Source organism: Oceanobacillus aidingensis (assembly GCF_042654105.1).
Taxonomy (GTDB): Bacteria; Bacillota; Bacilli; order Bacillales; family Amphibacillaceae; genus Oceanobacillus; species Oceanobacillus oncorhynchi.
In genome coordinates this window covers 1-115343 of record NZ_JBHSFT010000014.1, presented here as the reverse complement: position 1 = coordinate 115343, position 115343 = coordinate 1, and the positions used below count along the sequence as shown (strand labels likewise).

Annotated in this window: 105 protein-coding genes and 8 pseudogenes (1 of these 113 running past the window's edge); 39 read left to right on the top strand and 74 right to left on the bottom strand. The window is 38.9% G+C overall.

Annotation, left to right across the window (positions count from 1 at the left end):
* The 7 genes from ACFO3P_RS10055 to ACFO3P_RS10025 form a co-directional block, all read right to left on the bottom strand.
* Nucleotides 1-1193 carry the 5' portion of a protein adenylyltransferase SelO gene (locus ACFO3P_RS10055; RefSeq protein WP_379542396.1) on the bottom strand. Its footprint begins 265 nt before the window's first position, so only the first 1193 of its 1458 coding nucleotides appear in the window; it begins with the start codon at nucleotides 1191-1193; its stop codon lies beyond the left edge, outside the window.
* 228 nt (nucleotides 1194-1421) lie between these two features.
* A complete protein-coding gene (locus ACFO3P_RS10050) occupies nucleotides 1422-2603 on the bottom strand; it encodes a GTP-binding protein (protein WP_379542395.1) in 1182 nt (393 codons plus the stop codon).
* Between the two features lie 137 nt (nucleotides 2604-2740).
* Entirely contained in the window at nucleotides 2741-3283 is a 543-nt protein-coding gene (gene dcd, locus ACFO3P_RS10045) for a dCTP deaminase (protein ID WP_379542394.1), read from the bottom strand.
* Nucleotides 3280-4485 (bottom strand): GTP-binding protein, encoded by a 1206-nt coding sequence (locus ACFO3P_RS10040; RefSeq protein WP_379542393.1) that lies wholly within the window; start codon nucleotides 4483-4485, stop codon nucleotides 3280-3282. The genes dcd and ACFO3P_RS10040 overlap by 4 nt, the downstream gene beginning before the upstream one ends.
* 46 nt (nucleotides 4486-4531) lie before the next feature.
* Nucleotides 4532-5497, bottom strand: coding sequence for a CobW family GTP-binding protein (locus ACFO3P_RS10035; RefSeq protein ID WP_379542392.1), 966 nt, complete (start codon nucleotides 5495-5497; stop codon nucleotides 4532-4534).
* Between the two features lie 149 nt (nucleotides 5498-5646).
* Nucleotides 5647-5916, bottom strand: a complete 270-nt coding sequence (rpsN, locus tag ACFO3P_RS10030) for a 30S ribosomal protein S14 (RefSeq protein ID WP_040984215.1) — start codon at nucleotides 5914-5916, stop codon at nucleotides 5647-5649.
* A gap of 1524 nt (nucleotides 5917-7440) precedes the next feature.
* A complete protein-coding gene (locus tag ACFO3P_RS10025; RefSeq protein WP_379542391.1) occupies nucleotides 7441-9558 on the bottom strand; it encodes a peptidoglycan D,D-transpeptidase FtsI family protein in 2118 nt (705 codons plus the stop codon).
* Between the two features lie 289 nt (nucleotides 9559-9847).
* On the opposite strand from ACFO3P_RS10025, the pseudogene ACFO3P_RS10020 reads away from it, so the two are divergent.
* Both ACFO3P_RS10020 and ACFO3P_RS10015 read left to right on the top strand, forming a co-directional pair.
* Nucleotides 9848-10036, top strand: a pseudogene (locus ACFO3P_RS10020) (CAP domain-containing protein); the annotation flags it as partial.
* A gap of 344 nt (nucleotides 10037-10380) precedes the next feature.
* Nucleotides 10381-11817 (top strand): UDP-N-acetylmuramoyl-L-alanyl-D-glutamate--2,6-diaminopimelate ligase, encoded by a 1437-nt coding sequence (locus ACFO3P_RS10015; RefSeq protein WP_379542390.1) that lies wholly within the window; start codon nucleotides 10381-10383, stop codon nucleotides 11815-11817.
* A gap of 132 nt (nucleotides 11818-11949) precedes the next feature.
* Here the strand turns inward: ACFO3P_RS10015 and ACFO3P_RS10010 are convergent, their stop codons facing one another.
* The 4 genes from ACFO3P_RS10010 to ACFO3P_RS09995 all read right to left on the bottom strand — a co-directional run bounded on the left by ACFO3P_RS10010 (nucleotide 11950) and on the right by ACFO3P_RS09995 (nucleotide 14688).
* Nucleotides 11950-12846: an NAD(P)/FAD-dependent oxidoreductase gene (locus ACFO3P_RS10010; RefSeq protein ID WP_212928237.1), complete on the bottom strand. Its 897-nt coding sequence runs from the start codon at nucleotides 12844-12846 to the stop codon at nucleotides 11950-11952.
* Between the two features lie 196 nt (nucleotides 12847-13042).
* Nucleotides 13043-13369 carry a magnetosome magnetite crystal formation protein family gene (locus ACFO3P_RS10005; RefSeq protein WP_212928236.1) on the bottom strand — a complete coding sequence of 109 codons (327 nt, stop codon included), beginning with the start codon at nucleotides 13367-13369 and terminating at the stop codon, nucleotides 13043-13045.
* Between the two features lie 112 nt (nucleotides 13370-13481).
* Nucleotides 13482-14378, bottom strand: a complete 897-nt coding sequence (locus tag ACFO3P_RS10000) for an NAD(P)/FAD-dependent oxidoreductase (protein ID WP_212928235.1) — start codon at nucleotides 14376-14378, stop codon at nucleotides 13482-13484.
* A gap of 16 nt (nucleotides 14379-14394) precedes the next feature.
* A complete protein-coding gene (locus ACFO3P_RS09995) occupies nucleotides 14395-14688 on the bottom strand; it encodes a hypothetical protein (RefSeq protein WP_379542387.1) in 294 nt (97 codons plus the stop codon).
* 209 nt (nucleotides 14689-14897) lie between these two features.
* Here ACFO3P_RS09995 and ACFO3P_RS09990 point away from each other — a divergent pair, with 209 nt between their 5' ends.
* A complete protein-coding gene (locus ACFO3P_RS09990; protein ID WP_379542386.1) occupies nucleotides 14898-16940 on the top strand; it encodes a HelD family protein in 2043 nt (680 codons plus the stop codon).
* A gap of 104 nt (nucleotides 16941-17044) precedes the next feature.
* On the opposite strand, the gene ACFO3P_RS09985 is transcribed toward ACFO3P_RS09990, so the two are convergent.
* The 3 genes from ACFO3P_RS09985 to ACFO3P_RS09975 form a co-directional block, all read right to left on the bottom strand.
* Nucleotides 17045-18283 carry an IS256 family transposase gene (locus ACFO3P_RS09985; protein ID WP_289584860.1) on the bottom strand — a complete coding sequence of 413 codons (1239 nt, stop codon included), beginning with the start codon at nucleotides 18281-18283 and terminating at the stop codon, nucleotides 17045-17047.
* A gap of 168 nt (nucleotides 18284-18451) precedes the next feature.
* A complete protein-coding gene (locus ACFO3P_RS09980; RefSeq protein ID WP_193065359.1) occupies nucleotides 18452-19162 on the bottom strand; it encodes an Rpn family recombination-promoting nuclease/putative transposase in 711 nt (236 codons plus the stop codon).
* A 424-nt stretch (nucleotides 19163-19586) separates the two neighbouring features.
* Complete coding sequence (locus ACFO3P_RS09975; RefSeq protein ID WP_042532794.1) at nucleotides 19587-20021, bottom strand: small multi-drug export protein; 435 nt, start codon at nucleotides 20019-20021, stop codon at nucleotides 19587-19589.
* Nucleotides 20022-20123: 102 nt separating this feature from the next.
* Here ACFO3P_RS09975 and ACFO3P_RS09970 point away from each other — a divergent pair, with 102 nt between their 5' ends.
* On the top strand, nucleotides 20124-20951 hold the full coding sequence (locus tag ACFO3P_RS09970; protein WP_042532792.1) for a MerR family transcriptional regulator: 828 nt from the start codon (nucleotides 20124-20126) through the stop codon (nucleotides 20949-20951).
* 231 nt (nucleotides 20952-21182) lie between these two features.
* Here ACFO3P_RS09970 and ACFO3P_RS09965 read toward each other — a convergent pair whose 3' ends face one another.
* Nucleotides 21183-21536: an ArsR/SmtB family transcription factor gene (locus ACFO3P_RS09965; RefSeq protein WP_042532789.1), complete on the bottom strand. Its 354-nt coding sequence runs from the start codon at nucleotides 21534-21536 to the stop codon at nucleotides 21183-21185.
* Between the two features lie 232 nt (nucleotides 21537-21768).
* Between ACFO3P_RS09965 and ACFO3P_RS09960 the strand changes: the two genes are divergently transcribed.
* The 3 genes from ACFO3P_RS09960 to ACFO3P_RS09950 all read left to right on the top strand — a co-directional run bounded on the left by ACFO3P_RS09960 (nucleotide 21769) and on the right by ACFO3P_RS09950 (nucleotide 24041).
* Complete coding sequence (locus tag ACFO3P_RS09960; RefSeq protein WP_193065362.1) at nucleotides 21769-22767, top strand: NADP-dependent oxidoreductase; 999 nt, start codon at nucleotides 21769-21771, stop codon at nucleotides 22765-22767.
* A gap of 228 nt (nucleotides 22768-22995) precedes the next feature.
* The gene (locus ACFO3P_RS09955) at nucleotides 22996-23535 is read left to right on the top strand and encodes a PadR family transcriptional regulator (protein WP_042532788.1); all 540 of its coding nucleotides are present in this window, start codon (nucleotides 22996-22998) and stop codon (nucleotides 23533-23535) included.
* Between the two features lie 20 nt (nucleotides 23536-23555).
* Complete coding sequence (locus ACFO3P_RS09950) at nucleotides 23556-24041, top strand: DUF4188 domain-containing protein (protein ID WP_042532786.1); 486 nt, start codon at nucleotides 23556-23558, stop codon at nucleotides 24039-24041.
* Between the two features lie 63 nt (nucleotides 24042-24104).
* Here the strand turns inward: ACFO3P_RS09950 and ACFO3P_RS09945 are convergent, their stop codons facing one another.
* The 3 genes and pseudogenes from ACFO3P_RS09945 to ACFO3P_RS09935 form a co-directional block, all read right to left on the bottom strand.
* Nucleotides 24105-24293, bottom strand: a complete 189-nt coding sequence (locus ACFO3P_RS09945; RefSeq protein WP_042532785.1) for a twin-arginine translocase TatA/TatE family subunit — start codon at nucleotides 24291-24293, stop codon at nucleotides 24105-24107.
* Between the two features lie 51 nt (nucleotides 24294-24344).
* A pseudogene (locus ACFO3P_RS09940) lies at nucleotides 24345-24566 on the bottom strand (GMC oxidoreductase); the annotation flags it as partial.
* A gap of 21 nt (nucleotides 24567-24587) precedes the next feature.
* A complete protein-coding gene (locus tag ACFO3P_RS09935) occupies nucleotides 24588-24653 on the bottom strand; it encodes a twin-arginine translocation signal domain-containing protein (RefSeq protein WP_084613032.1) in 66 nt (21 codons plus the stop codon).
* Nucleotides 24654-25231: 578 nt separating this feature from the next.
* On the opposite strand from ACFO3P_RS09935, the gene ACFO3P_RS09930 reads away from it, so the two are divergent.
* Nucleotides 25232-25558: a four-helix bundle copper-binding protein gene (locus ACFO3P_RS09930; RefSeq protein WP_042532781.1), complete on the top strand. Its 327-nt coding sequence runs from the start codon at nucleotides 25232-25234 to the stop codon at nucleotides 25556-25558.
* Between the two features lie 49 nt (nucleotides 25559-25607).
* On the opposite strand, the gene ACFO3P_RS09925 is transcribed toward ACFO3P_RS09930, so the two are convergent.
* The 8 genes from ACFO3P_RS09925 to ACFO3P_RS09890 form a co-directional block, all read right to left on the bottom strand.
* Nucleotides 25608-27194, bottom strand: a complete 1587-nt coding sequence (locus ACFO3P_RS09925; RefSeq protein WP_042532779.1) for a glutathione ABC transporter substrate-binding protein — start codon at nucleotides 27192-27194, stop codon at nucleotides 25608-25610.
* A gap of 240 nt (nucleotides 27195-27434) precedes the next feature.
* On the bottom strand, nucleotides 27435-28034 hold the full coding sequence (locus ACFO3P_RS09920; protein ID WP_193065357.1) for a response regulator transcription factor: 600 nt from the start codon (nucleotides 28032-28034) through the stop codon (nucleotides 27435-27437).
* A 2-nt stretch (nucleotides 28035-28036) separates the two neighbouring features.
* Entirely contained in the window at nucleotides 28037-29161 is a 1125-nt protein-coding gene (locus tag ACFO3P_RS09915; RefSeq protein ID WP_042532775.1) for a sensor histidine kinase, read from the bottom strand.
* Between the two features lie 102 nt (nucleotides 29162-29263).
* Nucleotides 29264-30316 (bottom strand): Delta(5) desaturase DesA, encoded by a 1053-nt coding sequence (desA, locus tag ACFO3P_RS09910; protein WP_042532773.1) that lies wholly within the window; start codon nucleotides 30314-30316, stop codon nucleotides 29264-29266.
* A gap of 266 nt (nucleotides 30317-30582) precedes the next feature.
* Nucleotides 30583-33333: a phosphoenolpyruvate carboxylase gene (gene ppc / locus ACFO3P_RS09905; protein ID WP_193065356.1), complete on the bottom strand. Its 2751-nt coding sequence runs from the start codon at nucleotides 33331-33333 to the stop codon at nucleotides 30583-30585.
* Nucleotides 33334-33895: 562 nt separating this feature from the next.
* Complete coding sequence (locus ACFO3P_RS09900) at nucleotides 33896-34105, bottom strand: gamma-type small acid-soluble spore protein (RefSeq protein ID WP_042532770.1); 210 nt, start codon at nucleotides 34103-34105, stop codon at nucleotides 33896-33898.
* A gap of 257 nt (nucleotides 34106-34362) precedes the next feature.
* On the bottom strand, nucleotides 34363-35079 hold the full coding sequence (locus ACFO3P_RS09895) for an FAD-dependent oxidoreductase (RefSeq protein WP_042532769.1): 717 nt from the start codon (nucleotides 35077-35079) through the stop codon (nucleotides 34363-34365).
* Nucleotides 35080-35416: 337 nt separating this feature from the next.
* Nucleotides 35417-36310 carry a sulfurtransferase gene (locus ACFO3P_RS09890; RefSeq protein WP_379542384.1) on the bottom strand — a complete coding sequence of 298 codons (894 nt, stop codon included), beginning with the start codon at nucleotides 36308-36310 and terminating at the stop codon, nucleotides 35417-35419.
* A 331-nt stretch (nucleotides 36311-36641) separates the two neighbouring features.
* Between ACFO3P_RS09890 and ACFO3P_RS09885 the strand changes: the two genes are divergently transcribed.
* A complete protein-coding gene (locus ACFO3P_RS09885) occupies nucleotides 36642-37193 on the top strand; it encodes a hypothetical protein (protein ID WP_052485009.1) in 552 nt (183 codons plus the stop codon).
* Nucleotides 37194-37435: 242 nt separating this feature from the next.
* Here the strand turns inward: ACFO3P_RS09885 and ACFO3P_RS09880 are convergent, their stop codons facing one another.
* The 5 genes from ACFO3P_RS09880 to ACFO3P_RS09860 are packed head-to-tail and all read right to left on the bottom strand — an operon-like array spanning nucleotide 37436 to nucleotide 41938.
* On the bottom strand, nucleotides 37436-38248 hold the full coding sequence (locus tag ACFO3P_RS09880; RefSeq protein WP_289584863.1) for an energy-coupling factor transporter transmembrane component T family protein: 813 nt from the start codon (nucleotides 38246-38248) through the stop codon (nucleotides 37436-37438).
* Entirely contained in the window at nucleotides 38245-39102 is an 858-nt protein-coding gene (locus ACFO3P_RS09875; RefSeq protein ID WP_193065361.1) for an energy-coupling factor transporter ATPase, read from the bottom strand. The genes ACFO3P_RS09880 and ACFO3P_RS09875 overlap by 4 nt, the downstream gene beginning before the upstream one ends.
* Complete coding sequence (locus ACFO3P_RS09870; RefSeq protein ID WP_193065354.1) at nucleotides 39093-39905, bottom strand: energy-coupling factor transporter ATPase; 813 nt, start codon at nucleotides 39903-39905, stop codon at nucleotides 39093-39095. The genes ACFO3P_RS09875 and ACFO3P_RS09870 overlap by 10 nt, the downstream gene beginning before the upstream one ends.
* Before the next feature lie 22 nt (nucleotides 39906-39927).
* Nucleotides 39928-40866: a 1,4-dihydroxy-2-naphthoate polyprenyltransferase gene (gene menA, locus ACFO3P_RS09865; protein WP_289584867.1), complete on the bottom strand. Its 939-nt coding sequence runs from the start codon at nucleotides 40864-40866 to the stop codon at nucleotides 39928-39930.
* 19 nt (nucleotides 40867-40885) lie between these two features.
* A complete protein-coding gene (locus ACFO3P_RS09860; RefSeq protein ID WP_212929326.1) occupies nucleotides 40886-41938 on the bottom strand; it encodes an FAD:protein FMN transferase in 1053 nt (350 codons plus the stop codon).
* A gap of 347 nt (nucleotides 41939-42285) precedes the next feature.
* Between ACFO3P_RS09860 and ACFO3P_RS09855 the strand changes: the two genes are divergently transcribed.
* From ACFO3P_RS09855 to ACFO3P_RS09815, 9 genes are all read left to right on the top strand, one after another.
* A complete protein-coding gene (locus tag ACFO3P_RS09855) occupies nucleotides 42286-44160 on the top strand; it encodes an FAD-dependent oxidoreductase (RefSeq protein WP_212929325.1) in 1875 nt (624 codons plus the stop codon).
* A gap of 77 nt (nucleotides 44161-44237) precedes the next feature.
* A complete protein-coding gene (locus ACFO3P_RS09850; protein WP_042532757.1) occupies nucleotides 44238-44654 on the top strand; it encodes a NusG domain II-containing protein in 417 nt (138 codons plus the stop codon).
* 55 nt (nucleotides 44655-44709) lie between these two features.
* Nucleotides 44710-45264 (top strand): Gx transporter family protein, encoded by a 555-nt coding sequence (locus tag ACFO3P_RS09845; RefSeq protein ID WP_212929324.1) that lies wholly within the window; start codon nucleotides 44710-44712, stop codon nucleotides 45262-45264.
* Between the two features lie 63 nt (nucleotides 45265-45327).
* Nucleotides 45328-46314: a polyprenyl synthetase family protein gene (locus ACFO3P_RS09840; RefSeq protein WP_193065360.1), complete on the top strand. Its 987-nt coding sequence runs from the start codon at nucleotides 45328-45330 to the stop codon at nucleotides 46312-46314.
* 688 nt (nucleotides 46315-47002) lie between these two features.
* Entirely contained in the window at nucleotides 47003-47632 is a 630-nt protein-coding gene (locus ACFO3P_RS09835) for an RpnC/YadD family protein (RefSeq protein WP_379542383.1), read from the top strand.
* Nucleotides 47633-47812: 180 nt separating this feature from the next.
* The gene (locus ACFO3P_RS09830; protein WP_084612938.1) at nucleotides 47813-48049 is read left to right on the top strand and encodes a helix-turn-helix domain-containing protein; all 237 of its coding nucleotides are present in this window, start codon (nucleotides 47813-47815) and stop codon (nucleotides 48047-48049) included.
* 169 nt (nucleotides 48050-48218) lie between these two features.
* Nucleotides 48219-48980 carry an SDR family NAD(P)-dependent oxidoreductase gene (locus tag ACFO3P_RS09825; protein WP_379542382.1) on the top strand — a complete coding sequence of 254 codons (762 nt, stop codon included), beginning with the start codon at nucleotides 48219-48221 and terminating at the stop codon, nucleotides 48978-48980.
* 127 nt (nucleotides 48981-49107) lie between these two features.
* Complete coding sequence (locus ACFO3P_RS09820; RefSeq protein WP_193063185.1) at nucleotides 49108-49443, top strand: thioredoxin family protein; 336 nt, start codon at nucleotides 49108-49110, stop codon at nucleotides 49441-49443.
* Nucleotides 49444-49895: 452 nt separating this feature from the next.
* Nucleotides 49896-51251 carry a sodium/glutamate symporter gene (locus ACFO3P_RS09815; protein WP_042532749.1) on the top strand — a complete coding sequence of 452 codons (1356 nt, stop codon included), beginning with the start codon at nucleotides 49896-49898 and terminating at the stop codon, nucleotides 51249-51251.
* A 62-nt stretch (nucleotides 51252-51313) separates the two neighbouring features.
* On the opposite strand, the gene ACFO3P_RS09810 is transcribed toward ACFO3P_RS09815, so the two are convergent.
* From ACFO3P_RS09810 to ACFO3P_RS09795, 4 genes are all read right to left on the bottom strand, one after another.
* A complete protein-coding gene (locus ACFO3P_RS09810; RefSeq protein ID WP_042532747.1) occupies nucleotides 51314-52510 on the bottom strand; it encodes a chromate transporter in 1197 nt (398 codons plus the stop codon).
* Between the two features lie 18 nt (nucleotides 52511-52528).
* Nucleotides 52529-52837, bottom strand: coding sequence for a PadR family transcriptional regulator (locus tag ACFO3P_RS09805; RefSeq protein ID WP_042532745.1), 309 nt, complete (start codon nucleotides 52835-52837; stop codon nucleotides 52529-52531).
* A gap of 194 nt (nucleotides 52838-53031) precedes the next feature.
* Nucleotides 53032-54645 carry an ABC transporter permease gene (locus ACFO3P_RS09800; protein WP_379542381.1) on the bottom strand — a complete coding sequence of 538 codons (1614 nt, stop codon included), beginning with the start codon at nucleotides 54643-54645 and terminating at the stop codon, nucleotides 53032-53034.
* Between the two features lie 24 nt (nucleotides 54646-54669).
* Nucleotides 54670-55551, bottom strand: coding sequence for an ABC transporter ATP-binding protein (locus ACFO3P_RS09795; protein WP_289585181.1), 882 nt, complete (start codon nucleotides 55549-55551; stop codon nucleotides 54670-54672).
* 305 nt (nucleotides 55552-55856) lie between these two features.
* On the opposite strand from ACFO3P_RS09795, the gene ACFO3P_RS09790 reads away from it, so the two are divergent.
* Nucleotides 55857-56456, top strand: coding sequence for a TetR/AcrR family transcriptional regulator (locus ACFO3P_RS09790; protein WP_042536094.1), 600 nt, complete (start codon nucleotides 55857-55859; stop codon nucleotides 56454-56456).
* Between the two features lie 72 nt (nucleotides 56457-56528).
* Here the strand turns inward: ACFO3P_RS09790 and ACFO3P_RS09785 are convergent, their stop codons facing one another.
* From ACFO3P_RS09785 to ACFO3P_RS09770, 4 genes are all read right to left on the bottom strand, one after another.
* Nucleotides 56529-56888 carry a Lin0512 family protein gene (locus ACFO3P_RS09785; RefSeq protein WP_379542380.1) on the bottom strand — a complete coding sequence of 120 codons (360 nt, stop codon included), beginning with the start codon at nucleotides 56886-56888 and terminating at the stop codon, nucleotides 56529-56531.
* 517 nt (nucleotides 56889-57405) lie between these two features.
* Entirely contained in the window at nucleotides 57406-58020 is a 615-nt protein-coding gene (locus ACFO3P_RS09780; protein ID WP_289585193.1) for an arginase family protein, read from the bottom strand.
* 668 nt (nucleotides 58021-58688) lie between these two features.
* The gene (gene sda, locus ACFO3P_RS09775) at nucleotides 58689-58868 is read right to left on the bottom strand and encodes a sporulation histidine kinase inhibitor Sda (RefSeq protein ID WP_042532737.1); all 180 of its coding nucleotides are present in this window, start codon (nucleotides 58866-58868) and stop codon (nucleotides 58689-58691) included.
* 240 nt (nucleotides 58869-59108) lie between these two features.
* Nucleotides 59109-62300 carry an efflux RND transporter permease subunit gene (locus ACFO3P_RS09770; protein ID WP_246529042.1) on the bottom strand — a complete coding sequence of 1064 codons (3192 nt, stop codon included), beginning with the start codon at nucleotides 62298-62300 and terminating at the stop codon, nucleotides 59109-59111.
* Nucleotides 62301-62439: 139 nt separating this feature from the next.
* Between ACFO3P_RS09770 and ACFO3P_RS09765 the strand changes: the two genes are divergently transcribed.
* Complete coding sequence (locus ACFO3P_RS09765; RefSeq protein WP_052485005.1) at nucleotides 62440-63054, top strand: TetR/AcrR family transcriptional regulator; 615 nt, start codon at nucleotides 62440-62442, stop codon at nucleotides 63052-63054.
* 122 nt (nucleotides 63055-63176) lie between these two features.
* Here the strand turns inward: ACFO3P_RS09765 and ACFO3P_RS09760 are convergent, their stop codons facing one another.
* Both ACFO3P_RS09760 and ACFO3P_RS09755 read right to left on the bottom strand, forming a co-directional pair.
* On the bottom strand, nucleotides 63177-63308 hold the full coding sequence (locus ACFO3P_RS09760) for a hypothetical protein (protein WP_256705961.1): 132 nt from the start codon (nucleotides 63306-63308) through the stop codon (nucleotides 63177-63179).
* Nucleotides 63301-65184, bottom strand: coding sequence for a heavy metal translocating P-type ATPase (locus tag ACFO3P_RS09755; protein WP_212929316.1), 1884 nt, complete (start codon nucleotides 65182-65184; stop codon nucleotides 63301-63303). Before ACFO3P_RS09755 ends, ACFO3P_RS09760 begins: the two co-directional genes overlap by 8 nt.
* Nucleotides 65185-65407: 223 nt before the next feature.
* On the opposite strand from ACFO3P_RS09755, the gene ACFO3P_RS09750 reads away from it, so the two are divergent.
* The gene (locus ACFO3P_RS09750; RefSeq protein ID WP_042532734.1) at nucleotides 65408-65599 is read left to right on the top strand and encodes a DUF6366 family protein; all 192 of its coding nucleotides are present in this window, start codon (nucleotides 65408-65410) and stop codon (nucleotides 65597-65599) included.
* A 588-nt stretch (nucleotides 65600-66187) separates the two neighbouring features.
* Here ACFO3P_RS09750 and ACFO3P_RS09745 read toward each other — a convergent pair.
* The 7 genes from ACFO3P_RS09745 to ACFO3P_RS09715 form a co-directional block, all read right to left on the bottom strand.
* On the bottom strand, nucleotides 66188-66736 hold the full coding sequence (locus ACFO3P_RS09745) for a DUF2812 domain-containing protein (RefSeq protein WP_052485004.1): 549 nt from the start codon (nucleotides 66734-66736) through the stop codon (nucleotides 66188-66190).
* Entirely contained in the window at nucleotides 66720-67061 is a 342-nt protein-coding gene (locus tag ACFO3P_RS09740; protein WP_042532730.1) for a PadR family transcriptional regulator, read from the bottom strand. Before ACFO3P_RS09740 ends, ACFO3P_RS09745 begins: the two co-directional genes overlap by 17 nt.
* 194 nt (nucleotides 67062-67255) lie before the next feature.
* Nucleotides 67256-67909, bottom strand: coding sequence for a hypothetical protein (locus tag ACFO3P_RS09735; protein ID WP_042532727.1), 654 nt, complete (start codon nucleotides 67907-67909; stop codon nucleotides 67256-67258).
* A gap of 242 nt (nucleotides 67910-68151) precedes the next feature.
* On the bottom strand, nucleotides 68152-68868 hold the full coding sequence (locus ACFO3P_RS09730; RefSeq protein ID WP_193063174.1) for an FAD-dependent oxidoreductase: 717 nt from the start codon (nucleotides 68866-68868) through the stop codon (nucleotides 68152-68154).
* Between the two features lie 149 nt (nucleotides 68869-69017).
* Entirely contained in the window at nucleotides 69018-69959 is a 942-nt protein-coding gene (locus ACFO3P_RS09725; RefSeq protein WP_042532726.1) for an LCP family protein, read from the bottom strand.
* 24 nt (nucleotides 69960-69983) lie between these two features.
* The gene (locus ACFO3P_RS09720) at nucleotides 69984-70613 is read right to left on the bottom strand and encodes a DUF1232 domain-containing protein (RefSeq protein WP_042532724.1); all 630 of its coding nucleotides are present in this window, start codon (nucleotides 70611-70613) and stop codon (nucleotides 69984-69986) included.
* 275 nt (nucleotides 70614-70888) lie between these two features.
* Nucleotides 70889-71350, bottom strand: a complete 462-nt coding sequence (locus ACFO3P_RS09715; RefSeq protein ID WP_256705958.1) for a GNAT family N-acetyltransferase — start codon at nucleotides 71348-71350, stop codon at nucleotides 70889-70891.
* 180 nt (nucleotides 71351-71530) lie between these two features.
* Here ACFO3P_RS09715 and ACFO3P_RS09710 point away from each other — a divergent pair, with 180 nt between their 5' ends.
* From ACFO3P_RS09710 to ACFO3P_RS09700, 3 genes are all read left to right on the top strand, one after another.
* Nucleotides 71531-72043: a cupin domain-containing protein gene (locus tag ACFO3P_RS09710; protein ID WP_256705957.1), complete on the top strand. Its 513-nt coding sequence runs from the start codon at nucleotides 71531-71533 to the stop codon at nucleotides 72041-72043.
* Nucleotides 72044-72397: 354 nt separating this feature from the next.
* Nucleotides 72398-72862: a hypothetical protein gene (locus ACFO3P_RS09705; RefSeq protein ID WP_256705956.1), complete on the top strand. Its 465-nt coding sequence runs from the start codon at nucleotides 72398-72400 to the stop codon at nucleotides 72860-72862.
* A 20-nt stretch (nucleotides 72863-72882) separates the two neighbouring features.
* Nucleotides 72883-74043, top strand: a complete 1161-nt coding sequence (locus ACFO3P_RS09700) for a DUF418 domain-containing protein (protein WP_042532718.1) — start codon at nucleotides 72883-72885, stop codon at nucleotides 74041-74043.
* Nucleotides 74044-74228: 185 nt separating this feature from the next.
* On the opposite strand, the gene ACFO3P_RS09695 is transcribed toward ACFO3P_RS09700, so the two are convergent.
* The 5 genes from ACFO3P_RS09695 to ACFO3P_RS09675 all read right to left on the bottom strand — a co-directional run bounded on the left by ACFO3P_RS09695 (nucleotide 74229) and on the right by ACFO3P_RS09675 (nucleotide 79335).
* The gene (locus ACFO3P_RS09695; protein ID WP_042536086.1) at nucleotides 74229-76202 is read right to left on the bottom strand and encodes a TRAP transporter permease; all 1974 of its coding nucleotides are present in this window, start codon (nucleotides 76200-76202) and stop codon (nucleotides 74229-74231) included.
* Between the two features lie 35 nt (nucleotides 76203-76237).
* Nucleotides 76238-76747, bottom strand: coding sequence for a DUF1850 domain-containing protein (locus ACFO3P_RS09690; RefSeq protein WP_052485003.1), 510 nt, complete (start codon nucleotides 76745-76747; stop codon nucleotides 76238-76240).
* Nucleotides 76701-77675, bottom strand: a complete 975-nt coding sequence (locus tag ACFO3P_RS09685) for a TAXI family TRAP transporter solute-binding subunit (RefSeq protein ID WP_042532716.1) — start codon at nucleotides 77673-77675, stop codon at nucleotides 76701-76703. Before ACFO3P_RS09685 ends, ACFO3P_RS09690 begins: the two co-directional genes overlap by 47 nt.
* 121 nt (nucleotides 77676-77796) lie before the next feature.
* Complete coding sequence (locus ACFO3P_RS09680) at nucleotides 77797-78384, bottom strand: hypothetical protein (RefSeq protein WP_256705954.1); 588 nt, start codon at nucleotides 78382-78384, stop codon at nucleotides 77797-77799.
* Between the two features lie 108 nt (nucleotides 78385-78492).
* Entirely contained in the window at nucleotides 78493-79335 is an 843-nt protein-coding gene (locus ACFO3P_RS09675; RefSeq protein WP_289585194.1) for a helix-turn-helix transcriptional regulator, read from the bottom strand.
* Between the two features lie 244 nt (nucleotides 79336-79579).
* Here ACFO3P_RS09675 and ACFO3P_RS09670 point away from each other — a divergent pair, with 244 nt between their 5' ends.
* Complete coding sequence (locus ACFO3P_RS09670) at nucleotides 79580-80020, top strand: cell wall hydrolase (RefSeq protein WP_042532712.1); 441 nt, start codon at nucleotides 79580-79582, stop codon at nucleotides 80018-80020.
* 459 nt (nucleotides 80021-80479) lie between these two features.
* Here the strand turns inward: ACFO3P_RS09670 and ACFO3P_RS09665 are convergent, their stop codons facing one another.
* The 3 genes from ACFO3P_RS09665 to ACFO3P_RS09655 form a co-directional block, all read right to left on the bottom strand.
* Complete coding sequence (locus ACFO3P_RS09665; RefSeq protein ID WP_193063170.1) at nucleotides 80480-80836, bottom strand: MmcQ/YjbR family DNA-binding protein; 357 nt, start codon at nucleotides 80834-80836, stop codon at nucleotides 80480-80482.
* A gap of 157 nt (nucleotides 80837-80993) precedes the next feature.
* Nucleotides 80994-81395, bottom strand: a complete 402-nt coding sequence (locus ACFO3P_RS09660) for an aldo/keto reductase (protein ID WP_264299288.1) — start codon at nucleotides 81393-81395, stop codon at nucleotides 80994-80996.
* Nucleotides 81388-81861 carry an aldo/keto reductase family protein gene (locus tag ACFO3P_RS09655; protein WP_264299287.1) on the bottom strand — a complete coding sequence of 158 codons (474 nt, stop codon included), beginning with the start codon at nucleotides 81859-81861 and terminating at the stop codon, nucleotides 81388-81390. The genes ACFO3P_RS09660 and ACFO3P_RS09655 overlap by 8 nt, the downstream gene beginning before the upstream one ends.
* Before the next feature lie 416 nt (nucleotides 81862-82277).
* On the opposite strand from ACFO3P_RS09655, the gene ACFO3P_RS09650 reads away from it, so the two are divergent.
* From ACFO3P_RS09650 to ACFO3P_RS09640, 3 genes are all read left to right on the top strand, one after another.
* Nucleotides 82278-82895, top strand: coding sequence for a DUF47 domain-containing protein (locus ACFO3P_RS09650; RefSeq protein WP_193063169.1), 618 nt, complete (start codon nucleotides 82278-82280; stop codon nucleotides 82893-82895).
* Between the two features lie 15 nt (nucleotides 82896-82910).
* Nucleotides 82911-83909 (top strand): inorganic phosphate transporter, encoded by a 999-nt coding sequence (locus ACFO3P_RS09645; protein WP_289585183.1) that lies wholly within the window; start codon nucleotides 82911-82913, stop codon nucleotides 83907-83909.
* 351 nt (nucleotides 83910-84260) lie between these two features.
* Complete coding sequence (locus tag ACFO3P_RS09640; RefSeq protein ID WP_193063165.1) at nucleotides 84261-84638, top strand: FAS1-like dehydratase domain-containing protein; 378 nt, start codon at nucleotides 84261-84263, stop codon at nucleotides 84636-84638.
* A gap of 152 nt (nucleotides 84639-84790) precedes the next feature.
* On the opposite strand, the pseudogene ACFO3P_RS09635 reads toward ACFO3P_RS09640, so the two are convergent.
* A pseudogene (locus ACFO3P_RS09635) lies at nucleotides 84791-85538 on the bottom strand (SDR family NAD(P)-dependent oxidoreductase).
* 244 nt (nucleotides 85539-85782) lie between these two features.
* Nucleotides 85783-86868 (bottom strand): NAD(P)H-dependent flavin oxidoreductase, encoded by a 1086-nt coding sequence (locus tag ACFO3P_RS09630; RefSeq protein WP_193063213.1) that lies wholly within the window; start codon nucleotides 86866-86868, stop codon nucleotides 85783-85785.
* A 196-nt stretch (nucleotides 86869-87064) separates the two neighbouring features.
* Between ACFO3P_RS09630 and ACFO3P_RS09625 the strand changes: the two genes are divergently transcribed.
* The gene (locus ACFO3P_RS09625) at nucleotides 87065-87937 is read left to right on the top strand and encodes a LysR family transcriptional regulator (protein WP_193063163.1); all 873 of its coding nucleotides are present in this window, start codon (nucleotides 87065-87067) and stop codon (nucleotides 87935-87937) included.
* A 46-nt stretch (nucleotides 87938-87983) separates the two neighbouring features.
* Here the strand turns inward: ACFO3P_RS09625 and ACFO3P_RS09620 are convergent, their stop codons facing one another.
* The 3 genes from ACFO3P_RS09620 to ACFO3P_RS09610 form a co-directional block, all read right to left on the bottom strand.
* Nucleotides 87984-88580: a sugar O-acetyltransferase gene (locus ACFO3P_RS09620; protein WP_193063161.1), complete on the bottom strand. Its 597-nt coding sequence runs from the start codon at nucleotides 88578-88580 to the stop codon at nucleotides 87984-87986.
* A gap of 149 nt (nucleotides 88581-88729) precedes the next feature.
* Nucleotides 88730-89110, bottom strand: a complete 381-nt coding sequence (locus tag ACFO3P_RS09615; protein ID WP_042532698.1) for a VOC family protein — start codon at nucleotides 89108-89110, stop codon at nucleotides 88730-88732.
* Between the two features lie 185 nt (nucleotides 89111-89295).
* Entirely contained in the window at nucleotides 89296-89526 is a 231-nt protein-coding gene (locus ACFO3P_RS09610; protein WP_052485002.1) for a DapH/DapD/GlmU-related protein, read from the bottom strand.
* A 389-nt stretch (nucleotides 89527-89915) separates the two neighbouring features.
* Here ACFO3P_RS09610 and ACFO3P_RS09605 point away from each other — a divergent pair, with 389 nt between their 5' ends.
* Nucleotides 89916-90611: a hypothetical protein gene (locus ACFO3P_RS09605; protein WP_042532696.1), complete on the top strand. Its 696-nt coding sequence runs from the start codon at nucleotides 89916-89918 to the stop codon at nucleotides 90609-90611.
* 131 nt (nucleotides 90612-90742) lie between these two features.
* Here the strand turns inward: ACFO3P_RS09605 and ACFO3P_RS09600 are convergent, their stop codons facing one another.
* The gene (locus ACFO3P_RS09600) at nucleotides 90743-91063 is read right to left on the bottom strand and encodes a carboxymuconolactone decarboxylase family protein (RefSeq protein WP_193063159.1); all 321 of its coding nucleotides are present in this window, start codon (nucleotides 91061-91063) and stop codon (nucleotides 90743-90745) included.
* An 18-nt stretch (nucleotides 91064-91081) separates the two neighbouring features.
* Nucleotides 91082-91501 (bottom strand): annotated as a pseudogene (locus ACFO3P_RS09595) (cupin domain-containing protein).
* Nucleotides 91502-91914: 413 nt separating this feature from the next.
* Between ACFO3P_RS09595 and ACFO3P_RS09590 the strand changes: the two are divergent.
* The gene (locus ACFO3P_RS09590; protein ID WP_319022539.1) at nucleotides 91915-92973 is read left to right on the top strand and encodes a multidrug effflux MFS transporter; all 1059 of its coding nucleotides are present in this window, start codon (nucleotides 91915-91917) and stop codon (nucleotides 92971-92973) included.
* A gap of 162 nt (nucleotides 92974-93135) precedes the next feature.
* Here the strand turns inward: ACFO3P_RS09590 and ACFO3P_RS09585 are convergent, their stop codons facing one another.
* The 3 genes from ACFO3P_RS09585 to aceB all read right to left on the bottom strand — a co-directional run bounded on the left by ACFO3P_RS09585 (nucleotide 93136) and on the right by aceB (nucleotide 96728).
* Entirely contained in the window at nucleotides 93136-93465 is a 330-nt protein-coding gene (locus ACFO3P_RS09585; protein WP_226894790.1) for a hypothetical protein, read from the bottom strand.
* 384 nt (nucleotides 93466-93849) lie between these two features.
* Nucleotides 93850-95127: an isocitrate lyase gene (aceA, locus tag ACFO3P_RS09580; protein WP_193063158.1), complete on the bottom strand. Its 1278-nt coding sequence runs from the start codon at nucleotides 95125-95127 to the stop codon at nucleotides 93850-93852.
* Entirely contained in the window at nucleotides 95127-96728 is a 1602-nt protein-coding gene (aceB, locus tag ACFO3P_RS09575; RefSeq protein WP_193063156.1) for a malate synthase A, read from the bottom strand. The genes aceA and aceB overlap by 1 nt, the downstream gene beginning before the upstream one ends.
* Nucleotides 96729-97976: 1248 nt before the next feature.
* Between aceB and ACFO3P_RS09570 the strand changes: the two are divergent.
* Nucleotides 97977-98558: pseudogene (locus tag ACFO3P_RS09570) on the top strand (N-acetylmuramoyl-L-alanine amidase family protein); the annotation flags it as partial.
* Between the two features lie 160 nt (nucleotides 98559-98718).
* On the opposite strand, the gene ACFO3P_RS09565 reads toward ACFO3P_RS09570, so the two are convergent.
* Nucleotides 98719-99735, bottom strand: coding sequence for a phosphotransferase (locus ACFO3P_RS09565; RefSeq protein WP_212929576.1), 1017 nt, complete (start codon nucleotides 99733-99735; stop codon nucleotides 98719-98721).
* A gap of 676 nt (nucleotides 99736-100411) precedes the next feature.
* Here ACFO3P_RS09565 and ACFO3P_RS09560 point away from each other — a divergent pair.
* Nucleotides 100412-101515 (top strand): annotated as a pseudogene (locus ACFO3P_RS09560) (DNA alkylation repair protein).
* Nucleotides 101516-101761: 246 nt separating this feature from the next.
* On the opposite strand, the gene ACFO3P_RS09555 reads toward ACFO3P_RS09560, so the two are convergent.
* The 4 genes from ACFO3P_RS09555 to ACFO3P_RS09540 form a co-directional block, all read right to left on the bottom strand.
* On the bottom strand, nucleotides 101762-101959 hold the full coding sequence (locus ACFO3P_RS09555; RefSeq protein WP_042532689.1) for a cold-shock protein: 198 nt from the start codon (nucleotides 101957-101959) through the stop codon (nucleotides 101762-101764).
* Nucleotides 101960-102369: 410 nt separating this feature from the next.
* On the bottom strand, nucleotides 102370-103389 hold the full coding sequence (locus tag ACFO3P_RS09550) for an IS4 family transposase (RefSeq protein ID WP_379542377.1): 1020 nt from the start codon (nucleotides 103387-103389) through the stop codon (nucleotides 102370-102372).
* A gap of 175 nt (nucleotides 103390-103564) precedes the next feature.
* The gene (locus ACFO3P_RS09545; protein ID WP_379542376.1) at nucleotides 103565-105688 is read right to left on the bottom strand and encodes a heavy metal translocating P-type ATPase; all 2124 of its coding nucleotides are present in this window, start codon (nucleotides 105686-105688) and stop codon (nucleotides 103565-103567) included.
* Entirely contained in the window at nucleotides 105681-106049 is a 369-nt protein-coding gene (locus tag ACFO3P_RS09540; protein WP_042532685.1) for an ArsR/SmtB family transcription factor, read from the bottom strand. The genes ACFO3P_RS09545 and ACFO3P_RS09540 overlap by 8 nt, the downstream gene beginning before the upstream one ends.
* A gap of 653 nt (nucleotides 106050-106702) precedes the next feature.
* Here ACFO3P_RS09540 and ACFO3P_RS09535 point away from each other — a divergent pair.
* From ACFO3P_RS09535 to ACFO3P_RS09520, 4 genes and pseudogenes are all read left to right on the top strand, one after another.
* A pseudogene (locus tag ACFO3P_RS09535) lies at nucleotides 106703-106988 on the top strand (ATP-binding protein); the annotation flags it as partial.
* A 128-nt stretch (nucleotides 106989-107116) separates the two neighbouring features.
* The gene (locus ACFO3P_RS09530; RefSeq protein ID WP_175297041.1) at nucleotides 107117-107575 is read left to right on the top strand and encodes a DUF4183 domain-containing protein; all 459 of its coding nucleotides are present in this window, start codon (nucleotides 107117-107119) and stop codon (nucleotides 107573-107575) included.
* A 145-nt stretch (nucleotides 107576-107720) separates the two neighbouring features.
* On the top strand, nucleotides 107721-108104 hold the full coding sequence (locus ACFO3P_RS09525) for a DUF4183 domain-containing protein (RefSeq protein WP_042536064.1): 384 nt from the start codon (nucleotides 107721-107723) through the stop codon (nucleotides 108102-108104).
* 182 nt (nucleotides 108105-108286) lie between these two features.
* The gene (locus ACFO3P_RS09520; RefSeq protein ID WP_256705934.1) at nucleotides 108287-108685 is read left to right on the top strand and encodes a hypothetical protein; all 399 of its coding nucleotides are present in this window, start codon (nucleotides 108287-108289) and stop codon (nucleotides 108683-108685) included.
* Nucleotides 108686-109641: 956 nt separating this feature from the next.
* Here ACFO3P_RS09520 and ACFO3P_RS09515 read toward each other — a convergent pair.
* Nucleotides 109642-110067: a YugN family protein gene (locus tag ACFO3P_RS09515; protein WP_193063145.1), complete on the bottom strand. Its 426-nt coding sequence runs from the start codon at nucleotides 110065-110067 to the stop codon at nucleotides 109642-109644.
* A 183-nt stretch (nucleotides 110068-110250) separates the two neighbouring features.
* Nucleotides 110251-110912 (bottom strand): annotated as a pseudogene (locus tag ACFO3P_RS09510) (spore photoproduct lyase family protein); the annotation flags it as partial.
* Between the two features lie 523 nt (nucleotides 110913-111435).
* On the opposite strand from ACFO3P_RS09510, the gene ACFO3P_RS09505 reads away from it, so the two are divergent.
* Nucleotides 111436-111720: a transposase gene (locus ACFO3P_RS09505; protein ID WP_193063141.1), complete on the top strand. Its 285-nt coding sequence runs from the start codon at nucleotides 111436-111438 to the stop codon at nucleotides 111718-111720.
* A 936-nt stretch (nucleotides 111721-112656) separates the two neighbouring features.
* Here the strand turns inward: ACFO3P_RS09505 and ACFO3P_RS09500 are convergent.
* Nucleotides 112657-113208, bottom strand: coding sequence for a dihydrofolate reductase family protein (locus tag ACFO3P_RS09500; protein WP_193063139.1), 552 nt, complete (start codon nucleotides 113206-113208; stop codon nucleotides 112657-112659).
* A gap of 711 nt (nucleotides 113209-113919) precedes the next feature.
* Here ACFO3P_RS09500 and ACFO3P_RS09495 point away from each other — a divergent pair.
* The gene (locus ACFO3P_RS09495) at nucleotides 113920-115245 is read left to right on the top strand and encodes an AAA family ATPase (protein WP_379542374.1); all 1326 of its coding nucleotides are present in this window, start codon (nucleotides 113920-113922) and stop codon (nucleotides 115243-115245) included.
* Nucleotides 115246-115343 lie beyond the last annotated feature (98 nt).

Sequence of the window (115343 nt, the reverse complement as noted above, 5' to 3'; positions counted from 1 at the left end):
CACTCTTTAAAAGCAGTTGATTGGAAAATAATGGAATCATTATCAAGCTGCTGTAGCGTTAAAGCACGGAAGGTATTGGTAAAGTCTGCATGATATTTCTCCATCAAATCCAACAAGCTTCGAATCAATGTTTTATCATCATCACTTTGACCGATAATCCCCAGCTTCTTTCTCATACCGTCTAACCAATAGGATTCTACTGACTGCACATAGGTTTCCACAGCCTCTTTTGCCTTTGGAATCGCTTGTTCTTCCTCTTCATCCATCAGAACTAACAAGGATTCTGCAAAGCGCGCCATATTCCAAGCTCCGATTCCCGGCTGGTTGCCGTAAGCATACCGCCCTTGCTGATCAATCGAACTAAAAACCGTTTCCCGATCATATTGATCCATAAAAGCACATGGACCATAATCAATCGTCTCTCCGCTGATAGCAACATTATCTGTATTCATCACACCATGGATAAAGCCTTTTAACTGCCAATCCGCAATCAGCTCGGCCTGCTTGTCTGCCACCTTATACAAGAATGTCAAATAACGATTTTCATCCTCTGCAATCTCTGGATAATGCCGCTTCATGCTATAGTCTGCCAACGCTTGTAAATCCTTTTTATTCCCCCACTGCCTTGCATATTGAAACGTTCCAACCCGAATATGGCTTTCTGCCACTCTTGTCAAAACAGCGCCGGGCAGCGGAGCTTCACGAAATACCGTTTCCCCGGTGGTTGCTACCGCTAAACTGCGGCTTGTCGGAATGCCCAATCCATGCATTGCTTCGCTGATTAGATATTCTCTCAGCATCGGTCCAAGCGCCGCCCGTCCATCACCGCCGCGGGAATAAGGCGTTCTGCCAGAGCCTTTCAGCTGAATATCATAGCGCTCACCCTTCGGAGTCACTTGCTCTCCAAATAATACAGCACGACCGTCACCAAGCATCGTAAAGGAACCAAATTGATGTCCAGCATAAGCTTGAGCAATCGAATCACTTCCATCTGGAAGCTTATTGCCTGCGAAGATTTCCGCTTCGTGCTTCAAGGCGGAACTATCCAACCCTAATTCTGCTGCGAGCTTTTCATTGTACACGGCTAGCACAGGGGCATCTGCTTTTGCTGGTTTTACATTCGTATAGAAAAGCTTGGGCAATTGCTGGTAGGTATTTTCTAAGTTCCAGCCTTGATTCTGTTTATCTGTCATCGTATCGCCTCCTTTATTTAAACTGTTCGTTTTCTTTAGGATAACATATAAGTATATTTTACTTGAATGAATCACCTATTTTTACTTTGCACTTTTATTTGTAAAAATATTTATTATCATTAATTTCTCCACTTAAACTTCTTGTTTTCCTATAGTATAAGAGGGGAAGAATACATAACTTATGCATTCTTCCCCTCTTATACTTGAATTTTAATATAATAAATTTCTTTAAACCACAGGAAAAGCAGGTAAATCATCCACAAAAGCAGAAATATCCCGCTCCGCTTCCTCCTCCGTCACTAAACAAGCATCCAATGACGCCGCAATCCCTTCCTTATCCATCTCACTGCCAATCAAAACAAGCTCTGTCATCCGATCCCCGGCCTGCTCATCCCAGTCCTCAAACAAAGACGGGTCCTGCACTTTTAATGCTTCCTGTTCTGCTTCCGAATAGCTTGCCAGCCATCTGCCGGCTCCTTCCAGTGTCATCATTGAACCTGCCTGAGACAAAAACCCCGCTACATTATTTCTGGTGACTAACCAAAAGAAGCCTTTCGCCCGGAGGATTTCCTTCGGCCAATTTTCCAGCCATCCTTGAAACCGCTCGGGATGAAACGGTTTTCTGCTTCGATAGACAAAGGAGCTGATTCCATACTCTTCTGTTTCCGGTATATGCTCCTCATTCAATTCCTTAATCCATCCGGCGCCATGCTTTGCTTCTTCAAAGTCAAACTGACCGGTTTGAAGCACCTGTAACGGATCTACTTTCCCAAAGACTGCTGTGATAAACTTCGCATCCGGGTTTAGCTTATAAAGTAAACTTTTTAATGAAGTAATTTCTTCCTCCGTCATCTGATCTGTTTTATTTAAAATAACCACATTGGCAAATTCAATCTGGTCTACCAGTAAATCGACAATGCCTCTTTCATCGTCCTCAGCGACTTCCATCCCGCGGTCCATCAATAAATCCTCTGATTGATAATCCTTCCAAAACTGATGTCCATCGATGACCGTTACCATCGTATCAAGCTGGAAAAAGGCATTTAAGTCGATTCCCAATTCATCATCCGCATAGACAAAGCTTTGCGCAACTGGAATTGGTTCCGACACACCGCTTGATTCGATCAACACATAATCGATATCGAGTTCTGCTAATTTTTCCAGCTCCACAATCAAGTCTTCTCTTAATGTGCAGCAAATACAGCCATTGGTCATTTCCACCATATTTTCTTCCGTACGGATAAAACCGCCTTCTTTTACCAATTTGGCATCCACATTTATTTCACTCATATCATTCACGATAACGGCTATTTTCAATCCTTGCTGATTTTGAAGCAGATGATTCAGCAGGGTTGTTTTCCCTGCACCTAGAAATCCGCTTAACACCGTTACTGGTATTTTCTTGCTCACTTTATTTCACGCCTTTCTTACAGATGAACTGGCTGTAACCGTCATTCTGGAAATGACAGCATTACAGCCAACTAAACGTCTTTATTCCTATATTTTTTTCTATATATAGAGAAGCTTCCTCTCCGCCAATGAAGGATTCACGTTCTTTCCTTGTCCAAATAAACACGGCTAGGTGTCGTCCCTTGCTGATACAAATACTTTCCACTATACCCTTCCGTTTTTTGATCCACTTTGGCTATAACAAGCTGGCAAACTCGCATTCCGGCCTGCAGTTGAACAGGCACGCGATTTGCATTAAATAGCTCCAAGGTAATTTGTCCGGAAAACCCGGGATCGATCCAGCCTGCATTTTGAATAAAAACACCGAGCCGACCGATCGAGCTTCTTCCTTCCACAAAGGCAGTTAACTGTTCTGGGAGACCAATTTGCTCCAATGTCGTTCCCAATAGAAAACTTTGCGGCGGAATCGTGATGGTTTCTTGCTCTGCTATCTTGATTCTCCGATAATCTGCTGGTTGATCAACCGATAAATAAGGCGTAGACAAGTCATCAACAGCTAAAAAATCTTTCCCCAGCCGTAAATCAATCGAAGCTGGCTGAACACTTAATTCCTGAAAAGGAGTAATTGTTAACTGCTTATCATCAACATGCTGTTTTATCGTTTGTCCAGATAAAATCATGCCTTCGCACTCCCCGATAGCTGCCATGGAAATGGATTTCTAAACGCGGACCAGTCTTCATCCATTTCTGTTTCACTCAACAGGCAGCGTTCTAAATCCTCCGTTATCTGCTCCTTATCCAAGTCCATGCCAATGAATACCAGCTTGGTATGGCGGTCTCCAAATTGCGGATCCCACAGCTCTCTGACCTCCGGATTATTCTCAAATATTTCCCTTTGCTGGGCTTTTGGCAGCGAATCGACCCAATAAGCTAACGGCTCCACCTCGACAGAAGGGCCTGCCTGCGATAGTAATAAGGCTAAATCATTATGCGTTGCACACCAGACAACGCCTTTCATGCGGACAATTTCTCTTGGCAAATCCTGATACCAGCTTACCAGCCGTTCCGTATGAAATGGCAATCTGGACCGGTATACAAAGGAACTGATCCCGTATTCTTCGGTTTCCGGCGTATGATTTTCCACGCCTGCATTTAATTCCTGTAACCAGCCGGCTGACTCACTTGCCTTCTCAAAATCAAACAAATTCGTATTGACAATTTCCTGTAAATCGACTTGACAATGCTGGGTACGGATGATTTTTGCTTCCGGCTGTAAGGTACGAATCACCTTCTCCAGCTTATCTAAATCTTCTGCTTTGACTAAATCCGTTTTATTGAGAATAAGCACATTACAGAATTCAATTTGATCAATTAATAAATCAGCAATATTCCATTCATCTACATCACTGACCGCCTGTTTCCGGTCAAGAAGCGAATCGCCTGAACCGAAATCATGCCAGAAGCGGTTCGCGTCAACAACGGTAACCATGGTATCCAATCGGCAATATTGGGTTAAATCAATATCCAGGCTTTCATCAATATAAGAGAAGGTCTGGGCTACCGGAATCGGTTCGCTAATACCAGAAGACTCAATCAATATATGGTCGAACTCTCCTTGCTTTACGAGTTTTTCCACTTCTACTAATAAATCCTCCCGCAGTGTGCAGCAGATGCAGCCATTAGACATTTCAACCAGCTTTTCCTCTGTCCGTGAAAATCCGCCTTGGGATTGGACCAGCTCACTATCAATATTGACCTCACTCATGTCATTGACGATGACCGCCACCTTTAACCCTTCCCGGTTATGTAAGACATGATTTAATAACGTTGTTTTTCCAGAACCTAAATATCCGCTTAATACAGTAACAGGGATTCTTTTCATGTGTTCATCCTCCTAATTGTAATCATTACGGTTTAATTATCAAAAATTAAGCAAGGCAATATTGAAAGCCTTTTTCCAATTCTTGATGGTCAAGATGCTTTCCAATAATAACAACCTCGCTTTTACGCTTTTCATCCTTTGTCCATACATCGCCTTCTGTACCTGCAAAGAGCATATGCACTCCTTGAAACACCACTTTTTGCTCTATTTGTTTAATGGAAAGCAATCCTTTATAACGGTAGAGGCTTTCTCCTTTGATACGAACTAAGTAAGCAAACCATTTATTCACTTTGTCCAAATCAAGCGGTCGATCATCTTGAAATACAAAGGATGTCACGTGATGATTATGATGATGGTGATGTGTTTCTGTTAACAGCTCAGGGTCAATGTTTAAGGCATAATCTAAATCAAACGATTTTTTTCCGATTAATTCTTTGGTATCTACGTTTCCATATGTCGTATAAAACTGCTTGGCATTTGGATTCATATGCGTTAACTGTGCTTCCAGCTGCTTTCTTTCGTCTTCTGTAATCAAATCGGTCTTGTTCACAAGCAAAATATCGGCAAATGCAATCTGCTGCTCCGGCTCCTCTTCCTGCAGATGCAGCTTGATATGCTTGGCATCAACCATCGTAATTACACTGTCGATTTCAAAGGTATCAGCTATCTGCTCATCCATCAAAAACGTTTGAATAACTGGGGCTGGATTCGCCATGCCTGTTGTTTCAATGATAATGCGATCCACTTTTTCTTCCTGCTTCATTAAATCAGTTAACAAGCTGATCAAATCACCGCGTACATTACAGCAGATACAGCCGCTGTTAATTTCAACAATTTCTTCTTTTGTTCGTATCACCAATTGACTATCAATCGATGTATCACCAAACTCATTAATGATCACAGCAGCCTTCTCATTGGGTATATCGTGCAGCAGTTTATTTAACAATGTCGTTTTGCCGGCACCTAAGAAACCAGTTAGAATCGTTACTGGAATGGGGCTTTCTTGTGACAATGCTTTTCCTCCTTATTCATGAAAGAGAAAACAGCTTTCCGCCAAGTATCCGTTAAAAGCTGTTTTCTTTCCTATCTTATATCGTGTGGTACATGAAAATACAGCGTCAGCTTAGATGATACTGCTGCTTAGATAACTGCATGATTTGATTACCAGCTGGCTTTCTTCACGCCAGGCACTTGTCCTTTATGCGCATATTCTCTAAAAGCAATACGGGACATGTTGAATTTACGCATATATCCGCGTGGTCTGCCTGTAACCTCACAACGGCTTTTCAAACGGGTTGGTGAAGAATCCCGAGGCAGTTTACGAAGCGCTTCATAATCTCCTTTTGCTTTTAGCTCTCTTCGTAATTCTGCATATTGTGCAACCATTTGCTGGCGTTTTTTCTCTTTTGCAACTTTTGACTTTTTAGCCATTTTACACTTTCTCCTTTCAATAGTACTCTTTATTTTGTATTTCTTAATAAATTTAAATCGTAACGATTACGAATGGAATTTATTATAAACTATTTTATTAAATATGTAAACAGTAATTATTACGTTTTAGTTTTTTATCTGATAGCCGCAAAGGTTAACCCTACCTGTAATAAAAAATTTGTACAATAATTAATAGAAGGTTCCTGTTCCAGCTGCGAACATTAGAATCGTCAAAGTAAAAAAACATGGACACCTGCCCCCAAGTAGAGTCAGATATCCATGATTGATAAGCTGCTTTATTTCATTGTAACGCCGCCGTTCGCAGCAATAGACTGTACGATAACAAAGCTTGATGATTAACTGCTTAGTCTTAATACCGCATCAGCAATTTCATCATCCTAACCTGCTGTTCTGATTCTCCTTCGCTCAACCTTGGAAATGCTTGAATTCCGACGAAGGATAGGATACGGCCACTCCTATTTCTATATAAATTTTTGATTCCCATGTCTTTTTTAAACAACCATCTATTTTAACAGCAATCTCTCCCAATTAGGAATAAGTGCAGAAAAAAAAAAGAATCGGATTAACCTTTTCATAGTAATCCGATTCTCTCTCTATGTATGTTTCTCGCTATGAATTACTTCCACTAAATGTGACTCTGACTTTGTATGGCCATGGATATCACAATAATACACGACGGTTTTTATTTTATGAAAAACATCACAGGTGCGTGTTTCCCTGAGGAAATTTTTCCAATAAGTATATTCATGTGTGTCAACGTGGATTATTTCATAATTAGTGCTTGATATTTCCCAATTGTGTTCTATTTCATCCGTCGTTGTGTCTCCCTCAATAATTTCTGCTCCTGCTTTAGGCAACCCTATTGAGAAGTATAGAATAAACGTAAGCCCTATTGTAAAAAAAACATTTCTCAATTTCATCAGCCCTTTTATCATTTTATTTAATTTAATAATTCTTCTATGTAATTTAACCAAGCAAATGAGAAATATACCCCTTATACGACAAAAATGGAGAGATGCCCGACACTGTAAAAACAGTATCATGATTATTTATGAATCTGTTTTTTATAGAAAAGAATACCTCCGGCGGCTTGTTGCTGTTATCTCGTTAATGTCGGCTGTATAATTTTTAATTTTTGGCAGCTTTCGTGATACTTGTTTCTAAAGCAACCGTTAAAAAGTATTTAATAATTCTTATCTCCAAATCTCTCTCCCAAATCACATAATATTCGTACTAATTTACTCAAAGCAGCAGTACCAAAAATCATTCGATAACGTTTTTCCAACCTAGAAAAAGATTTCACACAATACAGATGCAAAAAATATTGTAATCATGCGGTACTCTTCTGGAGATGATTTTGCATTAGCTTTAGCTCAAGGGTTAGAAAGCTAATCCTAATCATTTATAAACCGTGATGTGGTTAATTCACATCACGGTTTACTATAATTTCTAATATAGTTTTTTTATCTTCATCCATACAATATAGGAGATAGTAAACGTTGATTATTCTTCCTCTTCATTATCACTATCACCATCAGAATCCTCAGCTTCTTCGTCGTGATCTTCTTTGACTTCAAAATAGGAATCTAAAACACGTTCCCCAACTTTTAAGTTAATCTGATCTCCTTCACCAATTCCTACATGCGGTACAACTACTGCAAAAGCAATTTCCGGATCATCAAATGGTGCATAGCCGACTAAGGTTAAATTATTGAGGTCAAACCGCTCTCCATCAACAAATTCCGCTGACTCTGCTGTCCCTGTTTTTCCAGCCGGGTTATATGATTTATCATCGAAATAATCATTCCCTGTTCCTTGTGACCCTTGATAGGAAAGACGAAACCCGTCCTGCACACGACTGATTTCATCATCTGTCATCTCAATTCGGTTCATCGTCGTTGTATTGGACGAATAATACAATGGGCCAAGCTCATCCATGGAAGCAACTGGATCACGGGCTTCCTTTAAGAAATGAGGCTGAACACGATAGCCATCATTCGCAATCGTGGATACATACTGAGCAAGCTGCATGGTCGTATACGTATCATACTGCCCGATGACAAAATCAAGCAGATTCCCTGGATTATCAGGAACCTGTCCTCTTAATCCAGTACTCTCATATGGAAAGTCCACTCCTGTAGTCGAACCAAGCCCAAATTGATTGAAATAATTTTGCAGTGTTTGCAAGGTTTCACCCATGTTTATATCTAAATTGGCATTTCGCGGCATCGGATGACGATAGTCTCCCCCTAACCGCAAGGCAACATAGAACATATAAACGTTAGAGGACCTTTCCAGCGCTGTTAAATCATTTACCGTTCCCATATCTTGAACCGACCTTTTCACTTCCGATCCTGCCAGCCGCATCGGTGCATCGTTAAACGTTTCCCCGGGAGAAATAACTTCGGAATCATAACCTGCCAGAATTGTTGCTCCTTTAATACTGGAACCAGGCTCATGCGCGTTAGCCAACGCTGTAAACCCGGCATTATTATTATATTCATCATTCTCGGTATCATATTCTACACCAGAAGTGGCTAACAGTTCTCCCGTTTTCGGATTCATAACAACAGCATAAGCATTGGTTGCAAACCGATTTTCATATGGGCTGCTTGCTTTCATGGATTGAAATTCATCTAATAAAATATCATCCACTTCCTGCTGAAATTCTAAATCTGTCGTTAATACTAAATCTTTTCCCCGTTCGCCGTCCACAATCGTTTCTGAACCGATAATCGATCCATTTTGGCTTGTCGTATATTGGATTTGTTCTTTACGACCGCGAAGGAAATCTTCATATTGCTCCTCAAGTCCACTTGTACCAACACGATCGTTTCTGCTGTAGCCCATTGTTAAGTAAGCATTCAAATCCTCTTCAGGAATACCTTCTTCCTGACTGGAGACATTTCCTAGAATACTAGTTAACGTGTCTCCATTTGGATAAACACGATCCCAATCTGTGCTGGCATTGATTCCAGGCAGTTCATCTAAATTTTCAGCTACAGCTGCATATTCCTCTGCTGTCACATCTTCATTTTTGACAACCTGCGGAGTTAGAGCATAGGCACTATCCAATTCTTTTTTTATTGCAATAATCTCTAATTCATCATCTGTAAAATCGGCAATTTCTTCATCTGTGATCAATTCCAGCGTGGCGTCATATACCTCGGAATTCTCCATTTCTTCTGTATTGACCGTCTCTAACCGCTCTTCTATCTCTTCCTCATGATGCAATAGATAATATTCTCTTCTATCTCTGTCTGTTATTCGATCGATGGTTTGTTCATCACGCATATCGATATATTGGGCCAGTTTTTCAGCTACTTCCAGACGCTCTTCTGCTTGCACATCATTCGAAGGTGTGTACGTAATAGAATACATTGCTTCATTATCTACAATAAGTTCTCCATTGGTATCATAGATTTTCCCCCGGGGGACAGGTACGTTCGTTGTATCTAAATTCGTCCTCTGAATTTCATCTTGATACGATTCGCCATTTAAAATCTGAACAACACCTAACTGAAGTACGAGCGCAGAAAATAATAGGAAGATGGCAAAAAAGAGGATATTCATACGTATAGAGAGCGGGGCTCGTTTTTTCTTATTTTTTTTGTCTGCCACTTTTCTCCTCCTTATTCTATTTCAAGTATATTATCAAATGATATCTTTCTTGAAATACTTTGTCAGCTGATTGAGCAACAAATTTAAAATAATTCATTCTGCTGATTATTCCCATTTCAGATTGTAAAGCTCAAGTATGTACATATCAAGTTAATCAATCCGTTTTAATGTTTTCAGAAATTTCTATTTAATATTAGTGAGCTTTATCATCTATTTAATACCTCTTTCCTTGTATAAATAAACCCTGCTTTATAAAAAATCCTTTTATAAGATATGAGGCAGTTATTTTTCTAACGAGAACCTGACCTATGGACAATTCAGCAGTGTTTTTGCTCATCAGGGATTAATGAATTCCGAAGGGCACCGAGAGAATCTATTGCAGGATAACTTTGCTGAATTAGGAGTTGGTGTCGATTTTAATGATGACAATCAGCCATTTTTCACAGAGAATTTTTTAAATGATCAGTGGTTATACTAACGCCCAAACAGCTATTTAAAAGGGATATCTCCATTGATTCTGGAAGAGAAGAAATATATTTACTTTGAATTTGCCTTTGCTCTTCTCTTCCTACATATAATGATAATAAATTATTAAAGCACCTGCGTTATAAGCTTTCCTTACTAGAAGAATCGCCATATTTTAAAGCATATACTTTGAAATTTTTACAGCCTCTCTTCCATCGGGACTTCCCATGACGAATTAATTTCTTCTCGATGGCAAATTACCTGCCCGTCATTATAATAAATTATCTTCAAATGGCAAAACCTAAGGTAATATTACATTCTCCCGTATCATTCCCTATGTTTAAGAGGTGACAACACATGAATTTACAACAACTATTGAAAAATATTAGTAAACAGATGAGTATACCGAATATGATAATCAATAAAATAACAACGAATTCCAAATCTGTAGATGAAAATGACTTATTCATCGCTATAAAGGGATACAGTTTTAATGGTCATGATTTTATTAATCAGGCAATCAAGGCCGGTGCGGTTTGTATTATAGGAGAAGAAGATCTCCAAGAGTTATCCGTACCATATATTCGAGTTCCTGACAGCCGTCTGGCTTTAGCTGAAATAGCTTCTGAATTTTACGGAAACCCCACAAAAGACAAAAAAATAATTGGTATCACCGGTACAAACGGGAAAACCACGACAGCTTATATGATAAAACATATTTTAGAGGAGTCTGGTCATACATGTGCCATGTTTGGATCCGTAAACACGATAATCAATGGGGAAACGTATCCTTCGCTGAATACAACACCCGATGCGCTGAGCCTGCAAAAGCATCTGGCAATAAGTAAGGACGAATTTGTTATTATGGAGGTTTCTTCACATGGAATAGCGCAGGGCAGGATACATGGGATTGAATTTGATTTTGGTCTGTTTACCAATTTAGACCACGACCATCTCGATTATCATCACACGATGGAAGATTATTTCTTCACCAAAGCAAAAATGTTTAAAACCTTAAAAGCTCAGGGATATGCGATTATCAACAACTATAATGAATGGGGAGCAAAGCTCAGCAGCATGCTCCAAGCCCGTGACCTTTCCTTAATTACTTTAGGAAATAAAGAAAGTGATAAGCTGAGAATAAATGAAATAACCCCCGGTTTTTTTGAAATCTCCTATAGAGGATGTAACCATTCCCTTCAATTATCAATATTGGGACAGCATAATATCTCTAATGCAGCAATGGCATTCTTGACAGCCTCGCAAATAGGCGTCCCCATTCAGCAAATCATGAAATCATTACGTACATTCTCTGGTGTTCCCGGAAGGTTTGAACTATTCAAGCGTTCAAATGGGACAACAATTGTTGTAGATTATGCCCATACTGCAGAAGCTTTTTCTAATTGTCTTACAACTGCTAAAATCGAGGGCGCCGAAAAAGTTTTTCATGTTTTTGGTTTTAGAGGAGACAGAGATTCCAGTAAAAGAAATAAAATGATAACTGTTTCTAAAAAACTGGCGGATGAAATCATTCTTACATTTGATGACTTAAATGGCGTCCCCTCTGCTGCTATGCTCCAAGAGCTCAATGAACTAAACGAAGGACAGGTTATTTCAGATCGCACCTTAGCTATACAGTATGCTATTGAAAAGGCAGCGGAAAAAGACTGGGTAATCATCACGGGGAAAGGAAATGAACGTTACCGAGCGGATTTCAGTTTGCCAGTGAGCTCCGATAGAGAGGCTGTTGAGTATGTTTTGCAAAAAGAAGGGAAAAAGCTGAAAACAAGGTAATCGAAATAGCTTAAGAAAAAAGAACATTTAAAACTGCGTAATTTATTAAAATAGCTGAGAATAAAGTGAAATCTCATTCCGTAAGGGTTAAAAAGCCCTGCTGAATGAGATTCCACTTTACCAATAGATTATTTAAAATGTTTCCTCTACAAAATCACTAATCACTCCTATCGCCGCTTTACTCCCTTCACTCGCAGCAATAATCAGCTGCGGTGGACCAGATGCAGTATCTCCGCCAGCATAAATCCCTTTGATACTTGTCCGCCCTTGCGAATCTGTTTTAATTCCACCCATATCGTTCAATTCTAAACCCAGGCGCTCAGCAAATGGGGCAGCCTGCTCCATTTTAAAGGATACAAAACCTGCTTCTTTATACAATTCGTTTCCATTTTTAAATAGAATTGTTTTTAATTGCCCATTTTCTCCTTGCAATCGTAAAATTTCATCATCAATAACCTCGAATTGCTTTTGTGCCAAAATATCCCTTTCTTCAGTGGAGAAGCTTTCTTTGCCATTTGTGCAAACGACTATATCTTTATTCCAATTGGAAATCATCTTTATACCATGAAAAGAAAATTCTCCATCAGCAATATAAACCAGCGGCGTATCCTTTAGCTCCCATCCATCACAGAAAGGGCAGGCAAACAGACTCTTTCCATAAAAATCATGGATTCCTTGGATTTCAGGCAATACATCCTTCAGTCCTGTCGCCAGAATAATGGTTTTTGCTTTGTAATCCTTCCCTGTTTCTGTGTGAATGCGAAAAGGAGAAGCAGCCGAATCTATATTGGTTACGCGGTCTTTTTGAATCACTATATTCGAATACTTCTTTAAATCTGCATGGGCCGCTTCCCGAAATTCGGCTGGTTTCACGCCATCCCTGGTAATAAAATTATGGGATTCCTGTGTGACAGCATTGCGGGGAGCATCATCATCCAATAAAATCACTTCTTTTTTTCCTCTGCCTAAAGCGAGAGATGCATTTAATCCGGCAGGTCCTCCCCCGATAACAACACAATCATAAACCAATGTAATCTCCTCCTTTGTTACGCAGGTTCTGTTTTGCGTAATTTCCATTAAACATATCGTAATGATTACGATTTATCAATTAGGGAGATTCTTTTTTACTCCAATCTTTACTATATGTAAAAAAAGAACCTATAGAAAATTATCCCGTCTTCTAATAGATTCTTCTTATTTTTATATTTCATTTTTGAATTCGATATTAAGAGCTTAGCACCTTAATCCCTTTAATGATATTCCAAATAAAATAATAAATATCAATGATAAAGCAAATCATCATTGCAATTATTGTTGTGATAAATAATCCACTACTTACTTCTCCCGACCAAACTTGTCCGATCCCAATTGAAAAGATAAAGACTCCTGCAATACCAGTTGAGATAATCGGAATAAGATGTGTCCACAAGGCTTTCTTCGCGTGCCCTTTTGTTTCCTCATCTCCAAGAATCCATACCAAAATCGGAAATAAAAATGGAGCAAAAAAGATACTAAAATAACATAATGATGATAATAATTTATTCCCTTCCATCCAATAAACTCCTTCAATATTCTCTAATGATAAGGAAGTTATTTTATCTTTTCCTTCCTCAAAAATACACCCTCTTTTAATGATAAAAGGGTGTATGTAAACAATAAATTATTTAAAAGTTTTCTGCCACGTAATCACTGAGTACACTTATCGCCGCTTTGCTTCCTTCAGCCGCAGCTACAATCTGCTGAGGCAGACCGCCAGCATTATCTCCTGCAGCATATACACCTTTCCTGCTTGTGCGTCCATAGGGATCTATTCTAATTCCCCCCGCGCCATTGGATTCTAAACCCAGACGCCCGGCAAATGGTGCAGCCTGCTGTAATTTATACGAAATAAACCCTGCTTCGCGACGGAGTTCCTTCCCATTCTTAAATTGAATGCTTTTTAATTGTCCGCCTTCTCCTTGCAGCCGCAAAATTTCGTCTTCTACAACCGGAATATTCTTTTGTGCTAAGACAGCTTTTTCCTCTGGGGATATGCTATCCTTCCCATTTGTGCAAACAACAATATCCTTACTCCAATTCGAAACCATTTTCACACTGTTAAAAGCATGTGGATATGCAGCAATATAAACCAATGGAAGTTCTTTCAGCTCCCACCCATCACAGTATGGGCATCCGAAAAGACTTGTTCCGTAAAATTGTTGGATACCTTCTATCTCAGGAAGAATATCTTTTAATCCCGTTGCCAAAATAATTCTTTGCGCATCAAAGACCTGCCCTCTCCCTGTTTGAATCTGAAAATAAGAAGCAGTCTGTACAATATCAACCACTTGATTTCTTTCAACGGAAATCGTAGGATATTTATTTAAATCTTCATAAGCCGCTTTTTTAAATGCGGTTGGATGAATCCCGTCTCTGGTAATAAAATTATGAGATTCCTGTGTTATGGAATTACGAGGCGTATCGTCATCAAATAAAATAACTTTCTTTCTTCCCCTGCCTAAAATAAGCGAAGCATTTAATCCGGCAGGTCCTCCTCCAATAACTGCGCAATCATACAACATGATGATTTCCTCCTTTTTACTGCACTTTAAGAAAGTATAAAAAATTTAAGGAGTAAAGTATAAGTGCAATAGTTTTTGATGGGGCGAGTAATCGCAAAAGCTCTTCGGTGGGGCGAGTAATCGCAGTCCCAGTCCCAACTAAAGCAATCCTACGCCTTTTAGGCTTGGCTTGCCAAGTTTTCTTTACAGGATGAAATTTCGTAATGATGAATTTACTATAAAGGAATCCATGTGCTTTACCAAGATGGAAGTCGATATAATTCACATCATAGGAAAATGAAACCACTTCGAATAATTCACTGTTATCCACAAAGCTTCTCTGCTTGAATTAGATTTACATTTTTATTCCAAAAAAACACTTGAAAAAGGATTCGCTTCTTCAAGTGTTTTCCATTATATGTAATTTTATTTTTTGGCATGACTGTATTTAATAGTATACAACAACGAAATATATAAGTCTATTTTTTTCTTAATTTCATTGCTAAAATGAACAAGACATTCAGTTAAGGGGGATTCGCAATGGCATTTGAGGAAGAAAAAAAGGTATTACATGAAACCTTATCAATTATCAACAAGCAATATGAACGTTTAGCCGAAATACCGGAATATATCGGCGATAATTTTACAGAAAACGTATTGGAAGGCAGCCGGCAGCGTGTAAGAGAATCTCTGACGATTGCTAAAAAGGAACCCTATTTTGCCCGTCTTGATTTTAAAGAAGAAGAAAATGAGGAAGTAAAAGCCACCTATATCGGGAAAGCCGGTGTTTTTGATGAGCATACCGGAGATGTTCTGATTACGGATTGGCGTGCTCCGGTAGCCAGCCTGTTCTATGGCTTTAGCGGCAGTGAGGATGACGTCTATTATCTTTCACCAGACGGCATCGTAGAGGGTGAAATTTATTTAAAAAGAAATATCGTCACTTATAATCAGGAGCTTCAAAGAGTGGTAGACCGCTATATTCGTGGAGAGCAGGAGGCTTCCGGAGGAGATGAATTCTTATTATATAAGCTGGAAGACCAAAAGGATAATAAACTTCGTGATATTGTTGCGACCATTCAAGGAGAGCAGAATGAAATCATCCGTTATCCTTTAAACAAGGCTGTTATAATCCAAGGTGTTGCCGGAAGCGGAAAAACCACTGTGGCACTGCATCGATTAGCTTATTTATTATATGAATACCGGGAGCAATTAACGGCGCACCGGATGATTATTTTTGCACCGAATACCATCTTTCTTGATTATATTTCACAAGTATTGCCGGAATTAGGGGTCGGAGATATTGTCCAGACCACCTTTCCTAAATGGGTCATGACCTCCATTATCGATGATCCGAAATGTAAGCTGGAATCTCTCAGTGAAAGAAGGAAGGCATTTTTTGAATCCGGCACAGCAGAAAAGAATAATTGGAAAGGTTCTTTAGAATTCCAGCAGCAAATCAGGGAGCAGTTATCGCAACTAGAAAAGGATTGGATCCCGGAAGAAGATTTTATTCCCTGGGAAAATAAAAAAGGTGTTCTCTTAGAACAAATTAACACTTGGATTGAAGCTGATTTTAAAGGCAATCCAGCCACTAAAAAATATGATAGGCTTAAAGCAAAATTAACACGATGGATTGAAATAGAAGCAAAGATGTATGGAGAGAAAAAAGAACAGGAGCAAGCCCGTAAAGAAGGCAAAAAGGAATTAAGAAGATATTTACGGAAATGGAAAAAAAGAAAACCTTATGAACTGTACGCACAAATCTTAAAAAGAATGGAAAGAACGGACCTTTTGCCGCCAAAGGATAAAATAACTTTAGATGACCTGGCTCCCCTGCTCGATATTCATGATTATTGGTATGGAATTGAAAGAGAAGAGCGATTTGATCATGTGGTGATTGATGAAGCACAGGATTTCTCCCCCTATCAGGTTTCTGTATTGCATGCACGGACCAAAACAGCGTCATTTACGATATTAGGAGATTTAGCACAAGGTATTCACAGCAACGAAGGAATTGACGAGTGGGAAAACTTTATTGACCTTTTCGGCACATCCCGCTCGAAATTCTTCCAAATGACAAAAAGCTACCGCTCCACTTATGAGATTATTGCGTTTTCCAACACCATTCTTCGTCATCTTACCAACCGTCCCGCCTATGCAGAACCAGTATTCCGAAGCGGTGAGGAGGTACAGATCCAACAAGTAGAAACAGATGAAAAATTAAAGAAAATTACAAGCTGGATACATGATATGAAAAATAAAGAAATGAAGACCATTGCAGTTATTTTAAGATCGGAAGCTGATTGTAATGCGATTTATCCGAAGCTAAAAGAAAAGATTCCAGAGTTAACCATGATTACTACTGAGGATAAATCGTACGAAGGAGGCATTTCCTTATTGCCTGTATATGTATCCAAAGGACTGGAATTTGATACGGTATTAATGGTCGATGTGGATGAAACACGTTATCCAGTGACAGAGCAAACCGCAAAATTATTATATGTTGGCTGTACCAGAGCGCTGCATCATTTATCCGTTATTTACAGCGGAAATGCATCGAAGCTGATTTCTAATGAATAAATATTGAATTAGACAGAGATGAAAAGCGATTCATTTGGCTGGTGGAGGTGCTTTTTATTTCAGTATAAAAAGGGGTTTGTCAAATAAAGTGTGTAAGTTCCCATTCACTCAAGGTACTTTAACACTCTATCTTTCAGTTCATCATGAAGTAGAAGTTGGTTCATGACCATTGCCCAGTTTTGGATATGACCGCCTTCCCACTTGGATTCCAGTTCTCTGATCCGTAAAAATAACACTTTTAACAGAGCGTTCTCGTTAGGGAATGCTCCTTTTTTCGTTACTTTTCTAAAACTGGAATGGACGCTTTCTACAGCGTTTGTGGTGTACATGACTTTCCGGATGGCACTTCCATAATCATAAAGCTGCTCTACATGACTAAAATTCCTTGTCCATACATCAATCGCGCCCTGGTAAGCCGCCCATTGTTGTTTAAAGGATTCAAAGGCACTTAAACAAGCCTTGAGACTTGGTGCTCCATACACTTTTCTTAAAGCTTTGGTGAAAGCCTTGTAATCTTTGCTTGGCACGTATCTGATCGAGTTACGAATTAAATGAACCATACAACGCTGCACAATGACTTCAGGTAAAATAGCTCGTGCACCTTCTTCTAAGCCACTCACTCCGTCTATCGATAGAAAGAAAATATCTTCTACACCTCTCGCTTTGATTTCATCAAAAATCTGCATCCACTTATGCTTGCTTTCTGTCTCGTTTAACCATAATCCAAGTATTTCTTTCTCTCCTTCGATGGTGTAGCCCAGAATGGTATAGACTGCATATTTCCTTGTTTCATATTGGTTGCGGATGGTGGTATACATACAATCGACAAAAACAAAGGCATAACAGTTACTCAAGGGGCGATCTTGCCATTCTTCCAAATCAGGAAGAACTTGGTCGGTAATGTCCGATACCATTTCATGAGAGACAGAAAAGCCATAAATATCCTCAATGGTGGAGGAAATATCTCGCTGGGACATGCCTCGTGCGTACATGGAAATCACTTTATTTTCAATGGCTGATACATCTTTTTTTCGTTTCGGTATCAGTTCCGGTTTATAGGAGCCGTCTCGATCTCTTGGTACCTTGATATCTACTTCTCCTGAGCTTGTTTTAATGGTCTTCTTACCATAACCATTTCGTCTATTCTCCGTTGTTTTTTCTGCTTTATCATTGGATTCATAACCTAAATGATGATTCATTTCACCTTTCAACATAGACTCAAACATCGGTCCAAATATGTCTCTCAATGCATTTTGCATGTCTTCTACGTTCTCTGGTTGGTAGTTTTCTAGAATTTGTTTGGCTAATTCAGCTGATTTCTCTTCTCGCTTTGACTTAGACAATAGAATAACCTCCCAATCGTTATATACTTATTCTAACAATAAAAAACTAACTGCGTAGTAAGAGCCGTACGCTCTCTTACTTACACAGTTTAGTTTACACCCCCATAAAAAGTGAGCAGTTTGAAATATAACCTGCTCACTTTTTTTATACTATAGCATGCGGATTACTTATTCTTCTTTTCCTTGCTTGCCTGCAAGCTTTTTAATCTCTGCTTCGCTGTACTCTGTAATTTCTGCTACTTCGCTGATAGACATGCCCTTTTTTATCAATTTTAAAACGATTTCTTGCTTTCCTTTCTCTATGCCTTCTTCTATCCCTTCCTCTTTTCCTCTCTCAAAATAAGAATTCGGCAGCTGCAAAACCATGTCTTTTTCCTCCTCCGGCAAGTTCTCCATTTGCTCCATCATTTGTGCCGGGTTGATTTGCATCCGGGTGATCATGCGCAGAAACTCCAGCTTCACCTGAACCCGCTCATGCTCTTCATATCCCATTTGACTGAGCAAGACTGCGGCGGCCGGGTTGTCTGATTGAATATATGCTTTCCAGTTTTTCTTGATTAAGTGTAATTGTAAAAAGTTAAATTGAAGGACGTCTTGGGTGGGGGGATCGATTCTGAATTGTGTCGGTTCTTCTTTTTTCCTATTATAACTCAAAACAGCAATGGGTTGAATCGGTTTGCGGTCTTTGGCGTAAAGGTAAGAAAAATAGAGAAACATTCTTTCGGGAAAATTTGCTTCATGAGTTGATTGCGCTTCGGTATGAATATGGAGTATTTTGTCTTCGTGATTCAGCTTTACTGCTGCGAGAACGTCAATTTCTTTCTTGCGGCCATTGATGTAGTCCAGATACACTTCTTGTTCGATAAAGTGAAACTTCATTCAGCGGTATTCTGAATGGGACTGCGACTACTCGCCCCATCAAAACCGCTGTTAGTTGAACCAATCGGGCCGTTACTGGCTGTTAGACCTTCCACTTTGAAATAACAGATTTTCTTATTTTTGATGTGGAAGTCTTACAAAAGCACTTCGGTGGGACGAGTAACCGCAGTCCCAGCCAGTTACACTGCGGGGAAGGTGACCTTGGAGAAATCAATGTGAGGGTGAAGATTGGGGAAAAAAGCTTCGATAAATTCTTCAAAAAACTCTTGTATCAGCTTTTTTTTCAGCCGATCATGCTTCATGTAGTCTGCTTTTTTTTTCTAGAATTAATGGTACTGTGAACAATAGACTTGAAATAAGCAGCAGAAATATAAATCCACCTACTCCGGCTGCATAGGTGGATTTATATTTCTGCTGCATTTTATCAGCCTACAAAAGCGACACCATAATATGTCAAAACTGCAATAACAATCCCATATACCAAAATACTTGCACCAGCGGATATGAATAACTTCACTTTATTCATCCCTATTCCATTGGCAATCACTGCAACAGCCCATGAACCAATGATCGGTGTCAGCAACACAACAACTAATGGTCCTTGCTTTTCGATACGATATTTATATTTGCTGTTTGCTAATTTATCCAGCCATTTCTTAATACGTTCTGATTTTGCAAGAAGCTGATAGAAAAAAGCAATGAACGGGACCGGAAGAAAATTCCCAAAACTGGACCAGATAATGGAAGAAACCGCATCTAATCCCATCACCATCGTAGCTGGAATTGCAATATATATTTCAAACATTGGAAAGAACCCAATAAACCATGCAGTAGCCGCTAAGCTCAAATAATTAAACATAAATTATACTCTCTTCTTTCTTTACACTACATTTTCTTTATTCCTATAGTATAATATAAAGTATATGGTTACCGTATACTCAAGCGTAAAGTTGGTGATGAAATGGATTCTTCCAAAAAAATGATGACAACTGGAGAATTTGCAGATTTATGTGAGGTCAAAAAGCAAACGCTATTCCATTATGATGAAATTGGTCTGTTAGAACCGGAATACAAAAATGAAAATGGATACCGTTATTACACGATTCAACAAGCTGAGGCTTATAGCGTGATTGATATGTTAAAAGAAATCGGAATGTCTTTGGCGGAAATCAAAGACTTTTTACATTCCAAAAACACAAAGAAGATTACTGATTTATTAACGGAAAAAGAAAAACTGGTGGATATAAAAATACGGAAAATGCAGCGTATCCAGCACCTCATTAAAAATCAGAAAAGGCAAATGGAAGAAGCATCACAATTAGACCTTGATCAATTTACTATCGAGGATATGAAGGTAGAACAGATTGTATTAAGTGAAAATATTTTAAATTATTCTCATAAAGACATCACCAAAATGGTTATATCGTTTATGAAATATGTAAAACAAGGCGAAATCAATGTGGAAAATTGGGGTGCTCTTATTCGCCACGAACAAATAGAAACAGGAGATTATTTAAATTATTCCTATTTCTATTTACGTGAGAACCAGCTTCATTTAACAAAGACATTTGAGAAAAAAGCTGGAAAATATGTCATTGGCTATCATAAAGGAAGCTATATGCATACGTATCAAACATATGAACAAATAAAAGATTATTTGAATGAGACAGGATATCGTATTTGTGGTGACAGCTTTGAAGAGTATCTCTACCTAATGGATGGAAGCAGCTTGAATGTAAGTGCAAATTACGTAATTAAAATAATGATTGAGGTAGAAGAAAATAACTGAGCGACTTTGCTTGCTGTATATATGTTTAATATGAGTTATATTGATAAACCAATACACTCATCGTCTTTATACTAATAGAAAACACGGCCCCATCAGTCCCTCCAGACTGCGAGGGTCAATTAGAATAGCCCCTTTAAATTCACATAATCCAGCTTCTACAATTGCTCAACATATTGCCGTCCTAATATCCTCGCTATATTCAAGCTAATCGGTCAGCACAAAAAATTCGTTTCACACTTTCTCTTTCCCTTCTGCCATGACCGACATAACATTATCCAGCAAATCCCTCAGCTTTTTCATTTCCGGCACTGCATTGCAAAGATAGTAATAATTCTTTGTTCCCTCCCGGCGGATATCAACGATTCCAATTTGTTTCAAAATCTTTAAATGATGTGATACAGCTGGTCGTGACAGCTTCGTTGCTTCTGTTAAATCAATTACACGAAGCCCTTGGCATCCATTGCAAGCATGGTCATTCAATAAAGCAACAATGATAATTTGTCTTTTTTCATCCCCTAAAGCGATAAGAAAATCCTTTACTTCATCAAATTCATTCTTTAAATTCTCTATTTTATTTGTTTTCATATACATCCTCGTTTCATTTGAATAATCAATCGTTCAAATTATTAAACCATTAAATTTTTATTACGTCAATAGCATGGATTCGTTGTGTATAATTAGAAAATGATCTTTGAAGTTACTTTTCATTTGATTAGTTGACATTTTTTAAAAATCAAGCTATCATACATTATTAGTTCAAAAGTTTAAATGTTTAAACCATTATTCTGATAAGGAGATTTATCAAATGAAAAAACAAATGAAAGCAATGCTTATTCATAAATATGGACAAAAAAATATGCAATTGGAGAATGTTCCTATTCCTGAAATATCTTATGATGATGTATTAGTAGAAATTCACGCTGCGAGTATTAATCCGGTTGATTTCAAAATTAGAGACGGAAAATTAAAGCCGCTCATCAACTATAAAATGCCATTGATTCTTGGAAATGATTTTTCCGGAACAGTCCTCAAAACCGGGAAAAATGTAACGAAATTTAAAGCTGGGGATTCTGTTTATGGACGTCCAAGAAAATCAAGGATCGGTACTTTTGCTGAATATATTGCTATTCATGAAGATGATATTGCACTCAAACCAGAAAACGTAACATTTGAAGAAGCAGCGTCCGTACCATTAGTCGGGTTAACTACCTATCAGGCATTTCATGAGATATTAAATCTTAAGCCGAAAGACAAAATTTTGATTCAGGCAGGCTCTGGCGGAATTGGAACCTTTGCGATTCAATTAGCTAAAGAGATGGGAGCTTACGTCGCTACAACCGCAAGTAGTGCCGGGAAAGATTTAGTAGAGAGCCTGGGTGCAGATAAGGTCATAAATTATCGGGAAGAAAATTTTGAAGAAGTATTAGCTGATTATGATTACGTATATGATACCTTAGGCGGCGATGCTCTAGTTAATTCGTTTCAAATCCTGAAAGCCGGCGGAAAAATTGTATCAATCTCCGACCTCCCAAATGGCCGCTTTGGAAAAGAGAATAATTATCCTTTTTGGAAAACAATCGCTTTTAGATTGATTTCAAGGAAATTAACAAAATTAGAAAAGCAATATCAAGTGCAATATAACTTTTTATTCATGAAGCCCAGCGGCGAGCAATTAAATAAAATCAAAGAACTTATCGAGGCTGAAAAAATCAAACCATTCATTGATCGGGTTATTCCTTTTGAAGATGTACAAAAAGCAATGGAATATTCCGAATCAGGCAGGGCAAAAGGTAAAATTGTTATTAAAATCAAGTGACTTGTTCTTGATGTATGTTTTAATTATATCTTTCTCTCTTTAACCAGCACGGCAGAAGCTTTTTCAATAAGGTGATGCCCTGCTGGTTAGCTTTTTCATATTAGAAGGTATATACGAACCGAACTAATTGAAAAAACATAAAACTATTATTCCACTCTTTACTTCCAGCCCAAATTCATTTATTATATATCTAAATAATATATATCAAAAAGATATAAGGTGAGATAAATGCAAAAATATAATGACAGCACATACGCCATACTTGGCATTTTAACCACAAACTGTCGTTCAGGCTACGAAATAAAACAGTTTATTGATAATAGCCTGAATCATTTTTGGAAAATTAGCTATGGACAAATCTATCCGACATTAAAGCGGCTGGAAGAAGAAGGTTTAGCTACTGTTCAAACATTAGTACAAGAAGGAAAACCGGAGCGCAAAGAATATTTTCTGACAGAGAAAGGCAAAGATGTTTTAAAAAATTGGCTGGAGCAGCCGTTAACGCAATTGCCAGTCGAGCGGAATGAAGTATTGCTGAAGCTGTTTTTTGGCAGGCATCAGACAAAGGAACAAAGTCTCTATCTGTTAGCGGATTATAAGCAAAAGCTAGAGAAGCTGTATCAAACATATGAAGGAATTGAAGAAGGTATTTCCCGCCATAACACGAATCATCAGGATGCAAAATATTGGCTGTTTACTTTAGATTATGGAAAACGTGTGACGGAAGCTGCTATCGCATGGTGTGAGGCCACAATTAAGGAACTCTAATTTTTAAGGAGGAATCATCCATGGGTAAAAAAATCTACTCTGGCAGGTATACTACGGAAAATGATCAGGATGTTGTTGTTTTTATTATTGGGATGCGTATTAATAAACGGCTCGCGGTCCGGAAGTGGGGACCTGTGTTTACAGCCATGCCCGGTATGATTAAAGAATTGTATGAAAACCAAGAGGAATTAGGGTTTCTTTCCATGGAAAGCTATTTTGGTCTGCGCACTACCATCATGGTTCAATACTGGCGTTCTACAGAGGATTTGCTCGCTTATGCCAAAGGAAAAAAACATTTGAAAGCATGGCAGAATTTCAACAAGAAAGTTGGGGAAAATGATGCTGTCGGCTTCTATCATGAAACCTATCAGATAAAAGCCGGGAGTTATGAATCTGTCTATCGAAATATGCCCTTATTCGGCATGGGAAATGCGAAAAAGCATATTCCTATCACAGCACAGCATAATTCGGCACGTAAACGGCTGCAAGGCGTAAAATTAAACTAATTCCGTTTCTTTTCCCTTCACAAAAATAAACTCCAAAGACATTTTGGAGTTTATTTTTTGTAATCACGATTTATCTTTTTGCTCTACATTCTCGGACTTATCCTCCATAATATCATTCGCCGTGCTCTTAAATTCTCTTAATGTTTCTCCAGCCGCTTTACCAATCTCCGGTAATTTTTTCGGTCCAAAAATGATTAATGCCAGAACAACAATAAGGATTAATCCAGGAATTCCTATGTTTGCTAACCCCATTAAAAATCGCCTCCAGCTCTTAATGGATTTTTTACATTAAACCTTTTTCTTTTAATTTTTCGCTTCCACAAGCTGCCCGCCATTTTTTAGAAAATCAATCGTTCCTTCTGTTGCACGATAGGTTAAAGCTGCAGCTGTGGTGGTAGGATTGGTTACTCCAAAGTGTGGAAAAGCGCTCGATCCACATACAAATAAATTATCCATATTCCACATTTGTAAATAGCTATTCACAACGGATGTTTCCGGGTCATCTCCCATAATTGCTCCGCCACTATTATGCTGAAAAAGGAGTACTTAGCCAACAATCCCACCCGTTGTCATTCCTGCTGTTTTAATAAATTGACGTCGAGATACATCCACTTATTGCTGGTTTTCACTTACCTTCCCCTTTTTGTCATCCTTATTCTCTGAAATGTGACTCCCCCTTTATTTACAATCACACATGTAAAATATATTTTCGAAGCTCCTCCTTTCAAGCTTATGTAAAAAGACTGCTATTATATATAATATGTGGTCATCATAACTAGAAAACAAACATCTGTGAAGAACCTAAAAATTCTAGGTTACCTATGGAAAACAGAAGAACATGCCTGTTGTCTATCTACTAAAAATGAAAAAACTGCTAAATTAATAAGGTTAGTACGAAGGTTCATCCCGAGTTAATTATATACCCTTACATTAATTTCGAAGTACTTTGTTTAAGCACTTCTTAGGTATACCATTTATTTTTATAGACTATACTTCCCTTAAGTCATGTTACCAGTATGTATATGAATAAATTGTCTTATATATAACTGATGTTTTTATGAACACCTTAGCATTCTATTCTTACAGGCAATTGTTTGCGATAAACTCCAACAGAAAAAGAATGAATCACTGCCTTCTCGGGAATGTTATAACTTGCAAGCTAAAAACATACACTTTGGAGGAGTTTATTCATGTCCCATCAACAACATCAGCAGCTCATTGACGCACTGCAAAACTGTATTGTTGCATGTAATCATTGCTACGATGCATGTCTAAAAGAAGAAGATATTAAAATGATGGCCGAATGCATCCGTTTGGATAGAGAGTGCGCCGAAATTTGTTCCTATCTGGCACAAGCTCTATGCAGAGATACGCCTTTTGCCAAGGAACTTGCTTCGGTTTGTGCTAACATTTGTGAAGCATGCGGAGATGAATGTAAAAAACATAGCCATGCGCATTGTCAGAAATGTGCGGATGCCTGCTTCCAATGTGCAGAGGCATGTAAAAAGAGTGCTTAAACGCATAAATAAAGAAGCAGCTCCTTTTATAGAACTGCTTCTTTATTAATTATTCTGCTTCAATTGTGACATCTCTAAAGAATGGGAAGCTGCTTGGAAATTGATAGTATCCATTTACTTCATCACGCAAGCCGGATAAAAGAACAGAATGATAAATCGGCACGATCGGCGCCTCATCTACAATCATTTGCTGTGCATCTGCATAGAGAGATAGCCTTTCTGCTTCATCGCCCTCTTGTCTGGCATCTTCCAGCAACCCGTCCACTTCTTCATTTGCATAGAAGGAACGATTCCCCGGCGCACCAGCATTATCAGAATGAAACATGGGGTATAAACCGTAATCCGCATCCAGCGTTACCGTTCCCCAGCTTCCTAAAAACATGTCAACGCTTCCGTTTGCAGTATCTTCTAAATAAGTAGCTGTTTCTGTCATTTGAATGTCCACGTCTATTCCGATTTCATTCAGCTGCGATTGGATGACTTGTGCGATATCGCCTGTATTTGTATCATAAGCCATCAGGGTTACCTCTAAGCCATCTGCATAGCCGGCATCCTCCATCAGAGACTGAGCTTCTTCCACATCTCTGTCAATAGGCTCTATATTTTCATCATATCCAAATACAGTCGGTGCAAGAGGCCCTTTTGCCGGTAAAGCAACTCCGTTCAAAACGCCATTAATAATTTCATCCTTATCTAAGGTCATCGCAATCGCTTGACGGACTCTTTCATCATCAAACGGCTCACGCTCTACGTTAAAGCCTAGATACGTCATACTGGCACTATCAGACTGCATCACATGTGTGCCATCATTATTGTCGACTTCCTCCACATTATTGGCATTTACCGGATAAATAAAATCAGAGTCCTCAGTCTGAAGCTCCGCAATGCGAGTTAAATCCTCCGGAACAAAATGGAATGCAATAGAGTCCATTCCAGCTTGCTCTCCCCAATAGTCTTCGTTCTTTACTACGGTTATTTCCCCGCTGACAGCACGTTCCTCAAATTTAAAATAACCTGTTCCTATCGGATTTTCATTTACAACAGAAAAAGGTTCTTCTCCATTTGCAATTGCTTCATTATCTGCTTCAATCGCCTCCAGGCTGATCATATGCCCGCCTGGATGTGCTAAATGGGCAGGTAATGCGGAAAACGGATATGCTGTTTCAATTTGAACCGTGTATTCGTCGATCACTTTAACGTTTTCAATCATGTCAAAGAGAAAGCCAAGCGGAGAACCTATTTCCGTATCACGTACACGGTCTAAATTTGCTTTTACCACTTCCGCATTAAAAGGAGAACCATCGTGGAAAGTAACGTCTTCCCGCAGCTTCGCCTCCCAGACCGTATCCTCGATTTGTTCCAGGCTTTCCGCCAGTGCAGGCTGTATTTCCAAGTCTGTATTCTGTTCTACCAATGTATCATACAAGGTATTCATTACATATAACGAATTACCATCATTTGCTGCATGCGGATCAAGCGATACAGGTTCTGACGCTAAGCCTGCCTTCAGCTGTGTTTCTTCCGCCGTTTCTTCGGCAGGTGCTTCTGTTTCATCTTCTGGACCGCTGTCATCTGCACATGCTGCCATCATAACTAACAAGGAAAACAGTATCGTCCATCCAATTATCTTCTTCAAATTTACTCCCCCTCATTTTCTATGTAGAATCTCCTTCATTCTGATAAGAATACAATTCTTTCAGTTGAGAATAAGTATATACTATTTTTAAAAAAGTGAGAAGAAGTAAATCTGCTGCTCCAAAGTGATAATAAGAAACTGTTGAATTAGATTGCGGTAAAAGTAGTCGTGTTTTAACAAAAATCTTGGCAATTCAAAAATACCAACGTTCTTCAAACCGAAAGTAATGTCCTTACAGCACTAACTTAACCAGCCTTTTTCTTTCACTCTCGCTATGGCTTCTATCCGGTTATCCACCTCTAGTTTATCCAAGATAATTGAAATATAGTTTCGAACGGTTCCATTGGATAAATGTAATTCTTTTGCAATCGCCTTGGTTGTTCCCCCCTGTGTTAACAGCTGCAGGACCTCTATTTCCCGTTTGGTTAAGGGGTTTTCTTCTGCAAAGGCAAGATCGATCAATTCGGAGGAATACAAACGCTTCCCCTTCATAATCTGACGAATGGAGTCGGCCAAATCCTCGCTGGGGCTATCTTTTAATAAGTAACCATCGACTTCTGCCTTTCTAGCCCGTTCAAAGTAGCCGGGTCTTGCAAAGGTGGTCAGAATAATAATTTTGCAGGAATCCTCCCTTAGATACTCTGCAGCATCCAGACCTGTCATAACTGGCATCTCAATATCCATTAAGCAGATATCAGGGCGCTCTTGCTTGACTAATGCCAACAGTTCTTCCCCATTACCTGCTTTTCCTACCACGGTCATATCTTCTTCTAAATCCAGGAGCGCGCCTAAAGCTCCTAACAATAACTGTTGATCTTCTGCAATTACAATCCGAATCAAATTCAAACCTCCTCCATTTGCCTTAATATCTTTGGCACCGTCATATCTACTTTAAACCCTTTCGAATGTGCAGTGATAGCTAATGTCCCGTTGATAAAGGATAAACGCTCTCTCATCCCTTGAAGGCCATTTCCAAATTCAGGAACACTATTCTTCCCTATCCCATCGTCCTCTACCTGCAGTCTTATTTCCTTTTCTGTTTCTGAAAATTCCACGGAACAGTGATCTGCCTGACTATGCTTTACGACATTCGTTACTGCTTCTTTCAAGCACATACTTAATACTGTTTCCATTAACATTGGCAACGATGATTGATCTACTTTAATTATAATTTCATGCTTGATTTGTGCGACTTCCATTAATTGTTCGACATGCGCAAGCTCTTCTTCCAAGCGAACATTTTTCATATCCGACACCATTTCCCGCACTTCTTTTAATGCATGTCTGGCTGTATTCTGCACATCCTGCAGCTCTTTTTTCGCTTTTGCAGGGTCTTTCTCCAGCAGTTTCCCCACAAGTTCACTTTTCAGACCGATCATCGATAATTTCTGACCTAAGGTATCATGTAAATCACGGGCTATTCGATGCCGCTCTTCTACAATTGCAAGTTCAGCAATTTTGCGGTTAGCATCTTCCAATTGTTCCTCCAGCTCCTCCTGTTTCAAACGATTATAACGATTAATAGGTATCAGAATAACTCCTAATATGGTCATAATCAAGAATGGCAGCTGATTTAGAAACAGGGAATAATTAAAGAAAAATCCTGCCGTGATGGAACCTATAATCACGACCATGTGTATCACATACATCGTGATAAACCCTGCTTTGCCACGAACATTCCCAACAAAAAATGCAGTAAATAAAGCAAAATAAACGTATCCATATAGAATTGTCATCACCGTATTAATAATAAATTCCATCGTTAATCCGATATACATAAACGGTTCAAGGGAGTTAAAGGTAAACCAGTAAATCGCAAAGAAAAGTAATGTTAACAATACGCCAACACCGATCTCCCAAATCGAAGTAGAGCGAAAAATAAAGTAAAACGGCAACACACAAAAAATAACCCAAATATATATGCTTAATCCTGTGTTTCTTGGAAAAATATAATACCATTGACGCACGATTTGTCCCCCTATTTTCTCGCTTGACATTATTATACCAAATATATCTCGTGAACGATAAAGAACCCCCTAAAACGTGTAGGGGGTGTGCAGCCAAGCCAGTTATGAGCGAATCGTAGAAGTTGACTTTGCTGTCGTTATCCTTTGATTTTTTGATTGATTTAAACGATGCTTCATTTCGCGGAAGCTGATAAATGTTTTCTGTTCTTCATCATAGAGACGGAATTTGATTGATTTCAAACTCGTTTTTAACGTAATGATAGTCGCATTGTGTAATGGCGGCGTTTCGCGGTGTGCTTGTTCCAAATGATAATTAGGGACTTTGGGTGCTAAATGGTGCACATGGTGATAACCAATACTTCCCGTCATCCATTCTAACCATTTCGGCAGCTTATAGTAGGAGCTGCCATCTACCGCTGCTTTCACATAATCCCATTCTGACTCATTCTCAAAATAAGAATCCTCGAACTGATGCTGAACATAGAATAACCAGATTCCTAAGAAACCTGCAATATAAGCAATCGGCAGCTGCACGAATACAAGCGCCTGCCAGCCAAGCAGAAAGCCTATAAGACAGTAAATCACAATTAATGAGATATTAATAATATAGGTATTCTTTCGTTCCTTTTTTTTCGCATCCTTACGATTAATCCGATTACTATAGAGAAATAGCGAAAATGGTCCTAAACCAAACAAAATAATTGGATTGCGATATAAGCGATATTGCAGTCTCTCCCATTTTGTTGCCTTTTCATATTCCTCTACAGTCATAATCCAGATATCACCGGTGCCTCGCTGATCTAAGTTGCCGCTTGTCGCATGATGAATCGCATGTTCTCTTTTCCACTTTTCAAAGGGAAAATGAGTAATTACGCCGGTAATGGTGCCAAGCAGTCGATTTAATTTCGGTTTTTTGAAAAAAGATTGATGCGCGCAATCATGAAAGATAATAAACGTTCGGACCATGAAGCCCGCCGCAGCAATGCTGCATAACAAACTTAACCAAATGGAAACAGCTAAACTTTGATAAGCTAAAATCCACAGGATAAAAAATGGAGGTATCGTATTCAATAGTTGAACAATACTCGTTTTCGTTTTAGATGTTGCGAATGGCATAACGTCTTTTCTAAGCTGTGCTTGCTTTTGTTTGCTCATTGGTATCCCCGCCCTTATAAACTTACTATGATTTCAGTATAAGGAATCGAGCAATGAAATGTTAGATACAGTTGTCAGTAATTTGATATGACACTTGTCATATTTTCTGGATGATGTTCCCCTGTTATGGATTATACTTCACTTAACAGAAGGTTGAATAACGATTCTCCATGATTTAAACCACACATCCCACAGGAAAAAGCCAATTGGTTATAAAACGGGTAACCAATTAGCTTTTTCATTTTAAAATTATTTCCGTTCTTTCATCAGCCTGTATTCACTAATCCTGCAGCTACCCCATTGATTGTCAGTAACACCTCGGTCACCAGATCTTCAGGAGGATTATCTGTTTCTCTTAATTTATGGATTAAATCCACCTGCAGGAAATTAAGCGGATCGACATATGGATTACGAAGATGAACAGAACCTTGAATATTTGGCGTGTGGCTTAGCAGTTCCTCATTGCCGGAAATGTCCAGCAGCGCCTTTTTTGTACGTTCATATTCATCTGCAATATCTTCATATATCCGTTTTGCAGTCTCCGAATCCTCAACTAATTCCAGATATTCTTCAGCAGTTTTCATATCTGCTTTCATCAATGCCATTTGTAAATTATTAATCGTCACTTTGAAGAAAGGCCATTCTTTATACATTGCTCGTAAAGCTTCTAAATGACTCGCATCTTCCTCAATGAAAGATTGCAGACCTGTGCCCGCTGCATACCATGCAGGCAGCATGTACCTGGATTGTGTCCACGCAAATACCCATGGAATAGCCCGTAAGTCTTCAAAACGCTGGCTGTTCTTCCTGCTCATCGGCCGCGATCCAATATTTAAAGCACCCAATTCCGTCAAAGGAGTTGCCTGATTAAAAAACGCTAGAAAATCCGGGTCGCCAAACACCAGCGATTGATATTTTTTCAATGATTTTTGGGAAATAGATTCCATTGTGATTTCCCATTCTTTTTGACGCAGTTCTTCTTGATCCGGTGTATTTGAAACCTTGGCGGACCTTGTAAATAAAGCAGAGGCTGCCTGCTCTAAATTTCGGTAAGCAATATCTTCAAGAAGATATCTGGAAGAAAGCACTTCTCCCTGCTCCGTAATTTTCACACCATCTTCTAGAGTCTCCGCAGGCTGGGAAAGGATGCTGGTACTCAATGAACCGCCTCCACGGCCAAGCGAACCCCCGCGGCCATGGAAGAATTTCAGACGGATTTGGTATTGTCTTGCTATATTATGGATTTCCTCCTGTGCTTTAAACAGGTTCCAGTTAGCGCTTAACGTACCGCCGTCTTTGCTTCCATCTGAATAGCCAAGCATAATTTCCTGATGTTGCCCGCGTGCTTTTAATTGTTTCTGATATACCTCTGTTTCAAACAATGTCTTCATAATATCCGGACCTGCAATCAAATCATCGATTGTTTCCAGTAATGGAGCGACATCAAGATCACTTTCCGCCGTTCCATCTGGATAAAGACGATAAATCCCGGTTTCTTTAGCAAGTACCAACACTTCCAAGAGATCGCTCGGCGATTCTGACATGCTGATTAAATAGACTTCAATTGCTCGTTTTCCAAATTCCTCATGTGCATTTTTTATCGTTTTGAAGACTTTCAAAATATCCTGTGTTTCTTTAGAATAACCGCCATCGAAAAGCAGCAGAGGTCTCGGATCATTCAAAACCTCACACAATACTTTTTGTTTCTCTTCTTCACCAAGCGCAGCATAGTCATCTGTAACATGAACAGCCGTTAAAATCTCATGAACAGCCGTTTCATGCTCTCCACTATGATTTCGTACATCCAATGTGGCTAAGTGAAAACCAAACATCTCTACTTGCCGGATGACCTTTCGAATCGTTTTCAGCTTTTTCGTCTTTGGCAAATGTGCTTCGGCACTTTCTTTGATTTCTTTAAGGTCATGAACCAGTTCTTCTGGAGAATCATAACCCTGTGACGTTTTCCCTGTTTCACGCAAACGTTTTAGAATAATGGCAAATTTACGTCGATATACTTCTGACTTGATTGGCCATTTATCGTTCTCATTTAAATAGCTGGTCTCTTCTTTTTCCATTCTATCAATAAATTGCTGATTAATAGATATTCGTTGACTTGATTGGCTAAATCGTCTCATCAGCTCAACGATAGAAGCTTCGTATTTTTTCAAAATCAATTCCCTCTGCATCTCCAATGTCTGCCAAGTGATTTCTGGAGTTACATTCGGATTGCCATCCCTGTCTCCTCCAATCCAGGAACCAAAATGAATGAAATTTGGTACTTCCCAATTTCCCTCTGGAATTTGTTTCTGCAGCTGTGTTTCCATTTCTTGAAAGACATCGGGTAAGGTTTCAAATAATGTCTGGTCAAAATAATAAAGTCCATTTTTTACTTCATCCAATACTCCCGGCTTTCTTTGCCTCAGCTCATTGGTGTGCCATAAAGCAGTGATTTCATTAAACAGACTTTCTTCCACATCCGCCTTCTCTCTTTGTGAAGTCTGCGGATTGTCCAATGTCCGTAAATGCGCCGATATGCGCTTCTGTATTTCCAGCACCGTCCGCTTCGTTGCCTCTGTCGGGTGTGCTGTCATAACAAGTTCAATGGATAATTCATTAAGTATCTCTTGAATTCCTTTATTGGTAAGGTTGCTTTCTTTCACTTTGGATACGGCTTTTTCAATAGAAAAAGACTGGCTGCTTTCCTCATCCAGCAGATACTGGCGTTTGCGCCTGATCCGGTGATTTTGCTCCGCAATATTAATCAAATGAAAATAGATAGAAAAAGCACGGATGACCTGCTGACGTAAAGGCGGTTTTAAATTGCTGATTTCTCTTTTTAACGTTTGATATGTATCTTCATCATACTCATTTCGGATACTTTTCGTCATTTCCCGAATCGATTCTACCTTATCAAATAATGCTGTACCTCCATGTAACTTCAAAACTTCTCCTAATATGTTTCCAAGCATATTGACATCATTTCGCAATGAGGCATTTTTATCGATTGTTTCTTTCATGTTGTTTCCTCCTGTTCCAATTACCGTAGAATTATCATATCATTTTTTTGAAAAAAATGATAAAACGAAACTTCATTCAGTGGGAGAATGAAGTCTGTTTCCTACATTCTCCCACTGAATTAGCCTGAGCGATTCAGGGAATTAGCTCACCTGAACTCCCGCCTAAATAAATTTATTCTCTTTTTATTTTGAGGAGGGAGTTATACGGACGGTTCTCCGTGATAAATTCATGATGCAAAAGTGTTTATTTTCCATTTTAAACAGTTAACCTTTTCACCGCTCTCATCGAGAAAAAGACAAATGAATATATCCTTAAACGATTATTTTCACATACATTATTTCTGATTTTTCTTTATATTTGTGGTGAAGCAGCGAGATGAATTAATACCTCTTTTCCCTTTTTATGAAAATATCAAACATTTGAGAGATAAACCTTGAAGATACCCTCCTTTATCTTTTTAAAACAAAGAATAAGATGTTGCTATTTTACTTGATTTTCATTGATTTATTATTATAGCAGAAGAAACTGAAAAGCACCTGCTAAAAAGCAGATGCTTCCTTGTTATTTACTGTTTTTAGGAGATTGCTGATTCTGCACGCTTACTTCTTCCAAATTGGTATCACTGTATATTTCTGTCCCGTGACCTCCCGTTGTTTTAGCTAGGAATTCTTTGACTTCATTATAAGACATACCTGAGTTTTGGTTTGCCTTTTTTACGGCTTCAATATTTGTCCCAGCCGCTGTAAATTTCTTATCCTGATTTTTCTGCATTTATACCCCTCCTGCTTTGTTTCATTTTATTTTGTCCATTAGAGGGGTTTTTAGCCGAAATTTTCTCCTGTCGTTTATAAAAACTGGCGAGTATGGGTTTAACTTTTCTATCTTCTGTATTCTTCGAAGGATGTGTAAAAACAGTGGGCGATACATCAGGATACACTTTCCTTCGTAATAAACCAATTCATTTATTAGCTCAGCGAAACGGCTGAAAACGGCCGCTCTTTTTTATTTACCAACTAGAAGTGACTTGCTTACATGGATACATTCAGTGTTAAAAACGCTGGCAGCTGTTGTTTATGTTTATCAAGCATAATCTGCTCCGGCTTGATTCCCTGCTCTAAAAGCACGTCAATATTCTGCTGAAGAAATTCGTCACTGCCGACAACATAGAAGAGGCCCTCTTTATCAGCTGCAAGGTTTTTCACTTCTTCATAGTAGTCTTTCCGATTATCAACAAACTGCGACGTGAATTTTTTATCAGGTGCGGATTCAAAAATAGGCGTGAATAAGAAATCCTTTGTTGAATCGATGTTCAGAGAATGAATTTGATTAACGTTATCAGCACGTTCGAGATAATCCAGTACAAGCGGCCTGAAGGTTGCCAAACCGACACCTGCCGACAGCAAGTAAACATTTTTATCTTCTCTTTTAAGCGGTACATTCGAATGCGTTTTAAATATAGCAACCTCTTGACCGACTTCCATATTTCTTAAAATCGTTTTAAACTCAGAACATTGCTCTTTAATACGTGTTGTGATGCCGATGGAATTTTCATGCGGTAATGTAGTAATCGACATGTGGCGAATCAGACTGCGGTTCGGTTTCTCTCCGGCATTAAACCCTTCCAGTGCGAAGTGGGTGTGGGAACCTTCTTCCCACGTAAAACCTTCCGGGCAGTCAAGCATATATGTTTTAACCTCAGGTGTTTCATCAATAATTTTATTTATTTTCGTCCAGTATATTTGCATAATATATTCTCCTCCATTATATTTGCCTTTAGTATCTAATATACTACAAATGATAATAATTCTCAATTAAACGGGTTGATTATTTTGGAAAGCACTTGGGATTTTATTATAGGAGGGGTATCAATATGACACTTATAATGGCTACAGCTTCTTTTATTACATCTTTAGCCGTGTTGATCATTGTCACTAGCCAAAACAAGAAGAACGAATGATAATATATAGATCAACCAAGCATATCAATTTTTTTAAATAGGAAATGATAACTTTATTAAATCACCTTAAAAAAGCGCCTCTGCTGCAGCTTCTATGCAGGGGCGCTTCGATCTTTCTCCATTATTTACTTATCTGTTTCCAGCGGAAGGTCAGGATCACTTGCCCATTCCGTCAGAGAGCCATCATACACGGCAACATTATGCTGACCAAGCTTGTTTAACAGCGTTGAATTCCAAATTGCTGCAATCCCGCTGCCGCAATAGGTAATCACCTTCTTATCCGGATCAAGGGCTCCTGCTTTCTCAAACGTTTCCCGGATTATCTCATCATCGTAAAGCTCCAATGTTTCGGAGTCAGAATGATCTCCGAAAAAGACGTTTACACTTCCTGGAATATGTCCTGGACGGCCATACGTATTCACTTCGCCTTTATGAGCAGCTTCATTTAAGCTGTTGATAATAATAACATTGTCATCATCTATCGCTTGTTTTACCTCTTCCTTGTTAACAAACAGCTCGGGTTTTCGCCCGCCGCTAAAGCTTGCTTTTGGATATGAGCCTGACTCTGTGGTTACCGGTCTGCCTTCTTTTTTCCACTTTGGAAAGCCGCCATCAAGCACCGCGACATTTTCCAAGCCCTCATAGCGCAGCTGCCAAGCCAAGCGGGATGCCCAATCCGAAGCCACAACAGGACTATCTACTTGCGCACCTTGGTCATAAACGACCACATACGTGTCTTCATCGCCGACTCCTAATTCAGTGATTTTTTTAATAAACTCCTTTCTTGGCGGAAGGGTAAAAGCATACTCCGCATCCGTATCGGATAAATCTTCTAATAAATCAGCAAAAACAGCACCTGGAATATGCCCTTTTTCATACGCCTCTTTCCCTGACCAAATATCATAATAACCGCTTGCCGGCAATTTTAAAAAAGTCGTTGCATCTACTAATCTCAGTTTTGAATCATCCAATCTTTCCGCAAGCCAGTCTGTTGTTACAATGAATGGAACATGACTCATTATATGCACTCCTTCACTTTAATTATATAATTCTTATAAACTTACTTATATTTAAACGTATAATAACATGAGAGGATGGTTTTTGCAAAATAACAGATTCAAAATTTATGATGCCATTCCTTTTCCAATTCCTCTCCTTTTAGTCGTTTGGACGAAGCATTATACGAAGGCAGCTTATACATACAACCCCTTTTTACTTTATTGATTTAAATTTGTCACACTTTCTATTCATCATGTTCATTATTTCACAAATACTTCACGAAATACCTCCACATTCTATGATATACTTATTGTGAAGATAATCACAAGACAACACTTAGGAGGTTTTATGATGAGATTCAAGCTTATATTTATGTCCTTTTTGTCCCTATTGTTAGTGGGATTTTTGGCCGCATGCGGTGCTGACGAAGAGGAGCAGACAGACGAAAATGCAACAAACGATACGGAGGAAACAGAAGAAGATGTCGTCACAACCGCATCCCTTGTTGATCAGCCCGACGCCTTTGTCAACGCAGTCAGCGAGGATGGAACTTGGATTATCGCTACACTGGATGATATCGCCATAGATGAGGATGTCGTGGTTGCCGGCGAATTCTACGATAAAGACGACGAATCCAGTGATATTTATCGTAAAATTGCTCCATATACACAAGATGAAGACCATAACATTACAGACTCATTTACGATTACCGTTCCCAGCATGACCGTACAGAGTGAAAACTTGAATTTTCAAGGCGGTACTCTGGAAGGTGACGTAATTGTCGAAGCAAACGGCTTTATGCTGGATGAAACAGCAACCATTGACGGAAATTTACAATTTGCAAATGAAGAAGCAGAAAGCTCCGCAACCATTGATGGAGAAGTAACAGGCGAAATCGAATAAAAATAGCAAGGCTCTGACAGGATGCGTCCTGTTCCCCCTCCCCGATTCAAATTAAATAAACAGATACCTCGCTAAAAAAGCGGCCAAGTCAAAGCTTGTCCGCTTTTTTAAATAGTAGAAAAATCGGCCGTTCTTATTGCGTTTTTTCTTTATTCCATCATACTGTCTCCTCCCTGTTCAAAAATCAGAGAAGAGACGTTTTCGTGTAACCTTCTTTTCTAAAAATGACACCAATCCATCTATCAATGAAAGTGATGCCCCTCTGTCCGTAATACGATCAGGATAACCGACAGCAGCACCATGGCAAAAAGAGTGAACGTATCTCCCTTCCGCCAATGCAAGCGTCGAAAGGAGGATCTTGGTTGATTGGACTGGTAGCCTCTTACCTCCATCGCATTCGCCATATCCTCTGCCCTGACCAGGGAGCTGACGAACAATGGAACAAACATCGGAACGATTTTCTTCATCTGCTGAAGCAGTGACCCTTCGCCAAATACAATCCCTCTGGCACGCTGTGCATCCAGCACTTTCTGCGTTTCGTCCAGTATAATGGGAATAAAACGAAGCGCTATCGACAGCATGAGTGATGTTTCGTCGACCGGCAGTTTGAGCCGTTTCAAAGGTTGAAGCAGATAATTAATCGCATCTGTCAAATCAATTGGCTTCGTGGTTAAAGTAATGACTGTCGATACAAAAATAATCATGGCAAAGCGGCTAAAAATGTATACCCCATTGATTAAACCAAAGGATGAAATGGTAATTGGTCCCCAATCGATATATATTTCGCCCCCTGCCGTAAACATTACCTGTAACAGCACGGTAAATAAAATCAGCCATATCAGCGGCCGGACACCGCGAATATAGATGCGGAGGGAGACTCCGGAAATCTTCATCATCGTAAAGGTAAAAAGCCACAGCACCAGATAGGTGAGCCAATTGTTGGCAATAAATAAGATAAAAATAAAAGAAATCCCTGCGATTAGTTTAGCTCTGGGATCAATACGATGAAGCAGTGAATCGCCAGGGAAATAACGTCCTAAGATTAATTTGTTCATGCTAATCCCGCCTCTATTAAAGCATCTGCCAGCTGATCCAGCGTCAGACAAACCTGTGGCAAGGTAACGCCCGCTTCCTGCTCCAGCTTTACCTGCAGCTTTCTGGCCTGCGGCAATTCCAGTCCCCATTGATGAACCGCAGATACATCGGCAAATAAATGCTCAGGCTCCCCCTGAAAAACTATTCTGCCTTCCTCCATCACGATAACTTCGTCTGCATAATAAGCTGCATCATCCATATCATGGGTAACCAGCAACGTTGTTAACCCGCGCTCTTTATGCCAGGCATGGATCAGGTCCATCACTTCTTTCTTCCCTTTTGGATCCAGCCCGGCACCAGGTTCATCTAAAACAAGAATATCTGGACGCATGGCCAATATTCCCGCCATCGCCACATACCGTTTTTGACCGCCGGACAAAGAGAATGGTGACTTCGACAAAATAGATGCATCTAAACCGACACGCCCAATAACCTCTAGAGCAATCTCCTTCGCCTCTGCTTCAGGCACTCCAAAATTCATCGGTCCGAACATAATATCTTTTTCCACCGTTTCTGCAAACAGCTGGGATTCTGGGAATTGAAAAACCATCCCCACTTTTCGCCGTGCTTCTTTTACGGATTGCTTCGCATTTTCCAGCGTAATTGTTAGTTCGCCGACAGCTACCTCCCCTTTTTTCGGAAGGAGCAATCCATTCATCAGCTTCAATAAGCTTGATTTTCCGGAACCGGTCTGGCCGACTACAGCTGTAAAGGAGCCTGACTTTATCGTTGTACTAATTGACTTTAATATCTCCGGGCTGCGAATCGGACCTGCTTGATAATCTGCGGTTACTTCCTGTAAATTTATCTGCATAGCCATCGCATCATTTCCTGCTCTGTCATATATTGGTCAGGTACGGCACTGCCCCGTTCTTTTAATTTTCTTCTCAATGCTTCTATAAAAGGAACATCCAGCCAATCCTCTCTTTGAAAAATCTGGGCAGGTCTGTCTATTTCCTTCACTCTGCCTTTCTTTAAAACCAGCATTCTATCCGCGGCTTCCGCTTCATTCATATCATGGGTTATCGAAATAATGGTCAGCTGCTGCTGTTTTCGCAAATCATGTAAAAAACGCATGAATTCCTGTCTGCTTTTAGGGTCAAGCATCACCATGGCCTCGTCTAATACAATAATGGCAGGCTGTAACGCTAAAAGTCCGGCAATAGCGACGCGCTGCTTCTGTCCTCCAGATAAACGGGAAGGGTCATGATCTGCATAGCGGCTCATTCCAACCATTTCCAACGCACGATTTACCCGCTGCTTCATTTCATGATAAGGCATGTTCTGATTTTCCAAGGCGAATGCCACGTCGTCTTTTACGGTTGTTCCAATAAATTGGTTTTCCGGGTTTTGAAATACTAATCCGATATGACTGCGAAGCTCCCACTTGGATTCCTCTGTCAGCTCGATTCCATTAATATAAATGCTTCCTGAGGAGGGCGCGCGCAGACCAACCAGCAAACTGGCTAAGGTTGATTTTCCCGAACCATTATGCCCGACAACAGCCAGCCACTCTCCTTGTTCTGCGGTAAAGGAAAGGTCTGCTATCGTTTCCTCCTGCTTTTGCAGATTATAATGAAAAAAGACATTTTCTACGTTGACACAAGGCGTTGACATTTCTCCACCCCTCTCTCTAAGATTACAAAATGACGGATACAAGCAAGGTAATCGCCATCGTTCCATTTACGAGCATCATATTTTTCAAAGATAACGGAAAAGTTTCCAGCTTACTCTGCTTTTGTCTAAACCGTCTGATGCTTTTCGTGATTGGAATCAGCACCAGGCATACAAGCAAGGCATAGACAGGCAGCACCTGAAGCAGCACAGCAGTTACAATCGCTGCAAATGTGAGTACATAAAGCAGATGGAATAATAACAAAGCATGCTTTCTGCCGATATAATAAGGCAGGGTAAAACGCTTATTGGCAATATCCTCTTCCAAATCACAGATATTATTTGCCAGCATGATATTCGCAATGGTCAGTATACAGGGGAGCGAGACCAGGAAAATCTCCAGCAGCAGCAGGACATCCATTTCAAAGGTAATCATGCGTCCGGTCCAGCCTAAATGGGCTATTCTCTGATTAGCGGCATTGACATAGATAGCTAGAAACGTAATGCCAAATCCCATCGTCACACCGGAAAACACCTCTCCAAGCGGCATACGGGACAACGGAATCGGTCCAAATGTATAAAAGATACCAATCGCAAAACAAAGCATGCCAATAACCAGCACAAATAAATCCGTACGAAATACCAGCCAAATCCCTAATAGTGAAGCTATCGCCAGCATGGTAATAATCGTGGCCACCACTCTCTTTTCAGGGATATTTTCCTGTCCGATAATATTGGATTGTCTGCGATAGTCATCACTTAATGCCTTCTTATAATCCATGTAATTATTGATAGCCGTTGTAGTTAAATCAAACAGCAGCATGGCACTAAAGAAAATAGCTGTGTTTAGCGGTTCAAACATATCATAACGATAGATAACAAATAATAGTCCAATTAAAAACGGAAATAAACTAGCTAATTTGGTGCGAATTTCTACCAGCTTTAAAAACGTAGGCAGTGTCATCATAGCCCGCTCCCCTCACCTATTCTATTAACGTAAATTCCTCATCTGTCAGTTCAAAATTGCCGGCTAATCCATCGGTGATATAAACATTTTTGTCCTTTGTCACAAAGATGGCTTCTGCATCCTGCATCTGTTGAATAAAGTCCAATCCTTCCTCTAACCCTTTTGAATATAGCAGTGTCGAAAGTGCATCCCCGTCAATTGAATGCTCACTGATAACCGAAACACTGGCAAGCTCTCCTTCAAACGGATAGCCAGTCTGCGGATTTAATAAATGATGATAGATTTCACCCTCTACTTCTAAAAAACGTTCATAAATACCAGAAGTAACGATAGACTGATTCGAAGCAGTCAATCTGCCAACAGTTTCTCCCATTGGCAAGAATGGATTTTGAACACCAACAACCCAGGGATCACCTGATGTCTGGTTCCCCATAACATATATATTGCCTCCTAAATCAACCACAGCAGTGGTGACCCCTTCCTCCTCTAACAGTTCTATGACTTCATCAGCAATATAACCCTTCGCAATTGCTCCCAGGTCTAACCGCATACTGGATTCTGTCAGCATCACGCTTTGCTCTGCTTCATCGAGTTCTATTTTTTCATAATCAATCAACGGCAGTATGTCATCAATTTCCTCCTGCAACGGTTTTCTCGCATCATCCATCCCGATATTCCAAAGGCTGGTTAATGGACCGACAGCAATATCAAAGGAGCCCTCTGCCAATTCACTGTAATCCTTTCCTTGCTTAATCACCTGCCATACATCCTCTGACACCTCGACAGGGCCTTTTCCGGCCTGTTCATTGATTTCAGCCACTTCCGACCCAGCTTCATTGGCAGTCATTTGCTGTTCCAATACTTCAATTCGGTCAAACACCTTATCTAACGCCGACTCTTTATCCTTGTCATACACCTTTATCGTGATAACTGTTCCCAGTAAAAATTCTGTCTCACTATATGGATTGCTGATTAATGATGATGCATCGCTTGATGAATCGGCATTTTTAGAACAGCCTGCAATAATCAGCATCAGCAGCATCAGTGAGATACCAATTTGTTTCTTCATTTTCATACCTCCCTCGCCCTTGTGAATGTTAATAAACACCATAATAATTATTTTCATGTGATTTAATTCACAATTATTTACATAATTTTAATTGTGAATAATTTCACAAATATTACATGTTTATTGTATAATTTATTTCGTATCATGTCTATAAAAAACACAAACAAATCTATTATTACCAAGGATTTTGTCATGAAAATGACACACCTGATTATTTGATATTTTATTTTTAATTTGTGAACTATTTATCAAATCTATAGACTTTTTTCATGAATATGTTAGAATGAAATTGTTCAATAGTTCACAAAGTTAACATTATCTATTTTGATTACAAAGGAGTGAATACAATGGCGGAGAAAAATATTGTTATTATTGGCGCCGGCTACGCAGGGGTGCATGCAGCTAAGAAGCTGGCCAAAAAATACAAACGTGATGATTCTGTTTCTATTACTCTGATAGATCGACATTCCTATCACACCATGATGACAGAATTACATGAAGTAGCTGCACACCGGGTAGAACCATCTGCTATTCAATTTGATTTACGAAAATTATTTAACCGCACCAAAGTGAAACTCGTCACAGACAATGTTACCAACGTCGATCATGATACGAAGACCGTCACCACGGAACACGGTGAATTCGCTTATGACTACCTTATTCTCGGGATGGGCGGCGAAGCAAACGACTTTGGTACACCAGGTGTAAAAGAGAACGGCTTTACCCTCTGGTCCTGGGAAGATGCGATCCGCATCCGGCAGCATTTAGAGGATGTCGTCAAACGGGCAGCATTAGAACATGACCCGGAAAAACGCCGTGCCATGCTCACCTTTACAGTTTGCGGTTCCGGCTTTACCGGTATTGAAATGATTGGAGAGCTTATCGAGTGGAAATACCGTTTAGCAAAGGAAAATAAACTGGACGAAGAAGAAATTCAGCTGTATGTAGTCGAAGCGGCCTCCTCTATTTTAAATATGCTCGACCGAAAAAGTGCAGATAAAGCAGAAAAGTATTTAAATAAAAAAGGCGTGACATTGCTTAAAAATTCACCAATCGTGGAGGTGAAAGAAGACGCCGTCGTATTTAAATCAGGTAAAACCCTTTCCACACACACATTGATTTGGACAGCCGGGGTCAAGGCAAATTCGGATACAGAAGATTACGGTATCCCGACTGCCAGAGCAGGACGTCTGAAAGTAAATGAATATATGGAAGCAGAAAACTTGGAGAACGTCTATGTTATCGGCGACTTAGCCTATTTTGAAGAAGAGGAAGGCAAGCCGACGCCGCAAATTGTCGAAGCGGCCGAACAGACAGGTGTGACAGCAGCTAAATCCATTATTGCGGAAATCGATAATGGCCAAAAAGAAGCATTTGAAGGGAAATACCATGGCACGATGGTTTCCATCGGAGCCAGATATGGTGTGGCGAATTTAATGGGGCTGCGTTTAAGCGGCTGGCTGGCTAATCTGATGAAGCACTTGGTTAACCTGTATTATTTCTTCGGGATACGAAGCGGCTATTATATGTTTCATTATATTATGCATGAATTTTTCCAAACCAAGGATAAGCGCAACATTTTCAGAGATACAATTACCAGATATGGAAATGTTTTGTGGAGCTTGCCATTGCGATTATTTGTCGGCGGTTTTTGGCTCGATGAAGCAGCCTCTAAAATTTGGGGAGAATCTGTTTGGGGTGAAGTCACCTCAGGCTCTGCAGGTATTTCTCGATTATTTCAGGGACTCGGAGAAGATTCCTGGCTGACCGGGAACAGCGTGAACATGCCATTTGAATGGCTGCAAACAACCACCAGCAGTGCAAGTGAAGCGGTAGATGGCGGTGCAGAATGGGCCACTCCTATTTTAAGTGATATGCCAGGTATTTTTGAATGGTTTATGCAGATTATGCTGCCGACACCGGAAGTAGCTATCTTTATGCAGAAGGTTATGGCTTTCATTGAGTTATTCATCGGCCTTGCTATTGTATTCGGCCTTTTCACTTGGCTTGCCAGTGCTGCAAGTGCCGGATTCCTGATGATGTTTACTTTATCCGCAATGCTCGGCTGGGATCAAATCTGGGCACTCCCTGCTTCTATCGCCTTAATGAATGGTTCCGGACGTTCCATTGGTTTAGATTACTGGGCTGTTCCATGGCTGCAAAGAACACTGGGAAGATTCTGGTATGGAAAAGAGCAGGCTATCTATAAAGATCGTGAATAAAAACATCGGGCAGCCCGGCTTTTGCCGGGGAGATGAGTCAATATTTACTGAATGAGCTATAAGGGGGGGGGATGGGCATGAAGGATTTCTATCATATGCTGAAACCTTGGGATGTTATTCTTGTTATCCTGTTGGTTCTTCTATCTTTTCTCCCTATTGGCATCTTTGTTTTACAGCAGTCACAATATGCTGAAGAAGATTCAGTAAACGTTGCGGTGATTACAGTAGATAATGAAATTGTAGAAGAAATCCAGCTGACAGGGAATACCGAAACCAGAGAAATTGAGATTGAGGTATCCGATCATGACAATAACATTATTGAAGTAGACAATGAACGCATTCATATCAAAAGTGCTACCTGCTCTGACCAAATCTGTGTGCGAACCGGCTATATTTCCAGGCCGGGACAGACGATTGTCTGCCTGCCTCATAAGCTTGTCGTCGAGATTCAATCAGACAGCGGGGAAACAGAAGATATGATTATCAGCTCTTAAATCAATTTTGAGCAGCTTATATACACGTTCGGAAATAGATTGGGAGGGTCTGGCGATGACAAATAACCAGCGTCTTGTATACATTGCATTATTAGCTGCGCAGGCAGTCATTATCAGTTTAGTAGAAAGAGCCGTCCCCTCCCCTTTTGCCATCGCTCCAGGTGCAAAAATCGGTTTAGCGAATATTATTACGTGCATGGCGTTATACACGCTCTCTACAAAAGATGCGTCTAAGGTTGTGATGATACGGATTATCCTTGCTACCCTCTTGGGAGGTACACTCTCCTCTTTTATGTATAGTGCGGCCGGCGCCATATTAAGCTTTATCGGCATGTGTGGAGTAAAAAAGCTCGGACCATCCCGAATCAGCTTGATTGGAGTCAGCGTAGCCGGCGCTATTATGCATAATATTGGACAATTAACGATTGCCAGCTGGATTGCCCAAACATGGACGGTACTTCTCTACCTCCCAGTTTTATCTTTTTTCGGGATTTTATCAGGCATTGCCATGGGTCTGGCAGCTAATTATTTATTAAATCACGTAGAAAAACTGGACTATTACCGGGACCTGCAAGAAATGAAATATACGCAACCCAATCAAGTATCATAGCTTTGGCTACAGAAAAATCCTTATGCTCGTTAAATGGAGGTTATCATGATGGCGATTCCAACTATTCCTGTTCATCCAATGTGGGAACCTTATCCCCGTTTACAATCTGATTTACAATCCGTTTTACAGGTGATTGAATCTCACCTGCAAATCCACGATAAACAAATCGAAGCTACAATTAAGGATTTGGTCTATTCAGGAGGAAAATTATTGCGTCCTGCCTATACGCTTCTATGTTCCCAGATTGGGGACGTAACACATCAGGAAAAAGAAAGGTCGATAGCCGTTGCCGCAGCACTGGAAACCTTGCATATGGCCACTCTGATCCATGATGATGTCATTGATGAAGCAGACTTCCGTCACGGAAATCCAACCATCCATACCCAGCAGGGCAATCAATTTGCCATCTATTCCGGTGATTATTTATTTTGTGTCTGCTTTACTATTTTATCTAAGTACGCGCGCACATTAGCACATCTTGAGTTTAATGCGCGCAGTATGGAAAAGATTCTCACAGGGGAACTGGATCAGCTCCATGCGCGCTACCAAAAGGGAACCAGCATCAAAGATTATTTAACGCGTATTTCCGGAAAAACCGCGCAGCTCTTTGCTGTCAGCTGCTATTCAGGAGCAGTGACCAGTCAAGCAACACGAAGGCAGACCATGCTCGCCTGGAATATGGGGCACTATATTGGCATGGCCTTTCAGATTATCGATGACATACTAGACTTTAAAGGTGATTTCAACACCATGCGAAAACCTACGCTTGCAGATATTCGTCAAGGCGTGTATACCCTGCCGCTGATTTACGCATTACGTGAACAGCCAGAGCAATTACATCCTTATTTAGATAAGAAAGCTGATTTAACAGATGAAGAATTAATGGAGATATTAGCTATTGTCGAAAAAACAAAAGGCATAGAAAAATCCAGGTGGCTTGCTCTGAAGTATACAGACAAGGCATTAAAATCCTTAAACAAACTGCCGGTCGGGGATTATAAAGAGACCTTGTATGAATTGACTGCGATGCTGTTGGAGCGGAAAATATAATGGCCTGCAATGAAACTTGCATAGTAATTTTCCAAACCGTTATCTATAATAAAATAAAAACTATAGGTGTTTTATATAATGAAAACCTTCATTTTACGGGACTTGCGAGAGTACTGATAAAATGAAGGTTTATTACAGTTTAGCTGAAAATCATCTAAAATAAGACTATATAAATTGAAGTAAGAAATTCACTTTATTTTTCTTATAAAAATCACGAAATAATGATTGAAAACAGTAACCAGCGACGGTTTTTGATGGGGCGAGTAATCGCAATGGTTTTCGGTGGGGCGAGTAACCGCAGTCCCAGTCCCGGAAGAAAAACACGGAGACTCCTGGTCGGCTAAGAACGGTCACGTCCTGTGACCAACGACCGACACTAGGACGTCCTGTCCGTCGTGGGAAAGCGCGGAGGGAAGACCCCGCAAAAAAAAAAAAGCGAACTTCTTTTTTTCTACCCGCGGGGCATAAGTGCGACTTTGCTTCTGTCTGCGCCTGATGGCTTGCCAATCAGCAAGTCTTCTTTAAAGGAGATGAGCTCGGGGCCCACGGAAAGCGTAGTGTTTTTCTGGGGTTGCGATTACTCACCCCATGAAACCCGTTGTAGCGGTAGCTATTAATTTCAATTTATATAGCTTTATTTGTAAATGATTGGTAAAATAAAGACAATTCAAAGAAAGGAAGTGTCCTATTGTTTACATTCCCGGTTATTTACGAAGAAGAAGCAGACTACATGAAGCATGATCGGCTGACGAAAAAGCTGATACAAGAGTTTTTTGAAGAGTTTATCGAAGCGTTTTTCCCCAATCTCCACCCTCACATTGACTTCTCCAACGTGTCCTTCCTTGAGCAAGAAGTATATCTGGACTATATCAATGGCCGCAAGAAGGAAATAGATGTCCTCGCCGAAGTAAAGCTGAATCACGAAGACAAAATCCTGCATATTCATACCGAAGCACAATCAACGCATGAAGCGGACTTCCCTGAAAGAATGTTTCTCTATTTTTCTTACCTTTACGCCAAACACCGCAAACCCATTCAACCCATCGCTGTTTTGAGTTATAATAGGGAAAAAGAAGAACCGACGCAATTCAGAATCGATACCCCCACCCAAGACGTCCTTCAATTTAACTTTTTACAATTACACTTAATCAAGAAAGACTGGAGAGCATATATTCAATCAGACAACCCGGCCGCCGCAGCATTGCTCAGTCAAATGGGGTATGAAGCGCATGAGCGGGTTCAGGTAAAGCTGGAGTTTCTGCGCATGATCACCCGGATGAAAATCAACCCGGCACAAATGGAATTCCTCGCAGTGTAACTGGCTGTAAGACTCCCATATCAAAAAGAAGGAAATCTGTTATTTCCAAGTGGGAGATCTAACAGCCAGTAACGGCCCGATTGGCTCAACTAACATTCAGAACCCCGCTGAATGAAGTTTCACTTTATGTATGGTTATTTCGAGACTTATTTAAAACTAAACAAAGAGGAGGAAGCACAAATGATGGAGCAAATGGAGAACTTACCGGAGGAGGAAAAAGACATGGTTTTGCAGCTGCCGAATTCTTATTTTGAGAGAGGATTGGAGAAAGGAAAGCAGGAAGGAATAGAGGAAGGGATAAAAAAGCGAAATCAAGAAATAGCTTTAGAATTGATAGCAATAGGAATGCCGATCAACCAAATCGCAGAGATCACAAAATTAAGCAAAGAAGAGATTAAAAAACTTACTAAAAAATAAAGAATTAATTCTTTGCGAAAAATCCTATATCAGCATTGCAAAACGCTTCCTCCGTCTTTACAGGGGAAGCGTTTTGCATGTCATGTACAGTCTTTCATTTAACGATGCATAACTTTAAAGAAAAACGGGAATTTATAAAGGATTAACGAATTTTTGGAGGAGGATACGTATGGCTCAGGAAAAAGATTTTGAAGGCAAGGTTGTATTAATTACCGGAGCAGCTTCCGGGATTGGAGAAGCGACGGCGTTAAAATTTGCTGAACGCGGAGCAAAAATAGCGATTGGCGATATAAACGAAGATAGCGATAAAGTCGTTCAACAAATTAAAGCCAATGGCGGAGATGCGGTTTTCTTTAAAACAGATGTGAGCAATGCTGATCAGGTAAAATCACTTGTAGAAAAAACAGCCGGTCACTTTGGGAAAATAGATTGTGCCTTTAACAATGCAGGGATTCTGCCTAAAATTGCTTCTTTTATTGATACTACAGAAGAAGATTTTGACCAAACGATTGCCGATGACTTAAAAGGCGTTTTCCTTTGCCTGAAGTATGAGCTCGAATATATGGTTAAAGCAGACGGGGGAAGTATTGTCAATACGGCTTCTGTTGCCGGATTGATTGCTGATCCCGATATGTCCCCTTACGTTGCTGCTAAACACGGTGTTGTCGGGTTAACAAAGGCGGCTGGAATTGAATATGCGAACAAAGGCATACGCGTTAATGCTGTAGCACCCGGAGTAACTGCAACACCACTAGCTAAGGAAAAATTAGAAGATCCCGAAATACGTGAGGAAATGATAGGAAACGTTCCTGCAGACCGGGCAGCAACACCAGATGAAATTGCAGAAACCGTGCTCTACTTGTCATCCGATAAAGCGAGCTTTGTGATGGCTCAAACCTATGTGATTGATGGCGGCCAAATCGCCCATTAATATTGAAATATAGAAACGTAAAAATTGAAATTTATTATATACTGAATAAAGCATTTGTTTTATCAACCTGATTGAATTATATTAGAAAACGTATAAGTCCTAAATAGCGTTACAAAGGAGGCGCAGAATGAAAAAGGTATACGAACTGACTACCATAGAAATGGCTGAAGAATTTTTGAATAATCATGCGTTAAGCTTCCTTTTCGTTTCCAGACCGGATTGCAGTGTATGCCATGCCATTTTGCCAAAGCTAACCGAAATGCTGGATGACTACCCTCTTATCCACCTGGGACATATTGATGCTTCCAAGGTGGAAGAAGTAGCAGAAAAGTTCTTGATTTTTACTGTCCCAATCATGCTTTTGATTATAGACGGCAAAGAATATATCCGGGAGGACCGTTTTGTCCGTTTTGAACAATTAGAAGAAAAACTGGATCAGTTGTATGAAATGTATACCCAATAAGCGGTTCAAGGTTATGTTCCAAAAAAAAATCAATAGTTTTCGTTGGAACGAGGGATTTCAGTCCTGACGAAAACTATTGGTATTCCTCGTCCCATCGTAAAGACCTGTCAGTTGAGTGATTCAAGTCGTTAACCCGCCTAATTGTATTTATTTCACCCGCTACTTTGAAGCAAGCGTTGTTACGGTTGTTTAACTGTACTCACTAATTAAATAATACCCTCTTCTTTTTACTTCATAGACAAAACCACATCCTATCCAAACCATTTATTACCTTTTAATCAAGATTATTTCTTTTCTGTTAGCTATGGAAAAAATCTGCTTATATGGTACAATAATAAATCTGTACATTATTTCTCTGCCCCCAAAAAATTAGCCATCTTTTTGCGAACATTTCGCACAAAACCCTAACTATTTTTTCAATATACATCAATGAAGGAGGAATTTTATTAGAAATGGAAAACTTTACAATTTGGTCATTAATGATAGATATTAGTATTATTTCAGGATTACTATTAGCAGGAACAATCCTACGGGCAAAAGTGAAATGGATTCAATCGCTATTCTTGCCGGCCAGCATGATTGCCGGATTTCTCGGACTTGCATTTGGTCCCAGCGGGGTTGGTATTCTGCCCTTTTCAGAGCAATTCAGCAGCTACCCTACATTGCTGATTGCAGTTATTTTTGGAGCGATTCCAATCGGCGCTGCGAAAGTGCGATTATCAGAGGTATTTCACCGCGTTCGTGATATGTTCTCCTACTCCATTATCTTAACATTATCCATGTGGGGAGCAGGCGTCCTATTTGCTTTACTTCTATTAAACCCTATCTTCAGGGACTTGCCTGATGGTTTTGGACTTATTTTAGGAGCAGGTTTCCTAGGAGGGCATGGTACTGCAGCTGCTATAGGAGAAGGGTTAGCACATGCCGGCTGGGAAGAAGCAATGGATCTTGGCATGACCTCTGCTACTGTAGGAATTCTGGTTGCTGTTTTAGGAGGTCTTTTTCTTATTAAACGCAGTACGGAAAACGGACATACCACATTTATTTCAAGCTTTAGGGATCTCCCTTCTGAACTAAAATCTGGTTTAATGCCGGCTTCCAAACGTTCTGCAATGGGACAAGAAACGGTATCATCCAATTCGATTGACCCGCTTGTTCTCCATCTGGCAATTATCGCTTTTTTAATTGGCATATCTTACTGGTTAACCAATTTATTGACAGAATGGATACCAGCTGTGTCCATACCGCTATTCAGCGTCGCCTTCATTTTGGGCTTAGTCTTTCAGGGCATCAGCCGGCAGTTAAAGGCTGATAAATATATTGACGGGCGAGTAATGGAGCGTATCGGCGGAACAGCTACTGATTTCCTGGTTGCTTTTGGTATTGCTTCAATCAATATTACGGTCGTGATGGATTATGCATTGCCGCTGATTTTATTGTTTGCCTTTGGAATACTTTGGGCATATATTCTCTTCCGTTTTGTCGGTCCAAATATATTTAGAGATTTTTGGCTGGAGAAATCTATTTTCGGCTGGGGATGGAGTACAGGTACTGTGGCGATGGGACTTGCCCTTTTACGAATTGTTGATCCGGAACTGAAAAGCCGGACACCGGAAGACTATGCACTGGGGTATGTTGGAGTTGCACCTGTTGATATTATTATTGTTACCTTTGCTCCGATTCTTTTCGCACTTGGGTTTACCTGGGTAATTCCAAGTGTTCTCTTGCTTGGCGCTGCTATTGTAATTATGATTTACAAGAAAGCAGGCTGGTGGGGTCAAGGTAAACAGCAAAACACATCAAGCTGACATGCTTGATGTGTTTTTTCTTTTTCACTTTTAATTATACGGATTAAAAATTCCTGCGGACATTATAGATGCGATAGGAGTGCGCCTCCAACCGCCCCGGACACAACAATCACCCAAGGGGGCAGCTTCCAATAGACCAGCATACTAAATAGGATAGCCGCAAAAGCAAAATCAATCGGACCCAGGATAGCACTTGTCCAAATAGGATGATAAAAAGCCGAAATTAAAATCCCTACGACAGCTGCATTTACTCCCATCAAAGCTCCCTTCATTTTTTGATTTTGACGGATTTGATTCCAAAATGGCAGCGCACCTAAAATCAATAAGAATGCCGGCAAAAAGATAGCTGCAGTTGCCAACACCCCGCCTGTCCATCCGTTAATAACAGCGCCAATATATGCAGCAAATGTAAATAATGGTCCAGGCACAGCCTGTGCCGCCCCATAGCCGGCCAAAAAGGAGGTCTCGTCCATCCAGCCTGTCAGTACAAATTCACGCTCCAGCAACGGCAAAACAACATGTCCGCCGCCGAAAACAAGTGAACCAGAGCGGTAAAAACTATCAAACATAGCAATCCAATTCAGAGATGTCACTTCTTTTAAAATCGGAAGCAAAATAAGCAATCCGAAAAAAAGCGATAAACAAATGCCCCCCAGCTTTCGGGAAATCGGAAAAACGAATTTCGATTCTTCGTTCTCAGCATGATTTTTATATACCAAATAACCAATGAGGCCTGCTAATAAAATAACTCCAACTTGAGTAAAGGCTGTTTGCCATAATAAAGTGATAACTAACGCGAACAGCGCAATGGATTTGCGCTTTAAATCCGGTGTCAATTTTTGAGCCATTCCTAAAATCGCATGCGCTACAACAACAACTGCTACGATTTTTAACCCTTGAATCCACCCAGTCTCTTCCATAGCTGAACCTTGTAAGATCAAAGCAAAAATAATCAACGCTATGACAGAAGGCAGCGTAAAGCCAATAAAAGATATTATCCCCCCGAGGATGCCTCCGCGCATGACACCAATACCAATACCAACTTGGCTGCTTGCTGGCCCAGGTAAAAACTGACACAGTGCAACTAAGTCGCTGTAACTTTTTTCATCCATCCATTTTCTTTTCCGGACATATGCCTCATGAAAATATCCAAGATGCGCAATCGGTCCGCCAAAAGATGTCAATCCCAGCCGTGTAGAAATAAGCAGAATTTCGAATAGTAGTTTGAATTTCTCTTTTGATGTTGTAATATGATTCACCCAGTACACCCTTCCCTGTCAGTCTTTAATTTCTTTAAACAGTTCATATGCTTTCTCTCGAGCTTCCTCCAGCACGGTCCGCCCTTTATCGGTAGCCGTATAATATTTTCTTATTTTCCCGCCTGCATTACGTTCTTCCATACTCAATAGTCCATCCTTTTCCATCGAGTGAAGAATCGGATATAAGGTTCCTGGACTTATCTTGTATCCATGCTCCCTTAATTCATCCAGCATCCATACACCAAAAATCGGGTGTTCCATTGCATGATGCAGTATATGGATTTGAATAAATCCCAAAAATAACTTTCTTAATATTTTTTCTTCCAATTTGATTCATCCCCTGAAGTATTGATATCGAACCCTGATATCGAATTTCGTTATTAATTTACCATTAAAGCGCAACCAGTTCAATCTATCATCTAAAAAATTTACAGAAACTTTACAAAACAGGAAAAAGCCAATTTATCCCATCCGCATATGGAACAAATTGACTTTCAAAGATTAAATGAATTTTTTAGAGGTTAAGCTCCTTCTATCATATCCCGCCTATTATAGCCGAGGTAACCAATTATCATTAAAGCAATACTAATGCCCGTTATAACCATAAAAACTGGAGCATCAAAACGGTCCATCGGCATTTGCGGAATCCAGCTTTGGATGGCTGTTTTCGAGAACCAGCCCGGTAAATCCAAAATACCTCCAAAATAATTCAGGATAAAGGAATAACCAAGATACGCATAAATTATTTTCCCTAACTTCGGTGCCCATCCAAGTGCTAAAGCTGCAAGTCCGATAAAGAATAAGACGGATGGAAAGAAGTTATAGCCCGCAGCCAGAAAATCGCTGATGCTGAGCGCACCATGGTCGCCCATAACGGAGATAGCCGTACCTCCAAGATCTCCGGCAGCAAGCAAGGTTCCAATTAACCCGGACAAAATTGCTAACCCGATTGTCGTCCAGTAAAATTGACCGCGCGTGACTTTTGTAGCGTGAAGCTGGCTTAAATGCAAACGGCTCTCTTCCGCAAAAAGCTTATTCACAATAACGATTGGCAGAATAGATACCAAAACAATCATGACCATCATAATTGTTCCTGTAAAAGATTCTTCAATAGAAACGCCTGACTGTGCAAACATTTGCGCCATCATTTCATTACTTTCCAGAAATGTCTGCATATCCCCATAAATGGAGCCGTACGCTGCGCCCATCACTGCAAAGCCAATCAGCCAGCCAATAATAACTCCCTTATTCAGTTTGGCAAACAATCCCTGCACCGATAATAGAGACCGTCTTGCATGCTCTCTGCCTTCTCTTTCAGGCAAGTAACCCGCACCCATATCACGCCCGCCTTCCAGTGCAAAAGCAAGGCTTACCATCACTGCACTAAAAATCAGGGCAAAAATAATCGGGAGCCAGCTGTTCTCTGTAAATGGATAAGTCAAATACGTCCAGCCGAGCGGATTGAACATGGATAAATCCACATTCGATACATCCGTTCCAGCACGAATAATATAGAGCAGCCCGACCAAACCTAAGCTTGAGCCTGTGGCACTGGATGAAGCCGGCATGATTTGCGCCATCACCAGTCCAATAACTGCTCCAATCACGCCGGCTACCCCAATCGACGTTCCAAATAGAATGGAGCCGTGGACAGAAACCGTATCAACATTAAAAATCATTAACAGACCGCTAATAAAAAGCGCCAATAATACATTAATAACAATCACTTCTGCCATTGCTGCAAGCGAATTTGCCTGTCTACCAATTTGAAAAGAGCGTACAAGCTCCGTCAGCCCGAGATCTTCCTCTTTACGTGTGTGACCTACAATATGTAGAACAGACATAATCATCGCAAATAATCCGCAGAATAATAACATCTCATGTGCATACATCGCTCCTAATGTATATTCCGCTGCCGTTTCAATTGGTGTGGGACCGACCATGGAGATCATCGCAGGGTTTTGCAGTGTTTCATACATTCCTATTAACCCTTGCCCCTTTGCTATTTCTTCAAACGCAGGAACAAAGCCTCCTGAAAATAAACCTACTCCCAAAATCCAAAAAATAATCTTTTTCCAATCACGCTTTAGATACTGTAAAAACAAGGTATCCCAACGTGCAAATTTTTCCTTCATTGCCTTTCACCTCCCTGTCAGCTTTTATCCCTCATAATGCCGCATAAATAAATCCTCAAGTGTCGGCGGTACCGCTTCAAACTTTTTCACACCAAGCTTCGTTGCCTCCGTTAAAATAGCATTGATGTATTTATTATCAGCAGAAAATGTCGCTTCGTTATCTTTCTGTGTAAAATCATGGATACCCTCTACAAATTCCATTTGCGAAACATCTCCTTCGGTTGATAAGGTGACAGCAGAGCGAGTCAAATGCCTTAATTCATCTAATGTCCCGGACTCTACAATCTCCCCTTGACGAATAATAACGACCCTGTCAGCTAAACGCTCTACCTCACTCAAAATATGAGAAGACAGTAAAATCGACTTTCCTGCTTCCTTGATTTTTTCTACTTCTTCCTGAAAGACCGCTTCCATCAAGGGATCAAGACCAGAAGTCGGCTCATCAAAAATATATAAATCGGATTCCACAGATAAAGCAGCGATTAAGCCAATTTTTTGCCGGTTTCCTTTGGAGTACCCCTTGGCCTTTTTCTTCGGATCCAGTTCAAAACGTTTGATTAAATAATCACGTTTTTGCTTATCTCCGCCCCCATGCAGCTTCATAAACAAATCAATAATTTCTCCCCCGGTCAGACTTCCCCAGAGCGCGACATCTCCCGGCACATAAGAAATACGTTTATGGATTTCCAGGCTTTCCTTCCAAACGTCCTTTCCAAAAATTTCTGCCTGCCCGGCATCCCGCTTAATAATTCCTAATAAAGCACGAATTGTCGTTGACTTACCAGCACCGTTGGGACCGATAAAACCAACAACTTCTCCCGCTTCTACAGTGAAAGTCACATCACTTAACGCTTGAAACTTACCAAACTTCTTTTGCAGGCCTTGTAATTTCACAATTTTTGTCATAAGGCTGACACTCCTTCTCTCCTTCATTTCGTACGCTGTTTTACCCAGTTCTGCCTATTTAATCGTTCAAAAAACTAAACAAAACTATTAACCACACCACAGTTCAAAATAATACTTCAAATAAAAAGTTTTAAACCACAAAACTATTTTACAGTTCAATATTATTCCTTTTTATAAATGAAGTCAATATAATATATACTATTTTTTATTTGCCAGTTCATAATTAGACAGATATAATAAATAGGAAGAGATGCATTCATTTTTAGAAATTTTATTGAATGTTCAACGGAAAGCAGGTTATATATGTGAATGGTTTTGAAAAAAGAACAGAGGAAAAGAAACGAAAGATTTTAGAAGCAGCTTTTGAGCTGATAAACGGAGATACAGATGCCGGCAATGTAACCATGGAGGAAATCGCAAAGCATGCAAATGTCGGAAAAGCTACCCTTTTTAAGTATTTTGGCAGCAAGGATAATCTGATTCGTGAAGTTTTTCAGGACTTTATTAATCAATTGATTACCGATGCCAAAGAAATTATAGCTGAAAATCACTCTTTTGAAGAAACACTGATTGCATTAAGCCAAAATAAAATCAGCTATTTAGATAAAATCAATCACCAATTTTATATGCGAATGATGGATTTTTTCACGAAAAAGGATGAGGAAGGTCTATCTTTAATGATGCAGAAATTTAATGAAGTAAATTACGGCATGCTATTGGATTTATTCCATCGCGGCCGTAAAGAGGGAAAAGTGGACTTGAAATATTCCGATGAATTTCTGATTCTTTATTTCCAGGCAATTGTAGAAGGCATTTCCAAGCCGCAGATTTATGAGAAAATCGCTCCCTATACCGAAGAATGGACAGAGATGCTTATTAAAGGGATTGCCCCGAGGAAGGATTGATAATGGCTTTTAGACAGTTATCCGGTTGAAAAAGGGAAGGATCCGGCGCCGGTTCCTTCCCTTCTGTCTTAATTAATACCCTACTTCCACAACGGCATTGACAATATACATCAGGTCATTTTTATCCTTTTGCTCACTTAGATAGATACCATTTGTCGAGGCCAAGCCTCCTTCCAGTTTTTCCACCGACACATCGCCATATGGCATTAGCTTTTTGATTCTTTCCTCATCCAAGTCCTCCAGATCTCTGGGGATGCCTAATTTCACATTTACCTTCATATTATTTAAATCCTGATTAGGAAGAGCGTCCTGAATACCTGGCATTGAATTAGATTGTATCGCATTGTTAATGGCACGCTCTGAAGCTTGGTTCACGTCCTGTCCATGGAGATTTACTCCTGTACCTGTCTGAATGAATATCTTTTTTTCCATGTTGTTCTCTCATTCTTGATTTTTTTCAAATTCGGTATAACACATGAATACCCTTTTGCTATGCATACCTGATTTTGAATGATAATTACTTTCATTTTTCCCACCGCTTATGCTCAACCACCGTTTTTAATCCAGATAATAGAATATGTCCAACCGTTCTGGAATAAACGAACCAGATCTCTATGCTGTTTTTATTACCAATTCCGCTGTAATTCCATAAGCAGCAAAGTTCGCTGCGACTTCATTAATTACATTTTAGATAAGTGGCTCTTATTCCTACATTTTCCCGATAAAATTTGTGATAAAACACTCCTTTTATAGTTATTCCAAATATAAAATCTTTTAAGAATTGCTTTTATCGCAGTATAACTGGCTGCAAGACTTCCACTTCTAAATAGAGAAAACAGGAAAATCAATCGCGGATGGCTGGAATTTAGATTTCAATCAAGCAAATTTGAACGTAGATAGCTCAAAACAAATCAATGATTTATAGCGGTATAATATTAGTGTAATGAAATTAATCATCAAAAATCGAGATTTCAGAAAGTGCTTTTCTAAGATTAATAGCATCCCAAGGCAGATGTTCAGCAATCCCAAGTCCTACAATTTCAGCTTTTCCTGAAACATCGTTCAGTACACGGACCACTTCAGCAAGCTTCATTTTTCCCACTGCAGCAGGAAAATCTTCTTCATCCGTATATGGTTCTGCCGGATAAACGGAACGGAAATTTTTTGGAGACAAGACATCCAGATCAAAGTGAACAGCTAAATATTCGATTTTGTTTTCCTTTATCCAATCTATGATTAGCTGGCTATTCTCTTTTAGCTCATCCGGACCGGCAAAGCGTACATTTAATTCCTTTACTAGTTTATCTCTATCACGTAAATTCTTTTCTATTAATCCTGCATACATCATATGACTTGTAGAAATTGGATTTTTCACTTTGGTAACAGATTGATCCGCACCTTTTCCAAGCAAATTCGCTGCAACCATCTCATGCCCATTTGACGAACCATTTGTTGTTGCAATATCAGGATGTGCATCCAACCATAAAATCCCTAGCTTATCTCCATATTTTCCACTCAAATAATCAAATGGTACTTGGTCCATGGAGCAGCCCCCGCCAAAAATAATGACTTTATCCGGCTATTGTTCTTTCAGGATATCAGCTGTCTTTTCCATTTGTTGAGATATTGCTTTGCCACCTGCTATTCCTTTTTCCTAAATTCCTACACTGTTAAACATGACGTCAAATATAACATTCCTTTCTTTAAATATGATTCCATCTATTACGTTATTTCTATAACAGATCTATGTTGCTCTACAACAGAGCGGAGAATTTAATTTGAATTTATTATAGTATACGTATTACTAAAAAAGATTCTAAAGGAAGTCAGTTAAAAATAAATAAGTAATAATTTGCCTCCTTCTATTATTCCATTCAAAATAATGAACTATATATTCCATAAAAGTAATTTATTACTAGTTATTGATGTACTTCTCTATTAATAACAAAAAATTCCCTTGCAAAATTCATTTCATAACCCTCCCAAACTATTTCCCGGGAAATTTCCAACAATTTTCATTACGTTATTCTTTTGTCTCAATGAATATTTCATCTCTAAAAATATTAAAATTCGACAACGATTACTAAGTATATCTATTAACAAAAAAAGAAGGCAGCGCTGCGTACCATTCAGTACCAACGCTGCTCTTTCCAGCCTGAAATTCAGACTGGGGGATTCTACTTCCGGTTTCAGCAATTACCGATTAAAGGACAATAGAACCTCTTGCCGTTATTACCATTCAAAAGTGTTCGTCATGTCCATCGCTTTTCTGGTGCCTTTTTTGCTCCTTTCTGCCCGTTGGCTGATTTCATCTCTTAATGTTGCACAAAAATTCTGTTCCAGCTTTAATTTTACTGCATTTCTCAAGGACTCCTGCAAGAGCTCGTCTGACAAATGCCTAAGACTGTTCATGAATATCCCTCCCACATTAGCATTTTTGAACCTTTCGATTTTCAACAGCCGGAAGTAGAATCTATCTAAAATATTACAAAGTAAGACAGAAAGGGCAAAATAATTCGACAATAACCGCCAGGTAGGATAATATTTTTAGGTCTCTTTTGAACATCCTAAAAAAGAAAATCCAAACCTATTCTTAGCTTGAATAAGTTTGGATTACTCTTTAAACATTATTTTATTCTATTACATTGGTTACTATTTTTGTTCTGAACCTGTGTTTTCCTCTGGAGAATCATCTGCTTCTTGTTCACTCTGCTCATAAGAAGCAGCAGCTTCCTGTTCCTTTCTCTCATCAACTTGACGCTGCGTGATGATTTCTCCATCCGGCGTCATATATTTCTTGTTCATCTTCCTTGTTTCCGGATCAATAAAGCTGTAGATAATCGGAATGATAAACAAGGTTAAGAACGTACTTGCAGTCAGGCCGCCGATAACAACAATCCCCATTGGTGCAATTCCTTCCATGCCTTCACCGATTTCCAGCGTTAGCGGAAGCATACCCAGAATCGTTGTAACAGCTGTAATGAGAATCGGTCTGAATCGGTCTTGAACGCTGATTTCAATCGCTTCATAAGCAGACATTCCTTTTTCCTTCTGCTGCTGGATATAATCGACAATCAAGATTGCATTGTTCACAACAATTCCGATAAGCAGAATAATACCTACCATTGCTATGACACTCAGCGGATTATTGGTAATTAACAGAGACAAAGCAACCCCAATAAATGCTAATGGAATTGTCATAATAACAGCAAATGGTGCTTTAAATGATTCAAACTGAGCAACCATGACAAGGTAGATAAATACGATTCCAAGTGCAATTGCAAGGATTAATTGCGGAATGGCATCATTGAGCATTTCCATATCGCCGCCCATAGAATGCTCTGTATCTTCATGCAGGTCAAGGTCTGTAATAACGTCATCAATCAGCTGACTTGCTTCATTTAAAGAAAGGCTGTCGCTGAACGAAACCGTTAATTCCCTTGTATCTGTCATCTCATCTCTATTTATAAGCGTAGGCGATTCAGCCTCTTCTAACGATGCAATATCGCCTAAATCGATATACTCTCCTTCATCATTTGGGATAGAGATATTCTCAAATGCCTCTTCACTTTCTAAGACATCTGCAGGATATTTCACATTGATTGTGGTGTAGCCGCCGGATTCTTCTATTGTAGAAGCTTCGACACCATTGGTTGCCTCATATAGAGCCTCTCCTACCTGTGCCGGCTGAAAACCATTTTCACGCGCTTCTGCTTTATCCACAACTACTTGCAATTCTTCCACTGTCCCTGAATTGCTGGATGTCACACTGTTAATATCCGCTTCGTCCTCCAATTCATTGATGATGTCTGTTTCTGCTTCATCCAGACGTTCTTCATCATTATCGGAAACATTCAGTACAACTGTATTTGGTTCCCCGGCGCCAGCCTGTGACATCGGGATAACATTGATTTCTGCGGATGCATCTGTATCTTGAATATCATCTTCCACTTCATTGATAAATTCAGAAGTGGTCATATTTCGGTTACTTGCATCTGTTAATTGCACGCTTATGGTTGCTGTATTGCTTTCATCTGCAAAAGACATCATACCGGATGAACCAGCTGTACTTAGATAAGCGTCCACTTCCTCATGATTATCCAGTTCTGCTTCAATATCTTCTACAGTTGCCAGGGTGTCTTCCAGTAAGGTTCCCTGTTCTTTTTCCACCTCTATGGTTAAAAACCCTTCATCTTGCTCTGGCATAAACTCCATTCCCTGCACAGCCAAACCAAAGGCACCAGCAAGGAACAGAATAACAGCTGCAAACAGTACAGAGGCTCTGTGCCGCAACGACCATGCAGTAGCCTTTCTCAATCGTTTCATATATCCTTTTTGCTTCCGCTTCGTTTCATCCATATTTTTCGGTACCGTCAAAATACGGCTTGCCAGCATCGGTACTACCGTGACCGCTACAAATAGGGAAGCCAGCAGACTGAATACAACCGTAATTGCTAATGGCGTAAATAACTGCCCTACCAGACCAGTAACAAACACGACTGGTAAAAATACAGAAGCTGTCGTTAATGTAGAAGCAAGGATTGCTGTAACCACTTCCCTGGTTCCTTCTCTTGCTGCTTGTTTCGGATTTTTACCCATCGACAGATGTCTATAGATATTCTCAATAACAACAATTGAGTTATCGAGCAGCATCCCAATTCCAAGTGCTAAACCACCCAATGTCATCATGTTAATGCTGATATTTGTGAAAAACAGCAAAGCAAAGGTAGTGATGACGGAAAATGGAATCGATAATCCAATAATCAATGGAGCTTTCAGATTTCGTATAAATGCAAACAGCACAAACATTGCTAATACCGCACCGCTGATCAAGGAAACATAGATACTGTCGATTGCCATATCTATATACTCGCCTTCGTCATAAAGTGTACTGACAGAAAGCTGTTCATATTCCTCGTCATCAAGCAAAGCATCCAATTCTTCATTAAATTCTGCGTTTACAGAAGATGCATTCGCCCCGTCAGCTAACATCATTTCAAGCTGAACAGCATCTTCCTCGTTAAAGCGGGTAATGACGCCGCCATTATCTTCGGAAATAGAAATATCTGCCACGTCATTCAATGTTACCTCTTCATCAGGCATGTCGAGCAAAACGAGTTCCCGCAGTTCATCCAATCCATCCAATTCATTCATGGTACGAGTAGAAATGTTATAACCCTGCTCTGTATCTTCAATTGTATTAATAGGCATCGAAATATTATTCGCTTCAATCATTCCGGCAATATCCGATTGAGAGAGATTATAGTCACTTAGTGCTTCTGTATCTAATTCAACAGCTACTTCCCTTTCCATTAAACCATTAATATTAATTGATGCGACTCCTTGAATCGATTCCAGTTCATTTGCCAAATCATTGACCTGATTTTCAAATTCTGCTGTGTCTCCATTCGTAGACGTCGCTGCCATTTGTATGCTCGGCATCATGGAAATATCAAATTCGATAAAACTTGGCTCTTCCGCCTGTTCCGGCAGATTCGTAGAGGATATTGTACGAGTTATTTCATTCTCCACCTCATCTATCGTCATATCATAATCAAATTCCAAAATAACGAGTGAGGAAGCTTCCTGTGATTGTGAGGAAATATTTTGTAACCCTGTAACGGTAGAAAGATCCTCTTCCAGAGGTTCTGTAACGCTGTCTAAGACTTCCTCAGGCCCTGCTCCAGGGTAGCTTGTTGCGACAACTGCAACAGGCGGTTCAATCTCTGGCATCATTTGAATTGGGAGCCTGGTTAGCGATACGCCGCCCAGAATTAAAAGGACCAACATCACAACTATCGTGAATTTTGGTCTCTTGATAGAAAAGTTCGATAAATTCTTCACTTGCAAAATTCCTCCTATTAAATTTTTTGTTGTCTATTCAAAATTTCAACAACATGTTGTATTATTTATTGTAAGGAGATACGTATCATTAAACAATGAACAATTAGGGTCCATTTGTTGAAAAAAGGAGGGATTCATGATGGGTGTCAAAGAACAGACAAAATTTAATTTGCAGGAAGCATTTTGGGATATTTATAAAGAGAAACCTATCAATAAAATTTCGATTAAGGAAATAACAGACCGCGCAGGATATAACAGAGGAACCTTTTATAATTATTATACGGACGTATACGATATACTGAATGAAATCAAACAAGGCCTTGTACCATCAGAAGAATTAATCTCAGCTGTTTTACAGTGGTTTCAAGACCATGATCTGGGCAGTATTACAAAGGAAGAGAAAGAACGAGCCCGCTTTGAAGTAGAACAATCCTATGACGACGAATTGAACGAAAAAATGAATGAACGGATTATGGTGCTGCTTGGACCAAATGGAGATCCAGATTATTTATACGAATATAAAAAAGAAGCTCGAACGAAAGTAATGGAGCAAGTAAAAGATTTAAATGAAAAAGATCAAATCAAATTGGAATATATCATTGAATTTTTGCTTTCAGGAATCATTCATACGTGGATGCTTTGGAATGAAAATAACATGAATATATCCAAAGAGGAAGTAGATGGGATGTTTGACGAAATCTCGGAAATTGGATTTGAGAAGGTGCTCAGCGATATATTTAATAATAAAAAGTAACGCAGGATAAAATAATGAATGAAGGCTGAACAGGATATGAAGCGTAAAGCCGCTGCAGCATAGAAAAGAAGCTTTCCCTTCTGAAATAAGACAGGAAAAGCTTCTATACGGTTAATTCCGCATTATTGTTTTGCTTTATCAAAGAACATCAACTCTTCATCAATCGGCTCTCTTGATTGTATATGAGATGATGGTGAATCAGAGCTATCTTCATTTGGCATGTGAACGACGGTATCCGCTGACTTTTTATTCACCCTTTAACATCCGCAGCCCATTAAGAATAACAAGAATCGTACTTCCCTCATGCCCAATCACACCCAGGGGCATATTGATAATCTGCAGAAAATTGCTGGCAATCAGAATAGCTATGACAGCAAGAGAAAAAATAATATTCTGTTTTACAATGGCATTCATTTTTTTCGAAATCCGAATCGCGTTAACCATTTTTGCTAAATTATTTTTCATCAGCACAACGTTTGCTGTCTCCAAAGCAATATCGCTTCCTGCGCCCATCGCCACACCAATGTTAGCTGTCGCCAGGGCCGGCGCATCATTTACACCGTCGCCAATCATTGCTGTCTGCTGGTTGTGCGCTCTCAGCTGCTTTAAATAATTTACCTTATCCTCCGGCAAGCAATTGGCATGGAATTCTGTAATTCCAGCTTCCTGAGCAATGCTTGCTGCAGTTGCTTGATTATCACCTGTCAGCATAATCGTTCTTAAACCAAGCTTATTCAGCTCTTGTATTGCTTCAACAGCATCTTGCCGGAGAGTATCCTTCAGCAAAAATACAGCAATAATCTCCGCATCTTTTCGCACAAATATATTGGTCGTCGCTTGTTCTTGTGGAGTAAAGACTTGCAGGAACTGATCTGCGTCCTGCTTTCCAACCAATTCTGCATTACCAATCCACCAAGACACTCCATCCAATTCAGCTGACAGCCCTTTTCCGTTATGGTGCTTGACAGCTGCAGATAACTCTCTTAGACCTCCCCGGGATACGCTCGCCCATTGTTTCATAGCCTGAGCCAGCGGATGAATGGATTCACTTTCCATCGTATAAATAACATTTGCCAAGGATTCGCTATTCTCTCCTTGCTTTATAAAATAATCAACGACGGCAGGTTCTCCTTTGGTCAACGTCCCTGTCTTATCAAAAGCAACCGCATCTAATTTAGCTAAAGCTTCTACATACACACCACCTTTGAACAGAATCCCCTGACGCGCCCCATTGGAAATTGCGGATAAAGTCGCCGGCATAATCGAAGCAACTAACGCACATGGCGAAGCGACAACCAATAGAATCATGGCGCGGTAGATGGTATCAGTCCAGGACCAGCCAAATAAAAAATGTGGAAGAAACATCATCACAGCAACAGTAACCAATACAACGTTGACATATACCCCTTCAAATTTCTCAATAAATTGCTGAGAGGGAGATCGTTCTTCATGCGCATCTTGAACCAGCTCGATAATTTTTTGAAACATGGTCTCTGTCGGTAACGTATTTATTTCAATTTGCAGACTGCTGCCAAGATTAACTGTGCCAGCATAGGCCTCATCGCTTACTGTTTTAGTAATAGGAATCGATTCTCCGGATAATGCACTCTCATCTACGGTTGTATCTCCTTTGACAATAATTCCATCTGCCGGGATTCTCTCCCCTGATTTTACAGTAATGCAATCACCCGGTTTTAATTCACTAATGCTTATTATCTCACCATTTAGCAGGGTAGCAGTTTCCGGCTGCAGCTTCATCAGGCTTTTCAATTCATTCTTATTTTTATTTTCCGTATAGCTTTCCAAAGCACCGGATAAAGAAAAGATGAAAATCAAGATAGCTCCTTCTGCCCAGTAGCCGATGGAAGCTGCTCCAATAGCTGCAATAATCATCAGCAGCTCTACATTTAATTTTTTGGTTTTATATGTCTCTGTGATTCCTTCCTTCGCTTTTGCAAAACCGCCAATTAAAAAAGCAGCAATCAATAAAGTAATCCATAAGGCGTGACTAATATGGCCGGATAATATCCAGGCAGTCAAAATAAGTATTCCGCTTATTGCTGCGGCAATGATTTCTCCATGTATTTTGAGATACAATAAGAAAGTACCACTGCTATTTGTTCCCGTCATTTTACACTCCCCCTTTTAACACCATACAAATCTCTGATATTGATTATCATTTTCATTTATTTATAATTAATGTTAGATTATAATTATTATAAATAGTATATCATACTTTTCATTGGATTGTTTGTAGAAATGGTGACAATTTTTATTTAGGATATGCTATAGTCACAGGTAAGAGACTTATTTCAATGGTTAGAGGAAATATTATCAAAGGTGGGGTTCGTTTATGCGTAATGACAAAGAAACTCCCGAAGAAACCAGAGAAAGACTCCGGCAAGAGGAATTTAAAAAATCATCAAGCAGTATTCATGGTGGAGGCTTGTCCGATTTAGTTGGCGGGTTAGGATGGAAAGGTACAGGTATTTTAATTCTGCTTCTAATTATTGCCGGTGTTATTGTATTACTATTTGTAAAGTAGACAGCGGATTTAAGTTGCATGGCTTTAGAAGATAGTTGTTATTATTTATAACTCAACTTTCGCACCTAAGAATAAGCAAATATATTTTGCTATTTCAGGGTGAACATGTTCTCCATTACCATGCTTGCATTTTGGTGAAATATCCGGCCTTTTTGGAATTGGTGATGGTGCTTAGCTCCGCTCCGGCCAACCACGCCGCTTTCCGACGTACAAATGTTTTCGATGGGGTGAGTAATCGCAACCCCATCGAAAACATTTGTTGCAACGTCTGCACTAGTACGTCCTGTACGTCGGAAAGCAATATGGTCCGCCTCAGCGGTGCTTTACACTTCACCTTTTATTCTTTGTCAAGGGGTTATCGAAGGAACGATCACCCCCCCTGTTTCTATAGAAATGAAGTTACTTTTTAATGTGCGGAAGTTGAGTTTATAATTTCCAGCGATTTAAGTTATAAGCGTTTAAAAAAGTGCCTAAGTCAAACTCTCAGGCACTTTTTATAAGAACATAAAGTCATTGATTTATCACTTTTTCCTACTAATAAAAAGACAATAATCCCTGACAAATAGGCGGTTTAAATCAATCCTATTTTTATTCTCTAAATTGTCGCTCTTCTGCCAGTTCTTTTTTTCGTTTATTTATTTGGATCAATCCATATAAGAACAAGCATAGAATTAAAACGAATATAACCGTTGTAATCATTGATAAAATATAAGGAGTAGAATTATTTATCATCAACACAGTTGAAAAAATTAAAATCGTTATAATCGAAATAAATCCAGCAAGAAGACGCTGAAACATCCTCTTTAAGTGTACAATCCTTGAATCCAAATCAGAAAAGATATTAAATTCTCCTAGTTCAGCGTTTTTACGAAAATAAATCCAGTTAGAAAACTCTCCAATTTTCTCCGCTCCGGTTTCTTCCATAAAATCAATGTAATCTTTGCGTTCTTTTTTCGTTAATTTTGGATCGAGTAATTCCAATCGATAAATGTATTTATTGGGAGTGCTTTTTATAAAACGATAATTGGGTACACTTACTTTTACCAACTCCCAACCATCTGAAGCCATTTCGTTTAACCATTGCTCTTCTTCGGCAAATTTCCAGACAGTGAAAAGCTTTTTAACTTTTTTCTCCATTGTCCTTTTCCTCCATTTCTACTATTTTCTTTCCGTTATTAATCAGCTCTTGCAGTCTTAACAGTTCCATCTCCACCATTTTCTTCCCTTGGGCGGTAATGAGATACTCTTTTTTTCGATTATTAACATTTTTAGGAAGAGCCTCAATCCAGCCCTTGTCTAACAGGTTATTCAAAGCACCATATAGCGTACCCGCTGCGAGAGTCACTCTTCCCGCTGACATCATTTCTACTTTTTGCATAATCCCGTAACCATGAAGCGGCTTATATAGAGAAAGCAGCGTGTAATAAACCGCTTCTGTTAAAGCTATCTGCTCATTCTGCATCTTATTATCTCCTCATCTTTTTATATTTGTTCACGTTATATCGACTGACGATATAATTTAGTATATCGTAACCCGATATAACTGTCAACGATATAAAAAACCTCGTTTGAAAGGTTCATCAATGCGACAAACCTTCCAAACGAGGTTTTTCAATTCCAAACATATTATTTTTTGAGAAGTTGTATAAAAACACCTTAGAATTTCCCAGCTCGATTGGACTGCTTCTCATTCAAATCGCGATAGAACCGCTCCTTACGAGAAGGGTAGCGTCCATTCCCCCGGCGTTCTCTGGATTTTTTCATTTGTGCCTGGATATACATCATCAGTGGCAGAACACCAAGTGCATATCTCCCATAACGCCCCACTTCAAAATCTGGTAAAACCGACTCAACCACAACAGGAAATACAGTAAATACCAAACCAATCATAGCAACTAAAATAATTTCAGCATGGAACCTTCTGCTGACACGCGTAACCTTCCGCCCCATCGCCAAAATAAACGAAATAATATATACAGCCACCAGGCAAAAGCCAGCATAAAGCATCGTAAAAAATGCTGCGTCTCTCGCATTATCACCAATCAAAAAGTTTATCGGCTCTCCTTGGTATAAGATTCCCTCTTCGCTTCCATTAAACGTAAAGAACACGATCACCATATAGCCGACCATAAAGAACATAAAGAAAGTTAGACCTAAAATAACAATACTCCACAGAATCAGAAAAAGTCTGCGAATAAAACGAAAGATAAGGCCGGAACCAGGTATTTTGCTAAAAACATAAACAATAAGTAAAAGGATCAAAAAGCCGCCAACTACAAATAGCGTAGAAAGAATTTCATCTGTAATCATCATCTGCTCCTTCATTTTTCTCATAGAGAGAAGTTGCTATTATCATATACAGACTTCGCGTTAGCTGGCAATAGGTTTTTCTAATCAATTCATCATCGTTATAATAAGCCCAGCCTTCCTTCATTTATCCTATCGTTACTTTGGAAATCACATGAAACACCCCTGAAAACAGATTAAAAATCTAATTTCAGGGGTGTTTTCTCTTTATTATTTCAAAGAAATTCATTCTAGAATATAACCTTTTAGTACCCTGCAAACTCCTCAGACCGGATATTATCTTCATTGACACCGGCATCTACAAGCATTTTCTGCATGGCTTCTACCATATCGCCGGGTCCGGATAAATAATATATCGGCTTATTAATATCGGAAACATACCGCTTAAGCAGCTCGGCATCGATATGCCCTCTTTCTCCGCTCCATTCATCCGCATCCGACCTTGTCATGACTGGGACAAAGGTGAAATGACGATTTCTTTTTTCCATATCTTCAAAATCAGATAAAAACGGTGCATCCTCCGGTGTTTTATTCGAATACAGCAATGTAAGGTCATGGTCTGTTTTCTGATTGGTAGCCTCTGCGATCATGCTTCGAATCGGGGTGATACCGATACCGCCAATGAGAAATACTGCCGGCGTTGATTCCGTTTTATGCAAGGTAAAGCTTCCGTTTGCTCCGTCAAATTCGACTTCACTGCCTTCGGGAAGGTCTTTTAATTCTCGTTTAAAAGCGGAATCTCTCAGCCGGGTTGTTGTAACTAATTCTTTTTCACTCGGTGCATAAACGAATGACAATGCTCTTTCCGTTCCTTTCTCATCTATCTCGCTTGGATTAATCAATTTAATATGGGTCAGCTGACCTGCTTTAAATTCAAATCCATCTGGCATTTCCCAATGAAAAGCCATTGTATCTTTTGCAACCAATTCTTTTTTCTTTAATTTGATTCTGCTGTTTGCCATTTCTATTCGCTCCTTTGTATAGAGTAATTCACTTACTCAGAAAGTTGCTGATTGTAAGTTATCATATGGACATATAGTAATTTTACCCTTATTTCTCTATTTACAAACAGGCTGGCGAATATAAGCTTAGAAATCAGTAGTACAAATTTTTATTCCCTATCTGCTGATAAAAATTCTTCAAGAGCTTGTTTATTTTGTTCTGCATCGATTTCTAACACAGCTCCAACGTCGGTCCGGACGTTTTGATAGGAATTATCTACAGGAATTCTTAATGTTTCCATCGGGTGTTCACTGCCGCTAATCAGTCCTTTTCCTATTGTAAGAATGGTTTTACTATCTACATTCGTATCAATGTATGGATCAGCAACGCCTAAAAGCTTTGGCAATTTCATCAGACCGTGGATACTTACCGCTTCATCTTTCAGCTTGCCTATTATTTCCTGCTGCCGCTGCACTCTTCCGTAGTCTCCATCTGCATCCTTCCGAAAGCGCACATAGCCAAGCAGTTCGTCTCCATGTAAGACTTGTCGCCCTGGTTCAAGTGTCATTCCGATATCCTCTGACATTTGATGCGGGATATCCACTTCAATACCATCAGGAGCGATAATATCTGCGATTTTGGAAAAGCCTTCGAAATCGACCACTGCATAATAGTGTAAATCGATATCAAAAGTTTGCTTCAGCGTTTGTCTGAGCAGTTCGGGACCATCAAATGCAAATGCAGCATTAATCTTCTGCATGCCATATCCAGGTATCTCTACGTATGTATCACGCATAATGGAAGCTAGTTTTATATCATGGGTTTCCTGATTATAGTTGGCAATCATAATTGTATCCGAGAGCCCGCGCTCTTCTCCACGGGTATCACTGCCTATCATTAAAACATTTATTTCTCCAAATTGCGGTTCTGATCCTTCAAATGGAATAAAGGTTGTACCATCGTCCTTGTATTGACCTTCACTTGCTTCGGATAATCCTTGATAATATTGCGTAATGATATAGGCTCCTGCCGCAATGATGCAGACGAAAACAAGTAACAGAACACGCCGTATCCATTTCCGCTTTCCAGATTTTCTTTCACGTCTTTTCATATTGAATGCTCCTTGTATATTCTTTTAGTTAGAAAGTTTTTTTAAAGCAATTTGTACTGCGATAGCATCATCCATATATCCAATAGGGAAAATATAATCAGGAACTACATCGAACGGTGTAATAAAATATAATAATACACCTCCCATGACAGCTAAAGTAAAGGGATCCCTCTTATATTGTGCAAATTGTGCATAAAAATCCTTGAGTTGATTAATAAATGGACCAATGCTGCCTACTTCATCAAGCTTTTTCTTAAACTGATTATGAATAATTTGTTTTCCTTCCTCTGTTTGGGCATTTTGTTCATACCTGTCTAATTGCTGCTCAACGGCAGTTGTACTTAAATGATTATTGTAAAGATCCGATGCCTTTAGTATTTGCTGAATTTCTTCTATGGATGTATGCATATCTGAAATCTCACGCGCTTCATCAGCGTGTATGGAATAACCGGCAGCGTGCAGAAGTTCTATAAGCGGTATATCAAAACAAGAAGCAAACTTTTTTAAGTGCTGGATGTTTGCTTTTCGTTTTCCATTGATAATACGTGAAATGGTCCCTTTATCAATACCGGTCTGCTCACTGCATTTTCTTACCGTCATTGATTTAGCATGTAATAGCATTTTTAATTTATTACCAAAATTATCTGCAGACATATATGCTATCCCTTCATTTATAGTGATGTTTGATGGTTAGCGTCACTTGAGTTAAGACAATTACAAAAGTATCAGTGACGGCTGTATCGTTTAAAATATCGCCAGTCAGATAAGCTAATAATCTATTAAACAATATATCCAAACGTTGACAAAATGTCAACAACCAAATAAACACTACAGCCCTTTAAACTTCGGGAAGATATTTATGCCGTCGATAAAAAATAAGGTGCAATCCTTGTTATAACAGAATTGCACCTTATTTTACTCTGTGTTGATTACTTTTCCATTTTAAAAATTAATTTCATTCCTTCATGGCTTGCAGAAAAACCTAATCTTTCGTAAAAACGATGCGCATCATTGCGCTGTTTATCTGTTGTCAGCTGCACTAGCCCGCATTTTTCCGCTTTTGCGATAGCAATCGCTTCTTTAAACAAAGCTTCCCCTACCCTTTTTCCGCGATACTTCTTATCCACCCGCACGCCCTCAATTTGCGCCCGCTTCATCCCTAATCTTGCTAATCCAGGAATAATGGTCAATTGAATACAGCCGATAACCTCCTCTTCTTCCAAAGCTAAAATAACCTGATTTCCGATTTGAGCCTCCATTGCATCAAAAGCTTGATCATATTCCTCAGGCAAAGGATCTTCATACCTTTCACGTCCGGAACCTAATCCATCGTCAGCTAATAAGCGGACGATGGCAGGTAAGTCTTCTTTTTGAGCTTTTCGAAAATGCATTTGACTGTCTCCTTTCATGCAGCAGCTTCCTCATTTTAATTTGTAATACCCTTCCACCAAGCTTGTTCTTCTTTTCCATGTATCTATTATTATAGAAGAAATTATTTTACATTCACATGTTTTATTTCTTCGTTGCAGGGAAAGAAAGCAACAAAAGCTTTTTGAAGGAGGGGAAGAAGCATGAAACATCCGGAAGATGTGGAGATAAAATTCTTGCAATTCAAAGATGACGGCTCAATTCCAAACAATCCGACCTATCCGCTGCTTTTATACAGAGATGTAATAACTTCAACGGACGATGTAAAAGCAATTTTAACAAAAAATAACTGGCTGGGCGCATGGCGTGGAGGTGTTGCTTCTTTTCATCATTATCATAGTAATACACATGAAGTTCTTGCCGTAGTCAGCGGATCCGCTCAGCTTCAGCTTGGCGGGAAACAGGGAGAACAGATACAGGTTGAACAAGGCGATACAGCCATTCTTCCAGCCGGGGTTGGTCACAAACTGCTGGAAGGCAGTACAGATTTTGCTGTAATTGGCGCCTATCCGAATGGGAAAAGTTATGATTTTTGTTATGGAAAGGCTGAAGAGCGCCCCGAAAACTTGGCGAATATCAAGAACGTTCCATTACCTGATACCGATCCATTGTTTGGCGAACGTGGTCTCCTGTTTTCATATTGGGCGGATGAATAAAGCAGATGCTTCATCGTGTTTTAAAAAGCATTCTACGAATAAAATACAGAATATTTCCCTCACAAAGAAACCATGTTGATGACAGCCTTATCAAATGGTTTCTTTTTGTTAATGAAAAGATGATAACCAATACAAAATATAAAGCCAGCAACCTCTCTTCTACATACGCTTAAATTGACCTGCCTATTCCCTGAAATCCATCCTGCTGCCTCTTGAAGGCAGGATTTTTTGTCAGCTAATAGATTGATAGCTTACTTGACAAAGAAAGTCCTAAATGATAAATTTTGATTAAACAACCAAAAATATAATCAATCAACCAAATTACATGTTGATTACTTAATAAAGGAGTTTAAAATGGACAATAAAACTGATGAATTTCATCATCTCCCCCGCTGGTTCCAGCGTATCATACCGTTGCTAAGTATTATTTTATCGATACTTTCATTTTCCTATGTGATGCACCTTTACAGTTTAGAATCCTTGGTATTCGCCCAATGGATTCGTTTCATTATCTTTTCTCTTATAAGTGTGGTATTTATACTGGCTGCTATTATTTATTTTTTTAATGGAGCATTGGCTTGGAATTGGTTTATTGGCGGTTTTGGTCTGCTGCCAATCTTGCTTTTACTGCAGCTTATTATATTTCTGCTGACGATAGTCAGAACAGCTGTCGATGCAATCTTTCAAGGAAGCCTTCCTGAACCGGTCCGCACGTTTATTGACAATTATCCAAGCAAATTTGATGTTGTTATATTAGCTGTGCTTTTTATAGCTGGAGTGATATGGATGATTAATAAGCTAAGGAATAAAAAAGGCTGAAGAAATGAGGAGGAGGATTCATGGCTGATTTAGAAACAACTCAAACAAAGCGTGCACTTTCTTTGGATCTTGCACGAGGCTTCATGCTTTTTCTGATAATCCTTTCACATATCCCATTGTTTTTATATACCATCGAACCAGGCGTCATCACCAAAGTTTCCGGCAGTACAGCATTCGATCATTTCTTAAATTTTCTAATGGAAATCACCGTGGATAATCGGGCACGTCCATTATTTGCTATCCTGTTCGGCTATGGTCTCGTCATGATTTACCGTAAGCAATCAGAAAGAAAAGGTACAGCAGAAGCAAAGCGATTGATTAAGAGACGCTGCTGGTATTTGATATTATTTGGCGCTATCCTCGCCGGGGTTGCAGGCGGTCAGGATATCTTGATGACCTATGGTATTGCAGGTCTTTTGTTAGTCTCCTGCTTGAAAAAGGATAACAAAAAGATTAAAAAATATGTGCTTATCTCTACGGTTATCTGTATCATATACATTCCATTGTTTTGGGGTGGTGTCCTGACAGAAAACCAGTCGTACGGATTACCGGTAGAGCTAACTGGTCAGGAAACATATGCAGGTACGATACTGGAGCGTCTGGTTTCTATCCCGATTATTCCATTATTTACGCATATTACCTTCCCTGTTATCCCTTCCGTCCTAATTGGAATGTGGCTGGGGAATATAAATATATTAATTAAACCGCAGCATCATCTTAAGCTGTTAAAACAATTAAGCGTCATCGGGGTTACCATTTCACTTGCCGGCGCCATCCCGCTTGTGCTGATTAACGATGTTTGGTTTCCAAGTCTTTTCACCGCCGGGATTGTATATGGCATCCATATTCTCACTGGTTTTGCCGGCGGCTTAAGTTATGCAGCACTGTTTGGATGGTTAGGAGCCCGCATGAAACAGCGCGGCGGCCTCGTAAAAGCAATTGCTGCAATGGGCAAACGTTCCTTAACATTTTTCGTGCTGCACGAGGTTTTAATAGTGATCCTGTTGTCCCCCATTGCTTTTAATCTAGGGGCATCCTTAACTGTCACCACGTCGTTATTGATCGGTACCGTGATGTGGATGGTTACGCTGTCGATTGCGTATTGGATGGAACGTCGTCAAATAGCCGGGCCTTTAGAAAATTATCTGCGGTATTTAATTTATAATAAGCAGCGATCTTAAAGAAGAAGGCTGGAGAGGTTTCTGCTCCAGCCTTCTTCTTTCTTTGGCAGTTAAGTAAGTATAAACTTTCTTACTGCATAAGTGTAACTATGGTTGTCACCTAAAGGCTTGGTGCCAACCAAGTTTTCTAATATTCCACAAGCAGCAAGAACTGCATCACGACTCCTTCTAATCTTATTTGTTCCTTAAGAAACAGCTGCCGGCGTTTCTTTTTTACTCTTAATATAGTTTAAAACAAAAATCAAAATAATAATGGGGTATCCAATGATATCCGTCATGAACTCTGGTACGATCAAAAGCAACGAACTAATCCCAAGCACCAGCCTGGTTAAGACATTTAGATTCGTATGAATAAATCCTTCAACGGCAGCGCTGATAGCTACTACTGCTATGGCAGAGCTTACAGCAACCATTATAATTTGAGGGATCGCTGCAAAAGGAAACTCTGTGGCATTCGCAGGCAAGCCCGATGGATCAATCAAAAGCATGGCCGGTTCATAAACAAATATGAATGGGACGATGAATCCCGCTATGGCTAACCTCAGCGATATAAAGCCTGTTTTCATCGGGCTCCCGCCTGCCAGACCGGATGCCGCAAAAGAAGCCAACGCAACGGGCGGCGTGATGTTGGCAAAGATACCAAAATAGAATACAAACAAATGTGCAATAAGAACCGGAATACCGAACTCCGCCAAAGCAGGCGCAGCCATGGTAGCCGTAATAATATAGGCTGGAATGGACGGCAGACCCATCCCTAAAACAATCGACGCAAGCATCGTCAGGAGTAACGTGAACATCAATGAACCGGCACCAAGACTCGTTATAGCCGAAGATAATGTGGCCCCAAAACCAGTTAAGTTAACTACTCCGATAACGATGCCGACGACCCCGCAGGCAACGATTGTCGATAACGCTTGTCTGGTCCCGGTTTCCAATGCCTGCAGAATATCTTTGAAATGCATTCTTGTATGTTTTCTAAACCAGGATACAACAACGGTAATCATGATGGTGTAAAAGGCCGCATAAGAAACAGGCACATTAGCAAATAGCATCATAATCAAACTGATGAGCGGTATCAATAAATGCCAGCCTTCCTTCAACACCTTCTTTACCTGAGGAAGATCCGCTTTCGGCAAGCCTCTTAGATTTGCACGTCCGGCGCGGTAATGAACCTGCATGATACTGCTTAAAAAAAATAAAAATGCGGGGATAATTGCGGAAAGAGCGATTGTTCCATATGATATTCCTGTGGTTTCTGCCATAATAAATGCGCTCGCTCCCATAATAGGAGGTAAAATTTGGCCGCCGATCGAGGAGCTGGCTTCTACAGCACCTGCGAAATTTTTATCATAGCCTATTCGTTTCATTAAAGGAATTGTAAAGGCACCAGTGCTTACAACGTTTCCAACGGCTGAGCCGTTGACTGATCCCATAAAAGCACTTGAAATAACAGCTACCTTTGCCGGTCCGCCCTGCTTATGACCAGCAAGTGCCAGAGCCAAATCATTAAAAAATTTCCCCATTCCGGATTTCGCTAAAAAAGCGCCAAACAAAATGAATAAGAAAATGAATTGCACAGACGCACCGATTGCCGTAGAAAATAGCCCTTCAGTTTTTGTGTATAATTGCCCGAAAATATCCGCTAAATCAAAAGGCCTTGTTAATAGCATTCTCGGCAGCCAATCCTGATGGCTAAAGAAAGGGTAGGCTAGAAATAGCAGAGCCAATATAGGTAAAACCCAGCCGGTAACCCGTCGTGCAGCTTCAAACACTAAAACAACTGTCAGTATCGCCATCAAAATATCGGCAGTGTTCGCAACGCCGCCGCGTACCGTTACAATATCCTGATAGACGGTAAACAAATAAATACAGGAAGCGATTGTTAATCCAAAAAGCATCCAATCGTAAAAAGGAATTTTCCTGCGGTCTTGGGCTTTAAATGTTGGGTAAAGCAGAAAGACCATTCCTAAGCCAAACATTAAATGAAAATTACGCTGCAGGAGCGTGGGGAGCGGGTTAAATGTAATATACAAATGAAATATTGCATAGCTGATCGCCAGAATGCTGAAAAACCAGACAATCGACTTATTGTTCCATTTCCGTACATTGGATTCCAAATCATATTTTTCGAGTACCTTCTTTACCTTGTCCTGTGACATCTCAGAATCTGCGGCAGCGTGCAGCTTATCATTTTTCAAAAATAATCACCCCTTATGTATTCCCAGACAGGTAATTTTCGTGTTGTAATCATGACATTTTCATATTGGTCAAAATGGTGGTATAAAGGTATTTCACGATCGCCAATAAACAGCGTAGTTTGTACAAATTCAGAAATAGTTACATTTAAATCCTCATAATCTATATCAAGCTCCATTTGAATAAATCCATTTTCTGTCATTGTTTTCTTGGCTTGAAAGGGAGTTCCGGCACCAAATGTTTTAAAAAACGTATCGCTTAAAATGATTTTCTCATCTTTCCTCTGATATCTTTCAAACCATTCCTCTTTTTCAATCGAATGAATCCATCCTAAAACAAACGCTTCCTCTTTGATAAAAAAAGAAGTATCCTCTCCCGCTACTTCGATGACAGGAATACGATAGAAAAGAGGAAAAAGGAGCAAGATAAGCAACGAGCTCCCTATCCAAATTCTTTTTTTCTTATTGCTCATTAAAATATTTTTCAGCTCCCGGGTGTAACGGCGCAATAAGCCCCTCCTGAGCATTTTCTATTGAAATATCCTCTGCTGCTTGATGGGAATTACTTAAGGTATCCAGGCTTTCAAAGAATGTTTTCGTTAATTTATACACATCCTCCTCGCTAAAATCACTGCGCACAACCAGCGCATTGGGTACAGCTGCAGTTGGAACAGCCTCCTCGTTACCATACGTGCCAGCCGGAATTTCAAAGTCTATAAAGTAGGGATGTTCCTCTGCGATTTCTGTAATATTATCTGCATCGATGGTTACTAAATTAATATCCGTCGTTTCCGATAATTCTAATAAAGAAGCATTAGGCAAACCGCTTGTTAAAAAAGCCGCATCAATCCGCCCTGAAGATAAGCCATCCGCTGCCTCAGCATAGCCAAGGTAATCTGCCTGCAAATCGTCATAAGAAATGTCGTGTCCCTCCAATAACGCACGGGCATTCAGTTCTACTCCCGATCCCTGATCACCGACAGCAACGCGTTTTCCAGCTAAATCTTCTATTGTTTCAATCCCAGCATCTGCCCTGGCAACAATCTGAACCACATTCGGATATAAATTCGCAATCTGGGAAATACCCTCTAAGGGTTCTGAGAAGCTCGCTTCCCCATTTAACGCCTGACTCAACGCATCACTCATCACAAAAGCCATTTCCACTTTTTCCTCTGCCATCAGGTTTAAATTCTCAGCCGATGCTCCAGTTGTCTGTGTTCTTGAGTTTACATCGTACGTATTCGTGTAAATATCCGCTAAGGTAGTCGCTATAATATTGTAAGGACCAGACGCTCCGCCTGTAGCAATCGTTACGATATTGCTGTCCAAGCTCTCGCTCTCACTTTCTTCATCATCTCCATTGCTTCCACAAGCCGCAAGCAGCAGCCCAGCTAGTACAATAAATGAGATTAATAACCCCAGCTTCTTATGTTTCATCATTTTCTCCCCCTTTTCCCCTGCTCTCTTACATTTATAATCCTCCCATTTTTAAAATAGAACTTTTCTCAGGTATATTGACTATTTATTTTTGTCATGTAAAAACAAAGACGGCTCTCTATCAAGAGGAAGCCGCCTTTGTTGATTTATGAATGTTTTTTTGTCTATTTTTATTGAATTCATATTTCATGCTAAAAAATGTTAATGCTGCATTCACAAGTATATTCAAAAGTACTAACAAGATCGGTAAGTCGATATTTGGTGCAAAAATGGTATGAGCCAATGTAATAATCACTCCACTAAGAATGAAATAAGAACTGACCCCAAACACTTGAAAAATGAAGTTTTTACTCTTAACGGTATATATCCCCAAAGGAATCAATAAAACAATACTTAGATAAGAGCTTATCGCCAGCCAGCTCACTGCCTCAATGGAATGATTCGCGAGCAAGGAAGGCCATATATTTAGCAGCGTTTTTAATCCAAATATATAGAAGCTCATATAAAATAACAGCCCTGCTATGTTCAGAAAAATACGTTCCATCAGTAGATACCAAAAGCTATGTCTCTCATGTTTGGTTTCATATATAAGTTCATAAATAACCCCCAATAATAATCCTCCTGCTATGACATATAATTGCACCATTGGCAGGTTCCCTTTAAACATTTCGAGAAAGAATTTGGCAACCTCTATGAGCTCACCCAACATTGGATTCACCTCCCGCTTTTGTTATAGCTAAGCAGCCTCCCTTGATATATTGAGATTCCGTTTGCTTACTAACTCTTATACGAAAGCTAAATGAAATCAGCGCTTCCATTATATTTCTTCTTCAAATGATAAATTTACTGGTTCGTCCTGCAGTTCACCCTGTATCTCCAGATTTGTTGTGGGCGTATTTTCATCTACTTCTTCAAATGTAAATTGATCTGACCATACCGTTCCCTGACCGGCTAAATTGATGCCAAACGAAATAACCGCACTTTTTTCCGGTACATCTAACACAATCGAATAACGATTCCAGTTTGTCGTCCCTTTAATAGGGCGATTACTCATATTATCAAATTGAACGACATCCTCCGTCGTGTCATCTACCCACATCCCAGCGTAGGTTTCTACATCTTTCGTGCAGATAAAACTCGACAGCCGAATGCGTTTTCCCGTAAAACGGTCTGCCTTAAATGCCTGCATCATCGTGGCAAAATGCGTTGAATCCAGTACGGTTTTGGATGTTAAATAACCAGAAGCTTTGCCTTGGTGAACAATTTCATGATCCACACCCATTTCATAACTAAACGGATCTGACCCGCTCAAAAACCAGCCCTTTATTTTTGTTTCCATGTACGATTCCTCCTTGTTTTTTATCACATCAGACATCAGCCTGCGATATTGGCCAGGGGGCAGCTTATATATTTTTTTAAAAGCTCTTGTAAAGGATTCTTGTGATTCAAATTGATAGTAAAATGCAATATCCAAAATTCGTTCCTTTGAGTAGAGTAAAGCAGCAGAGGCATTTGCCAGCCTGCGCATCCGAATATACTCCGTAATCGTCATACCTGCCGATTTTTGAAATATACGGTGGAAGTGGAATTTCGAAAAATTGGATTGCCGCGCGATGTCTTCTATTGTAAGCGGCTCGTGCAGATGCTCCTCGATATACATAATGGATTTTTTTACAACGAATTTATAGTTATTCAACGTAAGCTCCCCTCCTTATCTAAATATAGAATATCAAAATCCACGATTTGCTTTTTGATATATTTTGCGGTGTGCTTGTTTTCCTTCTTTCTAATTACTTTCACTCGTATAGCAGATGTTTTTCCACCTGTATTCATGTACTTCAAAATTATAGCTGACATGGTCATGAATGCAGCCTTTCCTTCATATTATATCTAGAGGTGAGATAATGGGAAGAATAGCTTACCGAGAAGCAGATGTTGACGTAATGGCGAGGATGATGAGAGCAGAAGCGGAAGGCGAAGGAAAACAAGGCATGCTATATGTTGGAAATGTCATTGTGAATCGCGTTGTAGCAGATTGCAGTGATTTTGTTGACTTGCGAACTGTTGACGATGTCATTTTCCATGTTCAAGGAGGAAATTATTCATTTGAAGCCGTTCAAAAAGGAAATATGTTTTATCAAAGAGCAAGAAATTTTGAAAAAAGATTAGCAAGACAGAATCTGGATTTTTGGAGGGAACACCCGGCGAAGTATGCTCTTTGGTACTTTAATCCGTATGCCCCATGCCCTCCAACATGGTATGATCAGCCTTTTTCCGGTCAATTTAAGCAGCATTGCTTTTATGAACCGGCGCCTGGAACCTGTGACAGCGTTTATATGAGATGATGCGTTTTCTTTTGGATACCTTTTGTAATGCTGATGAGAGAAATGATTTTTCACAATCAGGTTATTAGAACCTAGCCAATGAAAAATGGCTCTATTAAATGAATTATGATGTATGAGAAAAAGGGACTGTTGGACAATGGTTACTTCATTGTGCAACAGTCCCTTTTTTAAAGAATTAAAATTTTTAATAGTACCTATTCAAAAAGCAGGATAAAAAGGATCTAGAAATTCGAGGTGACGCAGCTTTGAATACTAAAGTATACATAAATGGTAAATGAGGAACGAAAAAGCAAGTCAACGGACTTCCACAGGAGGCGGTAACTTCTACGTTGCCCGCATGGTGTGGGCGTTTTTAGCAGAAGATTCTCTTTCTTAAGTGTCATTTTCACCGAGCTTTTTAAACATCCTCCAATACCAACTCTAGTCGTGTATTAATTGTAAAGTGACTAAAAGTATTATTTAGGTAGTTAATTCATAGCTTTCTGCAACCAAATCTCGGATATCGTCTAAATCCTTGGTATAATCTAGAACAATGCTGACCCAATTATTTTTATCCATGTGATAAGCAGGATATATATTTTCATTTTTTCTTAATGAACCTATAAATTCTTTTCTAGCTTTTACATTCAATATATCAATTTTTCTATCGCTTTTTATTCCTAACTTATCCTCTGTGATATCCATAATTAAGCCAAACCATTTTTCATTATTTTTATGCCTTAAAGCTGCAAAATTTAGAGATTTTTCCCAGGGATAATCCGGTTTAACATCATATCTTTCTTTAGCATATTCAAAAATATCTTTTCTTTTTAACATTGATAATCCCCCTATACGCTGGTTTATCTACTTATTTATGGATTGCTTTATCCAATAATTTGTTCCCTTTTCTGGGTAACATCAAACCTGCATAAGCGTTATCAATAAATTTACGATTTGGATAAGAAAAGCTATTTAAGTGAGGAGCTGTATTCTTTTATTTCAATCTCCCGCCAAACACAGGCATGTCACTCGCATCTCCATAATCTTTAATGCGCTCGACATTTTTCAAGAATTCCATATCCTCATCAGAAATGGTAAAGTCTACATCGGCATTATTTTTCATATGCTCCGGATTAGCTGTTTTAGGCAATGGCAGCAAGCCAAGCTGTAACGTATAGCGGATACTTAATTGCGGAATGGAAACATCATATTTTTCAGCAATAGCTGCAACTTCCTCATTTTTAAATAATTCTCCATGGGCAATTGGTGAATATGCCTCGACAAGTATGCCTTGTTCCTGCGTATATGCAATCAAATCAAATGGTGTATTGCTGATATGGGCTAAAATCTGGTTAACTATTGGTTTGACATTGCAATGATAAAGAATATTATCCAAACCCTCTTTTTTGAAAATTAGATACCCCGATGGCACGAAGTTTTCCTGCTTCATATGCTTCTTCAAGAGCACGCCAAGCTTCGCGATTCCCTTCAAAGAAACGCTCTTCTCCGTCAAACTCCATCCATGGCTGCGGACTATGGATAATCATCATGTCAATATAATCAAGATTTAACTTCTCCAGGGATTGGTTAATCGATGAAACAGCTTCTTCATAGGATTTTACTTCTGCAGCAAGTTTTGTGGTAATAAATAAATCTTCTCGATTCACACCACAATTTATAATTCCTTGACTGATGCTACTTTCATTTCCATATGCCTGAGCCGTATCAATATGGCGATAACCAAGTTTCACAGCCTCTATCACTGCCTGAGCGGCATCATCATTATCAATAAACCACGTTCCAAGACCTATTTTAGGAATTTCAATCTTATTTGACAGCTGATACGTTTCATTTAAAATCATTTGAACATCTCCTCGTATTTATAAAACGAATAGACTTTATTTTATAGCTTACCCGCTTTGAAAATGATTATAGTACCTATAGTTAACTATAGGTCAATCGTTTTTTATTATAATTGGATAAAACCTGTCTTTACATATCCTTCGTTCAGCACTTCCCGGAATAGAAATACATTGTTATTTCCTCTCCTCATCTATCCTCCAAGGATAATAGCAGAAAATTGCGGAAATTCAATATGAAAAATATTTGGATATTCTTTAACAGAAAGCTACAAAATATCAAATGAAAGTGTATAATGTACTTCGTGACGAAAATGGACAAAATCGGACAGTTATTTTTTATTTTCTATAAATCACTGGTAAAATATATAGGAAACAAGGATACGAAGTTTCTTTTTGTTTAATGGAGGTTAAGAAATATGTTCAAGAAAAAACCAGATAAATTTTCCCTTTATCTCGTTGATTTTGCAAAGCATTTACATGAAACGGCAGATTATTTTGTTCATTTCAAGGTAAAAGACTCGGAGACATTGAAACAATTTTCCGATACGATAAAAAAACATGAATCCGTCGCGGATGATAAGGTTCATGAAATTATTAAAGAGTTAAATCAGGCTTTTATTACGCCGATTGAGCGTGAGGATATTCTTCAGCTTGTTAATAATCTGGATGACATTATGGATGGGATTGAAGAGTTCTCCTCCAGAATGGATATTTATCATATTTTATCTTCAGATGATTATATTGATCAATTTACAAATTATATATTGAAATGCGCCGAAGAAATTTTGACGTCCATGGAATTGATTGCTAACTATCAATTAAAAGATGTAGAAGGGCATGCCATACGGATCAAAGAATATGAAAGTAACTGCGACGAGTTATACCGTGAATCCTTAAGGAACTTATTCCAAACCGAAAAGGATGCTATTAAAGTCATTCAGTATAAAGAAATTTATGAGATTCTGGAAGAGATTGCTGACTATTGTCAAAATGCAGCAAGTACACTTCAAAGTATCATCATGAAAAACGCGTAAAAGAGTGGTTAAAAAATGGATTTTCTTACTGTAATTACCGTATTGATTGTAATTTTTGCTCTTCTCTTCGACTTTATAAACGGGTTTCATGATACAGCAAACGCCATTGCAACATCGGTATCAACAAAAGCCTTGACACCCAGAAGAGCAATTATATTGGCCGCTGTAATGAATTTTGTCGGAGCATTAACCTTTACCGGTGTTGCTCAAACGATTACGAGCGGCATTACGGACCCATTTGAATTGGATAATGGGTTAGTCGTTATTTTAGCTGCTTTGATTGCGGCAATCATCTGGAATCTGGTAACATGGTATGCAGGAATCCCGAGCAGCTCCTCTCACGCAATTATCGGAGCTATTACGGGAGCAGTTATTGTATCTGCAGGAGTTCATGCCATCCATTTTCAAGGTTTTCTCTCGATTCTTGAAGGGCTGCTCTCCTCGCCAGTGATTGCCTTTATCATCGGATATATTATATACAGTATTATTAAAGTTATTTTTAAAAACAGCAATTTAGCAAAAACCAATAAACGATTTCGGCTCGTACAAATTTTAACAGCATCGGTACAATCCTTTGCCCATGGTACGAATGACGCTCAAAAATCAATGGGGATTATTACGATGGCATTAATTGTCGGCGGCATGCATCCAACGACAGATATCCCCTTTTGGGTACAAGCTTCATGTGCTACAGCAATGGCGCTTGGAACTTCTGTCGGCGGATGGCGAATTATTAAAACAGTTGGCGGAAAAATTATGAAAATCCGTCCGGTAAATGGGGTTGCAGCTGACCTTACTGGTGCTGGTGTCATCTTTGGAGCAACACTCATTCATTTACCTGTAAGTACCACCCATGTTATTTCATCCGGTATCCTCGGGGTTGGAGCCTCGCATCGGCCTAAGGGAGTTAATTGGGGAGTAGCCAAACGGATGGTTGTCACCTGGGTGATTACATTGCCAATAACCGCTGCGCTTGGCGGGGCTATTTATTATATTTTAGATTTGTTTATTTGAAAATGGTTTAGCTGCTGTTACAACAAATCATGAAAAGCTTGGTATCTCTGCTGTAGGTTTAGCAGAAAGGCTTTATACACTTAGATAATCTGGTCTTTCCTTAATTAGGGAAGGCTTTTTTATTGTTGATGTTAGTATGTTTTAATTAACAACAAGGTGAATGCATGTTTCAATGGATTCATCTTATGTCGTTTTAAAAAAACGCCCTGCCATAAATAAGCTGAGAGGAAGAATAGCGAATTATATCATACCAGCACACATGATGGATAGCTTAAAGAAGTAAACTACTATAAAATAAAAATATATTTTTAAAATAATTACTATTTACAACTAACCGGAGGAATAGAAATCATGTCATTAAAAGCTGGAGATACCATTACATTTGAACGAACCTTTACATTAAAGGATGTTGAATTATTTACAGCACTTTCGGGTGATGAAGGCATTCATCATCAAACTCCTGATGAACAAGGAAGGCTTGTTATTCAAGGCCTGTTGACTGCCACACTGCCGACCAAAATCGGCGGAGATAATAACGTGCTTGCCCGTAATGCAAATTTTGAATTTCTACGCCCTGTCTTAACCGGAGACACAATCACTTGTGAAGTATTCATTGAAGAATATAAAGAAACAAAAAAGAATCGAAAAACAATTGATACGACCTTCTTATGTAAAAACCAACACGGCAAAAACGTATTAAAAGGAAGCTTTTCCGGGATAATACTTTAAATTTTGTCAGATCTTTATATTGGGAAAATGAAAAAGGAGCAGAGGAATACCTCCCCCTAAAGCAGGCCTGAAAACTGCTACAGGGGGGAGTAAATCGTAAAAATAATGTGTTTAAAATCGCTTCATTACAATATATTTCAAAAGAGAAAAAATTAAGGCAAACTCAGCTTGGTTGTTCTGCCTCCATCTACTGTATAAACCTGTCCTGTGATAAAGCCTGCTTCATCAGCAGCGAGAAATGCTACCAGCGCTGCTACCTCCTCCGGTTTTCCGGTCCGTCCCACAGGATGAATTTTTCCGAGATCGCGTTTGAATGCTTCAGCATCTGGTGAATTTTCGATAAGATTAATGTTCAAATCGGTGTCAATCCATCCAGGCGCAACAGCATTGCAACGTATTCCTTCATGTCCATGATCAACTGCTATGGAACGAGTTAACCCTAAAATTCCCGACTTTGTGACAGCATAGGCTGCATGCCCGGGATTTGCAGCCAGCCCCTCCACCGAACTGGTATTGACAATACTGCCTTGTGTCTTGCGCAGATAAGGCAAAGCGGCACGAGTCAATAGAAACGGTGCAGTCAGATTCAAATCGATGTTGCGCTGCCAGTCCTCTAAGGTCATTTCTTCAATTCCTGCTTCCATCATCATGCCAGCATTATTAATCAGAACATCCAGCTTTCCAGCACGGTCAATGACCTCCGCTACAACGCGCTCAGGTGTCTGTGGATCGGAGAAATCAGCAGGAATCCAGTCGAACATCTTATCCTCGCCGCGCTGCGCAGTGATGACAGTCGCCCCCCTCTTCATGCAGGCGACGCGCGATGGCTTGCCCGATTCCCGAACGCCCCCCTGTCACCAATGCTACTTTACCTTCAAAACGATTTATTTGGTTTGTCATTATCCTATTCCCCCTTTGCCTAATCATGTTACACATTTGGATGGACGCTGTAAAACACGGGGATTATGGGGGAGCTAGGTCATATATAAGGCAATCTATTTTTGCCTCTATTGAGTCAAGTGATATTAAGGCTGCAATATTATTGTATCGACAGCCCCTGCTTTACATATCTTGCATATTAAAAAGGGACAGCCTAATAATTCAGCTGACCCCATCATACAAAAACGAATCAATAACACGATTTTTATATATTTACATTTAATTTTTTAGCTTCTGCAACCATATTTTCAATTAATGCTTCAACCGTTTGGCTCTTAGCTAACCTGGTACTTTGCCCGGACCAAAGAGACATGAAATCTGGATTATTCTCTGCAGAGGCAGCTTTTCTAATATCCTGCGTCAGTGTATTTTGAACAGGAAAATCCGGCAAATATACTTCATGATTTTGCATTTCTAAGATAAAATGATTTTTAACTCCCCGCGCCCATTTACCAGAAAATGACCGGGTGTAGACCGTTTGATCCTCACTAATGCTCAGAACGGCTTCCTTGTGGACCGGATGTGCTCCGCTTTCGACACAAGTCAGGAAGGCCGTCCCCATTTGCACTCCCTGTGCACCTAAACACATCGAGGCTGCTAATCCTCTCCCATCCATGATTCCTCCAGCAGCAACGACAGGTATCGTTATCGCATCCGTCACTTGTGGTAGCAGGGACATTAAACCGACAGAATCAGAGCTTTCCTGTTCCTGATTAAGAAACCCTCCTCGGTGACCTCCAGCTTCACTTCCCTGGACCACGACCATATCCATTCCTGCCGCTTCATTTTGAACTGCCTCCATAACCGTTGTAGCCGTTCCCATCAGCGTTATATTATGTTGTTTTAATTCTGCAATCACTTCCTGGGATGGAATGCCAAAGGTAAAGGAACAAATAGGAACCTGTTCTTCGATGACAACCTGAATCTGTTCTTTAAATGCTTCCAAAACTTCATTATAATCAGCAATTCCAAAGTTATCCTTATCAGGTAAATGTAATTGCTGACGAATTGTGGTTAAAGCCTGATTGGCCGCTTTCATACTATCTTCTGAAACATCAAATGGTTGAGGGACAAACAAATTAATTCCAAACGGCTTGGATGTCAGCTTCTGAATTTCCTTGATTTGATCCCGTATTTGCGTTGGAGCCATGTACCCTGCCCCAATCATCCCCAAACCGCCTGCATTCGAAGTCTCGGCTACTAATTTTGAAGTAGTCACCCCGCCAGCCATTGGTGCCTGTATAATCGGATACGCTATCTTTAAACATTTTGTCATTTCATTACGTAGCATCATTTCCCGCCTCCCTATTCTTTTCCTTTACGCCTCTATTCTTCTTATCATGCAGCATTTCATTGTGGACTATATGGTTTTCGATTAAATAATGATATATAAATTATACAATTTTTTTGGTATATTGAATAATACGTAATTATGATATTGGATATCAATACATTAGATAGCAAAGAAAACCGGGGGAGGGACTTATATGGATTTGCATTTATTAAACATTTTTCGTATGGTTGCGAGGCTGGGGAGTATTTCACAGGCTGCAAAAGAGCTCCAATATGCACAATCAAACATTACCATGAAAATTCAGCAATTGGAGAAAAGCCTGCAAAGCCCCCTTTTTTATAGATATAATCGCGGGATGACATTGACGGACAAAGGAAGCTTGCTTTTAGCATACAGCGAAAAAATATTCCATCTGATAGAAGAGACAGAAGCGGCGATGAAGGATGACCAGACACCCGACGGATCGTTAATTATCGGATCAATGGAAACAACTGCGGCCGTGCGTTTACCGCCTTTTCTTTCAACGTATCATCAGACTTTTCCCAAAGTGGATTTAACCTTAAAAACAGGTCCTACCGAACAAAATATCCAGGGTGTGCTTCAGCATCAGATCGACGGTGCATTTATTGCCGCACCTGTTGAGCACCCTGCTCTCATCCAAAAGGAAGTATTCGAAGAGGAAATGGTTCTGATAACCGATACGAAGCATCCGGATATCTCTTCCATCGAAGATATTCAAACCGATACCATACTCGTCTTCCGTTCAGGGTGTGCTTACCGGGAAAAGCTTGAACATTGGCTGCATCAGGAGGGGTTGATTCCTGCTAAAATTATGGAGCTCGGAACAATGGAGGCAATTATTGGGTGTGTATCGGCCGGACTTGGCCTAAGCCTGCTTCCATTAAGTGTTGTTTCCAAGTATATACAAGAGAGAAGCCTGAAACAACACTCTATCCCTCATCCATACGAAAAAGTGAAAACCATATTTATTTATAGAAAAGACAGGTATATTCCGGCATCTTTGACGGCTTTTATCAACCTATTTCCAGAGAAGGTGAAGTCTTAATCAAGAAAAAACCGGACGTCCGCGCCCGGTTTTTCTTTTCCCATTCTCATGTCAGAACACTTTCCGAGACTTTTTCGTCCGCTTCATCTTTCACAATTTTGATAACCCTGGCCGGATTCTCGCCAACGACTACATTATCCGGTACATCCTTCACAACAACCGCACCGGATGCAATAACCGCATTATCTCCGACAGTTACTCCCGGATTAATGACTGCACTTCCCCCGATCCAAACATTGTTTCCAATCGTAATCGGCTTTGCGTATTCTTTTCCTGAATTACGCTCGGCTGGATCAATAGGATGGGTTGCAGTATAAATTTGAACCCCAGGCGCAAGCACACAATTATCCCCAAATCGAACTTCACATACATCCAAAATCGTACAGTCGAAGTTGGCAAAGAAGTTTTCTCCTACGTAGGTGTTACTGCTGTAATCAAATCTGATATTCGGCTCCATATACACTTTTTCTCCAGTGGCACCAAACAGTTCCTTCAATAATTTCGAGCGTTTTTCTTCTTCTGTTTCCAGCGTTTGATTATATAGCCGAACCTTTCCTCTCGCTTCTTGACGCTCTTTTAATAAAACGGGGTCCTCCGGATCATACATTTCTCCAGCTAACATTTTTTCTTTTTCTGTTTTCATTTCCATAAGCTCCTTCATACTTTGTATCAAATTCATACCATCTATGTTTTCTAATATGCTTGCTGGATTCCCGGCAATTAAAATATTATCGGGCACTTCCTTTATGACGACGGAATCCGAAGCAACCCTATATCCATCGGCTTCTCCTATTACACAGTCAATTCTATCAAGTTACCTTCCGGGTCCTCAAAGACACTTTCATAATACCCGTCCCCAGTCACACGCGGACCATTTACAAGCGGGTAGCCATCCTTTTTTAATCTGTCAGTTATTTGGTCAACGAGCTCTTTACTGCCCAGCGAAAGAGCAATATGAGCCCATCCTAACAGCTCAGCAGAAGCGGATTGTTCAATATCTGATCTGCGCATGATTTCTAAGCGTGCAGATGTATCAAATATTAGAAAATAGGATTCAAAGCCCTTCTTTTCATTATGATACTTCTCACCTGCAACCGCTTGAAAATACGTTTCATAAAATTCCTTCATCTTTTCTAAATCCTTCACCCAAATTGCCACGTGTTCTATTTTCATATTTTTTCTCTCCCTTCGGATGGCAGAAATCTAGTCCGAGATTTTATAATCCATTTAAATAAGTATGCACCTGCTGGATATTGCTTTTTTCGTCACAAGTGCACTGAGTTAGTATCATTAAATCCATAATAACAGAATTCGTTCCTCTGCTCTTCCATTCACTACAACAATTATTATGAATACCTTTATTCTATACTTGCTTGATACGCTTCGTACATTGCCTCCCAATCATTTTTATCTTTTTCTGTAATTTCTCTATGAACGCTACAGGGATTCCCCAAAGCAACAACATTTTTTGGTATGCTTTTTGTCACGACAGATCCGGAACCTATCACACTTCCTTCACCAATAGTTACCCCTGGATTGATTACAACATCCCCCGCTATCCAAACATCATCTTCAATCGTAACGGGCAAGGCATATTCTAGACCAGTATTCCTTCCCTCTCTATTAATGGGATGCAGTGCAGTGTAAATGCTGACTCTCGGACCAATCGCAACATTAGTGCCAATATGAATCTTATTTAAGTCTAAAAAATACAGTTAAAATTGCAGAAAAAATTATCTCCTACATAAAGTGAAACTTCCTTCAGCGGGCTTGAACCTCGATTATCCACCCCAACATAAAGCATTTTAAAGGATTTATAAAATTAATTTCACATCAATACAAATTGTAAAATAAAGGGAATTTTTCTTTAACTATTTCCTGACCCTTTTAATTAGGTACATAGAAATAACCAATCCTCCATGGTATGGTAATATATGATATTATTTATCCACCATAATGAAGGAGGAGGTGTTACGTAATGAAAAAGTATGTATTGATTATGATGATTTTATTTGTAAGCGCATTATTATTAATGGCATGTGGCGGAGAAAACGATGAAAGTGAAGCTTCCGATACCAACACCGCTGGCAATCAGGAAGATGATAGTGAAAATCAAGAAGCGGGCGCAAATCTTCCGGAAGAAGTAATCCGTGACGCCGATGCTGACCCAATCGAACTGGAAGATCAAATGGGACTTGAAATGGGAGACAAAGGCTATGTCATCACACAGTCGGAAAACCTTCCGCTTGCTGTAACGTTAAACAGTGTGGAAAAAACACAGGATCTTGGAGCAGAAACGAAAGACGGAGATGAATTTTATCTGATCGGTGATTTCACATTCGAGAATCTGGGAGATAGTAATATAAAAATTGAAAAACCAGATGCAGCTTTAGGAGCAGATGAATCCGTCTTCCTGAATGACGAACTGACAAAAGGAGATCGGCTCGGAATGGGTGCTTGGTATCTCGATGACCACAATAATATCGACTCTGACAATCCAACAAACGCTGCCTCCTTAGATCCGGGGGAAGAAGCAAATCATAAGATTGCTATTTCTATGCGTGAGGGTGCAGATGACTATATTATTTTCTTTGGTCTTTATACTTCAAATAACAGAGATTATCAGAATAAAGCTGCATGGACAGTCCAGTCTGACCAGTTAGATGAAAATTAATCAGACAAAAAGACTCCCTTTATATGAAAAGAGAGGATTCATCCTATCTCTTCATATTAAAGGGAGCCAATTGCGAGCAATTCTATATTTAAGATTTTCATCATTTTTTTGATTATATGCTAGTCTTCCACTTAAGCTTCATCAAAAATTTCTTTTGCTAAATTAAAGGCAGACCAAGCTTTTGGCCACCCTGTATAAAATGCAACATGCGTAATCAATTCCACGATTTCTTCTTTGGTTACGCCATTTTGTTTTGCCATTTTTAAATGTGCTTCTAATTGCGGTACACCTTGGGTCATTAAGCTTGCACAAGTAATCATGCTGCGGTCACGCAGAGACAATTCGGACTCTCTAGACCATACTTCACCAAATAAAACATCATCATTCAATACTGCAAATTGAGGAGCGAATTCTCCTAAATTGTCACGCCCTGCTGTTTGCTTCTTTGCCATGATTCATCCCTCTTTCTATTATTTATTTTCTTCTAATTTCAGGTAAATTTCATCCGATACAGGCTCTAGCCATTCTGGCGTTCCAGCTGTGATGGCAATATGCTCAAACCAGCTGTCTTTGGTTGCACCATGCCAATGCTTGACACCATCATGCGTTACGACCACATCACCAGGCTTTAAGAATTGTGCCGTTTTTCCTTCTTCCTGATACCATCCTTCGCCGCCAGTTACCAGCAATAATTGATATCCATCATGATGGATATGCCAATTGTTACGGCATCCAGGTTCAAATGTGACATTACCGACACCTACATTGATTTTCGGATCGGCAACTAAGCTTTGCAAATAGCTTTGGCCTACAAAATATTACGCAAATGCATCATTTTTTTCTCCTGCTGGAAAAATCACGCCATTTTTAACTTCTTCATTCTTTGCCATTCTTTATTCCTCCCATTTCGGATATGGATCTAAGAAATTTCTGCTTCCTCTTGTTACGTTTTTCTCCTTCCAAGTTATCTATTCTATAACTGAATAAACACCTGGAAATACTGTATCTATACTTATTATCCTTTACAGTTACTATTTTACTGCTGCGTATCTATATCGTCTAATGCCTATTAAATTTGTGAATATGCTTATAAGGCATCACCTCTTCTATTTTAGGTATTATACACCTGCGCCATTCTTTGTTAATCTAAACTGTAAAAAGTAAAAGAGAAACTAATGAATAGGGTGATTGAATTACATGGAATCCGCAAACAGCATTTCTAAAAATACCATTTCAAATTCCAGAAAAATAGCTATAAGTACCCTATTAGGTATTTTAGCGGCATTTGGTTCGTTGACGGTCTATGTACCTGCCGAGTTTTCCAACGATTGCTAATGCGTTTGGAACAAGCGCTTCGAATGTCCAGTTAAGCTTGACCTTTTGTTTATTAGGTCTTGCAGCCGGACAAATTGTTTTTGGTCCATTAAGTGATAAGCGCGGGAGAAAAATGCCTCTTATTTCTGCATTGATTCTGTATGTATTTGCTTCTGTCTTATGCATCTTCGCACCCTCCATCTGGCTTTTCATTGCTGCTAGATTTTTTGAAGGGTTGACTGCTTCAGCAGGAGTCGTCATTTCCAGAGCAATCGTCCGGGATATCTATTCTGGTAAGGATTTAACCAAACTATATGGATTAATCACCCTTTTTGTTGGAGTCGGGCCTATTTTAGCTCCCATTTTCGGCGGAGCAGTTCTCAACTTCACAAATTGGCAGGGCATTTTTCTATTGCTTGGCTTTCTGACGTTGGCCATATTGGCATTTATCTTTATCGTTCTGCCCGAAATAAATCCAGCCTCCAATCGGGTCGATGGAAATATCAAAGAAACCTTGATTACGTTTGGCAAATTAACAAAGAATAAACGATTTTTAGGCTACGGGCTGACCCAAGGGTTAATCATGGCAGGTGTCTTTGCTAATGTTTCTGGTACGCCGTTTATTTATCAATCCATTTACGGAGTATCACCGCAAATGTTCAGCTTCTTGTTTGCTTTAAATGGCGCCGGAATTATTCTCGGCACCAGAATCATCGGTCGGATTACTAAAAAAATAGAAGAAGATAAACTCTTATACATCGGACTGTGCATCTCTACTTTATTTAGTATTCCTTTATTTTTGGTTGTTTCCTGTACTGGGATCAGCACGCCTTTAACTTTTTCTTTAGCCATGCGCAATCAGAAAAAGCATGCAGGGAGCGCATCAGCTTTCTTAGGAATTCTGCCTTATCTATTAGGCGGCATCGCGATTCCCTTTGTAGGAATTTCTGGAGAAAGCACAGCCGTTCCAATGGGGGTCACCATGGTAATTGCCAATCTCGGAGGGTTGTTAAGTTATCTTTTATTCGTACGTAAAAATCCTTTGTGAAAAGGCATTCCAAACGAATGAGTCTGGAATGCCTTTTTCAGCTGTTCTTATCGTTCACTTCTCTTCCGATTTCATCCATTTTACAACGAGGGATATCTTCGCCAAATTTCATACAAGACTTCTGCAGGAAATACTCTCTTCACAGCAGGACCATTTTTTTACTTAACTAGACTGATTTCCTTCCCAATAAGGAGCTTCATACCCATATGGGCTATAACGAGGAAAATTATCAATCGCCATACCTGTGATTACTCCGCCCAAAAAGGGTAAACCATATTGGAAAACTGGATTTCCATAATACGGACCTCCAAAACCCGGGCCAATAAAACCAGGTCCATAAAAACCCGGGCCGAATCCCGGAACAAATCCTGGGCCGAAAAATCCCGGGCCCCAGGGCCTTGGCCCTCCAAAAAAGAGTCGGGAATCCATCATTCCATATTGATTATTTTGTTGTACAGAAGGCATATTCATCTCATCCATATTCATGCTCATTCCTTTCTCTTTTCACATCCACTTTTAATGTATGCGTTCACCTAGAAAATGAATGGGCTTGACTTGCTGTTTTATTTACGATTGCTATTTAAATAGAAAGACTATAAACAAAGGGAAACTTTCCTATGCGGTGGAAGCACCAAAATGGTCACTATTCGGAGGAATCTTAGGAGTCGTATATTTAACAGCTTTTCAAAACAAGTAAAACGAGCATGCAATAAGTTCCTTTTTGTTTCTATCATTTTGGGGGTCGTCCTGACTGGAAAATATTTTATAATGTAAAATGGGAAAGAAGTATAAATGATTTTAAAAAAGAGGAATTTCGCATTAAAACTCGATGCGAAATTCCTCTTTTTGGGGATTACTTTCTGTTCTATGTTTCAATCATCTCGTAAACTGCTCCGCCTCGGTTGAGCCCCTCAAGGCAGTCGTAGATGCAGACCCACCAGAGATAACCTGTGCCACTTCATCAAAATAGCCAGTACCTACTTCACGCTGATGCCGTGTTGCGCTGTACCCATACTTCTCACTCGCAAATTCATTCTGCTGCAATTCAGAGTATGCCGCCATGCCTTCATCCTTGTATCTTCTCGCTAGCTCAAACATGCTATGATTCAAAGCATGGAAGCCTGCTAATGTAACAAATTGAAATTTATAACCCATTTTTCCAAGCTCTCTTTGGAAATTGGCAATCTGTTCATCAGAAAGTTTTTGTTTCCAGTTAAAGGATGGCGAACAATTATACGCTAATAATTTATTGGGGTAATTTTTATGAATTTCATCTGCAAATCGCTGTGCTTCCTCAAGATTAGGCTCTGATGTTTCACACCATATCATGTCAGCGTATGGAGCGTAGGCTAATCCACGTGCAATTGCTTGATCAAGACCTGACCTCGTTCTATAAAATCCTTCCGAAGTCCGTTCTCCAGTAATAAATTCTGCATCATAAGGGTCAATATCACTTGTAATCATATCAGCAGCATTCGCATCTGTTCGTGCGATAATCACAGTTGGTGTCCCCATAACATCTGCTGCAAATCGAGCTGCAATTAAATTATTTACAGCAGTTTGGGTAGGCAATAAAACCTTCCCACCTAGATGACCACATTTTTTCTCTGAAGATAACTGATCCTCAAAATGTACTCCGGAGGCTCCTGCTTCAATCATTGCTTTCATTAATTCAAACACATTTAACTGACCGCCGAATCCTGCTTCTGCATCAGCTACAATCGGAGCAAACCAATCTATCTCTTTATTCCCTTCTGAATAATGAATTTGATCAGCACGCTGTAATGCTTGATTAATTCTTTTCACAACATTTGGAACACTATTTACTGGATAGAGACTTTGATCTGGATACATCTGCCCTGCCATATTTGCATCAGCAGCAACCTGCCAACCACTTAAGTAGATTGCTTTCAAACCTGCTTTAACCTGTTGTACAGCCTGGTTTCCAGTTAAAGCCCCTAAAGCGTTTACATAATCTTCCTGGTTTATTAAGTTCCATAATTTCTTCGCCCCGCGCATCGCTAACGTATATTCGAAATCAATTGATCCTCTCAGACGAATTACCTCTTCCGCAGTATATGGTCGCTCAATTCCTACCCAACGACAATCTTTTTCCCATTGCTCCTGTAATTTTTCCGTACGTTCGTTTGTCATTAATTATTTCCTCCCTTTATCAATTCTTCATATGCTGGTACTGTCAAAAATTCAGCAAAAGTGTCTTGCTTGATTAACTCTTTAAATATTCCAGCTGCCTGCTCAAAATTTCCGTGCTGGAAAGCCTTTTTTCCAATTTGACTTTCAATTTTCTGTAACTCTTCTTTTATTAATTGCTCAACAAACTCTATTGTTACTTTCCGTCCGTCAGAAAGCACCCCCTTTGGATAGCGCACCCATTGCCACACTTGAGCTCTGGATATTTCTGCTGTTGCTGCATCCTCCATCAAATTATTAATTGGGACAGCCCCTCTTCCTGATAACCATGCCGCTGTATATCGGATCCCCACATTAATATTCGTTCGCAGCCCTTCTTCTGTAATTTCCCCAGTTGGTAATTCTAAGAGATCTTGAGCAGTTACCTTTACGTCCTCACGCTTCCTGCTTATTTGATTTGGGGTGGGCATCAGATTATCAAAAATATCTTTAACAAGCTCTACCATCCCCGGGTGTGCAACCCATGTCCCATCATGTCCATCTGTTGCTTCACGCTCTTTATCCCTCCTGACCTTGTCAAATGCAATCTGATTTGCAGCTGGATCGTTTCTTACTGGTATTTGTGCTGCCATCCCGCCAATCGCCATTGCATTACGCTTATGACAGGTTTGAATTGCAAGTAAAGAGTAACTCCTCATAAATGGCGCTTCCATAGTTACTGCTGACCTGTCAGATAAAATACGCTCCGGATTTTGATGGAACTTCTTAATATAACTGAATATATAATCCCATCGTCCACAATTCAGGCCAGCCGCATGTTCACGGATTTCGTATAATATTTCATTCATTTCAAATGCTGCTGTAATCGTTTCAATTAATACAGTTGCCTTTATTGTGCCTTGAGGAATCCCAAGCTCATTTTGTGAAAACACAAAGATATCGTTCCAAAGGCGTGCTTCCAAATGATTTTCCACTTTCGGCAAGTAAAAATATGGCCCTGTCCCTCTTGATAATAATTCCTTAGTATTATGAAAGAAATATAGTCCAAAATCTACCAAGCTAGCTGACATTGGCTCACCGTTTACTTGCATATGCTTTTCGTCTAAATGCCATCCCCTCGGGCGAACCATTAATACAGCTGTTTCATCCTGTAATGAATACCTCTTGCCATTCTCAGCTTCAAAATCAATTTCTCTCCTTATTGCATCTTTTAAGTTAAGTTGACCATCCATTATATTTTCCCAAGTAGGTGAAGTGGCATCTTCAAAATCTGCCATAAAACCTTTAGCTCCAGAATTCAATGCGTTAATAATCATTTTTCGATCAACTGGACCTGTAATTTCTACTCTTCTATCCTGCAAGTCTTTAGGCAATTGTCCGATTGTCCAATTTCCTTCGCGGATATGCTTTTTATCCTCTAAAAACTGTAGCTGTTTTCCTTCATTTATTTCTTTTTGTAGCTGCTGTCGATACTCTAATAGCTTTTTTCGCTGATTATTAAAATTACTGTGCAGCTTCCCCAAGAATTTCAAAGCTTCAGGTGTAAGAATTTCTGGAAATTCCTTTTCATAAAAGATTTGTACCGTCGCTTGATTCATTAGCATACCTTTTACTCCTCCTCTATTCTATTACATAACAACAAAAACAAAAACCTATTGTACTATAACAGTATATTGAAAATTTACTCTTCCCTTTTTGACAAACAATAATCACATTCCATTATAAAGCTTTCAGAATCAATTTGTTTGCCACATTCAGGACATGAGCATTTCTCATGCATTATCATTGATAGCCCCTCCTTTTATATAACAAAATTAATTATTTCGTTTTGTTATATAACAGTATATTCGATTCAAAAAAATAATGCAATACCTTTTTTATAAAAATTTGAAAATTTGTTATTGAAAAATTTTAGAGAGGAGGCTAAATCGTTGATATTAAAGTAGATTCTTATTTTATGCATTGGTATATCCTTGTAAAATCTTTTTATATTATTTCCATTCACTAACAAATCTGCTTGCTTAATTTTCTGCCAGAACTATTATCTATGTGAACTTCAATGCTTAAGGAGTATTCTTGTATATATTTGGTGAAATTTTTGCTCAAAGGGCACTAGACATCAACTAATGCTTACTGGTTGTTGGGCGTATTCGAGATTCGCATCCTAAAGTTTATATATGCCTGCACCCGCAAAAAAAAGCAATTAGACATATCCCATATAATTGCCTTTCATCCAATCAAACGATTAGCTTTCATTTCGATAATAATATATTTAATTCTTCCTTAATCCTATATTAGATTAAAGGAATACTGAAAATATATACTTTAGAATTTGATATGCCTATTTTAATAAAAACAGTTAGAGTCATTGCCGTCCCGATTGTAACTCCTGTTTTACAATGAAATTGGGAAAGAAGCTCAATAAAAACAATGTAAAACCAATTTTATATTATCATCTAATGGCATTCCAATTCAAAAATACACTGTTTCCTAAGCGGTTACTCACTTTTCCAAAGCTGTAAACACTTATCGAAACAACATTTATAATCTTAGTACCGACGATGTAAAGCGATGATATCCAGATTAAACATTACAGCAGCAGTCAATATATGATTATTACTTTTTAACATGGATTCCCGAAAAAAAACACTAATTTACAAATTTTAAATATATGGAAATATATTTTTCCAATCTATCAACATATCGATCTATCGACAAATTTTTTAATAGATTCTAAAATGGTTGAATAACTATAAAGAAGGAGGAATAGCATTATCTTTTCCAAACAAGTAAAACAAGACTTAAAAAAGCTTCTGTTTGTTTCTATTATTTTGGGAATTGCCCTAACAGGTATGACTATTTCCCATCATGCAGTAGAAGCAGCAAACACGCGCATTTATATCGATCCAGGACATGGCGGAGCTGACCCAGGGGCATCAGCGAACGGTTTACAGGAAAAGGATGTAACGCTGGATATCGCATTGAGAACCAGAGACATTTTAAATGAACAGTATAGCAGTCACACGATTAAACTTTCACGGACGTCCGATGTAACCAAGTCATTAGATGCGAGAACAAATGAAGCAAATAATTGGGGAGCTAACTTTTTTGTTTCCATACATATCAATGCAGGTAATTCTACAGGCTATGAATCTTTTACATGGAACGGAAGCTATGAAAATAAGGAGAGAACCAACGCCATAAGAAATACAATCCACAATGAAACGGTGGAACAAACAGGGTTCACCGATCGTGGAAAAAAAGAAGCCAATTTACATGTCTTACGCGAATCGAGTGCACCAGCCATTTTAACGGAAAATGGGTTTATCGATAATGCAGCAGATGCGGACAAGCTGAAAAGTGCTGCATCTATAGAAAAAATAGCACAAGGGCATGCGGATGGAATAGCCAAAGCGCTTGGGTTGCCTGCGAAATAAGGTTTTGTTCGTTTTCGAAATCTTAAGCAGGGTTAGAGCAAGTGGAAAAAATCAAATATGTTTGATGGAAAACGTATCGCTATCTACAGGGAAGATGGCGGTACGTTTTTTCTGTTCTTCAAGTATAGGTTATACACTTTATAGTATGGATACCGTCTTAAGACATGAAGGGGAAAACTTTACGTTCAAAGTTAATTATTTCCTCATGTTTGTATTTAAACGCCATATTATCTGTATCTTTGAGAATAAAATTTAGGAAAAAGAGACAAAAATAAGATTGCCGGTACTTAGGCTCAAACGTTAAATGGAAAATAGCAAAAAGACTCGTTAATCCTTCATCAAAATCCCCTGCGATATACCTCTTATAATAGGAATAATTATGGTGTACATCTAATTCGTTCCAAATAAATTTGAAAAAATCATAGAAGAAAACATATTTGCCTGCAGTTTCCCAGTCGATATACCATAAAGTTTTTTCCCCTGCTTCATCAGTTAAAAGAATGTTATCAGACCACAAATCGCCGTGTAAGTTGATAAACGGCAAATTTAGAGAAAGCAATTCTGGGGAAACTTTTTCTATTATTTTCTCAAACTGATGGATATGCTTCCCATTTGAACTTGTGTTCAATAAGCGGTTCAACGTTTGATAATCAACCTTTGAATGAAGCGTTAGATAATTGAAATAACTACGATAATCATCATATATTTTTTTCAAAATGAAAGCTTCATCGTTATCTGTTTTATCTTCAAAATGAACGAATTCTTCCATCAACATGTTGTGCTTGGCGTCTTGATTGATTAATGAGGGGATACGGAAGAAAGGTGAAAAATAAGTATAGTTTGCGATTTTCATTTGATAACTTTCTTTATTGGTACAAATGACAAGTACCTCATCATCTGAAAAAATTTTGATATCGCCATTAATACAGAACCATAAGATACTTCCATTGAAATACTTCAGCCTGGAATCTTCTATTTCCAGTGAAAGTTGATCCTCTTTTTTTGTATTTTTAAGGTTATTAACCATAGGATGAGCAGTTTTTGTTGTATTAAAAACAGTTCTAAGATCTTTATCCAACGTATACAGCCCGTTCTCTAAGTAAGCACTCCATTCTATTACTTGGTCTTTTTTCGCCTGGACTTCTTTAATGTATTTTTTAAATTCTTTTGTCATCCGCTACCTCCTAACCTTTCATACTCAGATTCATTGTAATACAGCTCTCTCAGACATTTCATCAAAACAATTTCTTATTTTATTGTATAAATAGACCATTTGACTTTTATACCTATTTTCTGTCTCTGTTGCGCAACAATTACGCCCGATTCTTGCTGCTCTCACTATATTTTGTTAAATATTCAGATTTTATCGCTTTTAACTTTTAAAAACTCCTCAAAATCCAGAATTTTATCCTCTTCTTGTTCAGGTGTTTCATCAATAATTTTAAGTAACCCATTCTTAGCTGTATTCATCACCACTTTCATGAATATTTTATTTTATCTCTTCTTGTTTCATTACACTATTATATATTCATGTTTCCAACATTGGTATATAGTCGCGGTTATTTGTTTCATCATTTGAACATTTATAGTTATACAGACAATGAATGGCTGCAACTCCTTGAAAGTAAGGAAGTTTTACAGCCTTTTGTAATTATTTATATCAATATATAAAGGAATACACTTCAAGCATGAGGTTGTATCTATGCTTTTATCATATATTAAGCTATAATAGCCACATACTAGCATGTGAAAGGGAGTAAATCAGCTTGACTATAAAGGCAGTTATTCCTTTGTTATCCCGTTAATTGCGGAGTACTCTCGGCTACACACCATTTGAGAAGGAGAAGCATATGGCAGAATTACTAAAAAACAAGTATAATTACGAGTCCGTTCACGAGCTGGCTTTAAGTATTCGATCTGTATATCATTCGTTTCAGATTGATGATTTTGTCAACGACATTATGGACGAAAGATGGAATGAATTAGGATTGAAAGCACGTATGCGGCAAATTGCAATAAATTTAGGAAAGTATTTGCCAGCCGATTATGAACAGGCGCTTGATATCCTTGATGAAGTCATTGCGGGTTATCCTGCAGGATTTAACGACTTTTCTTTCATGTATTTACCAGATTTTGTTGAAGTCTATGGGCAGGATGAACGCCATTGGGATTTGTCAATTGCTGCGTTAGAAAGATATACCTCATCCTCCTCTTCTGAATTTGCCGTGAGACCTTTTATCATAAACCATGAAGAGCGTATGATGTCCCAGATGGCTGCCTGGGCCAGGCATGACAATGAGCATGTCCGGCGGCTTGCCAGTGAGGGTTGCCGCCCTCAACTGCCATGGGGACAAGCATTAGTCAGTTTCAAAAAAGACCCATCGCCAGTTCTTGGTATTTTAGAACAGCTTAAAGCTGATCCATCACTGTATGTCCGTAAAAGCGTGGCCAATAACCTAAACGATATTTCCAAAACACATCCTGACCTGGTTGTAGAAATTGCCAGGATTGGTACGGTCAAAACGAGCATACGGATTGGATTGTAAAGCACGGGTGCAGGGCACTTCTTAAAAAAGGGCAACAGGGATGTATTGACCATCTTTGGATTTGCAGATGCCGATTACGTGGATGTTGACGCCTTTACGTTAGATGCTACGTCTATTTCCATTGGCGGGAATATGGTCTTTTCTTTTAAGATTGAGGCAAAAAAAGCAACCAAGGTTCGGCTGGAATATGGCATTGATTATGTAAAAGCAAACGGGAAGCGAAACCGTAAAATATTCCAAATATCCGAGCTTTCTTTAAAGAAAAACGAAACGAAGACTTACACAAAAAAACATTCTTTTGCAAATCTAAGCACAAGGAAGCATTATACAGGCATCCATTCGGTTACGCTTATTGTGAACGGCGTCGAGCAGTATACGCTGGATTTTGAAGTGTTAACTGCTAAATAGGCTAATCTTGGATTCCGTTTGAGCGGCTTTATCATTTTCAATATGTACTGCTTCTATTCAGGTTACTTCACTTTTTATAAAAATATAATAAAAGGCTATAAATCCTTGTAAAGAAAAGGTTTATAGCCCTTTATTATCATTCAATATCTCGACAATACAATATAGCGCAATACCGTTGATATCATGCGGTCTGTAAAAATAAAAAGCCTTTCTATGAAAGAAAGACTTTTTATCAATTATAAATTATTACTTAACAACGTTAGTTGCTTGTGGTCCACGGTTACCTTCTTCGATGTCGAAAGTAACTGCTTGACCTTCTTCTAATGTTTTAAAACCTTCGCCTTGAATTGCTGAGAAGTGTACGAATACGTCGTCTCCACCTTCAACTTCGATAAATCCAAAACCTTTATCTGCGTTAAACCATTTTACTGAACCTGTGTTCATATGAAATTCCTCCATTGTGCATAATGCACACATTTATTACTTTGGTTGTTCTGATAATAATTCAAGACGATGATATAAATTGTAAAGTTATGACATAAATCCTGTATTGCTAGCACGAACAATTAAGTTATTTATAATATAACACATGTCACTCAAAAAAGATACCATTCTATATATATTTTTTAAAGACGGTCTTCTTGTGATACAGCCTATATACATCAGCAGTAAATTCATTAATTTATTCACTCGACATCACTAACGTTGCATAAATATAATAAGAATATTCAGTAAAATGGTTCTCAGTAATTTTTGCCAAAAAAATCAACGACCTAATAAAGGTGACTCTGTCCATTTGGAAAATATATACATTTATACTCTTATTCCTGTGATTGTCTGTTCTCTTCTCTTTATCAAGGGACGGTTCTCTTTTCAAAACGACGCAGCCACAGATAAGCTGGTTTCCATAAAGCTGCCTTTAGCCAGCGAACGATACGAAGTAATTTCTTCTCGCTCTGTGTTTCTAATTGAATGAGTACATGTAAACAATAGGTGATCAGTGCTAGATAGATTTGGTTTTGTAAAGCTGTTTCACTCATCCCATAAAAATGCTTGATTTTGATGTGCTGCTTCAACCATTTGAAAAAAAGTTCAATCGCCCAACGTGTTCGATAAATGTTGCATATTTCCTCCGGTTCTAAATCAAACCGATTGATAATTAATCGTAATGGATTTCCTTTTGTATCCATTACTTCGAGGAGGCGAAACACATTTTCACAATGTTTTTGCGTGGATCCGATATAAACCATCTGGTCGGACAGCACGTTGGAATCAGGAGGAACAGAAAAAGCGTATACCTTCCGTGTGACAGAATTTTTCTTGAGTCTGGAGACGAAAAAGTAACCATCGTCTGTCATCCGGTCAAAGCGCTCGTAATCCATATAGCCACGATCAAAGACATACATGGCTTCTTTGTCATCCACCAGTACTTCCAATTGATTACGGTCATGTTCCTTCGCTGGTGTTATCATAGCTTTTTCCGGATAAACCGTATCCTTGTCCATGAAAACCAATCGCAAGTGTAACTTGACTCCTGCTTTTGTTTTTCGGAATTTTGCCCACTTATAACGGGTGAGGTTAAGGGGCAATGTACTGGAATCAATAATCTTTAAAGGAAGTCCTTTAACAGCTTTGTTTTCATAGCTTTTTATCTGGTAAACCAAATCTAAAAACAGGGTCGCTAAGATAGAAGGATTGACTTCATTATTTTTGCGTGAAAGCTGGGAAGCACTAATGCTTTCTATTCCACTCGCTTTCTGAAAATCACCATCCAAAAGCGCATCGCTTAGAGCTTGTAGTCCTTCTGTTTCATGTACTTGTNTTATTGGTGCAATCCATTTACCAAATGCATTTTTTCGTGTATTCTTGTCCATAAGCGTTTCCTTTATATTGGATTTGGACAGAAATTCACCTGACCAATTCATTATAAAGGATTTTTTTATGGCTTAAAACAGCAAAAACCGAAAATTAGGATTATTTTGGAAAACCCCAAAGCTAAACCAGCTTGCCCACCGCCGATTATGATAACGTCATATGTCATGGAATAACTCATTTCTTAATTCTCAATAATCGTAAACTGTTTAATGTCACAAGCAAGGTCGCTCCCATATCTGCAAATATCGCTATCCATAAGGTTAACCAACCAGGAACAACTAATAGTAAAGCAACAGCTTTAATTCCTAAAGAGAAGGTAATATTCTGCTTGATAATCATCAATACTTTCCGGCTTAATTGAACGGTATATGGTAACTTATTCAATTCATCTGACATAAGAGCAATATCTGCTGTTTCTAGTGCTGTATCAGTTCCTGCACCGCCCATAGCTACTCCGACCGTAGAAGCAGCCAGTGCTGGAGCGTCATTCACACCATCACCAACCATGGCTACTTGTTGATGTTTTTCTCGAAGTTCTTTAATAAAGGTCAACTTATCTTCTGGCAATAAACCAGCTTCGACATCTACAACCCCAACTTGTTGTCCAATCGCATGTGCAGTTCGTTGATTATCACCTGTTAGCATGACTGTTTCGACTCCAAGATGATTTAATTGGCTGATAACCTCTTTAGATGATTCTCTTATTTCATCTGCGACAGCAATGAATGCAAGAATCTCTGTTTCTGTTCCTAACACCATGACTGTTTTTCCAGCTGTTTGTAAAGAGGTAATCTTTTCTTTTTGGTCATTTTCTATTTGGTTATGCAGCTCTTCAAAAAGACTTGGACTTCCTACATAATATGTTTCATGATTTATCTTAGCTTTAATGCCTTTTCCTGTAATGGATTGAAATTCTTCCATAGCTATATCATTGTAATATAAACCTTTTTCTTCCGCCTTTCTTATAATAGCGGAAGCGAGAGGGTGTTGTGATCCTTTTTCAATTGCTGCGGTAATGGTGATTAATTCGTCTTCACTTCGGCTATACGTTACAACATCTGTGACAGTAGGAACCCCTCTTGTAAGTGTTCCTGTTTTATCAAAAGCGATAACTTTAAGGTTTCCAGTCTCTTCTAAATAGACACCGCCTTTAATCAATACCCCATTTTTTGCTGCATTCCCTATGGCAGTAACTACAGCTACTGGAGTAGAAACGACAAGAGCACAAGGACAACCAACTACGAGTGCAGCCAGGCCTTGATAAACCCATGTATTCCAATCTCCACCAATAAATAAAGGAGGAATAACAGCTATTAATATAGCTAAAATAACAATAGCTGGTGTATAATATTTAGCAAATTTATCGACAAATGCTTGAGAGGGTGCACGCTCTGCTTGTGCTTCTTCTACAAGATGAATGATTTTTGAAAGTGTAGTATCTTCCACTCGTTTGGTTACGCTAATTTCAAGTAAGCCTTCTTCATTTAATGTTCCAGCAAATACTTCATCATCTACTGTTTTCGTAACAGGAACACTTTCACCTGTAATAGCAGCTTGATTTAAGGTGGAAGTTCCTTTGAGAACAGTACCATCCATCGCTAATTTCTGACCAGGCTTTACAATCATCATATCGTCAATTTCAATGTCATCTACATGGATACTCATTTCTTGATTTCCCCGACGGATTAATGCTTCTTTTGGTGCGATATCCATTAACGATTCAATCGATTGACGGGCTTTATCCATGGAATAGCGTTCCAATGCTTCACTGATAGCGAACAGGATAACAACCGTCGCACCTTCCATCCATTCGCCAATAATAGCTGCACCGATAATCGCAATGGTCATAAGCGTATTCATATCAAATTGTAATCTACTCAGATTTCTAAGCCCTTTAATAAAAAGCGTGTAACCGCCAATTAAAATAGACAGTGCATACCCGATTGTTGGTAAAAAATTTTCTTCTCCTAATTGTTTTCCTAAAAACCAGCTAACCAAAAGCAATATGGCTGAAATATAAACCTTTATATTTTCTTTTTGTTTCCAAAAAGGTTCATGATCTACCTTTTGTTCTTTTTCATCTCGAACCTTTAAATTTTCAAAGGATCCTGCTTTTTCAAGCTCTTCAATGGTTATTTGTCCCTTTACATATACTTTTGAAGCTCCAAAATTAACTTCGGCGTCTTCCACCCCTTGTATTTTCTTGACATTATTTTCAAAAGTTTTTGCACACCCGGCGCAACTAAATCCTTGAACACGATATGCTTTTACATCTTGTTTAGTTAGTGATTCAGACATTTGCTTTTTCTTCTTTCTGATGGATTAATGTAATCGAAATTAATTGCTTAATATGTTCATCGTCCAATGAATAAAAAGCAAGTTTTCCTTCTTTTCGGTACTTCACAATTTTTTGTTTATGCAGTGTCCGCAAGTGGTGGGAGGCAGTTGCCACAGAAGAGCCTATGATATTCGCAATGTCACATACACACAACTCATCGTCTATACATAAGGCATAAGAAATTTTTGTTCTATTTTCATCTGCAAGTACTTTGAACAATTGAGAAACATGAGATAAGTCTTCTCTTTGTAATTCTTCTTGTATACGATTGACTTTTTCCTCGTCATAACAATACACTTCACACATATCTTTTTTAACCAAAGTAATCACTCCACCTTCATTCAAATACTCATTTGAATATATAGTATCTTATTCACGAATTTCATTCAAGTATATATTTGAATAAAGAGGTGAAATACTTTAATGGAATTTTGGTTTTTAAAAAGAAAAAACGACCTTCTGGCGGAGAACATTCTCTACCTAAGGTTGTTAAGATATTTTAATAATAACTCTAATTTTTCACGTATTAAAACTTAAAAAGCTGTCTATTCGTCCACTTCATTGACTTTATCATCAAAAAAAGAGCCACGCTTTTATACAGTAACCCTACTTCCCTGCCTATTCCTTTTGCGGGATTTTGGCGGGGAATCTATTGATTTTTAATCATTTCTTCCATTTTATGTCTCCCTAAAATACTGCCAAATTAACGTTTTCACTTCAAATCATACTAGTGAATTATTCTCACTCAATTGTCGGTGAGCTACCTAGAACCCTTGCCATCACTATTTTCAGCTAAATTTTTCTCTATGGCAGGTTTTTGGCAAAGAACCAATTCCATCTTAATGTATTGATTTCCATTGAAATCCACATAAGTTTCCTTAGAAAGATTAAACTGAATATTCACTGGCATTTTTTCAGCAAGTGGCTCATCATTTCTACTCCATTAATACGCATAATGTTTTATAGTTATTTCTGGCGAGCTCTCTAGGCTGATTAAACAGCTTGATAGACTGGATTTACTTATATTAGACATTCCTCTCCTTAAAGAAGGTGCAGAGTTATTGTTTCAGGTAATCTCTATGTGTTGTGAAAATAAAAGATTGGTGATTACTACTAACCTTCCATTTGGGCAATGGAATCATGTTTTAGGAGATCCAATATTAACTGAAGCGGTGATTGGCCGGCTTATTCATCATTCACATTTACTCCTTTTTTAACCGTGAAAGTTTCCGTTACAAAGAATCATTCATACAGCAATAATTCGGGACAGCAAGGGACATACATTTTTACTTGCCAAATACAGCCAGCTGCACAGTCAAATCACCTTCTTTTTAAATAAGATATAAAACAACACATCAAAATTTCACGTAGGAGGGGGTGAAATACCGTTGAATGAAAGCTATTATCATAGTAGAAAGCTACGCGGCAGGGATTCTTGTTCAAATTGCCACTGCCATCATTGCAGTAAAGAGCGCAAAAAAATTCATGAGGGAAATAAAAATAACACATCCAATACAAATACCTTTAATCCTATATTTAATCCATCCATTACAGTCAATATATCCCCTGAATATACACCAACCCCCATAGGAGTGGAGACGGTCCAATACCTTACCCTTGCCGAAGAAGGGAAAAAGGTTTATACGAATAAAGATGCATTAAAGCAATATGGAAGCAGTGATATACTTGATCCGGACAATGTTTCCACTCTTAATTTATTTGTCAATGGAGTGTTGCAACCCCCGTCCATTTACACTGTCGAGGAAGGTATTCTTCACTTAGAGTCCAGTGACCTCCCTCCAAAGGATGCCCCAATTACGCTTCTGTTTGTCACGGTTAAAGGATAATATTACCTGGCTATGTAATAAATATGCCTTTTTTAATGGGGCATTTTGTTAACTTTCAATACGAACTAATTCGTCTGACCAAGCATTTCCAACTCCTCTTCATAGAATAAAATGTGGTTGATATAAAATGGAGGTGAAAATGAATATGGCACTTCAATTAATGAAAATCGCTATTAGCGGTACAATTGACACAGATGTTAATCCTGAGTCCGCAAAATTCTTTTACATCACAACAGAAGATACAGCAGCAGGAAGTACCTTATCTATTGATGCTGCAAGTTTCCTGGGGGATGATGGTGAAGCGGTAACGACACTTCCAGAACTTGCAGAAGATAATAGTTATTTCACTGTGGAAATTAACGGTGTTGAGCAAATGCAAGGCATATCAACATATACACCAGGTGCTACAGGGACTGGCTCATTAGACATTGCTGTTCCTGCTGGCGGAGGGTCCATTCCAGCAAACCAAACTGTTATCCTGCAAGTTGTTAATTTCGCAGCAACATCCTCAGGGACATTTGACACCTAGAATATAAGTACTCCTTTGTGCCCGCCAGATACTGGCAGGGCACAAAGAAATTTATCTATTTTCATCATAAATACCTCATATAAGAAAAGGTCTGTTTAGATTACCGCACTTTTTTGGAAGTTTGAATACATTATACTGTCATGCTTTTTAATTTCCATTAAAGAATACGAGGGGGATTAGTTATGAGTATTGAATTCTTTACATTGGGTCCGACAGCTATTCAAATATATGAGGCAGGAGAGCAAAACCCGCAAAAAGCAAAACGAATGGTTTATGGACAGGCTACGTCAAATGCAAATGGGATAGCTACACTTTATTTCACAGACAATGGATTAGCAGATGGAAATCCATTATTAGATACGATTGATTATGCGGTATCGAGCGTATATTCAACAAATGCTACGATAAATGCAAGACCAAGAGTGCAAATGCGTGAGAAGAACATTACGGGAAAATATGTTTCGGCCAATGTTACAAATATTAGTGGTGTAACCGTTCTAGGCATAAGTGTATTGGGTTCGGAAAATCCAGTGAGCGGGATTGTTGTGGATTTTATGATTTTGGGTAGTTTTCATAACTAAGATAGACCTTCTCTGAATAGAAAAGTATCAGTAAATGCACTTGTTCGAGTATCATATCATGGGGTGTTTTATTTTGTTCCATTAATTTTGGATAGTATAAACAACAGATAGTGAATAAATTGAAATCATGAAGTAATACAGCAATGATTCTACCTATAATACGAATGGTGATGAGATTATTGGAAATATAATGCCGGCAAAAACGAGTAATAAAGAGCATAATAATGATTGTTCAAACTATAATATTTAACATATAAAAAAATATTAAATGCTATCAAAGTCTATAAGAGGTTAAGATTGAGTATTATGTGCTTTTTCCTCATGGAAAACTGGGGTGTGTTAAACAAAGAAAAACAATGGTTGTGTTTTAATGTGTGATTTGGAGCGTATTAATTATCAATTTCAAGAAGCTTTTGGGTCATATCAGAATATCATTTAATGTATATTGATACTTGGTTTTAGCTAGATTGAGTATTGCCATGAAGGAGACTCAGGTGTGCCATCTTTTTGACCCGCTTCTGCCATAAGTGCACCCAGTGTAGTCTTAACTCCATCCCCCTTGAACTTGTTTGTGTCCCTGGTAGTGAAATTTATAGCGGATAGCAAAAAACAAACCTTTTATGGCTCTATCCGCATCAATAGCGTACCCTGGACAATCAATTCTATGCTCTGCTGGCGGGGTCGGTTCCCTTCCAGCATTCACTAAGAATTGGCACGGCGGTAAAGAGCAAGTAAATGACACTGCGGTTAATAGGTTCTAATCCTTTAGTTGGATGGATCAATTTTTTGTCGCATGCGGGTCAAAAAGATCATATATCTAGAATGAGTTTTGTTATTTTTTACTGTTGCCATTGTACCGGTATGACTGTCATTAAGTATTTTCTCAATACTTTTTTATATTGACTCACATTTAATCGCTCCTTATTTAATGATGATAACACTGTGTAAAAGCAACATCAGGAAACTTGCATGTCATTCAATGAACTAACAACACGATGAACCATTTGCTCACCAGCTTCTTCCCATCTGCTTTTATCCAATATGTTACCATCTTTATCTACAGGATTCTGGAATTGATTAAATCCTGTTGCCGTTAATAAAGAATTTTCATCCCAATCCAGTCCTATATTCACAACATGTTTGATGACATATGGTTGTCCAAATTGAATATATGCATTTGGGCGATCCAGTTCTCCATGCAAAACGTTAAAGGGGACTCTTATGTAAATTGTTTCTCCACCTTCTCGGCATAAATTCATATCAAACTTTCCGTGGGTGTATTCAAAATTACTGCAGAAGGTAAATCCATTAGCATCAAATACATTACGCACTTCACCAAAATATACCTTTTTGCCTTCAATATCAGTCTGTAATTTCAGCATATTTTCACTCCCTTTTTTGATAACTAGTATTAACATATTTAAATAAAAGATACCCATGAGTTATGCTAAACACTTAGTTATATATTAACTATCTTTTATTGATGTTCATGTAAAATATTCAATTCTTGATTCAAGAAAATAATGATGAATATAGCCCCCAATTGTATCTTTGATATCTTCCTGTTCTGCGACTTTCACTCCTGCTTCAACGCGCTCGTTCAGTCTAGATTTACCAGGATCAATAAACTTAATAATGAAATTATTATTGATACTGAATCGAAAATATGTCCTGCCATTATGTTTGGCATCGAGAAGATGGTACACATACGCAAACTTGGTTACAAAACGATGCTTGCCATACTTCGAATTACCAAAATATTAAATTGCTCGTTTAAGCGTAAGAGTTAAATGATCTATACCAACAATATATGATGTACAGAAGGCTTCAAATTTTGTAAATTCAAGAGCCCTCTCCTCCATATAAAATTCTGCTGCCTCAAAAATCTCGTTAACATATGTCACATGGCTTGCTGCTCATCATTGTTTGTATATAACCAAAATGACAATGACCAATACAACCTGTTGCAAAGGGAATAGTATATTCTGCTGATGGCTTAGATGTACCGAATTTTAAGGTTTTTCGAATTCTGATAACAAGAGTTGATTTAGCCGTACAATATTTTTGGGAATGGTTTTCACCAGGTAAATTACGGATTTGATTATGTGATGTTATTTTTCTGGTTAATCCCTATCTTTTCAAATTTAGATACAAATTCTTTCCCAAGTGGGTATTCTAGTGCTTTAGGTTCCACATAAACAAGTTGAGAAATAAAAAGTTTAACCATAGAACTCCCCGGAAAAAAACAGCCAATTCATTGGGGTTATCTGGATTTCCAAAAACTGCTGCTTGTTGGGCTTGGGCAACATTCTAAGCTTGAGGATATACATAACTTCGCCTGGCCTATATGTTTGATTGATGTCCATTTTCTCACTATCTTTCTTCATTTAATATTAATCATCCCTCAAGGCGTATATTTTATGACGAAAGGATTTCATTTAGAATGATATGAAACAAAATGGTAATACTAATAAACTGGGGAAGGTAGTGTTAAAAGAAATGTGAAGGCTTGACATGAAGTCTCTACAAGCATGAATTACTACGCAAGAACGTAGCTAATCCTTGTTGCGTAAGGCTTTACAGTTTATCATGCTTGTGGCTCCAAGTAAAGTCTCACTGAAAAAACTTGTATGACTTCCTATATTTAAGGAGGGGGATATTTTTTTGTTAACAGTCCCTTTCATATCAATGCTTTGACTAATTTTTATTAAAAACTTTTGACAATACCATGGAAAAATAGGGGTGTTTTTATGAACGTTTTCCTTGTATTAATAAGTATATTGATTCCACTTGCAATGTACTTCCTGCGAAAAAAATGGGATAAATTGCATTTCATTTTTAATCTTATTACCCTTGTATCAACGCTTGTCTTTGGAAATATTGTTTCTGTCTCCATTTATCAAATTATTAAAGATAAAACCGTATTTATGACAAATATCCATGCCATTTTCCTCAATCCCTTTTTCTTAATTGCCGGTGCTTATTTAGGCATATATATTATTTATCAGTTGTTGAATGTAACCTTGAAAAGTTAATTGATTCTATTGAAATGGCGTTTAGGACATATGATAACATTGAATACAAGCTGTACTACGAGGTGAAATAGTACCTTAAAACGTATAGCATTAAAATTCATTGGTTATTGTCAATTTCGAATATGAAGGCAAATAATATGGTTATAGCCGACAAACTGGCGCTTTAAGCGTATAACGTTGCGCGAGAAAAGGAACATTTAACGGCATAAATTATAGGGAACAATCTTATGAGTGAATTTCCTAGCCGTTCCCCTCCTACTCCTTTTTTTATATAATAAAGTGTAAAAACCAGATTATTGGTATAAACACTGGATCTACAAAAGCTATTCAAGGATGAAATACTCCATTTTACCACTAATTTACTACTTTTGGATGAGTCTTGATACGATGAAATATCCTAGAAAAGTGAAGAACAATAATAGATACTTCCATTGTGAAAATTGAATATGGAATAGATAGGCATTTCAAAATGAGGTGTCTATTTTAGTGTTCAAAAATATGCTTCAAATTGATTCCGAATATCAGGAAAAAAGTACGAATGATGCTAAAAGCAATCCTTGGCAAAGAAAAAGTTCTCACAAAAAGTAAGTTTCTATCATTTCAGCCAAGATGACTCCATCCTCAAACATTCAGTGGAATTGTAGGTGGGAGGTGAATTGACGGTTTCCTTGATCAGGACGAAATGCCCTTATATGGTAAAAAGGGTTCGAACCCATCATTTTCAGTTAAGAGAATGAAACTTGGGCTTTATCAATCAAAGAATGGAGTCATCGCGAACGCCGATGTCAATAGAGCCGGGAATATTATGATGAAAATGATTCGAAAAGCATTCAAAGAACTGTTTGCTTGTGCTTAGATGTTGCTTCGACCGACAGCAATCATTCTAAAATAAAAGTAGTCCCAAAGGCAAGACCAATGGGATAGTGGTGGGAGTATTCATTTGTAAACTAAGAGTACATTCCCGCACTGAAACGTTCGTGATTCAATTAATTCAAGTTTTTGATTAACATCATTGAATAACCGTTGTCCTTTTCCAATTAAAACAGGATTCAGTATAAGTCGATACTCATCAATTAAGTCATGTTGGATAAAGGTTTGTGCAATGCTTGCGCCTGCAAGTAGTGCTATTTTTTTGCCGGGTTGGTCCTTCAGTTTTTCCACTTCAAAAGCCAAATTTCCTTTAACCAATCTTGCATTCCATTCCACCTTTTCCAACGTTCGAGAGAAAACAACTTTTTTCATCTTATTCATTTTTCTAGCAAAAGAACGATTTTTTTCCGTACTTTTTTTATCAAATTCAGCAGAAGGCCAATGCTGGAGCATCATCTCATAGGCAACTCTTCCATAAAGTAGTGTATCTACAGAATCCAAAAAGTCATCCATAAAATCGTGCATTTCCTCATCCATCACATGCCAAGAGCTATCCCCGTCTTCACCTGCAACAAATCCATCTAATGACATGACCATTGATAAGACAATCTTTCTCATCCTACTCAACCTTTCTCTAGAAATTTTTAAAAATATCTCACATGCATGATATTCAATAACCTTATGACCATGCCTACTTTCTATATTAAAGCATAAATAACGCTTTGATTTCTTTTCAATTGCTACCTTTTATAGTCCAGTCATTAAAAGAAAGGGGGATGAACAAGTTAACTCTAATTTTTACGTACTAAAACATAAAATGCTTTCTATTCGTCCATTTCATTGACTTTATCAACAAAAAAAGAGCCACTGCTTTCATACAGTAGCTCTCCTTCCCTGCCTTTTCCTTTGGCGGGATTTTGACAGGGAACTATCTTTATTTAAATCATTTTATCCATTTTTAACAAGGTTAAATCCTTATAAATCGGTGTTCCCTCTTCAAATTAAGTTGTATTCTTATTCCCACTCTACTTTAAGGGTTCAGGGTATCGAACGAAAACATTGATTTTAAAGGTTTTTCAAGAAATATGAATAACTATAACCTAACAAATAAAATTTAAAAAATGCAATTTCAATGCAATGAATGCAGATCACTATTTAGAGTTATCTCTATAAATATTTGGTATCTTCTACAAGAGGCGTTTCAATTGAAGCGTCTCTTGTCATAAGAATTTCTAACACCTTCATCCAAGTTCTCATGTTTACTTTAATACAAAGAAAAATTTGCTATAATTAAATACAACTATAGAACTATGGAAAAGGGGTCATAATATGCACTTGGATTTGGCTAGCTCTATTCTGTTTAAAGATGATAATTTGGCTTTAGACAAGGATATCAATTTTATTTTTGGTAAGAATGGTACAGGAAAGTCTACTATCTCCAATTTAATTAAAGACACAAAAGTTACAGATTTTGATGTCAGAATCTTTCAAGGTTTTGAATCGGTATTAGGAGAAGATGATAGATTAAATGCAGTGATTTTGGGTGAAGAAAACAAATCCGTTAATAAACAAGTTAATGAGATAGATAAAGATATCTTAAACATCAATTCAGAAATTGAAAAAATAAAATTAACTATTTCTCAGCCGGAAGACGATAAAACCGAAAACCTTTATTCAGAACATCAAAATGCACTTAATGAAAAAAAGAAAAAGGAAAATGAAATCATTAAATTTTACACAGATTCCGCAAGACAAATTTCTAAGGATAATAAACTAGTAAATAATGCAAGGAGTTATAATAGAAATGTTTTTAAAGGGGAAATAGCTAAAAGTAAATATTTAGATAAAGGTGCAATAGAAAAATTTGAAAATACTTTAAAGTCAGAGAAGAAATTTGCTAAAGAAATGTTTTTTCCCACACTAGGTTTAGATAAGTATTTAGATTCAGTAAACGAGATTTTAAATGCAAAAGTTGAGTCTAAGATTATAATTGAAGAATTACAAAATGATTCTGAGAAGTTAACTTTCGCCCAGACAGGTTTGGAAATTCATAGTGAAGATGATAATTGTGCTTTTTGTGGCAATAAGGTTTCAGGAGAAAGACTGCATGCTTTAAAAAGCTATTTTTCAGCTGATGAGGTTAAAGGTTTAAGCGAAAGAATTATAAAAGGAAAAGAATTAGTTTCTCAACAAATAAATATGTTGACAGATTTAAATATCATTAAAAATGATTTTTATCCCAATTTTATTGAATCTGTTAATAAGCTAGAAAAGGATTTAGCAGATTTAAAGGTCAAACAGTTAACTTTTTTCCAAAATTTAGAGGATAGTTTAGATGATAAGCAAAAACATTTATTTGAGCAAAGAGATAAACTAGATTTAGAAATCCCAAGTAGTTTTAATGATATTTCAAAAGAATATGCAGCATTGGTAGAAAAGAATAATGATTTTGCTAATAATTTTGTAGAAAATCAGGAAAATGCAAAAAGAGAATTAAGATACCATGAAGTATTTAAATTAGTCGAAGACTTTCAATTAGGAGTTAAAAATACAGAATTAGAATCCCTTGAAAAAACAGAAGAAAGTGCAAGAGAAGCTATAGAAAAAGAAACAGATAAAATTAAAAAAAATGAAGATAAAATAGTGAAGCTGTAACTGCTAAACTAAAGTAGACCATTATTGCTTGATAAGAATGAACACTTTTCTTGGGGGATAGGCATGTAACAGGCTGTTGCCCCGTAGGGGCGGCAGCC

Bases quoted from the DNA above. Each gene is read 5' to 3' on its own strand.
- dcd (WP_379542394.1), bottom strand. From the start codon at position 3,283: ATGATTTTATCTGGACAAACGATAAAACAGCATGTTGATGATAAGCAG.
- ACFO3P_RS10040 (WP_379542393.1), bottom strand. From the start codon at position 4,485: ATGAAAAGAATCCCTGTTACTGTATTAAGCGGATATTTAGGTTCTGGA.
- rpsN (WP_040984215.1), bottom strand. From the start codon at position 5,916: ATGGCTAAAAAGTCAAAAGTTGCAAAAGAGAAAAAACGCCAGCAAATG.
- ACFO3P_RS10015 (WP_379542390.1), top strand. From the start codon at position 10,381: ATGAATTTACAACAACTATTGAAAAATATTAGTAAACAGATGAGTATA.
- ACFO3P_RS10005 (WP_212928236.1), bottom strand. From the start codon at position 13,369: ATGGAAGGGAATAAATTATTATCATCATTATGTTATTTTAGTATCTTT.
- ACFO3P_RS10000 (WP_212928235.1), bottom strand. From the start codon at position 14,378: ATGTTGTATGATTGCGCAGTTATTGGAGGAGGACCTGCCGGATTAAAT.
- ACFO3P_RS09990 (WP_379542386.1), top strand. From the start codon at position 14,898: ATGGCATTTGAGGAAGAAAAAAAGGTATTACATGAAACCTTATCAATT.
- ACFO3P_RS09980 (WP_193065359.1), bottom strand. From the start codon at position 19,162: ATGAAGTTTCACTTTATCGAACAAGAAGTGTATCTGGACTACATCAAT.
- ACFO3P_RS09975 (WP_042532794.1), bottom strand. From the start codon at position 20,021: ATGTTTAATTATTTGAGCTTAGCGGCTACTGCATGGTTTATTGGGTTC.
- ACFO3P_RS09970 (WP_042532792.1), top strand. From the start codon at position 20,124: ATGGATTCTTCCAAAAAAATGATGACAACTGGAGAATTTGCAGATTTA.
- ACFO3P_RS09965 (WP_042532789.1), bottom strand. From the start codon at position 21,536: ATGAAAACAAATAAAATAGAGAATTTAAAGAATGAATTTGATGAAGTA.
- ACFO3P_RS09960 (WP_193065362.1), top strand. From the start codon at position 21,769: ATGAAAGCAATGCTTATTCATAAATATGGACAAAAAAATATGCAATTG.
- ACFO3P_RS09955 (WP_042532788.1), top strand. From the start codon at position 22,996: ATGCAAAAATATAATGACAGCACATACGCCATACTTGGCATTTTAACC.
- ACFO3P_RS09950 (WP_042532786.1), top strand. From the start codon at position 23,556: ATGGGTAAAAAAATCTACTCTGGCAGGTATACTACGGAAAATGATCAG.
- ACFO3P_RS09945 (WP_042532785.1), bottom strand. From the start codon at position 24,293: ATGGGGTTAGCAAACATAGGAATTCCTGGATTAATCCTTATTGTTGTT.
- ACFO3P_RS09930 (WP_042532781.1), top strand. From the start codon at position 25,232: ATGTCCCATCAACAACATCAGCAGCTCATTGACGCACTGCAAAACTGT.
- desA (WP_042532773.1), bottom strand. From the start codon at position 30,316: ATGAGCAAACAAAAGCAAGCACAGCTTAGAAAAGACGTTATGCCATTC.
- ppc (WP_193065356.1), bottom strand. From the start codon at position 33,333: ATGAAAGAAACAATCGATAAAAATGCCTCATTGCGAAATGATGTCAAT.
- ACFO3P_RS09900 (WP_042532770.1), bottom strand. From the start codon at position 34,105: ATGCAGAAAAATCAGGATAAGAAATTTACAGCGGCTGGGACAAATATT.
- ACFO3P_RS09895 (WP_042532769.1), bottom strand. From the start codon at position 35,079: ATGCAAATATACTGGACGAAAATAAATAAAATTATTGATGAAACACCT.
- ACFO3P_RS09890 (WP_379542384.1), bottom strand. From the start codon at position 36,310: ATGAGTCATGTTCCATTCATTGTAACAACAGACTGGCTTGCGGAAAGA.
- ACFO3P_RS09885 (WP_052485009.1), top strand. From the start codon at position 36,642: ATGAGATTCAAGCTTATATTTATGTCCTTTTTGTCCCTATTGTTAGTG.
- ACFO3P_RS09880 (WP_289584863.1), bottom strand. From the start codon at position 38,248: ATGAACAAATTAATCTTAGGACGTTATTTCCCTGGCGATTCACTGCTT.
- ACFO3P_RS09875 (WP_193065361.1), bottom strand. From the start codon at position 39,102: ATGCAGATAAATTTACAGGAAGTAACCGCAGATTATCAAGCAGGTCCG.
- ACFO3P_RS09870 (WP_193065354.1), bottom strand. From the start codon at position 39,905: ATGTCAACGCCTTGTGTCAACGTAGAAAATGTCTTTTTTCATTATAAT.
- menA (WP_289584867.1), bottom strand. From the start codon at position 40,866: ATGACACTGCCTACGTTTTTAAAGCTGGTAGAAATTCGCACCAAATTA.
- ACFO3P_RS09860 (WP_212929326.1), bottom strand. From the start codon at position 41,938: ATGAAGAAACAAATTGGTATCTCACTGATGCTGCTGATGCTGATTATT.
- ACFO3P_RS09855 (WP_212929325.1), top strand. From the start codon at position 42,286: ATGGCGGAGAAAAATATTGTTATTATTGGCGCCGGCTACGCAGGGGTG.
- ACFO3P_RS09850 (WP_042532757.1), top strand. From the start codon at position 44,238: ATGAAGGATTTCTATCATATGCTGAAACCTTGGGATGTTATTCTTGTT.
- ACFO3P_RS09845 (WP_212929324.1), top strand. From the start codon at position 44,710: ATGACAAATAACCAGCGTCTTGTATACATTGCATTATTAGCTGCGCAG.
- ACFO3P_RS09830 (WP_084612938.1), top strand. From the start codon at position 47,813: ATGATGGAGCAAATGGAGAACTTACCGGAGGAGGAAAAAGACATGGTT.
- ACFO3P_RS09825 (WP_379542382.1), top strand. From the start codon at position 48,219: ATGGCTCAGGAAAAAGATTTTGAAGGCAAGGTTGTATTAATTACCGGA.
- ACFO3P_RS09820 (WP_193063185.1), top strand. From the start codon at position 49,108: ATGAAAAAGGTATACGAACTGACTACCATAGAAATGGCTGAAGAATTT.
- ACFO3P_RS09815 (WP_042532749.1), top strand. From the start codon at position 49,896: ATGGAAAACTTTACAATTTGGTCATTAATGATAGATATTAGTATTATT.
- ACFO3P_RS09800 (WP_379542381.1), bottom strand. From the start codon at position 54,645: ATGAAGGAAAAATTTGCACGTTGGGATACCTTGTTTTTACAGTATCTA.
- ACFO3P_RS09795 (WP_289585181.1), bottom strand. From the start codon at position 55,551: ATGACAAAAATTGTGAAATTACAAGGCCTGCAAAAGAAGTTTGGTAAG.
- ACFO3P_RS09785 (WP_379542380.1), bottom strand. From the start codon at position 56,888: ATGGAAAAAAAGATATTCATTCAGACAGGTACAGGAGTAAATCTCCAT.
- sda (WP_042532737.1), bottom strand. From the start codon at position 58,868: ATGAACAGTCTTAGGCATTTGTCAGACGAGCTCTTGCAGGAGTCCTTG.
- ACFO3P_RS09765 (WP_052485005.1), top strand. From the start codon at position 62,440: ATGGGTGTCAAAGAACAGACAAAATTTAATTTGCAGGAAGCATTTTGG.
- ACFO3P_RS09755 (WP_212929316.1), bottom strand. From the start codon at position 65,184: ATGACGGGAACAAATAGCAGTGGTACTTTCTTATTGTATCTCAAAATA.
- ACFO3P_RS09750 (WP_042532734.1), top strand. From the start codon at position 65,408: ATGCGTAATGACAAAGAAACTCCCGAAGAAACCAGAGAAAGACTCCGG.
- ACFO3P_RS09745 (WP_052485004.1), bottom strand. From the start codon at position 66,736: ATGGAGAAAAAAGTTAAAAAGCTTTTCACTGTCTGGAAATTTGCCGAA.
- ACFO3P_RS09740 (WP_042532730.1), bottom strand. From the start codon at position 67,061: ATGCAGAATGAGCAGATAGCTTTAACAGAAGCGGTTTATTACACGCTG.
- ACFO3P_RS09735 (WP_042532727.1), bottom strand. From the start codon at position 67,909: ATGATTACAGATGAAATTCTTTCTACGCTATTTGTAGTTGGCGGCTTT.
- ACFO3P_RS09730 (WP_193063174.1), bottom strand. From the start codon at position 68,868: ATGGCAAACAGCAGAATCAAATTAAAGAAAAAAGAATTGGTTGCAAAA.
- ACFO3P_RS09725 (WP_042532726.1), bottom strand. From the start codon at position 69,959: ATGAAAAGACGTGAAAGAAAATCTGGAAAGCGGAAATGGATACGGCGT.
- ACFO3P_RS09720 (WP_042532724.1), bottom strand. From the start codon at position 70,613: ATGTCTGCAGATAATTTTGGTAATAAATTAAAAATGCTATTACATGCT.
- ACFO3P_RS09715 (WP_256705958.1), bottom strand. From the start codon at position 71,350: ATGCATTTTCGAAAAGCTCAAAAAGAAGACTTACCTGCCATCGTCCGC.
- ACFO3P_RS09710 (WP_256705957.1), top strand. From the start codon at position 71,531: ATGAAACATCCGGAAGATGTGGAGATAAAATTCTTGCAATTCAAAGAT.
- ACFO3P_RS09705 (WP_256705956.1), top strand. From the start codon at position 72,398: ATGGACAATAAAACTGATGAATTTCATCATCTCCCCCGCTGGTTCCAG.
- ACFO3P_RS09700 (WP_042532718.1), top strand. From the start codon at position 72,883: ATGGCTGATTTAGAAACAACTCAAACAAAGCGTGCACTTTCTTTGGAT.
- ACFO3P_RS09695 (WP_042536086.1), bottom strand. From the start codon at position 76,202: ATGTCACAGGACAAGGTAAAGAAGGTACTCGAAAAATATGATTTGGAA.
- ACFO3P_RS09685 (WP_042532716.1), bottom strand. From the start codon at position 77,675: ATGAAACATAAGAAGCTGGGGTTATTAATCTCATTTATTGTACTAGCT.
- ACFO3P_RS09680 (WP_256705954.1), bottom strand. From the start codon at position 78,384: ATGTTGGGTGAGCTCATAGAGGTTGCCAAATTCTTTCTCGAAATGTTT.
- ACFO3P_RS09675 (WP_289585194.1), bottom strand. From the start codon at position 79,335: ATGTATATCGAGGAGCATCTGCACGAGCCGCTTACAATAGAAGACATC.
- ACFO3P_RS09670 (WP_042532712.1), top strand. From the start codon at position 79,580: ATGGGAAGAATAGCTTACCGAGAAGCAGATGTTGACGTAATGGCGAGG.
- ACFO3P_RS09665 (WP_193063170.1), bottom strand. From the start codon at position 80,836: ATGTTAAAAAGAAAAGATATTTTTGAATATGCTAAAGAAAGATATGAT.
- ACFO3P_RS09655 (WP_264299287.1), bottom strand. From the start codon at position 81,861: ATGATTTTAAATGAAACGTATCAGCTGTCAAATAAGATTGAAATTCCT.
- ACFO3P_RS09650 (WP_193063169.1), top strand. From the start codon at position 82,278: ATGTTCAAGAAAAAACCAGATAAATTTTCCCTTTATCTCGTTGATTTT.
- ACFO3P_RS09645 (WP_289585183.1), top strand. From the start codon at position 82,911: ATGGATTTTCTTACTGTAATTACCGTATTGATTGTAATTTTTGCTCTT.
- ACFO3P_RS09640 (WP_193063165.1), top strand. From the start codon at position 84,261: ATGTCATTAAAAGCTGGAGATACCATTACATTTGAACGAACCTTTACA.
- ACFO3P_RS09630 (WP_193063213.1), bottom strand. From the start codon at position 86,868: ATGCTACGTAATGAAATGACAAAATGTTTAAAGATAGCGTATCCGATT.
- ACFO3P_RS09625 (WP_193063163.1), top strand. From the start codon at position 87,065: ATGGATTTGCATTTATTAAACATTTTTCGTATGGTTGCGAGGCTGGGG.
- ACFO3P_RS09620 (WP_193063161.1), bottom strand. From the start codon at position 88,580: ATGAAAACAGAAAAAGAAAAAATGTTAGCTGGAGAAATGTATGATCCG.
- ACFO3P_RS09615 (WP_042532698.1), bottom strand. From the start codon at position 89,110: ATGAAAATAGAACACGTGGCAATTTGGGTGAAGGATTTAGAAAAGATG.
- ACFO3P_RS09605 (WP_042532696.1), top strand. From the start codon at position 89,916: ATGAAAAAGTATGTATTGATTATGATGATTTTATTTGTAAGCGCATTA.
- ACFO3P_RS09600 (WP_193063159.1), bottom strand. From the start codon at position 91,063: ATGGCAAAGAAGCAAACAGCAGGGCGTGACAATTTAGGAGAATTCGCT.
- ACFO3P_RS09590 (WP_319022539.1), top strand. From the start codon at position 91,915: ATGTACCTGCCGAGTTTTCCAACGATTGCTAATGCGTTTGGAACAAGC.
- ACFO3P_RS09585 (WP_226894790.1), bottom strand. From the start codon at position 93,465: ATGAGCATGAATATGGATGAGATGAATATGCCTTCTGTACAACAAAAT.
- aceA (WP_193063158.1), bottom strand. From the start codon at position 95,127: ATGACAAACGAACGTACGGAAAAATTACAGGAGCAATGGGAAAAAGAT.
- aceB (WP_193063156.1), bottom strand. From the start codon at position 96,728: ATGCTAATGAATCAAGCGACGGTACAAATCTTTTATGAAAAGGAATTT.
- ACFO3P_RS09565 (WP_212929576.1), bottom strand. From the start codon at position 99,735: ATGACAAAAGAATTTAAAAAATACATTAAAGAAGTCCAGGCGAAAAAA.
- ACFO3P_RS09555 (WP_042532689.1), bottom strand. From the start codon at position 101,959: ATGAACACAGGTTCAGTAAAATGGTTTAACGCAGATAAAGGTTTTGGA.
- ACFO3P_RS09545 (WP_379542376.1), bottom strand. From the start codon at position 105,688: ATGTCTGAATCACTAACTAAACAAGATGTAAAAGCATATCGTGTTCAA.
- ACFO3P_RS09525 (WP_042536064.1), top strand. From the start codon at position 107,721: ATGGCACTTCAATTAATGAAAATCGCTATTAGCGGTACAATTGACACA.
- ACFO3P_RS09520 (WP_256705934.1), top strand. From the start codon at position 108,287: ATGAGTATTGAATTCTTTACATTGGGTCCGACAGCTATTCAAATATAT.
- ACFO3P_RS09515 (WP_193063145.1), bottom strand. From the start codon at position 110,067: ATGCTGAAATTACAGACTGATATTGAAGGCAAAAAGGTATATTTTGGT.
- ACFO3P_RS09505 (WP_193063141.1), top strand. From the start codon at position 111,436: ATGAACGTTTTCCTTGTATTAATAAGTATATTGATTCCACTTGCAATG.
- ACFO3P_RS09500 (WP_193063139.1), bottom strand. From the start codon at position 113,208: ATGAGAAAGATTGTCTTATCAATGGTCATGTCATTAGATGGATTTGTT.
- ACFO3P_RS09495 (WP_379542374.1), top strand. From the start codon at position 113,920: ATGCACTTGGATTTGGCTAGCTCTATTCTGTTTAAAGATGATAATTTG.